Source organism: Serratia plymuthica NBRC 102599 (assembly GCF_001590925.1).
GTDB lineage: Bacteria > Pseudomonadota > Gammaproteobacteria > Enterobacterales > Enterobacteriaceae > Serratia > Serratia plymuthica.
Genome location: NZ_BCTU01000025.1, coordinates 1 through 110065 on the forward strand (window position 1 = coordinate 1; position 110065 = coordinate 110065).

The window sequence follows — 110065 nt, forward strand, 5'->3', positions numbered from 1 at the left end:
AAAAAAAACCCCGCCGATACGCGCTATCGGCGGGCTTTTTTCAATGGGTTGTCAGCCCAGGCGAGCGTTAATCGCCGCAGCGAAATCACGGCACATCTGCTCGTCGCCCCCGGCGTTATCCGCCAGCACCTTATCGCCATCCACCACCCGGATATGCGCCGCCAGGTCGAAATCCGCCGCCGGCTGCGGCCGGGCGGCAGCATCGGCAATGGTCTGCCGCGCCTCCTGCCATGCCTGCGCTACCGTCTGGTTACAGGCCTGCGCCAGGTAATCCGGGTTAAAACCTTCGCCGGTCAGGCTGCGCAGCGTATCGTCGTGGCTGACGCCGTTGCCCGGTAACCAGTAGTGGCGCGCCAGATCCGGGCCAATCGCCGGGTTGTCTGTCAGATAACCGTCGCGTTGCAGGAAAAATTGGCGCGTCTGCTCGACCGCCATCAACGCCAGCAGATAGCCCTGATAGGAACAGGCCGACTCCAATGACAACAGATGCGGGATCGCCAGCGTCGGGCGCGGGCTGCCGCTGATACCCAATATCTTGCTTTCTACCTCGCGCGCCAACGCGGTAATCGCCTCAGGCGTGCGTTGTTCATCCTCCCACTGGTACAGCGCCCATTCAAAGTAAGGCACCAGCAAGATATGACGCTCGTTGAAGGCCCGCATCGGTTGGCGCGCAGCGATACTGGCCTCAATCAGCGCATCCGGCACCGGTTCGCCGGCGGCGTTCTTCGCATAACGTTTCAGCCAATCGGCGTCGTCCAGCAGGCTGTCGCAAAACATCGACTGGGTTTCGGCATAGGCCATTGACGTCGGCGGAAACTCCTGCGAGAAACAGGGCGCGTTCTGACAAATATTGGCGAAGTGCGCGGCGTGGCCGCCCTCGTGGAACAGGGTGTTCAGGCCATGAGCGCCGCTGCCTACCTGATCCGGCTGCGCCAGGCTGGTAAAGTTAATCCGCGCCGGCAGCCATTTGCCCTGCTGGATAAACGGCGGCACCGGCCCGTGCATAAAGCCGTTTTCATACTTGCCTGGGCGCACCAGCAGATCGAGATCCATCTGCGCGCCGCGAAAACCGATGTGCAGCCGTTTGAAACTGTTGATCCAACGTTCCAGCGACTGAGCAAACGGGAAATAGGGATCCAGTTGGCGGGTCACGTCACCGGCGCTGGCATAACGCAGGTTCCAGGGTTCCAGCGCCTGCGCGCCCTTCTCCGCCGCCAGCTGTTGCAAGCTGCGTGCATTGGCCTCCCGGGTCTGCAGCTCGAAACGATCGAGGATGGCGAACAGCTGTTCCGGCGCCATGCGCTCGGTTTTGTTCACCTTATAGTCGAAATAGTTGCGAAACCCCATCTGGCGCGCAAAGCGGTTGCGCAGACTAATCAGCTCCGGCAGGCCGTTGTGCAACAACCACTGTTCCAGCTCGCGCAGCGCGTCTTGCGAGCTGCGGCGGCAGTCTTCGTTTTCATTGGTGGCCTGATTGGTCAACAGCTCGCCGAGCGAAGCATTGACCCGTTGCCCTGCGGCATTCAGGTGGCTGACCGGGTTGGCCTTGCGCCGGGTATAAAGGTCCGCTTCGGCGCTGATGATCTGATCCAGCAACGTTTGCGCCTGCGCATCTTCAATCGCGTTGCAGTCAAAGAAACGCAGCCAACCGTTCAGCCCGTGTTGCAGCGCATCACGCTGCGCATCCTGCGGCAGGAGCTCCAGCCCGGCCAGCAGCCGGCGAATTTCAGCCAGCCGACGCGGTTCACCGATAAAGCGCTTGTAGGCACTTTCCGCCGCCGAGAAGCGCGCCGAAACCGCATCACCGCCCGTGCCCATATAGTTCTGCCAGAACAGATCTTCTTTGGTGCGGTGAACGTCGAGGTAGTCCTGATTCAATTGATTGAAGTAATCGAGAGCCTGTTGCATAACCATCCTTTCGGCCAATATGCGTGATGTTCCAGTATAGCCAAGGGATTTACGCGCTGCGTAAACGCGCCAACCCTTGCTCCAGGCTGTCAACTTCACCGGCAGCCAGCAGACAGCAGGCAATCTGGCGCTGGATCGCCAGCGGAATGGCCACCTCCCCCGCCAGGCAGCGTTCGGTCCAGCGCGCGGTGGTTTCGGCATCCTTCGCCGCCGGCAGCTCTGGCGTCTCGTCCTGTGCCGGCCGCTCCAGCAGCACCTGCTGCTCACCGTCGACGATGTAATGGATTTGCGGGCAGCGCTGCGGGTTGGCGTAGGCTTCCCCTTCGGTACCGTGCATCAGCAGCCCGCGGGCGCCAATCTGGCGAAAGAAGGATGCCACGCGGCCGACATATTCCGGGTGCGACACGCTGGCGATCCGCAGCACATCCTGCTCGGCGAAGGGCGTCGCCAGTTTGGCCAGCGTATGGGCGCTGTTACGCACCCCCATGCGCCAGCGCAGGCCAAGCTGCCTGTCCAGCGGGGCGGATAACGCATTGACCGGGATAAATACCGTTTCGCCGTTGTCCAGACGTTGCTGAGCATGCGCGGCATCTTGCGACCAGGGCAGGCCCAGCGCACGGAAGGTTTCCGCGCTGGTAACGCGGGTGCTGTCATCCAGCACGCCGTGTACCACCACCGGCAGGCCGACTCGCGCCAGCAACAACGCCAGCAGCGGCGTCAGATTAGCCTGTTTGCGCGCGCCGTTGTAACTGGGCAACACCACCGGCATCGGCCGCCCCTGCGGCGCCTGCAGGCGCATCACCTGCTGTTGCATCGCCTGGTAAAAGCCCAGCATTTCCTCCTCGGCTTCCCCTTTAATGCGCATGGCGATCAGAATGCCGCCCAACGCCAGTTCACCCACCTCGTCGGCCAGCATCTTTTGATAAAGCTGGAAGGCGGTTTCCCGGTCCAGATCGCGCGCGTGGTTCTTCCCACGGCCTATTTCTTTGATAATTTTGGTGTAATCCATCGCCTGTACGTCCCCTGATTCAGTCTGGGATTAGCATACCCTATCCACGCCGCCGCTCAACCTCATCCGCCAACCGCTGCTGGTCGGCATTACCCGCGCGCAGTCCGGCGATCACGCCGTCGACGTCATCAGGGCTACGGTTCTGGCTCATCTTCCATTTGCCCTCGCGCCGGGTCACGGCGATTTCGATACCGACAATGCCCTTGATCTGCGCGGCGATATAATGCGCCGGGGCATCGTCAATCCCCCAGGGTTCAGGCTGCCGCCCTTCCTGCAACGCCGTTAACCCTGCCAGTTGCCGGCGCAACCAACCCGCATCTTCGGTTACCGTCGGTACGCCATATAGCTGCACCAGGCTGTAATTCCAGGTCGGTACCGCCTTGCCGGTCTGGCGTTTGGTTTCGTACCAGCCCGGCGAGATATAGCCATCAACGCCCTGAAACACCACCAGGCATTCCCGCACCGCCTGTAACCCTTGCCAGTGGCGATTGGCGCGCGACAGGTGCGCCCGCAAGCAGAGGTTTCCCTGCTCGTCGGCATCAATCAAAAACGGCAGCGGATCCGCCACCAGCCCTTGCTCACCCTGGCTGATCAACATGCCCAGCGGGTTGGCGCGCACCAGCGCAATTTGGGCTTCCAGGTCATCTTCACGGAATGAGGCAGGTTGATACATGCGTTTGGCTCCTTTGACGTCGGGTAGAAGCCACCAGCAATAACACCCACCGGCGGTTTGCTAAAGAGCCAGTTTAGGCTGTTGTTGGATGATCCACCTCAGCAGCACAAAGGCCACCCCCATCGCCGACAGGTTGTAGATCATGGCGCCGGCAAATGCCTGCCCATAACGATCCGCTCCGCCGCCCGCAGCCAACAGCGGGACAAAAAATGCGCCGCTGGCGGCGATGCCCAGTGCGCCGCCCACCTGCTGCACGGTGGAAATCACCCCGGCAGCCATGCCCGCCTGCTGTTCCTTTACCAGCCCGAGCACCAGATTAAGCAGCGGCGTCATGCTCAATGCCTGTCCAAACCCCAGGATCACCAACCCCGGCAGCAGCCGGAGCGGATTCACCAACGCCGTGCCCCACAGCACCTGCGCCACCAGCCACGCCATCCCGGCGGCGTAGACCGCCACACCGCCGGGCAAGACGCCGTTACCCCAACGTTGCGCCAGCCTTGGCGCCAGAAACGAGGCTAGCATAAAGGCCGCACTGGCGGGCGCGAACAGGCTGCCCGCCTGAAACGGTGTCAGGCCAATCCCCGCCTGCAACAGCAGCGCAAAACACAGGAAGAACGAGGAGGCGGTAGAGTAAATCGCCAGTACCACCGCGACCCCAAGGCCAAAGCTTCCCTGCCGGAACAGCGCAGGATCGAGCACTGCATCTCCGGTATGCAGCGCCAATCGGCGCTCCCAGCGCACAAAAACCCAGAGTACCAGCACCGCCATTGCCAGCGCGGGCCACACCCACCAGGGCCAGCCGCGCGACGGCCCTTCCAGCAAGGGCACTAACAGCAACAACAAGCCCGCTGCAGCCAGCAGCAGGCCGACGCCATCCAGCCGCTGCGCCTGCTCGAGGCGCGATTCGGGAATGCGCCGCGCCGCCAGCAAAGCCAGCGCGCCAATCGGCAGGTTGATCAGGAAAATCATGCGCCAACCGCTGCCGAAAATATCGGCCTCAATAATGAACCCGCCGAGGATCTGACCGAAAATCGCCGCCAGCCCCAGCGTCATGCCCAGCCAGGCAAAGGCGCGCCGCCGCTGTTGCGGGCCGTACAACACGCGCAGCAGCGCATAAATCTGCGGGAACAGCAGCGCCGCCGCCGCCCCTTGCAGAAAACGCGCCGCGATCAGCATGCCGAGCGACGTAGCCATGCCGCACAGCGCCGAAGTCAGGGTAAAGCCCAGCATGCCCAGGCTGAACATCCGGCGACGGCCAAAGCGATCGCCCAAACGCCCGCCGGCTATCAACAACACGCCGAAAGCCAGTTCATAGCCGGCGATAATCAGCCCCACGCCGGCAAAATCGGCGGCGAACTGCTGCTGGACAACCGGCGCCGCCACGTTCACGACAAACAGGTCAAACACCGTCACGAATCCACCCAACAACAACACCGGCAACCCAGGCAAGCCCCGATCGCCGCAAGATAATGACTGTTCCATAACACCTCCGAGATTAGGATGGCGGCAGTATGGAACATGTCTTAAACTGTTACTATATAGCCATTTATACTATTACTGAAAACAACAGGACAGCCGTATGCCGCCACGTACCCTCAATCGAACCCGTCAGGATCTGGCGGACTTTCTGCGTCAGAAGCGCGAGAAACTGTCGCCGCAGGCTGTCGGCTTGCCGAGCGGTAACCGACGCCGTACGCCGGGGCTGCGGCGCGAAGAGGTTGCGGCGTTGGCGGGCGTGGGCCTCACCTGGTACACCTGGCTGGAACAAGGGCGGGAAATCAACGCTTCGGTGGATTTTCTGGAAAATCTGGCGCGGGTGCTAAAGCTGGATGCGACCGCACGATACCATCTGTTTTTGCTGGCGCATCAGCGCCCGCCGGTACCGGTCGGCCATCAGTGGTGCCAGGTTTCACCGCTGGTGCGCCGCCTGCTGGACGACCTGCAGTTGCGCCCGGCTTACGTGATGAACCTGAGTTGGGACATCATCGCCTGGAATCCGGCGGCGGAAAGGCTGTTCGCCATCGGCGAGCGTCCGGCGGAGCAGCGCAACATGCTGTGGATGCTGTTCGCCGATCCGCAGCTCAACCAACGGCTGGTGGAGTGGCAGGCGCAGGCGCCGCAAATCCTCGCCAGCTTTCGCCGCGACTATGCCCGCGCGCCCGATGACGCCACCATGCAGCAACGGATACAGGCGCTGGAGCAGGTATCGCCGCAGTTCCGCCAGCTGTGGCAGCAGCATGACATTCACGGCCGTTGTCAGGGGCAACGCACCTTTAACGTGCCGGGGGCCGGTCAGGTGACCTTTGAGCACGCGTCGTTTATCGTCGATGAGGAAAATCATTTGCGGCTGGTGATGTACAGCGCGCTGGCGCAATGCCCGGCCAGCGCAGCGTTTGAGGCGTTGTTGCAGGCGTGAGGCTATTTACGGCTGTCAAAAATCAGCTTGCAGGCCAACCCGGCGAACACGCCGCTGAGCAGATAGTTCGGCCAACGCGCGCTGAAGCGGCGGCCGACAAAACGGCTTTTCATGCCGCTGACCGCCAGGATCACCCCGCCGTTAATCAGCAGGCCCACCAGATTCAGTACCGTCGCCAGCAGCAGCATCTGCACCACCACTGAACCGGCATGCGGATCGAGAAACTGCGGGAACAGCGCCAGAACGAACAGCGCCATTTTCGGATTGAGCAGGTTGGTGAACAGCCCCTGGCGGAAAATTCGCGCTGTCGGCACAGCCGCTAATCCGGAAGATGCCTGTAAACTGCTGCCCGATCGCAGCGTTTTCCACGCCAGATACAGCAAATAAGCCGCACCCAACAGTCTCACCGCATCATAGGCCAGCGGCACCGCGACAAACAGCTGCGACAGGCCCAACGCCGCCGCCAAGGCGTGGCAGTATGTGCCGAGCTGGATCCCCGCCAGTGACGCGAAACCGGCGCGGCGCCCCTGGCTGACGCTGCGCGAAGCGATTAGCAGCATATCCGGGCCTGGAGTTAGCGTTAACGCCAAACAGGCGCCGGAAAACAATAAAAGCGTGGAAGCATCAACCATAAATCACCTGAGTGGAACGTGACGGGAGCGAAGCTTTATCATAGCCACGCCATCGGCTTTTACCAGCGCCAAATCATTGCCACGGAGCCTTGGGCAGGAAGGCCGCCAACAGAGCGTCGATCGCCACCCTCACCCGTAGCGGCATCGCGGTCCCCTTCAGCCAGACGACGTTAATCGCCAGCCCCGGCCCACAGCTGCCTGGCAGGATTTCCCGCAGCGTTCCCGCCGTCAGCGCGTCGTGCGCCAGCCAGCGCGGCAACATGGCAATGCCGTGCCCGGCGCAGGCGGCACTCAGCACCGCCTCCATATTCCCCAATCGCAGGCGGGCCGGCGGTTGCAGCCGCTGAGTTTTCCCCTGCGGGTCCAGCAATTGCCAGGGCTGGCTATGCCCGTCACGCAGCATGCCGATCGCCTGATGCTGCAACAGCTCAGCTACCGCGCCAGGCTCGCCCTGCCGCGCCAGATAGGCCGGTGCGGCGCAAAGTATCTGCTTCTGCTCCCCCAACTGGCGTGCGGTGATGGCCACCGCATCGCCGGGCGAACCGATTCGCACGGCCAGATCGATGCCCTCTTCCGCCAGATCTGACGCCCGATTGGAAAACAGCGCTTCGAGATGCAACTGCGGGTAGCGGTCCGTCAGCGCCAACAGCGGCGGCAACACCCATTTTTGACCAAACAGCACCGGCAGCGATACCCGCAACCGTCCTTCCGGCGTGCGGGCTCGGGCTGCCAGTTGGCTTTCCGCCGCTTCCAGCGCCGCCAGCGCTTTAAGGCAATCGTCATAAAACAGCTGCCCTTCGTCAGTCAGCGACAAACTGCGCGTGGTGCGTTGAAACAATCGCACCTGCAACCGCTGCTCCAACCGCGCCACCGCTTTACCCACGGTTGAACGAGAAAGCCCGAGCTGTTCCGCCGCGCGACTAAAACCGCCGGCCTGAACGGCCTGCACAAAGGCGCGGATCGCATGTAATCGTTCGCTGGAGATCATGAGCGCTGCCCTATTGGCGATATTAATTCGCTTATTAAACGATGAAACGCCGCCACTGGCTACTCTCTGCGCTGAGTAAACTGAACACATTATTTTCAGCCGAGGAAAACCCATGAGCGAACGCAGCGAAGTCCTGACCGAAGCCGGCACACCCCGTCTGTGGCGATTGCTGATCGGCATCAGCATCGCCAGCTTTTTGGGCTGTATCGATTTCACTATCGTCAATACCACAATCCCGGCCATTCAGCGCGAGCTGGCGGCCAGCCTGGGCCGCGTGCAGTGGGTAATGGCGCTGTTCGTGATGGCGCTGTGCGCCTTTATGGTCAGCGCAGGGCGGCTGGCAGATTTGTACGGGCGCCGTCGGGTGCTGTACAGCGGGATGTTGGTGTTCGCCGGCGCATCGCTGGGCGCCGGGCTGGCGGGCAGCATTGAGCTGCTCAATGTCTGGCGCTTCGTGCAGGGTGCGGCCTGCGCCGTGTTGTACACCGCGACCACCTCGATCGTCGCCGATGCCTGGCCGCCGCAGCAGCGCGGTCGTGCCATCGGTATTTTACTGGCGGTGAACGGACTGGGCCTGGCGATCGGCCCGGTTGCCGGTGGCCTGTTGGTCGGCTCGCTGGGCTGGCGCTGGGTGTTTCTGTTGAACGTGCCGTTGATCGCGCTGAGTTTCGCGTTCTGTCTGGGAACGGTGCGGGAGTCTCGCGCACAGCAAGGCGCACGGCTGGATATTCCCGGTCTGTTGTTGTTGATCGTCGGCGTCGCCGGGTTGTTGCTGGCCATCAGCCAGGGCGGCCAGTGGGGTTGGCTGAATGCCAAGACCCTGCTGACAACCGCGTTGGCGGTGGCCGCGCTGGGCCTGTTGTTGCCGGTCGAGCGCCGGGCGCATTCACCGTTGGTGCCGCTGGAATTGCTGCGAAGCCCAGCCTTACTGCGCGTCTGCCTGCTGAGCGCGCTGCTGGCCTTCTTCTACTGCGCCGCTTTTTTCCTGATGCCGATCTATCTGGAAAGCACCCGCCACTACGGGGGCGTAATGCTGGGTTTATTGCTGTTGCCCACCACGGCCGTGATGGCGTTCATCTCGCCCTGGGTAGGTCGATGGGTGGATAAATCCGGCCCACGGCCGGCGTTGATCCTCGGCTTTGCGGCGCTGGCCGCCTCCGCCGCGCTGCAAAGTCTGTTTACCGCCGCCAGCCCGTTGCCGCTGCTCCTCAGCGCCTTCGCTCTGATGGGGCTGGGTTGGGGTTGCATTCTCGGCCCGCTGGTGATGGCGACGCTCGGCAGCGTCAACGAAGCGCAAAGCGGCGGCGCGCTGGGCATCACCTGGACGCTGCACAACCTGGGCGGCGCGGTAGGTCTGGCACTGGCTGCGTTGATTTACCCGGCCTACGGCTACCGGGCGGTGATGTTGTTACTACTGACGTTGTCACTGTTCGGATGCCTGCTTGCCGCCTGGCGTAGCCGTTAATTTCACCTTGCGTTCTCCCAGCAGGTTCATGCCCGCAGCCGCCAACAGGATAATGGCGGCGCCGGCAAACTGCAGCGCGACCAGCCGATGACCGAACGCCAGCCGGTCCACCAGCATGGCGGCGATCGGATAAATAAACGACAGCGATCCGATGAGGTTAGTCGGCAGTTTTTGGATCGCGCCGTACAGTAGCACATACATCAACCCGGTATGCAGCACGCCAAGCGTGGCCAGCATGCCCCATTGCCCGGCCGTCGCCGGCGCGTGGAAATCCACCAGCGGCAACAGCATCACCACGCCGACAGTCACCTGAATCAGTGCAATCAGATGCGGCGGAGTGCCTTTCAGCCGTTTGGCCGCTAACGCCATCAGCGCATAGAAAAATGCCGCTCCGAGCGACAACAAAATGCCCATCAGGTAGTTGCTCTGCTCGCCGGCCTGTTTGGGCTGAGACAGCACCACCAGCATCATGCCGACAAACGCCAACGCCAGCCACAGCAGCTTGCGGGCGGTGAGTTTCTCACCGAGAAACAGCGCGCCCAACGCGACCAACATAAACGGCTGGGTGTTGTACACCGCGGTAGCAATGGATATAGAAGCATAAGAGTAGGCGGCAAACAGCAGCAACCAGTTGATCACCAGCGCCACGCCGCCGGCTACCGCCAGCAACAAAGTCACGCGCGTGAGGCAATCGCGCCGCAATTGGCCCAGCGCTCCGCAGATAGCCAGCAACACCAGCGCACCCACTGCACAGCGCCAGAACACCACATTGATCACCGGCTGGCCGGACATCAGTACGAACCAGCCAATGGTGCCGGAAATCAGCATTGCGGCGATCATCTCCAGCGAACCGCGCTTTATCTCTGCATTCATGGTTATTTCCTCAAGGTTAAGCCTATGCCCTTAGCTTGAGGTTTTTCCACACAGGTTTCCATCGCATAAAAAAGGCCAATATGCTTAACTGCCTTTTTATCGCAGGCATAATAAACAAAATACCTAATGGAGAGCTTATGGATGATATCGATCGCCAGATCCTGACCATTCTGGCGGAGGACGCGCGAGCGTCGCTGAAAACCCTGAGCGCCAGGGCTGGGCTGTCGTCGCCCAGCACCTCAGAGCGGCTGCGGCGGCTGGAGGAAAGCGGCGTGATCCAGGGCTACACCCTGAACGTCAATCTACAGGCGTTGGGTTACGCTTTTCAGTCGCTGGTGCGCATCAAGCCGCTGCCGGGCATGCTGAAGAAGGTCGAGCAGATGATTCAGGAGATCCCCGAAGTGATCGAGTGCGACAAGGTGACCGGCGAGGACTGTTTTATCGTGCGCCTGGTGGCGCATTCGATGGAGCAGCTCGACCAGATCCTCGACCGGCTGGCCGAGCGGGCGCAAAGCAACACCTCGATCGTCAAAACCACGCCGGTGAAGCGCCGCTTGCCGCCGCTGCTGTGATTAACGCGTGCGTCGGCGGGTAAAGGGGTTCTTGCGCTTTTTGTCTTTTTTCTCCGCTTCAGCGGCAGACTTGAGCGCAGCCTTGTGGGCCTTGTCCGCTTCCGGCACCTCGCGCTGCTCAATCGGAAACACCGGCAACGCCGCCAGCAGCCGCGACCCGTAGCTTTTGGTCAGCAGACGGCGATCGTAAATCACGATCTCGCCGTGGCACTCATTGCTGCGAATCAACCGGCCAACCTGTTGGATCAGGTTGAACGACGCGCTGGGCAGGCTCTGCACTTCAAACGGATAACGTTTGAGCGACTTTAGCCACTCGCCCTCGGTGAGGATCACCGGGCTGTCGATCGGCGGGAACGCGATTTTGTGGATATGCACCTGGGTCAGCAGTTCACCTTTCAGATCCAGCCCTTCGGCAAACGACTGCAGGCCAATCAACACGCTGGCCGTGCCCTTTTCAACCCGTTTACGGTGTTCTTCAACCAGCCGGTAGCGCGGCTGATCCCCCTGCACCAGCAGCATCAGGCGCAGATCGGTAACGTAGCTGAGGAAGGTTTGCATCGCCCGGTGGCTGCTGAACAGGATCAGCATGCCCTTGTGTTTACCGCCGGCCTGCTCGGCGCGGAAGAAACGCGCCATTTCTTCCAGGTGCTCGGCTTCGTTGGCCATCGCCGGTTCAAAGCGCATGTTCGGAATGACAATTTTGCCCTGTTCAACGTGATTGAACGGCGAGGACAGGGTTTCGAAGCGGTCACCGGCCTTTTCGCTCAGCCCGCTCATTTCCTGCAGGCGCGCAAAGCTGTTTAGCGAACGCAGCGTCGCCGAGGTGATCACCACGTGCGGCACTTTGCGCCACAGCAGCTTTTCCAGCTGATCGCTGACGCGAATGCCGACGCAGTGCAGATACAGGTGCGTCACGTTATCGCGCAGGTCACGCGTGACCCATTTAGAGATCGGCGCGTTGGAGGATTTGTCCAGCGCCGCCAGCCGCCACAGTTTGCTCATCGCCTCCAGATAGCCCAGCGTGCGGCTCATCTGAATGATCGAACGGTGCAGGCGCACGATATCGTGCTTGCCGGTCTGTTCGGTGAGATCGTTCAAGATGAACTCCGCCACCCCACGCAAGGCGTCGGTCAGCTTAAACAACCTTGCACTGGTCTCCACCATCTCCGCCGGCAGCTCGCCCATTTCAAACCGGTGTTCGGCGATGACGCTGTCGGTGGGCAGATAGGCGCTGACCTGATGTTCGAAGATCTGGATCAGCTCACGCAACTCTTCGCAGTGATTTTTCAGCCGCTCGTCATTTGCCAGCCCCGGCGGGTTTTTCGGCCGGTATTGCGTCATGCACTGTTCGACGTGGCGCACGATCATATCCAATTGCAGGTTGGTCGACAGTGCGGTGATTTCGCCGTCAATCTCCAGCGCGTCGCGCGCCACCTCGGGTAAATGATGGCCTTCGTCCAGCACCAGCAACAGCTCTTTCGGGTTCGGCAGCACCGATTCGGTTTCCAGCGCCGCCATCACCAACGCATGGTTGGCCACCACCACGTCGGCGGTTTCAATCTCTTTGCGGGCGATATAAAACGGGCATTCGCGGATGTAATGGCAGTTGCGCCCCAGGCAGTTGGCTTTGTCGGTGCTCAGTTTGCCCCACAGCGGATCGTCGATCGACAGCTGATAATGGTCGCGCAGCCCATCCCACTCATGGCGGTTGAGCGCCTTGGTCAACTTTTGGCACAGCGCCTGCTCTTCGCCGCTGGACGGCGCCAGTTCGTCATCGAGAAACAGCGTAAGGTCACCCTGCTCGCTGACGTCAGTGCTCAGCGCCGCCAAATTGCGCGGGCACACGTAGCGCCCACGGCCAAAGGCACCGGTGAATTTCAGATCGGGGATGATCTTTTTCAGCAGCGGCAAGTCTTTGCTGTAGATCTGATCCTGCAACGCCACGTTGGCGGTGCTGACCACCAGCGGTTTGCTCTCCGCACGGCCGACGGCGATCCCTGGGATCAAATACGACAGCGTTTTACCGACGCCGGTCGGCGCCTCAATCGCCAGGTGGCGCGGGTAATCGCCGGCCAGCGTCTTGGCGACTTCGGCGATCATCTGCCGTTGCGGTGCACGGGAAATAAAATCCGGTATTTGTTGCTGCAGGGCTTTGTACCACTGGCCAATCTGATCTTTTACTGCGGGGGAGAGCGCCATTCAACTCTATATCTAAACGAAATGATGGCGCTATTGTCCCACAGACCGCCGGCCGAGTCAGCCCGAGTTATGGCTGGGTTTCAATCATTGAGGCACGGCCCGCACTGAACGACCACTCATCCAGTTGAGTGGTGGTGATGACGATCATCACATCTTCCGGACGCAGTTGCAGGTTCTCCTCCAGCAGCGCCGCCAGCCGTTGATAAAAACGCTGTTTGGTGGCGGTATCACGCGGGCGGCCGATGGTGATGTAAAACAGCACATAATCCGCCGAACGCGGCCCGCCAAGGTAATCGCGGTCGTATATCAACTCGCCGGGGCGGTATTGATCGATGGCCTGAAATTTGTCGGCCGGCGGCACGTTGAAGGTGTCGACCAGCGCCTGATGCAGGCTGTCAGACAGGGTTTGCAGATATTCCGCTGATTTTCCCTGATGCAAGGCAATGCGGCTGAAAGGCATAACGTTACTCCTGTTCCAATTCACGCAGGCGCGCCACGGCGCTAGCCGCCGCCGGCCAGCCGGCATAGAACGCCAGATGGGTGATCAATTCGGCAAGTTGCTCGCGGCTCACGCCGTTGCGTTGCGCCAGTTGCAAGTGAAACGGCAGTTGCTCTACGCGGTTCAGCGCCACCAGCGCGGCGACGGTAATCAGGCTACGTTCGCGCGGGCCAAGCTCCGGCCGCTGCCACACGTCGTCGAATAATACGCTGTCGCTGAGCTGCGCCAGCTTGGGGGCTATATCGCCGAACGCCTGTTGGCCGGCCTGTTGGGAAGGTTGCATCATGTTCTCCTGCTGTTTAACGGATAGCCTTAAGCTACTCGCCGCCATGACAGGTGAAAATCGGGATTTTTGACAGTCTTAATCCACAAAATCAGAACAGTTGGATCATTGAACAGCGCTCGGAACTGCGCGGTGCATAAATCTCGCGCATGATTCTTCCGGAAACCTGGAGAGAGATTGTTAGCGGTAAATTGGCCGCAGACACCTGTCCGTTGAAGAAATTCACTCTTTATGCAACTTTTTTAATCGTTCGATATGGAAATGAATATTTTGTCATAAATAGATCACATAACTGAGGTAAAAAATCCTCGCTGCAAACATTTGGGCAGCGAAGCAAAACAGCAATGCAACTAATGATAAGCGTCTTTCAATCGAATAAAGCAGGGTAAATCATGAAACGTAATCTTCTGGCCGTTATTATTCCGGCACTTTTAATTGCGCAGACAGCACAGGCAGCAGAAATCTACAATAAAGACGGCAACAAGCTCGATTTTTACGGCCGCGTAAAAGCACTGCACTATTTCTCTGACGATACCGGCAATGATGGCGATAAAACCTACGTGCGTATCGGTTTTAAAGGCGCGACTCAAATTAACGATATGCTGACCGGCTACGGCCAGTGGGAATATCAGATTTCGGCTAACCATGCCGAATCCGACAGTGCGAAAGACACCAAGACCCGTCTGGGCTTCGCCGGTCTGAAATACAAAGATCTCGGCTCATTCGACTACGGCCGCAACTACGGCGTTATTTATGACGTGGGCGCCTGGACCGATATGCTGCCTGAGTTCGGCGATGACGCTTACGTCAAAACCGACAACTTCATGAACGGTCGCGCCAACGGCGTGGCAACCTACCGTAACAACGATTTCTTCGGCCTGGTCGACGGCCTGAAATTCGCAGTACAGTACCAGGGCAAAAACGAAAACGATGGCCGCGCCGGCAGCAAGGCGAACGGCGACGGTTGGGGCCTGTCTTCCAGCTACGAAATCATCGACGGTCTGAGCCTGGGCGGTGCCTATGCCTCTTCCAACCGTACCGCAGACCAAAAAGCAGGCACCTTCGGTAAAGGCGATAAAGCCGATATCTGGGCCGGCGGTCTGAAATACGACAACAACAGTGTTTACCTGGCCGCGACCTATTCGCAGAGCCATAACATCGTGCCTATTTCCGGCACCGCAACCATCAATAACAACTCCACCTCCGTTAGCGGCTTCGCCAACAAGGCGGAAGGCGTGGAATTGGTTGCGCAATATCTGTTCGACTTCGGCCTGCGCCCATCGCTGGGTTATGTTCAGTCTAAAGGGAAAAATATCGAAGGCGTCGGCGATGCCGACCTGGTGAAATATTTTGACGTTGGCGCTTACTATTATTTCAACAAGAACATGTCGACCTATATCGATTATAAAATCAACCAACTCGACGACAACAATAAGCTGGGCCTGAAAACCGACGACGTTGTCGCCGTCGCCCTGACTTACCAGTTCTGATGTGACGAATAACCACCACTGCAATCTTTAGCTTCGGCTACTTGAAAAGATTTATTTCGCCGGGCGGCTGCGCCCGGTTTTTTTCATTTGTGCTTTCTGCCCCCAGGCCCCTGCCCGATTCCCACTCTGCATCCCGTAACCGCACGCAGAAACTTGCCTTGTAAAACAATCGGGTCTAGATGTAATACCCTACGGCTTTCACGTTGCAGACCACAAGGTTGCAGCCTGAAAGATGACGGTATCGCCTCCCTTTCCCACAGGAATAAGCCATGCTCAACGATGGACGGTTCGAGTATCAAAGCGCCTTGCGCTACAGCAGCGACCAATTGGCGCAGATCCTCTGCCACTGTTTTGAAAACTACATTGTGCGTTTTGTCATTGATGGCGCCACCTTCGCCAGCCGCTTTGGCGCCGAAGACCTCAGCCTGAACGACAGCCTTATCGTTACCCATCAACAACAGCCGGTGGCGCTGGCGCTGATAAGCCGCCGTGGCCTGCACAGCCGGGTAGCGGCGCTGTCCATCCGCCCGGAAATGCGTGGCAAAGGGCTGGGAAAAGCGCTGATGCAGCGTATCGTCGCCGACGCGCATAAGCGTGGCGATCGTCAGCTGTCGCTGGAAGTGATCGAAGGCAATGACGCCGCACTGGCGCTTTACCATCAGGCTGGCCTGCGCATCGTCCGCACTCTGACCGGCCACCAGGCCGATGAGCCGACAACCGCCGGCGTAGCGATGCTGCAAGAGATTGATCCATTGACCGTCTCGCACCGCCTGACGGCCGAAGGCGCCACCGACCAACCCTGGCTGATCGCGCCGGAATCGCTTTACAAGTTGCCCGGCCAACCGCACGCCTTCACCCTTGACCGCCAGGCCTATGCGGTGGTGCAGGCCGGGGCCGAGAAGTGTTTCCTGCGCATGATCTACGTGCCGCCGCAGCACCGCGGCAAAGGGCATGCCCGGTCGCTGCTGGCTGCATTGCAGGCACACTTTTCGCCTCTACCGCTGGCGGCCAACGTTTACGTTCCCGACGTGGCTGCGCCCTTCTTTGACCGGCTCGGCTGGCGGCAAGACGCGTTACGCCAGTTCGAGATGGCGATGACGTTGAATACCGCACAATAACAACCCGAAAGTTATCCCTCTATGCAGGGCAGGAGAAAACATGCAGAAAATGACCCTTGGCGCGGCGATCGGCATTGCGCTATTGACGCTGACCGGCTGCGCACAGCCGCCGAAAACCGATCTGCAGGCCCAGCAGCGGCTGGCGGACCAGTCGGTGCTGGCGCTGAACTGGTTCCAACAGTCCGGTGAATATCAGGCGTTGGCGCACCAGGCGTTCAACAGCGGAAAACGCGCCTTCGATCAGGCCAAGGCCGCGCCGGGCAAGAAGAAGGCCGTGGTGGTCGATCTGGACGAAACCCTGCTGGACAATAGCCCGTATTCCGGCTGGCAGGCGCAGCAAGGCAAGCCGTTCGCCGCCGCCACCTGGGCGAAATGGTCACAGGCCGAACAGGCGGGGGCCGTGCCGGGCGCGGTGCAGTTTGCCCGTTACGTCAACAGCCACCAGGGCACGATGTTCTACGTCTCCAACCGCAAAGTGTCCGAATACGCCGCTACGGTCGCCAATATGCAGAAACTGGGCTTTACCGGCATGTCGGAAAAAACCGTGCTGCTCAGCAGCGACACGTCCAACAAGCAGGCGCGCTTTGACGCCATCAAACAGGCAGGTTATGACATCGTGGTGTACGCCGGCGACAACCTGAACGACTTCGGCGCGGCAACCTATCACCAGGATAATGCGCAACGTCGGGCCTTCGTCAGCGATAATCAAAGCAAGTTCGGCACCGAGTTTATCGTGCTGCCTAACCCGCTGTACGGCGACTGGGAAAGCGGTATGGCCCGCGATTACAACAAGCTGACTCCGGAGCAAAAGCTGCAAATCCGCCAACGGGCCATCAAGGCCTGGAACGGGCAGTAATCGCGTTTGTGGCATTGCCGCAGGGACGTTGCGCCTGCGGCATAGTCACAATGTTTTTTCGAAACACACTGCCAGCGGATTGCCGCGATAACGGCCATAATTTTCACGCAGCTGATAACCCTGTGCCAGATAAAACCTCACGGCACGCTGGTTAACCCGACGAGTCTCCAGCCACAATTGCCGATAACCCCGTTGCCGCGCCTGCCGTTCAAGCTCTCGAAGCAAACGGCCGCCCGTGCCGGCACCGGCCTCACGCATGTACATGCGCTTCACCTCGGCAATCCCCGGCGCCAGCCAACGGAAGGCGCCGCAGCCTACAGCCACACCTGCCGCATTGCGCGCCAGTAAAAAACAGGCGTTGGCCGCCCGCATTTCGCTCACGTCGAACGACGCCGAACCGCTGTCACCGGTAATTTCCACCAGCCGCGCCGACAACTCGGCCATCAGCGCCAGCGCCTCCGGGCTGTCGGCCTCGGCGGGTACAATGCTGAGCGTCACAATAATTTGTACATATAACTGGTGGCATCCAGCGCGCTACCGTTGCTGGCTCGGGCGTACTGCGGAATGCTTCCCGCCAGTTGAAACCCCAGTTGACGATACATGCCCTCGGCCGTGTCGCCGGTCAGGGTATCCAGCACCAATAAATGCCGCTGATGCTGAATCGCCCTTTGCTGAATTTGCAGCATCAGCTCACGGGCGATGCCCTGGCGGCGAGCCTGCGGATGCACCATCAATTTCACTACCTCGGCGCGGTGGCGGCCGTTGTCAGGCATGTCCAGCAGCAGTTGCACCGTGCCGACCACTCGCCCCGCTTGCCGGGCGACCAGCAGGATCCTGTCTTCACGCTCAATCGCCGGCAGCAGACGGTGCCAGAACGCCTGCGCCTGTTCCAGGGTGAAAGGCATGACAAAACCAATGCTCGCGCCTTGCGATACGCTGGCTTGCAGCATCTCGGCCAGCTCGGGAAGAGCGTTTTGTACCGCGTCGGCGTTCAATTGCTGTATCTCAATCATGATTAGGGCCTGCAGATAACAAGGGTGTAATGGGCCGGCACGGTGCCGGGCACAGCAAACTTAGAAGCGCCGAACAGCCGGTAACGCAGACAGTCGCCCGGCTCAAGCTGGAAGGTGCGGTCCTCAAGCGTCAGTTCAAGCCGGCCTTCCAACAGCCAAAGATGGTGCTCGAGCGCATGTACCGAAGGCGCGTCATAGGCAATTTCAGCCCCGGCTTCAAGCCGGCCTTCGATAAACTCCGCCTTGAACAGCGCGGCGGGCGGCGATACCGAACGGCGGTGAAAGCCGCTGGCGCGGTCGACCCACACCGGTTGCTGCTCACGGCGCAACAGTTCCGGCGGTTCATCCTCGACCTCGCTCAGCAGGCGTGACATGGTCAACCCATACGCCGAGCACAGCTTGTTCAACAGCGAAGCGGTCGGGCTGGTTTCCGCGCGTTCCACCCGCGACAACGTCGCCCGGCTGATGCCGGTTTGCTGCGCCAACTCCTCCAGCGACCAACTCTGCCGCTGACGCAGGTCAGACAGCCGCTGCGCCAAACGGAGATCGGCGCTTTCCATTCCGTTATCCATTCTCGTGCTCCTGATGATAAATCCCATATAAGAGAAATAATCTCAAATAAGGGATTCGTCAACCGGATTTTAAAACAGGCCGCACAGGGCGATAAAAATCAGCATGCTCAGCAGCACCACCGCCAACATATTGCGCAAGAAAAACGCCAGTATCACCGCAAACAGCGCGCCCCACAGATAAGGATTATCCGGCATCGCACGCAGGGTATCGCCGCTGAAAGCCAGGATCGGCCCGCAGATCGCCGTCAGCACCGCCGGCACGGAAAAACTGAGCAGGCGCCTGAAGCGTGGCAACAGCCGCACCGGCAGGCCCGGTGCCAGAAAACAGTAACGGTTGAAAAACACCACCAGGCCCATCAGTACTATCGTCAGCCAAATCATGGGCGCCCCTTGCTGCACAGCAGGCCGGCGCCCATCGCCGCGACGGTGGTGATAATCAACGCGCCCGGCACCTGAAAATAATGCAGCGCCACCGACAGCGGCAACGCGGTCAGTACGCACGCCAGCACCGGCAGGCTGCGGATCATCGGTACCACGATGGCGATAAACGTGGCGGCAATGGAGAAATCCAGGCCATAACGGTCCAGATCCTCGGCGCTGCCGGCGGCCAGCACGCCCAACAGCGTGAAAAAAATCCAGCTCAGGTAAAAGGTCAGCCCGGCACCCAGCGCGTACCAGCGGTTAAAGCGCGCCGGCGCCTGGTTGCCGGTGAGGGCAAACAGCTCATCGGTCAACAGGAACCCCAACAGCAAACGCCAGCGCAAGGGGAGCGGCGCTACGCTTTCCCGCAGCCGCAGGCCATACAAAAAATGTTGGGCGGTGACAAAAAAGGTCGAGACCAAAATGGCCAGCAACCCCGCTCCGCCTTTGATCATGCCCATCGCCACCAGCTGCGAGGCGCCGGCAAAGACAATGGCCGACATGCCCAGCCCCTGCGCCGCCGTCAGGCCACTCTGGATGGCCATCGACCCCGCCAGGATACCCCAGGGCAATACCGCCAGACACAGCGGCAGAATCGCCGCCGCCCCTTGCAGCGCCGGGCGCAGCCGGGACACCGGCGGCTCGGTGAGGATTGATAAGTGCGTCATGCTGTTCTCCTTCGTTTGAAGGCACAGCCTAGGGCAAGATGCTTCCGGGGTATTGCACAGGATTGCGCGGCTATTTCAGCGATTTAACATAGTCGCCGGGCGTGATGCCCATCGATTTGCGGAAATGGCGGTGGAAATGGCTTTGATCGTGAAAACCGCTGCTCAGCGCACTGTCCAGCACGCCATGGCCGGCCTTCAGCATTTGGCGCGCCTTGCGCAGCCGGGCCTGGATTTGGTAAGCATGCGGCGGCAAACCGGTGGCCAATTGAAACTGACGCAGCAGATAGTAAGGGCTGAGCGCCACCCGTTCCGCCAGCTCCAGCAACGAAATGTCCGCCTCGGGGAAATCATCCAGAAAAGCCTTTACCTGCGTGACCTGGCGCTGCGCCTTACTCTGCGGCGCGGGTTCGATGCGGCTTTTACCGTGCCGCAGCATCAGCCAGGTGAGCGCAGAAAACACCATGGTTTCTTTCAGCAGACGGTTTTCATCGCTGCGCAGCAGGCTGAACGCCAGCCGCAGTTGGCCGGCAAGGCCGACATCGTGAATCACCGGACGGGGGAAATAAGGCGTTGCCCCGGCGCCGGTTTTCAAATCTCGCGAGAGAAACGCCAGTAGTTCCGGGGTGGGATACATCGCCTGATAAGACCAGCCGTCTTCGCTGGCGGCGCTGCCGGTATGGATATCGTCGGCGTTGACCAGAATGATGCTGCCCAGCGGCGCCACGTGCTCGCCGCCGGTCCGGTAAAAACGCTGGGCGCCGTCGTCGATCACTCCTACGCAGAAGCCTTCGTGGCTGTGGCGCGAGAAAGTCTGTCGGCGATAGGTAGCCTGCAGCACCCCCAACCCGCCGAGTTCGTCGACGTGCATGAAGCTCGCCTGCTCCCGACGAGCGTTACGCCCTGCGCTTTCCACCATAATATCCGCCTCCGCTGAATGAAGTTTATTCTATCATTCAGTGGACGGATGGTTTTGTACAAAATTGCCCGTCTCGTCGGCCGGCGGCGCGATTGCCGCACAGCGCCAGGCGCTGAACATCGCCAGCAATGGCGCCAGGGCAAACAACAGGAACAGCCAGCGTGCGGCATTGGCCGCCCCCACTGCCCCGCCCGGCTCATTAAGCCCGGCCAGATTCGCGATCATCCCGGCCAGCGCCGCGCCAAAGGCGGTGGCAAACAGTTGCACCGTGGTGATGGATGCGCCGGCGATATCCTTATCCGCTTCAGGGGCGACCTGCAGGATACGCGTCAACAGATGCGGCCAGCCGAAACCGATGCCGAATCCCACCAGCGTCAGCGCGATAACGATCGGCGTCAGCGCCAGCCAGTGGCCGCCGGAAGGGGTCGGCATCAAAATACCCAGCGCCAACAGCCCCACCAGCACGAACAGCGGCCCGCTGATGATCGCCCGGCGGATGCCCGCACTGCGCCAGCCGGAACTGAGGATCTCCGACAGCGTCCACCCCGCCGCCATGGTGGCCGCAATGTAGCCGGAGATCAGCGGCGATTGACCATGCAGGGTTTGCAGGAAGTAAGGCACGAAGATTTCGCTGGTCATGCCTACCACCAGCAGGGAGACGGTGATATACAGCGAGGCCAGTTGGGAGCCGCGACGCAGAGCGCCATGCGGCAACAGCCGTGCGCGAGAGTGCGCTTCGCGCTGTATCAGCCAGGCCATCAACAGCAGCGCCAGAGCAATGCCGCCCAGATTGATCCACGCGCTGTCCGCCAGGCTACCGGCAGATACCACCAGCACCGCCGTCGCCAACAGCAGCAACTGAGCCACCGGCAACGGCGCCGCCTGTTGCTGCGGTTTACCCTTGGGCAGGATCAGGAAAGTGAAACCGGCGTACAGCACCATGATCGGCAACAGGATGCCGAATGCCCAGCGCCAGGCGTTCAGTTCGGCAAAAATCCCGCCCACCGCCGGCCCCACCAGCGTCGCAATGCCCCACATCGCCGACACCAATGCCATCGCGCGCGGCCACAGCTTTTGCTCGAATACCAGATTGATCATGGCGTAGGACAGCGCAAAGATCAGACCGCCGCCAAACCCCTGCACCGTTCGGCCGATCAGCATCACCGGCATCGACGGCGCCAGCGCGCACAGCATGGCTCCGGCGATAAAGAACAGCGACGCCACCAGATAGGCGCTGCGTGCGCCATAGCCGCTGAGCAACCGCGCAGATAACGCAGAACCGAGAATGGACGCCACCACAAACAGCGTGGTGTTCCAGGCATAGAGATTCAGGCCGCCGATATCCTGCACCACCGAGGGCAAAATGGTGGTGGCGACCAGAATATTGATGGCGTGCAGCGCTACGCCGAGTGAGAGCGCAATCGCGCTGGCGCCATTTTTACCGGAGAAAAGATCGCTCCAGCGACTATCATCGTTAGTTATCACGGTTGTCGTCCTGTTTTCAGAGTAATGGCATTGAGTTGCGGATGATATTGCGTTAAATTTAACAAGCATTAACTTGGAATAATGGTAGGGCGAGGCGGAGAAATATGTCAAGAATAAACTTGGAAAATAGCGGTAACACCGCACAGTCGGTCAGTGACCGTTTGCTGACGCTATTGAAAACCCGCGGCCCACAACAGGCGTCTGATGCAGGGAAAGTCCTTGGCACCACCGGTGAAGCCGCACGCCAGCAGTTCGTCAAACTGGCGAAAGAGGGCTTGGTTGAAGCGGTGGCGGAAACGCGCGGCGTCGGCCGCCCGGTGCAGCTGTGGCACCTGACCGTCGCCGGCAATGCGCGTTTTCCGGATACCCATTCCGAATTGACGGTGCAACTGCTGCGCACCGTGCGCGATAAACTGGGCGAACAGGCGATTGACTTGCTGATCGACACCCGTGAACAGGAAACGCGCATTAACTACAAACAGGCGATGATCGGCGCGACCGATTTGCAAGAGCGCGTCGCGCGCCTGACGGCCATCCGTACCCGCGAAGGCTACATGGCCGAATGGCGCACCCAGGAAGACGGCACATTTCTGTTGGTGGAAAATCACTGCCCGATCTGCGCCGCCGCCACCGTCTGCCAGGGGTTCTGCCGCGCTGAACTGAGCATTTTCACCGAGGTGTTGCAGGCGCAGGTTGAGCGATCCGAGCATATCCTGGCCGGCGCGCGCCGTTGCGCTTATCGCATCTCGCTGCTGTAAGCAGGCCCTCCCCCATGTACTGGGCAAACCTGCAATGAAACCGCACGCCGGATTCTGGCTGGCGACGCTGGGGATCAACGCCGCTTGGCTGCTGGCGGTCCTGGGCCGCGATAGGGTCAATGCCGTACTGCTGGCCGGCGCGGTGCTGGCGCTCATCTTTACCCCGGCGCACCGGCGGCGATGGGCGCTGTTGACCGCCCTGACAGGTATCCTGATGGACAGCCTGTGGAACTACGCCGGCGTGCTGCATTTCAGCGGCCACAGCCTGTTGCCGTTATGGATGGTTGCCCTGTGGCTGGCCTTTGGCTGCTGGTGGTTTTGGTTGCTGGATCTGATCAAAGCCGCCCCTTTGCCGCTGGCGGTCCTGGGTTCCATCGCCGGGCCGCTGGCAGGCATTATCGGCTGGAAGTTGGGTGCAATACAGCCGGGTACCGCGCCGGAAATCATGCTGTTGCTGCTTTCTGTCGGTTGGTCCGTCTTTCTGCCCGCCGTAAGTTGGCCGCGTCTGAACAAGCCGGCCCCGTAACCGCGCGGGTTGCCTGCCATTCGGTGGAATATCGCTTTTTCACTGGCCCTTTTTCCATTAAAAAACTGCTGAAAAGCGTTGCTTATCCTCCACCCGATCGGGTTTACTGAGTCCTCTAATAATAACCTTCCCTGCAGAATAAAAACCCATGCTTAGCCAAAATAGCCGTAACGTCCTGCCGTTAATCGGGGCGCTGTTCACGTTATATATTGTTTGGGGGTCGACCTATTTCGTGATTCGTCTGGGCGTAGAGAGCTGGCCGCCGTTGATGATGGCCGGTATCCGCTTTCTGGTCGCCGGGATCGTGCTGTTCAGTTTTCTGGCGCTGCGCGGCCATGCCCTGCCAACGCCAAAGCAGTGGCTGGCCGCCGGCACCATCGGCATTTTGCTGTTGGCGGTGGGCAACGGCCTGGTAACCGTGGCGGAGCATCAGAACGTGCCTTCCGGCATTGCCGCGGTGATGGTGGCGACGGTACCGCTGTTTACCCTGTGTTTCAGCCTGCTGTGGGGCATGCGCAATACCAAACTGGAATGGGCGGGCATTGCGCTGGGCCTGGTGGGGATCGTGCTGCTGAATACCGGCAATAACCTGGTCGGCAACCCGACCGGCGCGCTGCTCATCCTGCTGGCCTCCGCCAGTTGGGCGTTTGGATCGGTGCTGGGGTCACGCATCTCACTCCCCGCCGGGCCGATGGCCGGCGCGGCGGAAATGCTGGTCGCCGGCGTGGTGTTGCTGGCGGTCAGCCAATTGAGCGGCGAACGCCTCACGCAGATGCCCAGCGCCAAAGGCTTCTTCGCGCTGGGTTACCTGATCGTCTTCGGTTCCATGCTGGCGATCAGCGCCTACATGTTTTTGCTGAAAAACGTGCGCCCGGCGGTGGCGACCAGCTATGCCTACGTTAACCCGGTGGTAGCCGTGTTGCTCGGCATCGGTTTCGCCGGCGAGACGCTGGCACCGCGTGAATGGGCCGCGCTGGTGATTATCGTCGCTGCGGTGGTGCTGGTGACGCTGGGCAAATACCTGTTCACCCGCCCGGCAAGCCGTATAAACAGAAAATAGCCTGACTCGGGGCGAAGATATTCGCCCCTATGCCGCAGTCAACAATGCGGCATCTGGTAAGCCCACGGGTATAAAAATGCGTCTTGTTTCACCCGACAAAGGGTCTATAATTCCCGCTGTTCCAAACAACCTGCGAAATTATTCCTATGCTGAAAAAAGCCTTTATCATCGTTATCGCTCTGGCCGCCTTTGGTTCGTTGGGTGGCGTATTCCTGGCCGGGCTGAATATGTACACCCGTTCCACCACGCCGCTCGAAGAGAGCACCACCACCAGCGATGCCACCGTCAGCACGGCTCCGGCGGACAGCATTCAGGCCAAGTGATGTTCCATCCAGCCCTGGCAACGTTGCTGTAAAAAGCGTTGCAACAGCCTGACGCGCTCCGACACCTGCGAACGGTGCGGACACACCAGGCTGATGGGCACCGCGTCGCTTTGCCATTCCGGCAATAGCTGCACCAAACGCCCCGCGTGAATATCCGCCACCACATCGATAGCCGATTTACGGACAATACCGTGCCCGGCCAGCGCCCAACGCCGCGCCACCTCGCCGTCGTCGGTAAAATAATGGCCGTTCAACGGCACTTCAATGCACTCATCCCCACGCCACAAGCGCCATTCGGCCTGCCTGCGCCCGCTGGGCTGATAAATCAGAATGCCGTGTTGCGCCAGTTCTGCCGGCGTCTGCGGCGCGCCATACCGTTGCAGGTAAGCCGGGCTGGCGCAGATTAAGCGCCGGTGCTGCGGCAAAATGGGCAGCGCCACCAGCGAAGAATCCGCCAGTTGGCCAAAGCGCAGCGCAATGTCTACCGGCTCGCGAAACAGATCGGCCTGGCGGTCGTTAATCAGCAATTGCAGCTGAATATGCGGGTGCTGTAGCTTGAATTCGTCCAGCCACCCCAACAACAGGTTGCGGCCAAAATCCGACGGCGCAGAAATTTGCAGCACGCCGGAAAGCCCCTGGTGTTTCTCGCGTATCGCCTGCTCCCCTTCCGCCAACGCGCCTAACGCCAGCCGGGCGCTATCAAGATAACGCCGCCCTTCCTCCGTCAACCGCAGGCTGCGGGTGGAGCGCACCAACAGCCGTACCCCCAGCCGCTGCTCCAGCCTTTTAACCGCAATGCTGGCCGCCGCCGGGGTGATATCCAGCGCGCGTGCCGCCTCTGAAAAACTGCCGCCGTCAACCGTACGAACGAACACGTCGAGATCGATAAAGGATGTCATGGAGATCCTGGCGTTACGCCTATTATTAAAAATAATTTATAAGTGTTTGCCATTTAGGCTGATTGTTCGCGGATTTTCAATGCCTGATGATAGATAACATCGACATTCATGGCAATCGAGGCACTATCATGACCCTCTCTTCTTCCCTGAACCGGCAAAAGCTGGTGATCCTTGGCGGTAACAGCGGTATCGGCGCGGCGGTGGCTTACGCCGCCGTGGCAAACGGCGCCAGCGTAGTGCTGGCCTCACGCCGCACCGGGTGCATGCAACAGTACCAGCCCGCCGACGGCGGCAACCTGCGGGTAATGCAGGCGGACGTCACCGACGAAAGTTCGTTGCGTGCGCTGTTCGCCGAGGTCGGCGAGTTCGATCATCTGGTGTTCACCGCCGGGCCGGTCGTCCAGGCCAAACTGCTGGCGGATACGGATTTTGACGAGGCGCAGGCCAATTTTGACGTCAAACTGTGGGGTGCATTACGCGCCATTCAGGCTGCACTGCCCACCTTGTCACCGCAAGGCTCTATCACCCTGACCTCCGGCCAGCTCTCGCGCAAATACCTCAGCGGGCAGTTGATTAAAACCGGCATCAATGCGGCGCTGGAAGCGATGGGCAAACAGTTGGCGAAAGAGCTGGCGCCGCGACGAGTCAACGTGGTCAGCCCCGGCGTTACCGTCACCGAGGCTTACGACGCCCTCGGTGCCGAACAACGTCAGGCGATGTTCGCCAAAATCGGCGCCGGGCTGCCGGTCGGGCGCGTCGGCCAGGCGGCGGACGTGGCGGCAGGGTATCTGCTGGCAATGGAAAACGGCTTTATCACCGGCAGCGTGATTGATATCGACGGCGGTGGCCTGCTGTAAATTCGGCAAGCGCCGCCTGGGGGAAAGCTTACAACGCCGTCACCCCCAGCGCGGCGGCCTGTTGTTCCAGTACGGTGATTTTTTGGTACGCCGGTGGCATTGCACAAGATATTGCAGAAAACCTGAAAGATGATGCGTGGCATTTTGATGATGGTTCAAGAGCGTAACGGTAATACCCACTTTTTCCCTTGAGCGGAAACGGGCAAAAATCCGAATCCAGGTCAGAGGAACTGCGCAACATTTACACCGCCACATGTCACAACATATTATCCTCCTTGTGAAAACCCAATGGACTGCAATACAAGGAATGTATCACCATGTCTGCATTAGAGTTTCCCTGCATTATATTCAAGACCAAAAGGCGAATGGACGATTATGGTGCAGAGGATATGCGTTGCGGGGACTTATCCGAAGCGCAGTTAAAAACGCATTTCCGGCTGGTGGATGTTTCTGCCAAAGTGAATCCTTACACGCTGACAAGAATCATCCCATCTAGCCAGCCGCAGTTGATGTTTCATGGATCCCGTGAAGAGGGCGAAAAAATCACCCGACAGGAGTGTGCCAAAATATTGTTTAATGAGTTCCGCCACCTCTCTCAGTCTTTTGCCATGTATGGCCCCTACAAACACCTGATCGAGAAGATGATTACCCATATGCAAAGCAGCAACGGCTCTGCATTCGCTAGTGTGCACCTGGACGCTGCTTTGAAAGAGCAGATACTTAACGATAGATCGCCAGATAATAGCTCACGCCTGTTGTTGAAAACAGTGCTAGATAAGAATATAGATTGGGAGGAAAAATGTTATCCCGCAGAAAAAATCAAAAGCTAAAAGACGCTATTCTTTTTAGTAAACTGCCTAAGTTTGACAGATTTGAGGATAATTTTAACGGAATGGGTATCACTGTTCATGATACTTGGGCTACACATGTCACAATAAAATCACTGCATATTGATAATGACCACTACCGTGCGATTGTACATTACAAAGTACAGGATCATTTCGGCCTGGATAGCGACGACATTTCAAAGTTTAAATTTAACCAGTTCCGCTTTTTCCGTATCTGGTTTGTGCTTCAGCGATACAATCAGTTTGGCTTTAATCCCTTTATGACTAATATGGAAGCCACCATAGAAATCACCGGGGGACCCAATGAAAGCAAAAAATAAAAAAACTTTCCTTGTCCTGATGCTGACTGCATGTGCTCTGTCAGGATACTTCCTCTGGTTATCGCAGCGTACGGTAGAAATCATAGCCGTTCATCAAAGGCATGAAATCAGTTCTATATTGGTTAATAACTTCCCATTTACTGATAGAGGTAAGATAGCCTGGTGGTTTAAAAATAAAGACATGCTAAAAAGCCGCTACGGAGCCCCCAGGCCAGATCGCGATGGAGGTTTTACTGTTATTTTTTGGGATTTTGGCGATGGATATAAAGAAGAAGGCAAGTATGACAGACTGTGTTTTGACAATATGAAAGCGGTTAAAAATTGCATAGAAAAAGAAAGATACATGACAATTTACAAATTTAACAATGAAGAGCCTTTATTTTCTTTCGATGGTAAACGATATATAGCCAATGCAAAAGGAGAAATAGTAAAACTCAAAGATGAGTAAATCACCGTTCATGATACTTGAGCGACAGATATCACAATAAGTTAACTGCATATTGATAATGTTCGCTATCGCACCGTTGCGCATGACAAAGTGCAGGATCATTTCGGTATAGAGATTGCTGGAAGAATGAGATAAAAGCGGTAACCTCTTCCCGCCAACGTCAATGCATTTCAATACGGCGATTACCCCCTATCTCGACTGGCGGCAATCGCAGCCCGGCACACTCGCGGCGTCGATCACAATCACATGCGATTTTTTGTATGTAAAAATAGTTTTAACCTGCCCACTCGCCCAGGTGGGGGACTGTAAATTTACAACGCCGTCACCCCCAGCGCGGCGGCCTGTTGTTCCAGTGCGGTGATTTTTTGGTACGCCGAACGGGGGACCAGCGTGAAATCGCCGATCAGCAGGCTGTCGCTCACCGCTTCCCCCACCATCGCCTTCGCTCCGGTGCGCAATATTTCCAGCTGTTCCGGCGGCGTATGCGCTGAGGTAATCAGCGGCAACCCTGGAACGACGGCCGTCCGGCCAATAATTTTCACCCCCGCCAGCGCCTGCGGTTGCGCCCGTTTGAGCAATTCCAGGCTGACGCAGTCAATGGCCGCAATGTCCGCTTCGCGGCTTTGGATCAGTTTGAGCGATTGATAATGCGCGCCGGAGGCAATGGCGGCGCGGAAGAATTTCCCGTCTTGCGCCAGAGGCGCGATCAGGGCGCGCAGGCTGTTATGACCAGACTGCGAATCGGTGCTGTTATAGGCCGCTACCCGGCCGCGAAAATCCGCCAGGCTTTCGCCCGGCTCATCATCGCGGACCACCAACCAGCTACTGTACTCCGGCCCCTCGCAACCCTCGACGCGATAGTGATAAGTGCCGACCAGTTGTACCTGCGGCAGGCTGCTGACCAGCGGATAACCGCAGGTCTGGCTGAGCAAGACATCGTCCTGCTGCCAGTGCCGCGCCAAATCCTGCGGCCAACTCAGTTGCGGCGGCAGATCCGCCAGCCCCAAATCTTGAAGTTTTTCGCGCAGCACCTGCCAAAAGGCCTCGGCCGGTTGATGCGTAACGCCGTACATCGGCAAAGATACCTGCTTCATGTCCCTTACCCCACAGAAGGATCCGCCGGCGTCTGCTGACGCCAGGCGGTGAGATAGCGCACCCAGCGCTCAAACAGCATATCGGTGATGATCGCCAGCAAGGCCACCACCGCTGCGCCCTGGATCACATAGGCGGTATTGAAACCGCTCAGGCCGATGATGATCGGCGAACCCAGCGTTTTGGTGCCGACGGTGGAGGCGATCGCCGCCGTGCCGATGTTAATGATGACCGACGTGCGGATACCGGCAACAATCACCGGCGCCGCCAGCGGCAGCTCGACCCGCCACAGGATCTGCCTGGCGTTCATCCCCACCCCCTGCGCAATCTCGCGCGTGGCGCTGGGCACCGACTCAATCCCCGCCAGTGTCCCCTGCAAGATGGGCAGTAGGCCGTACAGCACCAGGGCAATAATCGCTGGCTGCTCGCTAAAGCCCATCACCGGCACGGCAACCGCCAGCACCGCCACCGGCGGGAAGGTCTGACCGACCGCCACCAGGGTTTCCACCAGCGAGCGGAACTCCTTGCCGGCCCGACGGGTCACGCCGATCCCGGCCGCCACGCCAATCGCCACGGCGATCAGGCTGGAAACTGCCACCAGCAACAGATGCGCCCACACCAGCGAGATAAAGCTGTCTTGCTGATAGACCGGCCGGTCCAGATCGGGGAACCAGGCGGCGAACAGCCCGTGCAAATGATTCATGCCAAACACCAGCGCCAGCAGCAAAGCAAAGGTCCAGGGCAGCGGATCGCGCAGCCAGCGCGTGAAACGCTGCGCACTCATGACAGCGCCTTTTGGCTAATCAGATCGTTGAAATGCAGCACGCCGAGCGCTTCGCCCTGTTCGCCCACCACCGGTAAACGTTCGCTGCCGCGCGCCACAAACACCGACAGGGCTTCGCGCAGGCTCATGGCGGCAGCGATCGGCTCTCCGTCGGCACTGCCGGGGCGCACGCGCTCCGCTACCGTTCCCAGCGACAGCAGCTTGATGCCGCGATCGCTGCGGCCGAAGAAATCGCGGACAAAATCGTTGGCCGGCGCGGTCAGCAGTTCCAGCGGCGTACCCTGCTGCACAATACGCCCCTGATCGAGCAATACGATGCGGTCCGCCAGCGCCAGCGCTTCGTCGATATCGTGCGTCACCAGCACTATGGTGCGCCCGGAAAGATGATGAATGCGCGCAATCTCCGTTTGCAGCGCCGCCCGCGTCACCGGATCCAGCGCACCGAAAGGCTCATCCATCAGCAGCACCTCGGGGTCGGCGGCCAGCGCCCGCGCTACTCCAACCCGCTGCTGCTGCCCGCCGGAAAGCTGGTGCGGGTAGCGGCGGCGGAACAGATCCGGCTCCAGGTGCAACAGCTCCAGCAGTTCGGTCACCCGGTCACGGATGCGCGCCCGCGGCCATTTCAGCAGTTGCGGCACGGTGGCGATGTTCTCCTCCACCGTCCAGTGCGGGAACAGGCCAATCGACTGGATGGCATAGCCCATCCGACGGCGCAGATCCTGCGGTTTGAATTTCTGGATCTCCTCGCCGGCAAAATAAATCTTGCCCTGATCGTGCTCGATCAGCCGGTTGATCATTTTTAACGTCGTGGATTTACCGGAACCCGAGGTGCCGATCAGTACGGCAAACTCGCCCTCGGCAATCTGCAGCGTAAGGTCGTCCACCGCCGGCTTGCCCTGAAAAATCTTGCTGACCTGGTTAAAGTGAATCATCGGCGTGACACGTCCAATAATGAAACCATAAATTTAAACAGCGAATCGACGATTACCGCCATCACGATCACCGGGATCACCCCCAGCAGCACCAAATCCAGCGCGCTGCTGAGCAGACCCTGAAAGACGATGGCGCCAAACCCCCCGGCACCGATCAGCGCCGCCACCACCGCCATGCCGACGGTTTGCACCGCCAGAATGCGCACGCCGGTCAGAAACAACGGTAACGCCAACGGCAACTGCACGCGCAAGAAAATCTGCCCGCGCGTCAGGCCCATGCCGCGGGCAGACTCGATCACGCTGGCCGGCACGCTTTGCAGCCCGGCCACCACGCTGCGCACCAGCGGCAACAGGGCGTACAACACCAGCGCAACGATCGCCGGCGCCATGCCGATACCGCTCACGCCGTGCTCCGCCAGCCAGGGTACCGCCGTCGCCAATCCGGCCAATGGCGCTATCAGCAGACCAAACAGCGCAATTGAGGGCACGGTCTGGATAATGTTCAGGGTCGAGAAGATCGGCGTTTGCCAGCGACGGGAACGGAAACACAGCACCCCGAGCGGCACGCCAATCAGCAGCGCCGGCACCAGCGTCGCCAGCAGAATGGTCAGGTGCTGCAACAGCGCGGCGTCAAAGACGTCCTGCCGGTTGTAGTACTCCTTCAGCAACGAAAGCTGATCCAACTGATGCCCAAACAGCAGCGCTAACGCAGGCAGCACCACCAGCAGATTGCCGAGGATACGCCACAGGTGCGAGGCAGCAAGACGGGTCATGGCGTCCGCGGCCATCAGCAGGCTCAGCGCCAACATCAACCAGCAACCGCTGCCCCAGGAGGTACGCGCCAGTTTGGAGCCTTCCTGCGCCAGTTGTTGTGCGGCATGGCCGCTCAGCCAGAAGGCCAGCGTCAGCAACGCCGAAGCGGCCAGTGCGGTGAGCAATGCGTTGCGCCTGCTCGGCGCCAACAGGCTAAGCGCCGCCAGCACCAGCATCGGCGCCAACAGCCACAACGCCGGGCCATGCAGCAGGGAGATCAGGGAAATGGGCTTGCCCGACAGCAGGCGATTGGGGGCATAGCTGAGAAACGGCAGGCCAAATGCGGCCAGCAGCAACAGGATAAGCAATGTCAGTAAAACGCGGTTTTTTACGGCAATAATCAAAGAAACTCTCCGGCTCCATGTCTGGTGGGCCGTATCCCGCCCCTCTCCCAAGGGGAGAGGGGGAATATCGGCATTATCCCTTAACAAATCCTTTCTCTTTCAGATAAGCGGCCGCAACCTGTTTGGCATCCTGGCCTTCTACCGCGATCTGCGCGTTGAGTTTCTGTAGCGTCGGGCCATCCAGTGAGGCAAATACCGGCTTCAGCAGTTCGGCGATATTGGCGTGCTGTTTCAGCGCCGCCTCGCGAATAATCGGCGCCGGCGCGTAAATCGGCTGCACGCCTTTTGGATCCTCGAGCGTTTGCAGCCCCAGCGCCGCCACCGGGCCGTCGGTGCCGTAGGCCATCGCCGCGTTCACGCCGGAGGTCTGCTCCGCCGCCGCCTTGATGGTCACGGCGGTATCGCCGCCGGCCAGCGACAGCAGTTGATCCTGGTTCAGTTTAAAACCGTAGGCATTTTGGAACGCCGGCAGCGCATCCGGGCGTTCGATAAACTCCGCCGAAGCCGCCAGCTTGAACTTGCCGCCGCCGTTGATCCACTTGCTCAGGTCGGCCAGGGTTTTCAGGTGGTTGGCGTCCGCCACGTCCTGACGGATGGCGATGGTCCAGGTGTTGTTGGCCGGCGATGCCGCCAGCCAGACGATTTTGTTCTTGTCATAATCGAGCTTCTTCACCTTCTCGAAACCGGCCTGAGCGTTTTTCCACGCCGGATCTTTTTCATCGGAGAAGAAAAATGCGCCGTTGCCGGTGTATTCCGGGTAGACGTCAATCTCGCCGGAGGTGATCGCCCCGCGCAGCACCTTGGTGGTGCCGAGCTGCAATTTGTTGGTGGTTTTGATGCCGTTGGATTCCAGCACCTGCACGATGATGTTGCCGAGCAGCGAACCTTCGGTGTCGATTTTAGACCCGACGCGCACCGTATCGGCCGCCTGCGCCACGCCGACGCTCGCGGCGAGCAAGGTCAACGCCAGAGCAAAGAAACGTCCGCGTGATGGAGTGATAGCCATACTTTTTCCTCTTGTAATGTGTTTTCCGGCTATTTGGCCAGATCGATTGGAAAATCCTGAGAAACGCGCTTCCATCGCGCAATCAATGTCTCTGCCGGCCAGGCGTCATATTCGCGCTGGTGCGCCGCCGGCGTTTCACCGCCGCTGAAAGGGTGAACCTCAACGGCAACCGGGGTAAACGCGTAGTCACTCACCCATTGGCCATAGCCCTGCACCACAAATCCCTGGCTGCGCTGCCGGTACGCGCCGCGCTCCGCCAGATACACTTCCCGTAAACCGTACCACGGCAAGCCGGGCAGATCATGGTGAACTAAATGATAGTTCAGATTGAGAAACAGCAGCCGCCACGGCCACGCCGCCTCATTAATAATAGAACGTGCCTGCGGAGCTTCAACGGCGCGATGCTCAAAAAACGATCTCACCTTGGTCAGCGCCAGCGCCGGGTAGCTGACGGCCAACAGGTAGAACGCCGCGCCAATGCCCTGCCGTTCCAGCCAACCCAGCACCGCCACCAACAGCAGCAGGTGCACCAGCCACATCGCCAGCGTGCGCAGTTCGCCGGCGGCGATAGCTTTCAATGCGTTGACCAACGTAGCGGCGATATCCAGCGCCGGGCCAAGCGCAATCCGCCCGGCCAGCGTATTGCGTACCTTCGCCAACAGCGGAAACAGCCGTGGGAAACGCCGCCATTGGGCCTGGCTGAAATAATAGCTTTCGGGATCTTCATGCGGATCGGTCAGGTGTTCGTTACGGTGGTGCTGAATATGCGAATCGCGATACAGACCGTAGGGATACCAAACCGCCAGCGGCAACAGGCCAAACAGCTGATTGACTCGCGGCCAGCGCGTTGGGTGGCCGTGGATAAGTTCATGTTGCAGCGACATATACCAGGTGGTCAGCAGGATCAGCAGCGGTGTGCCAAGCCACGGCCCCAGCGTCTGCCAGTACTGCACCACGCCAAACCAGCCGCCGTAGACCGCCGCCATAATGCCCCAGGTCGGCAGCTCCAGCCGCCAGTACCAGCGCCGGTTAAGCTGCCGGATCCAACTGCGCTGGGCAGAATGCAGATAGTGGCTGTGGCGTTGGGTTGAGGACATGCTGCGGCTCGCTGTAGGAAATTTTCCTCAGTATCTGCGAGCCGCTGTGGCGCTCAAAATAACGAAAGCGGTAAAGCAAAGTTAAAAATCAGCTATTTGCGTAAACGGCCTGCGGCTGACATTCGATAGGGAAATTGACCGAGTTGGCGATAAAGCACAGGTGGTGCGCTTTTTCATGCAGTTGTTGCGCCAGTTGCAGATCGTCGCCGTCCCGCACCGTTACCCGCGGGCGTAGCGTAACCGAAGTAAAAAACCCGCCGCGCTGGGCGTCTTCGCGCATGATGCCGACGGCGTTGTCCTGATAGGCCAGCACCGAAATCCCCGACGTGGCGCACAGGTGCAGATACCAAAGTTTGTGGCAGGCGCTGACTGACGCCACCAGCAGATCCTCCGGGTTCCAGCGGGCGGCGTCGCCGCGAAAGGCCGGGTCGGCGGAACCGGCAATATCCGCCTTGCCTGCGGCGCTGATGCGATGATCGCGGCCGTAAGATTTGTAATCCAGCGTACCGGCACCCAGATTGCCTTCCCAGTTCACTTCCACGTCGTACTGATGTTCACCTTTCATTACCCGATTTTCCTTTTGCCATGCATCAAAAAACGCTAATCAAAGAAAGACCCGCGACAACTATTGGCGGAAAAAGGCCAAGGGGCAAGCGACGTTTTTATCCGGCAGCACGATAGTGACGCTTTCTCACGATCGCCGCATTTTTTATGCACGTACCATCCCGTATCATCTCTGATGATGAGCGTAAAATTACAATATAATGACCCAAAAAACATAATGAGAGGATGACCGATGCCCCACAAAATGTACCAGGTTGACGCCTTTTCTGAACGGGTGTTCGGCGGCAATCCTGCTGCGGTGCTGGTTCTTGATGATTGGTTGTCGGATAGCCTCATGCAGGCCATCGCCGCAGAAAACAATCTTGCGGAAACGGCTTTTGTTAAACCCGGCAAGGAAGGTTGGGATCTCCGATGGTTTACGCCGACCCTGGAAGTCGATTTCTGCGGCCATGCTACGCTGGCCGCTGCGCATATACTGGTAACGGAATACGGTATCGCAGGGACATTGTCGTTTTCAGCCCGCGTCGGCCAGTTGAAAGTGAACGTAATGGAAAACGGCTATCTGCTGGATTTACCCTGTATTCCCCCGGAACCTCTCTCCCAGCTTCCGGCCGCTATCGCCCCGCTGTTCAGTGAGTTGGCCGTCAGCCACTTCCGCAGTTTCGAGAATATTTTCGTGGTATTGGCAGACGAAGAGGCGGTCAGAGGTTACCAACCCGACCTCAATAAGCTGGCGGAACTCGGGCCGGTCGGCGTGGTGATCACGGCAGAAAGCAAAAACTATGATTTCGTGTCGCGCTATTTTGTCCCCGGTGCCGGTATTCCTGAAGATCCGGTCACGGGGTCGATACATGCCACCCTGGTTCCCTTCTGGGCCGCCCGCCTCGGCAAGACCCAACTTTCTGCCTATCAGGCCTCCGTTCGGGGGGGCCATTTAGTGTGCGAATTAAAGGAAAGCAGAGTCACGATCGAGGGCCAGGCCGTCACCTTTATGAAAGCGGAAATCAACCTGCCTGACTAACGCCAGTGTAAACCTCACCCTCGGCAAAGCCGAGTACCTGCGGGCAATAAGGCGTACTCGGTTTCACTCTAAGGGGTACGCATCCCCGGCATCGGCATACTGCTGCAACCGTTCGCGCCACCATTTCGCCGCCAGGCCGGTGGCGCTTTCACGCCAGCCAAAATAGGCGATATCGCTGCAACGCTCCGCTTCGACGGTCTTTGCCACCAATTCGCCGCTTTTAAGGTAAGGCTCGGCCAGGTAGCGCGGTAGATAACCGCAGCCAAGGCCGCTAAGCTGCGCCCGCAGTTTGGCGTCGAAGCCAAAGACCGTCAGTTGGTCTTGCTCCTCGAGGATATTGAGGTTCTGCGGTGCGTTCACCCGCGAGGTATCCCGTACCACCACGGCCCGGTGCTGCCGGATATCGGCCTTCTGCAAGGGCTCTGCCAGCGCCGCCAGCGGGTGCTGCGGGGCCACGGCAAACACGTAATCCAGCCGGCCCAATTGACTGAAAGCATAGCCAACGCGCGACGGCGGTTCACAAATAGCGCCGATGATAATGTCCGCGCAGCCATAAACCAGCGACTCCCAGGAACCGGCCAGCACCTCATGACTAAAGGCCAGGCGGGTATGATGATGGCGCTGATAAAACTCTTCAATCAGCGGCAACAGCCGTTCGAACGGGAAGGATGCGTCAATGCCCAGCGTGATCTCGCTTTCCCAGCCGTTTTCCACATAGCGCGCCTGCTGTTCCAGATCCTGCGCCGCCCGCAGCAGCACCCGGCCCTTTTCCAGCATCAGTTTACCGGTATCGGTGAATTTCGCCCGGTGGCCGGAACGGTCGAGCAGGGTAACCTCGAGGTCGCTCTCCAGTTTCTGCACCATATAGCTCAGCGCCGAGGGCGTTTTGAACAGCGCCGAAGCCGCAGCGGCGAACGAGCCGTGTCGATCCAGCGCATCCAAAATCAGTAACGCTTCCAGGTTTAGTCTCACCGCATTCCCCCGTGTATAAAAAAACTCAACAAGATGGCAAAAATTCTGCGCTATCTTTGAAATTGGCCCCTGTCTACCCTGCATTTTATCGGCTTTGCATTACAGCGGTTAATTCGCAGTAGGATTGGGAAAGTAAATCATGTCTGAATTTCAATTACTTGATAAAGATAACTCCGCGCTGATTTTTATCGACCACCAGCCGCAGATGACCTTTGGCGAGGCTAATATTGATCGTCGGCTACTGAAAAACAACGTTGTCGGTTTGGCCAAAGCCGGCAAGATCTTTAACGTTCCGACGCTGTTCAGCGCGGTCGAAACCGAGCGTTTCAGCGGCGCTATTTGGCCGGAACTGCTGGCGGTTCGCCCTGAGATCGCCCCCGTTAAGCGCACCACGATGAATGTCTGGGAAGATGCCGCTTTTGTCAGGGCCGTTGAGGCCATCGGCCGCAAGAAGCTGGTGATTTCCGCGCTGTGGAACGAGGTCTCTCTGACCTGTCCGGCATTGATGGCACTGGAAGCCGGTTACGAAGTTTATGTGGTGACCGACACTTCCGGCGGCAGTTCGGTCAATGTGCATGATCGCGCTATCGACCCTATGGTCCAGGCCGGTGCTACCCCGGTGACCTGGCAGCAGGTGCTGTTGGAATATCAACGTAACTGGGCGCACAAAGAAACCTACGACGCGGTGATGGCGCTGGTGCGTGAGCACGGCGGCACTTACGGCATGGGCGTTGACGACGCAGCCCCTCTGACGCCCCTTGCACCGCTGCGAGTGATGAAATAATTGCCCGCCCCGGCCGCGCCGGGGTCTTTTTTGGAGTCGACTTAATGGTTCATCAGCAGCATGTCACGTTAGTGATCACTCATCGTCTGGCACCGGGTCAAGAGCAGGCCTACGAGGCCTGGCTGAAACGCATTATGCCGGAAGCCGCCGGCTTCGCCGGCCACCTGGGCGTTAACGTGATCCGCCCGACCGGCAGCGAGCAGATCTATACGATATTGGTGCGTTTCGACAGCATCGACAATTTGAACCAGTGGAACAACTCGCCGCTGCGCAAGAAATACATCGAAGAAGTGGCGCCGCTGTTGCTGGAAGACGACCACGTAGATATTCGCCCCGGCGCGGAATTCTGGTTCACGCCGCCGAGCGCCACGACCCGGCCACCCGCCAAGTGGAAACAGTTTTTGATCACCCTGCTGGTGATCTTCCCCTCCACCAATCTGGTGCCCTGGTTCTGGGGCAAGCTGCTGCCACAATTGGGCGGCACGCTGCCCGGCCATTTTCTCAATGACGCTACCGTGGTCGCACTGGTGGTTTTCCTCTGGATGCCGATCGTGACCCGCGTCTTCCATCAATGGCTTATCCGCCACTAGGCCGTCCGGCAGGAGAGCAGCGAATGGGCATTAGCCCGGATTGACATTGAGGGGGGGGGATTACGCCGTCGGCGGCTTGGGGCGCGTTCGGTTGTTCATGCCTGGCGTTTCAACCATATCAAGCTACCAACTTAACAGCTTATTAAGTTGGTAACTAATGAAGTTGGTAGCTGATTAACATCCTAAGCTATGGCGCTTTCAGCCTGAGTGCGCCATAACCCGCCGCCTAGTCGCGATTGATATCGAGCCAGCGACGCTGCTCGGCGGAGGCGGCTATCGCATCCAGCACGCAGGACACTTTCCAGCCTTCCTCGAAATCCGGCCACATGCGGTCGCCGGCGGCAATGCCGTTGACCAGATCGCGGATCTCCACGGTTTTCTGATCGTTAAAACCGATGCCGTGCCCGGCGCTGATGCAAAATGCCGCGTAGTCCGGGTGCTTCGGCCCCACCAGCAGCGTTTTGAAGCCCTGCCGCTCTGCCGGTTCGTCATGACGATACAGCTTCAGTTCCGCCATCCGCTCCTGGGTGTAGCTGAGCGTGCCTTTGGTGCCTGTCACCACGTAGGTCAGCCCCATCTTGCGCCCGCAGGCAATGCGCGAGGTTTCAATAGTGCCCATGGCGCCGCCGGCAAAACGCACCAGCGCACTGGCCTGATCTTCGTTTTCCACGTCGTGCATCACCGTCGGGTCTTTGGCATCCGGCCGCCGTTTGATGATGGTCTGCATGTCGCCGGAGACCGCCACGATATCGCCCACCAGGTAATGCGCCATGTTGACGATGTGCGCCGCCAGATCCCCCAGCGCGCCCAATCCGGCGCTGGCCTTGCGGCAGTGCCAGTCTATCGGGGTGCGCGGATCGGCGAGATAGTCCTCATTGTGGGTGCCGTAGAAATGCACCACCTCGCCAATCTCGCCGTTGGCGATAATTTCGCGCGCCAGTTGGCTGGTCGGATTCTTCATGTAGTTGAAACCCACCAGCGTTTTAACCCCTTTGGCGCGGGCGGCCTGCACCATTTCGGCGGCATCATTGGCGTCCAGCGCCAGCGGTTTTTCGGAATAAACATGCTTGCCGTGGCGGATCGCCTCCAGCGCCATCTCCTTGTGCAAGAAGTTTGGCGCGCAGATATCCACCACATCAATAGCCGGATCCGCCACCAACTGCCGCCAGTCGCCGGTAGAGCGTGAGAAACCAAATTCGGCGGCGCGCTGTTGCGCCAACTCCGGCGTCACTTCCGCCAGCATTTCCAGCACCAGTTCGCCTTTCAGTGGAAATACCGTGGCCGCCTGCGCATAAGCAATAGCGTGGCAACGCCCAATGTAGCCGGTGCCGATTAACCCAACGCGTACCTGTTTCATCACCTTCTCCCCTGCCGATATCCATAATATGACCGGCGCGCCGCTTAATGAAACGCGCCATCTGATACAAGGTTATATGGAATATAAATTTCAATAACAAGTCAGGAGAAAAATAAAACTCATATCCGTGATGCCGTTCATGAAACCCTGCAGGCTATGATGCAACGGCGCGACGATCGCGATACGCTGCACCCGGCAGTGAAGAACGCACGAATAAAATGGATATTTTATTTCATATCACGGCAAACCGTTGGCGCCATACAGCAAGAACCCCGGCCGTTGCTTAAGCCGTTGCAGATACGCATTCAGCCCCGGGTAATCCGGGCGCGAGAACGGCGTCATCAACCAGCGGTTCAACGACAGCCCTATCACCACGTCCGCCAGGCTAAAAGCCGCACCGGCCATATAAGCCTGGCCCTGCGCCAGGTGCTGCTCCAGTATGCCCATCAGCCGGTTCCACTCCCTTTCGGCGTCCGCCAATCGGGCCTGATCCTGATAAGCGGCATCCTGGCGCACCCGCGACATGAACACATAGCGCCAGGCGTTGTTCAGATCGGTAGCCTGCCAGTCCATCCACATCTCGACCCCGGCACGCGCGCCCGGCTCCAGCGGCAGCAGATCCTGGCGCCCTTCACGGCCCACCAGGTAGCGGCAAATCGTATTGGATTCCCACAGCACCCGCTCGCCGTCGATCAGTACCGGCACCAACCCGTTGGGGTTAAGCGCCAAAAACGCCGGTTCCTGGGTGGAGCGAAAACCGCTGCCCCAATCCTCCCGCTGCAATGCCACATCCAGTTCATGGCAGGTCCACAGCACCTTGCGCACGTTAATCGATGACGCCTTACCCAATAACTTCAGCATGCCGTTTCCTTATTATCCCAGCCAAAAAGGTTTGCGCCCTTCCCGTTGCGCATCGGCGCGCGTCAGACCGACATCCGCCAACTGCGCGTCGTCCAGCAGCAACAGCGATTTACGCGTGCGGTGGCGTTGCAAGTACAAACGCCAACGGAAAAAGAGTAACCGGCTTTGCGCCGGCGCGCCATCTGCAAACAGGGTCATCATTGCGTTCTCCTTCGGTTTAGCCTCGACGTTCATGATGCGGCGCGGGTGAAAAACGGTACAGATTCAAGTCAGGGGTATTTTTTCCATACAAAAGCTGTCTCTGCGTATCTGAATGGTCTAATTTAATCCCATCTGTGCCGGTTATTTTCCCATTCACTCTCATTTTGGGTATCTGTATGACACGCTACGCCACGCTGGCCGCCATCCTTAGCCAACGCATCGAACAGGGGCTTTATCCCGCCGGCGACCGCCTGCCGTCGGTACGCATGCTGAGCCAGGAACACGGCGTCAGCATCAGCACGGTGCAACAGGCTTACCGCCTGCTGGAAGAGAGCCAACTGGTGGAAGCACGGCCGAAATCGGGCTACTTCGTGCGGGGCTTGCGCACCTTAGCCGAACTGCCTGCCGTCACCCGCCCGGTGCAGCGGCCGGTGGACATTTCGCAGTGGGAACAGGTGCTGGAACTGATCCGCACCAAACCGCGTGAAGACTTGGTACAGCTGGGGCGGGGCATGCCGGATATCAGCGAACCGACGCTGAAACCGCTGGTGAAGGCGCTGGGGCATATGGGCCGCCACGGCGATCTGCGCAGCCTGTATTACGACAATATTCAGGGCGTGATGGGATTGCGTGAGCAAATCGCCCGCCTGCTGCTGGATTCCGGCTGCCAGATAAGCGCCGATCAGTTGGTGATCACCACAGGTTGCCATGAGGCGCTGTCCGCCGGGCTGCGCGCCGTGTGCCAGCCGGGGGACATTGTGGCGGTGGACTCCCCCTGTTTTCACGGCACCATGCAAACGCTGAAAGGGCTGGGCATGAAAGCGCTGGAAGTCCCTACCGATCCGCTGACCGGCATCAGCCTGGAAGCGTTGGAAATGGCGCTGGACCAGTGGCCGATCAAGGCAATTCTGCTGACGCCCAACTGCAACAACCCGCTGGGCTACATCATGCCCGAGGCGCGCAAGCAGCGTTTACTGACGCTGGCGCAGCGCCATGATGTGGCGATCATCGAAGATGACGTCTACGGCGACATCGCCTACCAGTATCCGCGGCCGCGCACCATCAAGTCCTTCGACGACGATGGCCGCGTGCTGCTGTGCAGCTCCTTCTCCAAAACGCTGGCGCCCGGCCTGCGCATCGGCTGGATTGCCCCCGGGCGCTATCTGGAGCGTGTGCTGCACATGAAATATATCGGCACCGGCTCCACCGCCACCCAACCGCAGTTGGCGATTGCCGACTTTATCCGCCACGGCCATTACCTGCAGCATCTGCGGCGCATGCGTACCCGCTATCAGCAAAACCGCGATCGGATGACCGGTTGGATCATGAAATATTTCCCGCCCGGCACCCGCGTCAGCCAGCCGCGCGGCGGTTTCATGCTATGGATTGAGCTGGACGACGAATTTGATACCCTGAGGCTGAACCGCTATCTGGAGCAACAGGGCGTCCAGATCGCCGTCGGCAGCATTTTTTCCGCCTCCGGCAAATACCGTAACTGCCTGCGCATCAACTACGCCCCGAAACTGACGCCAGAGATTGAACAGGCGGTTCGCCGGGTCGGCGAGACCATCCAAAGTCTGCTGTTGGCGCCGGTAGCCGGCATCGAAAGCGCCCAGGCGCTGCGGGAGTAAAGCTTGTCGCAATCGGATTATCCGCGCCTGCCCTAACCTTTTACACTGGAGCCTTTCTCAACAGGCAGCCAAAGGAATCATCATGAGCAGCGATCAAATTCCGGTTTCCGGCGCGCTGGCGATTCGCTTCGCGGCGCTGGGGGTGGATATTGAACAGGTTAGCCAACTGGCCGGCCTTCCCGGCGGGTTGCTCAGCGACGGACGCGAAAAAGCCAGGCTTTCCACCCACCAGTATTTTGAAATCTGGCGCGAGCTCGCCAGACTGACCACTGATGCCGCATTCGGTTTACGCCTCGGCGGCGACGTGGCCCCGGAGCACTACGATATCGCCTCGGTCGCGGCGCTGCATTCCGCCACCTTAGGGGAAGCCTTGCAGAAGGTGGCCCGCTATAATCGGCTGGTGTGCCCGGAGGAACTGGTGCTGACGGAACACGGCCATGGCGTGCGGCTGCATACCCGCTGGCTTATGGCCGAAGGCCACGCCCCCGATCTGCTGATTGACACCATGTTTGCCTACATCACTACCCTGTGCCGCCGTGGTACCGGCATGGCGATCCAGCCCCGGGCTATCGAACTGACGCGCCGCCAGGATCCCGCTTCCCCGCTGTTGCGCTATTTTTCCTGCCCGATCCATTTCAACGCGCCGCTGGACGTGCTGGTGTTCGACCGCGCGCTGATGAAGCAGCCGTTTATTACCTATAACCAGGACAGTCTGGCCGTTTTGCTGCCCGGCCTGGAAGCCGAGCTGGCCAGAGCGCAGCAGGATGACAGCCTGCCTGCACAGGTGATGGCGATCCTCGCCCGCAGCATGCGCGGGCAACGGCCCAGCGTGAACAGCGTGGCCGCCGAACTGTACATCAGCCCGCGTACCCTGCAACGACGGCTGCAGCAACAGGGCTACAGCTATCAGCAATTGCTGGACAAAACCCGCCACCGCACCGCCTGCCACCTGCTGTCAGACACCGATCTGGAGCCGGGCGAGATTGCCTTCGTGCTGGGATTTGAAGAGTTGAATTCGTTCAGCCGCGCCTTTATGCAGTGGGAATCGCAAACGCCTAACCGTTGGCGCAGCCGGCGCGTGACCGCCAGTCAGGAGAACAGATGATGAGAGTGATAATCTTTGGTGCCAGCGGTATGGTCGGCCAGGGTGCGTTGCGCGAATGCCTGCTCGACCCGCAGGTCACAGAAGTGCTCAGCGTCGGCCGCAGCCCGCTGACGCAAAGCCACGCCAAACTCAGGCAGTTGACGACGTCCGCCCTCAACGACCTGTCGGCGCTGGAACCGCAGTTCGCCGGCTATGACGCCTGTTTGTTTTGCCTCGGTATCTCGTCTTTCGGCATGAGCGAAGCCGACTATCGCGCGGTGACCTACGATCTGACGCTGGCCGCCGCCCGTCCACTGGCGCGGCTGAACCCGGCCATGACTTTTATCTACGTTTCCGGCGCCGGAACCGACAGCAGCGAACAGGGCCGCAGCATGTGGGCCAGGGTCAAGGGGGCGACCGAAAACGCCCTGCTGGCGCTGCCGTTCCGTGCGGTGATGTTCCGCCCTGGCGCTATCATTCCGCTACACGGCATCCGTTCCAAAACACGTGCTTATCATTTGCTGTATACGCTATTTAAACCGCTGTGGCTGGGTGCCTTGCGGCTCTTCCCCAAGCAGGTCACCACGACCGAAAGGATCGGGCTGGCGATGCTGGCGGTTGCGAGGCATACGACGCCGCTGCTAATCATCGAACCGGCAGAGATTAACCGGTTGGCGCTGCCATCGGCGGTATGATTCTGCTATGTTAAAGCCGCGCGTGCGGGCTGTTTGCCCGCGCTTTCGCCCCTGTGACAGAAGACAGAGATCATGCCGTCAAAGATTTTATTCAGCGCCTGCCTGGCCGGTTTTAAAGTTCGCTATAACGGCTCCGACAAACCGCTGGTCAACGCGACCCTGCAACGCTGGCAGCGCGAAGGCCGCCTGGTGGTTTGCTGCCCGGAGTTGGCCGCCGGTTTTTCCACCCCGCGCCCCAACGCAGAAATTACCCCGGCCGCCAATGGCGCCACCGTGCTCGCCCAGCAGGCGCGGGTGATGGAGGCCGGCGGCAACGACGTCACCGACAGCTATCTGCTTGGTGCCCATCTGGCGCTGGAAACCGCACGGCGGCACGACTGCCGTTTTGCGCTGCTCACCGACGGCAGCCCGTCCTGCGGCAGCCAGTTCATCTACGACGGTTCGTTCAGCGGCCAGACCAAACCCGGCAGCGGCGTTACCGCCGAATTGCTGCGCCGGCATGGCATTGAAGTGTTTTCCGATCGCCAGCTCGCGGCGCTGATCGCCCGGGTTGAGACGGTGGAGCAGACCTAGCGGCGCAGATACGCCGCCAGCCGCTGCTGCAGGTGCGAAATGCCCTGCGGATGGTCGATAAAGCGGTCGATGACCATCATCTGCCAGCATTGCCCCTCATCGCCAAAGCGGATGGCGGCAATTTGCGCCTGCGTGATTTCGCCCACCATAAACCAGGTGGGCGGATAGCCGGCCAGAATGCCGTCATAGCGCTGTTGCCAGTTCACCTGCCGAGCGGCAATGCGCAGGCCAAATTCCTCGAAGGTTTCCCGTTGCACGCATTGCAGCGGCGTTTCATCGCCCTCACGCCCGCCGCCGGGCAGATCCCAGCAGCCGGGCCAGGGGATACCGGTTTTGTCATCACGCCGATAGGTCAGCAGGCTATCGCCGCACAGCAGCGCGATTTTGGCGCCGCCGAAGCTGTTGTTCTCCATTAGGCCTCATGATTCTCCGCCCGTTTGCCAATCATCTTACCTCATCCTCCTGCCCGCTGGTGTATAGTGAAAATCCGTTTTCACAACAGGCGAACAATAGCGATGAACTCTCCGTTTCTGGTTACTCCACAATGGCTTGCGCAGCATATCAACGATGAAGATCTGGTGGTGGTTGATGTCAGGATGTCCCCGGTCGGCCTGGTGCCGAAAAAGGATATGATCGCCGAGTTTGAACGCGGCCATATCCCGGGTGCGGTGTACTTTGATATCGACGACGTAGCCGACAAAAACACCGCCCTGCCGCACATGTTGCCGACGGCGGAAGCATTCAGCGCGGCGGCAGGCAAGCTGGGCATCAACGATAAGCACACCATCGTGTTTTATGACGAGGGCAATCAGTTTTCCGCACCGCGCGGCTGGTGGACCTTCCGTAACTTTGGCGCGCAGCAGGTTTACGTGCTGGACGAAGGCCTGAACGGCTGGAGCGCATTGGGCCAGGCACTGGAAACAGGCCCGGCACAGCCTGAACCTCAAACTTTTAACGCCCGCTTCAACGCCGACGCAGTCGTGAATATGCAACAGGTGGAGCAGGCGCTGAACACGGAAGTACAGATTTTGGACGCCCGCGCCGCGCCGCGTTTTTACGCCCAAGCGCCAGAACCGCGCCCAGGGCTGCATCGCGGCCATATCCCCGGCAGCATCAATATTCCTTACGGCGAACTGCTGGAAAACGGCCACTTCAAATCGCTGGACGCGCTGAAGAAAACCTTCAGCGATAAAGGGGTGGACATCAACGGGCCGATCGTCACCAGCTGCGGCTCCGGCGTCACCGCCGCGGTGCTGGCGTTTGGCCTGCTGTCGCTCGATGCCCCGCAGGTGAAGCTGTATGACGGCGCCTGGACCGAATGGGGTGCGCTGAGCGGCAATCAACCGATCGAACAGGACTAGCCGTCGATCCGTTCGGCCACGATCTGCGCCAGCCGCCCAATAGCCGCAGAGGGGTTTTCTTCGGCGCGGTGCAATACCACGCCGATGTGACTGAGCGCCGGCAAAGCGCCGGGTGCCAGACGGAGTAATCCCGAAGGTAGCCCGGCGTCGGTACGTACGGTGACCCCCAGCCCAGCGCTGACCGCCGCCCAGACGCCGTTCAGGCTGCGGCTGGTGAAGGCGATACGCCACGCGATACCGGCGCGATCCAGCGCGTTGGTGGCCGCACTGCGCATCAGGCAGGGGGCATCGAACATCACCAGCGGCAAGGGTTCATCGCCGCCCTGCCACTGGCTCAGATCAAAGTTCGGCGAGGCGATCCAGTGCATCTTGCGCTGGCCTAAATCCTGCTGAAACGGCGTGCTGATGCCGCCGTCCCACGCCAGTGACAAATCCAGTTGCCCTTTCAGCACCCAGTCAATCAATTCGGCGTTGCGGGCAATACGCGCCTCTATGCGCACCTTCGGATGGGCACGAGCAAAACTACCCAACACCTGGGGCAAAAAGGTTTCACCGAAGTCTTCCTGCAACCCAAGCCGCACGGTTCCTTGCAAATCCAGCCCGCGCACCGCAGCGGCAGCCTCGTCGTTCAGTTCCAGCAGCCGACGGGCGTAGCCCAACAGCGTTTCACCGGCCTCGGTCATCACCATACCCCGCCCGGATTTTCGCAAGATCGGCGCGCCGATCTGCTGCTCCAGTTTTTTCAGGTGTGCGCTAACCGCCGAGGTCGATCGCCCCAGCCGTTCCGCCGCCCTGGCGAAACTGCCCAGCTCAATGCCGGTAACGTAACTGCGCAGATCGTCGAGATCGAAGGTGACTCGCCCCATGCTGACCATCCCGTTTTCAAGAACCATTAATCAAAATAATGCCGATTTTACTGATAAAGATGGCGTGTCATGCTCGCCGGGTCAATGCCTTTCAGGAGAATCATCATGCTTGCCATGCAATACAACTTCGCTCTGCCCGCCGATTACGATATGGCGATTATCCGCGACCGCATCGGCCGTTTTGGCCACCTGCTGGATAACTGCCCGCAGTTATTGATTAAAGCCTATCTCTATGCACAGAAAGGTGAGCACAGCGGCGAAAATCTCTATGCGCCGTTTTATCTGTGGAACAGCAGCGCCGGCATGAGCGATTTTCTGACCGGCGACGGCTTCAGGGGCGTAAGCCAGGCCTTTGGCTGGCCGCAGGTGACTCACTGGTTGCCGTGGCTGGCACATTTTGACCGCCAAAGGCTCGCCGAAGCCACCTGCGCCACGCGCCAAACGCTGCCGATTGCGCCTTACAGCGATCTGGCTGCGTTGCGCCGCCAGCAGCTGGCCGATCCCGCCGCCCTGGCCAGTATAGTGGCGTTTGATCCCGCTGCCTGGCAGCTGGTGCGGCTGCATCTGTGGCGGGAACTGCCGCCGGCGCGGGAACCCGGCACCCAATGCTACCGGGTTGGCCACCTTTCCGCCCCCTTTGACCACACAGCACCGCGGGTTGACAGTCAGACTTGATATTGATAATCATTATCAAATAAAGTCATTCAATCAGGATCCGCAGGATGCGGATCGTCAGGGCCAACCGCTATGTCACAGTCGCCTATCACACCTTACGCCACCTCTTGCTGCATTGTCGGTGGTGGCCCCGCCGGGCTGATGCTCGGCTACCTGCTGGCGCGGGCGGGGATTAACGTAACGGTGCTGGAAAAACACGCCGATTTCCTGCGAGATTTTCGCGGCGATACTCTTCACCCTTCCACGCTGGAAATCATGCATCAGCTTGGCCTGCTCGATGAGCTGCTGGCGTTGCCGCACCAACGCGCGGAGACGCTGCAGGCCGAGATCGCCGGTCGCGATATCACGCTGGCAAACTTCACCCGGCTACCGACGCGCTGCAAATTTATCACGTTCATGCCGCAGTGGGAGTTTCTCAATTTTCTGGCGGAAAAGGCGGCGGCCTTTCCTGAATTCACGCTGATCAAATCGGCGCAGGCGCACCGGTTGCTGTACGATCGCGGTCAGGTATGCGGCGTGCTGGCGGATACCCCCGAAGGCCCGATCCGCGTGCGCTGCCAGTTGGTGGTCGGTACCGACGGGCGCAACTCGGTGGTGCGCGAACAAGCGGCGCTCGGCAGCCGCGCGTTTGGCTCGCCGCGCGATGTGCTGTGGCTGAAGCTCGATAAAAAACCCGGCGATCCAGCCTGGTCCATGGGCCACACCGGCCCGAAGCAGAACTTCATCATGATCGACCGGGGCGAATATTGGCAGTGCGGATATTCCATCGATAAAGGCAGTTTCGAGGCAATTCAGCAAGACGGCCTGGAGAGGTTTTTGCTGCACATCGCCGAAGTGGCGCCGTTTCAGGACGATCGCCTGCAGGACATCCAAAGCTGGCAACAGGTAAAGCTACTGAGCATTCGCATCGACAGGCTCGACAGCTGGGCCAAACCCGGCGTGCTGTGCATCGGTGACGCCGCACACGCCATGTCGCCGATTGGCGGTGTCGGGGTGAATCTGGCGATTCAGGATGCGGTCGCCACCGCCAACAGCATCATTCCTCCGCTGCGCAGCCACAGCCTGCAACTGAAACACCTGCAGCAGGTACAGCGCCGGCGCAATTTCCCCACCAAAGCCACCCAATTCCTGCAGATCAAGATGAGCCAACGCAGGCCGAAAAAACGCCGCACCGGCGGCAGTTCCAGCCTGATGACCCGCGTCGGCAACAGCCGCTGGCTGCCGCACCTGTTCGGCCGTATTATCGGGCTGGGGTTCCGCCGGGAAACGCCGAAGCATCTTGACGGGTGAATCACTACTGCGGGCTGGAAACTTGACAAAAATGGACGACAGAAGGCATTACTCTACAGATCCGGTAGGCTGTGCAAAGTCTGCGTTAAATCACTCCTCTTCCAGGAGGGTAATCCCCATTTGATCCGCCAGTTGCAGGAGATGTATTACCACTTTTCTATCCGTTACAGGCAGGGTTTCCCCCACAATAGAGAATGCATTTTCGCTCAAGCGATCGCCAAAAAACACGTATGCATTGCCAGGATGCTGTTTTGATGGCCAGACCAGCCCCTGAACTTCTTTATACTGTTTGTGAATAGCCTCAGCCCATTGACGGGTAACGCCATACTGTGCAGCATCGCAATGGGTTACCTTTTTTGATGCCCGCATCTTGGCTAAACCGGGTTGATCCAGTTCGGCCAATTCCAATGCCTTATTGACCACCAGTTCGGTGTGAACCAGCCCTGCAAGCCGTGCAGTAGCGAACTCAACTTTTACTTGAGAAAAATCAACATCGTGTAACGGGACTTCACAAAAGGCTACCTTGGTGCTGTCACCGGCATAAGCCGTGGCAATGACTCGGCTGTCCTCATTAACTATCGGGCTGAATCGCGCGTCTCCTTGTCTGCTGGCATTAAAGGCGTCACCGGCATATTTTTCCCTATGAATACGATAAAGCGGCGTCCCTGCCTCTAAAATACGCTTATTGATATTGATCTTTGCAGCCGGTGGCACCAAATCATCAGCCATGCTGTGCCCCCTCCTTCTCTTTACGAGCAGCATGCAAAACGGCAGCGGGATCTTTCTGCAAGAGTTCTTTAGGTTTTTTCCCGTCAAGCCAGCCGTTTGCCGTCCCCATCCAACTTGCCATTGACCATGGGCTTTTTGTTCCCTCAAAAATGCTCAATATCTCTTTAAGGACTTTTAGCGGCTGATAAGCCTCATCAAGAGCGTAAGCAGGATAACGATCATGGCCCTCAACGTTGATCGCGAAAATTTTTCCGCGCTGCTTCCACCCGTTCGGGCCGGCACTGCGATTACGGTTGCTGAACCCGGCCTTATCGGAAAGATCGGATGAGGTCAGCCAGGTGGAATCTGCCAGTATGTACTGACGAAGATCCTGTTTTCTGACTTCATTTCTGCCACGGAATGCTTCAAAACCATCAAAAATACTGGCTTTTGATCCTCCACCAATAGGAGACGTCTCAACAGGCTCTTCTGCTACTGGCCGTTTCATCCCCACCTCCCTAGCAATCTCCAACATTTGCATTGCCGCGCGGGGATCCAGGGTAGGGTCGTTTACAATGGCTACTAATTTTTCCCGCAACGCCGCATTCCTGGCAGTATCCTTATCACCGCGTTTTGCTTTATTGTTCCCGGCATCGACTTCAATAACCAAATACCGAGTCGTGTGCTTACCCGGTTTAAGATGCTGTAACTGATCGGCAGTCAGCATTTGCATTGAAATGCCATAGCCTGAACGGCGATGAGTCTGTTCTTTAGTCGTCATACTGCCTCCATATACAGATATTGAGTATATTGAGTATATCTCGTATGGAATTGAGTGTCTAAATTTTCACCACCAACCTATCGCCAGTATTCTGGCCATAACCCACAATGAGGCCCCTATGTTCACTATCCGCCAGGCTTTGATCGGTGATTTATTGCTGGTTCGCGATGTCGGCATTCGTACCTATCAGGCGCATTTCGGCGAACTTTGGCACTATAAAGAAGAAATGGACGCTTTCTTGGCGCAGGATTTTGCGGTTGAGGCGTTAGAAAAAACGCTGCAGGATCCGGAAGTTTGCTGGCTGCTGGGTTATGAAGGCGAGGATCTGGTGGGCTATGCGCGGCTGAATTTCAACAGCCTGCTGGCGCCGACGCAAACCACCGGTGCAGAGCTGCAGAAAATCTATTTTCTGCCGGAATACGCCGGCCGGGGTTACGGCCAACTTTTCTTTGAGCAGGTACAGCAACGGGCTGTAGAAAGGCAACAACCCATGCTGTGGCTGGAGGTGTTGCAACGCAATACCAGCGCCCAGCGTTTTTATCAGCGCCAGGGGCTGAGCCTTTGCGGCGAGACCTGCTACACCAGCGCGCAAGGTTCCATCGGCATCTGGTATATGAACAAAGCGCTGTAAACACAGCGCTTGCCCCGCCCTATCAGGCCGGAAACTCCAGCGCGTCGGTCAAATCCCCCAGCGGCTTTTGGCCGCGTGCCGCCATCGCTTTATCGCGCTCGGCCACCCCTTCCAGCGTCGGCAGATCGAATACCCGGCTGATCAAGCGCAGGATCGAGCCGGTATCGTATACCTTGTGATCGACATAGCCTTTACGGGCGAACGGCGAGATGATCAACGCCGGAATGCGCGATCCCGGCCCCCAACGATCGCCCTGCGGCGGCGCAACGTGATCCCACCAGCCACCGTTTTCGTCGAAGGTGATCACCACCACGCTGTTGTTCCACTGCGGGCCGTTACGCAGGCTGTTGATGATGTGGGCGATATGACGATCGCCGGCTTCCACATCGGAATAGCCGGCATGCATATTGAGGTTGCCTTGCGGCTTGTAGAAAGTCACCGGCGGCAGCGTACCTGCCTCTACCGCCGCCAAAAAGGCGTTGGTGGCAGGTGAGTCGCCAATGCCGCCGTCGCGCAAATGGGCTTCGCGTGCCTGTGGGTTGCCCGGCCCCAGATTTTCGAAGTAATTGAACGGCTGATGGTGATACTGGAAGTCCGGCGCGCCGGGGAAATCGCCCTGATCCTTGCGGTTGTCCAGCGCATACTGCCAGCCGCCGGCGTACCACGCCCAGTCGACGCCCTTCTGATTGAGCAAGTCGCCGATGTGCAGGTGCTTTTGCGGCGGCAACACATTGGGCTGGGCGGCATCCGCCAGCGTAGGGTCTTTTTCATCCCGGGTCCACGACGGCCAATACGGCGGCGCCATGGTGTTTACCGCATAGCCGTCCGGCGTCAGCAGGCTCTTGCCAAACAGCGGGATGCCGAACGACGCACTGACCGGCGAATCGCCCAGCGGCTTCAGGCGCGGGTCGGCCGCGTCATCGCTTTCAAGCTGGGCAATGCCCTCTTTGGCGATAGAGTTTTGTACGTCGGGGTAAAACGGCGGGCGGGCGCAGACCAGATACTGATGATTGAGAAAGGAGCCGCCAAAGGCGCCCTGGAAAAAGTTGTCGCACAGGGTAAATTCCTGCGCCAGCGTCCACAGCCGCAGGTTATAGGCGCCGTCACCGTAGTAGCCCATGGTCAGCGCGCCGGAATCCGCCCAGGCGACAAACTTGTCGTTTTTACCGCCGTTGATCTGCATCTGGTTTTGATAGAACACGTGCCACAGATCACGCGTCACCACGCCGTGCGGCAGGTTCTCCCCTTGCGGCCCGGTCAAGACAAACGGCTGATTCGGCAACTGATTGGTGAATACCGCATCCTCGCCAATGCTGTAATTAACGTGCCCGACTTCCTGCGCCTTCGGTACCAACCCTTTCCAGATTGGCGGCAGCGTATCCAGCAGCCGATCGTCGCGGTCACGCTGCTGGTACTCTTCGGGCTTGAGCGCCGACAGCGGTTTTTCCACGCCGGGGAAATTGGCGAACAGGTTATTGAAGCTGCGATTCTCGGCATAGATCACCACCACGTTTTTCACATGGCGGCGCAGCAGCGGGTTTTGCGCACCTTCCGGCAGGCCGCTCAACAGCAGTTTCTTATTGCCTTCACCGGCTGCATTGGCCAGCGGCGCAAGGGTGGCGCCGACGCTCAGCGCCGTCGCCCCCGCCAGAAAACGGCGGCGCGCCGGGTTAGCGGGTTGTTGCTCGTTGTCGCCGGCGGACGGCGGCAGATCGTTATGCGGTTTATCGCTCATGTGCCTTCCCTATAAAATTTTAACTTATTGATTTGTTATAAATTTATTTAAGAGTCATTATGCTAGGACACAGTTATGAACGAAATGTGACAGTGGGCGGCAGGTTAGCATTTGGCAACAATTTCGCGAGGATTGCCGCAGTTTAATCACTCGCCCGCCTGGCTGCCGGCTCAGCGCGCGTCCCGTTGCACCATCAACAACATCAACGCCAGCGCGTTGGGCAACATATACAGCAGCGCGCCCAACTGCACCGCCAGCGGGTTGTCCCTGGCCTGCCAGGCCATAAACCAGTCGCCGGCCACCACCATAAAACCGAGGCCCCACACCGCGATCGCGCAAAGCGCGCCCAGCATCGCCCAGGCCTTGCCTTTGGCAAACGCCGCATAAGGGTGGCCCAGGTGTTTCACCATCAATACCATGCCAAAGGCTGCCGTTATGCCGGCCAGGGATTCCAGCAGGGTAATCAGCGCCAACCCGACCATCCCGGCCCAGGGCGCGGTAACGGCGCGCCACATCAACCCAGGCACCTGATAGGTATCCTGCATACTGAGCAGCGGCGCTACGGCATGGCGGGCGGTTCCGGCAAAATCCGCCGTATTGTTCAACAGGCTGAAGATGCCCCACAGGGCCGGGAACAGCGACAGGACGATGCAAGACAGGCGTGATACCGTGACTTCGTTCATAATTATCCTTAATTATTTTATGTGCATACCCAATTCCCGAGATGACTGCGGTTTACAGTCGGTAACTTGCTGGAGTATCTTAACGAATATAGTGTAAGAATTAATCTTACAACAGTAGACACCTTTGACGGAGGCTCACAATGGGCAGAACACTAACGGTAGATCTGGGTGAAGAGCTGCGTAGTTTTGTCGAAGGCCTGGTAGCCAGCGGCGACTACCGCACCCCCAGCGAAGTCATCCGCGAATCGGTACGTACCCTGCGTGAACGTACGGCAGCATCGAAGCTGGAAGAGCTACGCCGCTTGATCGCCGAAGGTGAAAATAGCGGTGATGCCGTAGAATGGGATCGTGATGTGTTCATGGATAAATTGAAAGGTTACTCTCAACGTCCAGCCTCAAAATAAACCCCCAACCCGTTAACAAAACTCAGATCGCCACCAGCCCGCGCACCCCGTCCTGCTCCATCGCGCTGCCGGCGCCGCGCTGTACGATGCTGCCACGCGACATCACCAGATAGCTGTCCGCCAGCTCGGCGGCGAAGTCGTAGAATTGCTCCACCAGCAGGATCGCCATGTCGCCACGCGCCGCCAGCTGTTTGATCACCGCGCCAATCTCTTTGATCACCGAAGGTTGGATCCCCTCCGTCGGCTCATCGAGGATCAACAACTGCGGCCGGCAGGCCAATGCGCGGCCAATCGCCAATTGCTGTTGCTGCCCGCCGGAGAGATCGCCGCCGCGCCGATCCTTCATCTGCCGCAGTACCGGGAACAGCTCATAGATGTTCTCCGGCACGCTGCGTGCTTCGGCGCCGGAAAAGCGCGCCAATCCCATCAGCAGATTCTCCTCCACCGTCAGGCGTGGAAAGATCTCCCGCCCCTGCGGCACATAGGCCATGCCCGCCTGCACCCGCTGATGCGGTTTTCTGCCGTTGATCACGCTGCCCTGCCAATGGATGGTGCCGCTCTTGGCCGGGATCAGCCCCATCAGGCATTTCAGCAGCGTAGTCTTGCCCACGCCGTTGCGCCCCAGCAGGCAGGTCACTTCGCCGATATTGGCCTCAAACGACAGGCCGCGCAGAATATGGCTGCCGCCGTAGTATTGATTCAGTTCGTTTACTTGCAACATAGCGACTCCTCAGCGTCCCAGATACACGTCGATCACCTGCTCATTGGCCTGCACCTGCGCCAGTGAACCTTCCGCCAGCACCTGGCCCTGATGCAGCACGGTGACGTGGTCGGCGATGGTTTCGACAAACCCCATATCGTGCTCCACCACCATCAGCGAATGCTTGCCCGCCAGCGAGCGAAACAGCTCGGCGGTGTACTCGGTTTCCGCATCGGTCATGCCCGCCGCCGGCTCGTCGAGCAGCAGCAAATGCGGCTCCTGCACCAGCAGCATGCCGATCTCGAGAAACTGCTTCTGCCCGTGGGACAGCAGCCCGGCAGGCCGGTGCCGTTCGTGGCTCAGCCGCAGGGTTTGCAACATTTCATCGATACGATCGCGCTGTTCGCTGCTCAGCCTGGCACGCAGGCAGGCCCACACCGACTTCTGGGTTTTCTGCGCGATCTCCAGGTTCTCGAACACCGTCAGCGCTTCGAACACCGTCGGTTTCTGGAACTTGCGGCCAATGCCGGCCTGGGCTATCTGCATCGGGTCCAGCGCGGTCAGATCGACGGTTTGATCGTAAAACACGCTGCCGCTATCCGGCCGGGTTTTGCCGGTGATCACATCCATCAAGGTAGTTTTGCCCGCGCCGTTGGGCCCGATCACGCAGCGCAGCTCACCCACGCCGATCTGCAGTGAAAGATCGCTCAGCGCGCGAAAGCCGTCGAAGCTGACGTTGATGTTATCGAGCACCAGCACCGGGTCGGTTTGTTGGCGGTGCCTGTCGGCCGGCAGCGGCTGGGTAAACAGATCGTCGGTCATTTGCAGCGAATTCATTGCGGTTTCCCCTTGCGCAACAGGCCGATAACCCCTTTCGGCAGGAACAGCGTGACGAGGATAAACATCAGGCCAAGGAAGAATTGCCAGTATTCCGGGATCGCCACGGTGAACCAGCTCTTGGCGCCGTTAACAATACCGGCGCCGAGCAGCGGGCCCACCAGCGTGCCGCGGCCGCCCAGCGCCACCCAGATAGCGGCTTCGATCGAGTTGGTCGGCGACATCTCGCCCGGGTTGATAATGCCCACCTGCGGCACATACAGCGCCCCGGCCAGCCCGCACAGCACCGCCGACAGCGTCCAGACAAACAGCTTGAAGCCTTTGGGATCGTAACCGCAGAACGTCAGGCGGTTTTCCGCATCGCGCACGGCGGTCAGCACCCGGCCGAACTTGCTGCGCGCCAGGGCGAAGCCGATAGCCAGGCTGGCGGCCAGCAGCAGCACCGTCGCCAGAAACAGCGCCACCCGCGTGCCGGTGGCGGTAATCGGGAATCCCAGGAGCGTGGTGAAACCGGTAAAGCCGTTATTGCCGCCAAAGCCGGTTTCGTTACGGAAGAACAGCAGCATGCCGGCGTAGGTCAGCGCCTGGGTCATGATCGAGAAATAGACGCCCTTGATTTTTGAACGGAAGGCGAAGTAGCCAAAGACAAAGGCCAGCACGCCGGGCACCAATATCATCAGGCACAGCGCCCAGGCGAAATACTGGGTGCCGCTCCAGAACCAGGGCAGCTCACTCCACGACAGAAATGACATGAACGCCGGCAGGCCGTCTCCCGCCGCCTGGCGCATCAGATACATGCCCATCGCATAGCCGCCGAGAGCGAAAAACAGCCCGTGCCCCAGCGACAGCAGCCCGGCATAGCCCCACACCAAATCGAGCGCCACCGCCACCACGGCGTAGCACAGGATTTTGCCCGCCAGCGTCAGGGTATAGGTAGAGATCGCCAACGGATGGTCCGCCGGCAACAGTGCGAGAAACGGCATGATTAACAGCGCCAGCAACGCCAGCCCGCCGATGCCCAGCGCCAGTCGGGGTGCCTTCTGCACGCCGGTGAGAGTTAATGGTTGGCTCATCAGTCGATCACCCTGCCCTTGAAGGCGAACAGCCCCTGAGGACGTTTTTGAATAAATAGAACAATCAACGCCAGGATCAGGATTTTACCCAGCACGGCGCCAATCTGCGGTTCAAGAATTTTGTTGACGATGCCGAGACCAAAGGCCGCCACCACGGTGCCGGCCAGTTGCCCCACACCGCCGAGCACCACCACCAGGAACGAGTCGATGATATAGCCCTGGCCCAGCTCCGGCCCCACATTGCCCAGTTGCGACAACGCCACCCCGCCCAACCCGGCGATGCCGGATCCCAGACCGAACGCCAGCATGTCGACACGCCCGGTGGGCACGCCGCAGCAGGCGGCCATCGCACGGTTCTGCGTCACGGCGCGCACGTTCATGCCAAGCCGGGTTTTGTTCAGCAGCAACCAGGTGAGCGCCAGCACCAGCACCACAAACACAATCACCGCGATGCGGTTCCACGGCAGCACCAGGTTAGGCAGCAGTTGAATGCCGCCCGACAGCCAGGCCGGGTTGGCAACCTCCAGGTTTTGCGCGCCGAACAGCACCCGCACCCCCTGGATCAGCACCAGGCTGATGCCCCAGGTCGCCAGCAGGGTTTCCAGCGGCCGGCCGTACAGATGACGGATCACCGTGCGCTCCAGCGCCATGCCGATGCAGGCGGTAATGGCAAACGCCACCGGCAGCGCCACCAACGGATACAGCGCCAGCCACTGCGGCGCAAACTGTTGAAACAGCCCCTGAACCAGGTAGGCCGAGTAGGCGCCCAGCATCAGCATTTCGCCGTGCGCCATGTTAATCACCCCCAGCAACCCATAGGTAATCGCCAACCCGAGCGCCGCCAGCAGCAGGATCGAACCGAGCGAAAGGCCGGTAAACGCCTGGCCGATCAGATCGCCAATCATCAGCCGGTGTTTCACGCTGGTCAGGCTTTTCAAGGCTTCGGCACGCACTGCGGCGTCCGGTTCGTGGGCGGCGTCGGTCAATGCCTGTAACCTTGGCTGCGTCTCTGGCGAGCCCGAGCTGCCCAGCAGCCGCACGGCGTTGAGGCGCACCTGCGGGTTGGCGTCGGCCAATTGCAGATTCGCCAGCGCAATGCTCAACGCATCATGCACCTGGGTGTTTTTTTCCTGCGCCAGCCGCTGGGCCAGCAGCGGCAGTTGATCGCTTTGCGCCTCGCGTTGCAGGGCCTGCGCCGCCTGTAAACGCACCGCAGGATCGTCGCTAACCAGCCGATGCGCCGACAGTGCGTTGGCGATCAGAATGCGCAGCCGGTTGTTCAACCACACTTTTTTCGGTGTGCCGACCGGCGGGGCAACGCCATCCAGCGGGCGATAAGCTTCGCCCTGCTGGATAAAGGCATGTTTGGCCTCGTCGATCACCACGTTTTCCTGCTTCAGCCCCTGCAATAACGGCAGGCGCGCAGCGTCCGGCGCGGTCGCCCACGCCTGCAACAACCTGGCCTGCTGCGTGCGGTTGGCCGCAGCAAAGTCATCGGCCGGCCCCGCCTGCGCGAACATCGGCAGGCAGCACAGCAACCAAAACCAGGAGCGGAAATGGAACAAGAATGGGGATTGCATCAGCGGCCTCCTCTGTAGGGGCCGGGTATACCCGGCCCCTACCGTTACGACGGGCGCAGCCTGCGGCGCCCCTACGGGAATGCGACGGTTACTTGCCGCCTTTTACCGGGTGATCCGGCTTTTTGTCGTTGCCGGCGATGAACGGGCTCCACGGCTGCGCGCGCACCGGGGCGTCGGTCTGCCACACCACGTTGAACTGGCCGTTGCCTTCAATCTCACCGATCATCACCGGTTTGTGCAGGTGGTGGTTGGTGGCGTCCATGGTCAGGGTGAAGCCCGACGGTGCGGCAAAGGTCTGCCCTGCCATCGCCGCGCGTACCTTGTCGACGTCGGTAGTGCCGGCTTTCTCCACCGCCTGTGCCCACATATGGATGCCGACATAGGTGGCTTCCATCGGGTCGTTGGTTACGGCAGTGGCGTAGTTCGGCAGGTTGTGCGCCTTGGCGTAGGCTTTCCATTCGCTGACGAACTGCTTGTTGGTTGGGTTATCCACCGACTCGAAGTAGTTCCAGGCCGCCAGGTTGCCCACCAGCGGTTTGGTGTCGATGCCGCGCAGTTCTTCTTCACCCACCGAGAAGGCGATCACCGGCACGTCGGTCGCCTTGATGCCCTGATTGGCCAGCTCTTTGTAGAACGGCACGTTGGAGTCGCCGTTGATGGTGGAGATCACTGCGGTTTTGCCGCCGGCGGAGAATTTCTTGATGTTGGCGACGATGGTCTGATAATCGCTGTAGCCGAACGGCGTATAGACCTCTTCGATGTCCTTGTCCTGGATCCCTTTGGTGTGCAGGAAGGCGCGCAGGATCTTGTTGGTGGTGCGCGGATACACATAGTCGGTACCCAGCAGGAAGAAGCGCTTGGCCGAGCCGCCGTCTTCGCTCAGCAGGTATTCCACCGCCGGGATCGCCTGCTGGTTAGGGGCGGCGCCGGTGTAGAACACGTTTGGCGACATCTCTTCCCCTTCGTATTGCACCGGGTAGAACAGCAACCCGTTCAGTTCTTCAAACACCGGCAACACCGATTTGCGCGAGACCGACGTCCAGCAACCGAACACCGCCGCCACTTTGTCCTGGGTCAGCAACTGGCGCGCCTTTTCGGCGAACAGCGGCCAGTTGGAAGCGGGGTCCACCACCACCGGCTCGAGTTTTTTGCCCAGCACGCCGCCCTTGGCGTTGATGTCATCAATGGTCATCAGCGCCACGTCCTTCAGCGGCGTTTCAGAGATGGCCATGGTGCCCGACAGCGAGCTCAGAATGCCGACTTTAATGGTATCGGCCGCCTGCGCGCTCCAGGCCATGCCCATGCCGATCACGGTGGCGGACAACGCAAAAGCTTTTATAAAGTGACGACGTTGCATAATTAAAACTCCTGATGTGTGTTGGAAAACAGGTTCAGAAAAATTCACGCAGGGCTGTCTGGGGTATGAAGACGCGCCTGGTGCAACATATGCAGGGTTATTTTCCGTACTTCCGCCTTACTGACGGCAATGTGGTTGCTGAGCAGCGTTTGCGCCTCCTCGGTCTGGTGTTGCAAGATCGCCCGCAGAATGGCGGCGTGTTCGTTGTAGGTGGCCTCGACCCGGGTTCCCTGGGTGAAGTCCAGCCGGCGAATGATGCGGATCTTCTCGGTCAGGTCGCGATGAATGCGCGCCATTTCCCCATTGCCCGCCGCCTCCACCAGCGTCATATGGAACTGCTCGTCGTGCAGCGAGACGGTTTTGCCGTCCTCCAGCCGCGGCTCGTCGATCCAGAAGCCGTTGAGCGCCGCCAATGGCAGCGGCACGTCTCCCGCCGGGCGTGCGCACAGCCGTTTAACCGCTTCGCACTCCAGCACGATGCGCAGATCGTAGAGTTGCTCGAAGTAGTCGAAATCGAAGGGGCGCACCTGCCAGCCGCTGCGAAAATGCACTTCGACGTAGCCCTCGCGCTCGAGCCAGAACAGCGCCTGACGTACCGGCGTACGGCTGACGTCCATGCGCAACGCCACTTCGTTTTCGCTGAAGCGATCGCCCGGCAGCAGATGAAAATCAAAGATGTCATCCTTGAGCTGGAGGTAGATACGCTCCGCCAGCCCCTCCGGCCGCGCCTTGCTGCGGTTATTGGTGATTTGCATAGTTTTCCTCTTGCCGGGCGCAGCATGCGGCGCCCCTGCGTTAAATCCTGAAACAGGCTGAAGCCACGATGCTCAGCTGGCGTGTTCCAGCCACAGCAAAGCATCGCCTGGCCCCACCGGCCGCCCTTGCTGGCAACTGATGCGTTTGATGATCCCGGCGCGCGGCGCGGTGACCGCCAGTTCCATTTTCATCGCCTCAACCACAATCAGCGGCTGGCCGGCTTCTACCGTCTGCCCCGGCTCCACCAGGATCTTCCACACGTTGCCGTTCAGATCGGCGCTGACCAGATAGCCGTCGACCTCTTCCTCATCGCTCTGCGGCGGCAGCAATTGCGCCTCGGCCTCGCTCTCTTGCGCCTGCCAGAGCGTCACTTCATGGCTGAATGCCTGCTGCTGGCGCTGCTGGAATGCGGCGATGTCTTCGGCGTTGTCCGCCAGAAAACGGGTGTACTCGGCAAAGTCGAATTCGCTGTTTTCGATGCGGACCTGCGCACGCCCTTCACGGAATGCCTCGCGCTGCTCATCCAGCTCCTGCTCGCTGACCGGGTAGAAACGCACCTGATCGAAGAAGTGCAGCAACCAGGGCTCACCGGCGTTGAACTGCGGGTTTTTGAGGAATTTGTTCCAGATCGGCAGCGTACGCCCGACCAGCTGATAGCCGCCCGGCGAGTCCATGCCATAAATGCACATGTACATGCCGCCGATACCGACCGTGCCTTCGGCGGTGTGGGTGCGCGCCGGGTTGTATTTGGAGCTGAGCAGCCGGTGGCGCGGATCAATCGGCACCGCGCAGGGCGCGCCGAGATAGACATCGCCCAACCCGAGGATCAAATAGCTGGCGTCGAAGATAATGTCGCGTACCTGTTCGCGGTGGCTGAGGCCATTGATGCGCTGGATAAAATCGACGTTGTTCGGCAGCCAGGGCGCAGAGCTGCGTACCGTCTGGCTGTAACGCTCCACCGCGCCCAGGGTGGCGGAGTCTTCAAACGCCATCGGCAGATAAACCGTGCGCGTCGGCACCTTCAGGCGGCTGACGTCGCCCAGCGCCTGTTCACGCGCCAGCAGGCGCTGGAGCAAATCGGCCTGGCCGATAGTGCGGCTGTCGTAACGGATCTGCAGCGAACGCACACCAGGTGCCAGTTCCTCAACGCCGGGGATCGCGTCCTGTTTGAGCGATTGCATCAGCAGATGAATACGCAGCCGCAACGCCAGATCGAGCAGGTTGTCGCCGTACTCCATCAAAATGTAGCCGTCCCCGGCCTGGCGATAGACGACCGAGGGGCGGCCCTCCCCGGCCGGCAACGCGGCGACGATAGCCGCAGAAGCCGTGGCGCCCGGCGTCAGATCCGGCGTCGGCAGGGTTATCGCCTTCACCGCCGCCAGCGCTTCGATGCTGCCAAGCTGCGCCTGCTCCAGCGATTGCGCCTGTTTGAAACCGATAGGATGGAAGCGGATGCGGTCGCCCGGCTTCACCTGGCCCACCTTCCACAGCTCGGCTTTGGCGATGGTCACCGGGCAGACAAAACCACCGAGGCTCGGCCCGTCGCGGGTGAGGATCACCGGGAAATCACCGGTGAAATTAATCGAACCGATGGCGTACTCGCAATCATGTACGTTAGAAGGGTGCAGCCCGGCCTCCCCGCCGTCCTGCCGCGCCCAGCCGGGTTTCGGCCCCGACAGGCGCACGCCCAACCGGTTAGAGTTGTAGTGCACCTGCCATTCGGCGGCAAAAAAGGTGTCGATCGACTCCGGGGTAAAGAAGTCCGGCGCGCCGTGCGGGCCATAGAGCACGCCGATGTTCCACAGGCTGCCGTATTGCGGGATCAGGCTGTCGTCCATCGCCTGCGGCGCCGCGATGGGGGCCGGGGTGGTGCTGGCCGCCAGCGCAGGCTGGGATACCGCCAGCATATCGGCGACCCGCAGGGTGCGCCCGGCGTGGCCGCCAAACTGCCCAAGGGCGAAGGTCGAACGGCTGCCCAAATACACCGGCACGTCGAACCCATTACGCACCGCCAGATAAGTGCGGCAACCGTGCGCGGCGCGGCCCAAGCTCAGGACCTGCCCGGCGCGAACCGCCACCGGCTGCCAGTAGGCTACCGCTTCCCCATCCAGGTTCGCCGGGCAGTCGGCGCCGGTCAGGGCGATGATCGCGTCGCAGTGGAAGCGCAAGGTCGGCCCCTGCAAAGTAAACTCCAGCCCGGCGGCGCTCGGGTCGTTGCCGACAATGCGGTTGGCCAGCCGGAAAGCGAAATCGTCCATCGGCCCGGAAGGCGGCACGCCGATATCCCAATAGCCAAGACGGCCCGGGTAATCCTGCACGCTGCTGTAGGTGCCCGGTTGCAGCACTTCAATACTGCTGGGCTGGAAACGGAAGCTGTCCAGCATGCGGGTCCAGACTTCGCCGCTCTGGAATTGCGCCGTGGCGATCACCTGACGCAGGTAATCGAGGTTGGTGGCGATGCCGTGCAAACGGGTAGCGCCGAGCACCGCGCGCATTTTCTCCAGCGCCTGTTGGCGATCTTCGCCGTGGACGATCAGTTTGGCGATCATCGGGTCGTAAAATGCCGACACTTCACTGCCGGTCGCCACCCAGCCGTCGACGCGCACATTTTCCGGGAAATGCACCTCGGTCAGCACGCCGGGGCTGGGCTGGAAATTCTTCAGCGGATCTTCGGCATAGATGCGCACCTCGATCGAGGCCCCCTGTGGTGCGCGTTGCAGCGCCGCCCAGTCCAACGCATCGCCCGCCGCCACTTGCAACATGCATTCGATCAGATCCAGCCCGGTCACCATTTCGGTCACCGGATGTTCCACCTGCAAGCGGGTGTTTACCTCGAGGAAATAGAACTCGTCGCGCGCGCCGTCGTAGATAAATTCCACGGTGCCGGCGCTGCGGTAATTCACCGATTCACCCAGCGCTACCGCCGCCTGATGCAGCGCCTGACGGGTCGCCGCCGGCAGGTTCGGCGCCGGGGTTTCTTCCACCACCTTCTGGTTACGGCGCTGCAACGAGCAATCGCGTTCACCAAGCGCCACCACCCGGCCCTGGCCGTCGCCAAAGATTTGCACTTCCACATGGCGCGCCTGATCGACAAAGCGCTCGATAAAAGCCCCGGAGTCGCGGAAGAACTGCTCACCCAGCCGCTTTACGCTGTCGTAAGCTTCGCGCAGCACCGCTTCGTCGTCGCAGCGTGTCAGGCCAATGCCGCCACCGCCGGCGGTGCTTTTCAACATGACTGGGTAGCCAATCCGTGCGGCGGCAGTGACCGCTTCCTCAATACTGTCCAGCAGGCCAGTGCCCGGCGTCATCGGCACCTGCGCCACCGCCGCCAGCTCACGCGCCCGGTGCTTCAGGCCGAACTCACGGATCTGCGCCGCCGTCGGCCCGATAAAGGCGATACCCGCCGCTTCGCAGGCATCGGCGAACTCGGCACTCTCGGAGAGAAAACCATAGCCGGGATAGATCGCCTGCGCGCCGGTTTCCACTGCGGCGGCGAGGATTTTATCAATGCACAGGTAGCTGTCGGCGGCCTTTTCGCCGCCGAGCGCCACCGCCAGATCGGCCTCGGTGACATGTGGCGCATTGCGGTCGGCATCGGAATAGACCGCCACGCTGGTCACGCCCAGGCGTTTCAGGGTACGGATCGCGCGGCAGGCAATTTCGCCGCGGTTAGCGATTAATACAGTGGTAAACATATGCAATCCTCATAGAACGATACCCAATAGCTTTCAGGCTGTGGCCAGACGGCAAGCAGGCACATCACTCAGGTCAGTGACTGGGGTGAGTCAACGCTGCCAACAACGCCAGGGTCGGAAAGATGACGGGTATAGTTGCGCCAGCCGCCAAATTCAGTGATATCCAATGCGCCTTCCAGCGCCCAGGGTTCGCAGATAAAACCTTTTACCCGGCGGCCATCCGCCAGCAGCAGCGTGCCGATGCCCAGCGGCGCCGGGATCTCCGCGACAAATTCGCCGAAACGCGCCAACGGGATGTCCCACAGCTCAACGCTGATGGCGGCCCCCTGCCCGGTTTTGACCAGCCCCGGTTTGGGCGGCTGAGTATTGGCCAGGGCGTAGAGCCGGTAGCACGGCGCGGTGGCGGTTTGCTCCACCCATACCGCGTCGCGCTGGGTAAGCTGGGCATTCAGCGGCATACCGCTGAGGTGAGCGCCCACCACCGCCACCCGCACATGTTCCACCGATGGCGTCAGCGGCGCCGGCGGCGGCAAGGTGCGGCCGGTGGCGCCGAGCGGCAGGTTCTGAGCCTGTTGCCAGCGCAGGCCGAAGGCCGCCAACGCACGATCGTGCCAGGCCGGCGCGATCAGCGTGATGCCGGCAGGCAGGCCGTCGTCGCGCATCGGTCCAGGCAAGGCCAGCGCACTCAGATCGGCCAGGTTGGTAAAGTTGGTGTAGGTACCGAATTGCGAATTGAACAACACCGGCTCCTGCTCCATTTCCGCCAAGGTGCGCAGCGTCGGTGAAGTCGGCACCACCAGCGCGTCGTACTGCGCCAGTTGTTGGCCAATTTCCCGCGCCAGCTCGGCACGCAGGTATTCCGCCTTGTAGGCGTCGCAGGCGCTGTACTTAAGGCCGTTATTGAGGATGCCGCGCACCACCGGGTTGATGGCCTGAGGATTGCTGTTCAGCATCGCCTCGACCGCCACGGTACGCTCCGCGACCCAGGGGCCGTAATAGAGTTGCTCGGCCAGTTGGTGAAAGGAGGTGAAATCTATGGGTTCAAGCGCTACGCCACAGCGTTGCAACTGCGCCAGCGCCCGTTGAAACGCCTGCTCGGCCTGCGTGTCGCCGAAAAACTCGGGCTGCGCGGGGACCGCAAAACGCGGCGTGGCGGGCAAATCCGCCGGGGCGGTGCAGGGATTAATGCGCGAATAGGCATCGGCTGCGTCATAACCGCCGGCCATCTCGGCCACCAGAGCGGCATCCGCCACCGTCAGGGCAAAGACCGAGACAGTGTCATTCAGGCGACACGCGGGCACCACGCCACGGTTCGACAGCCAGCCTTTGGTCGGTTTCAGGCCGACGATATTATTGAACCCCGCCGGAACGCGCCCTGAACCTGCGGTATCGGTCCCCAGCGAGAACGGCGTCAGGCCGCGCGCCACCACCGAGGCCGAACCGGAACTGGAGCCGCCGCTGACGTAGCGGCTGTCAAAGCTGTTGACCACCGCACCGTGCGGTGAGCGGGTGCCGACCAGGCCGGTGGCGAACTGATCGAGGTTGGTTTTACCGATAACGATGGCACCGGCGGCGCGCAGATTGGCGACGACCCTGGCATCCTCTGCGGCCTGGTAGGTAAATTCCGGGCAGGCGGCGCTGGTCGGCCAGCCGCCGACGTCGATATTGTCTTTCACCGCAAAGGGCACGCCGAACAGCGGCAGGCGGCTGATATCCCCGGCGACCGCGTCCAGTTGCTGCGCCAACTGCTGGTATTGCGCTTCCAGCTGCGCGGCGGTGGCAAGGTAAAGCCAGGCGTTGTCGTCCAGGCTCAGGCTCGACGTCAGCGCCTCCAGCGTGGCGCGCACGCAGGCCATGCGCTCGCCGGCCGGCCTGGTGTGATAATGGTGCTGCCATTCACTGAGGGTGAAACCGCGTTGTTTAACTGGCTGGGTCATCGTCTGAATTCCATCTAGTACACAAGATGGGATTCAATAGAGCAACCGGCGTGCCAATTTTTAATCCACTGATTTCAATGAATTATAATTAAAACTTATGACGGGAGAGTAAAAAACCTGCACCAGCGGCGCGCAATCATCGGACAAAAAAGGTGCAAAAAAAAAGCGCCGTCTTGCGACAGCGCCTGATGATTTTTCCTGCGGTTTACTCGCCGCGAATGCGTTGCGCCAACCCTTTGAGGAAATAACGCAGCATCTGATCGCCGCACGGGCGGAAGTTTTTGGTGCCTTCTTTGCGGAACAGCGCGCTCAGCTCCGGCTTGGAGATGCGGAACTCCACGGCGGTGAAGATCTGGTGCATGTCGGTGTCTTTCAGTTCGAACGCCACGCGCAGCTTTTTCAACACCAGATTGTTGGTGATCGGCAACTCCACTTCCGGTGCCGGGAACTTGTCGTCCTTGCCGCGCTTGAGGAACACCAGGCCGTTCAGGAAGTGCGCCATCACTTCGTCCGGGCAGTTTTCGAAACCCGGCTCGCCTTCTTTGATGACGTAAGCGCGCATCGCAGAGACCTCAACGTCGAAATTATCCAGCTTGATAATCTCGGTCATTTTAGCGTCGTTAATACTCAGCATGTAGCGCACGCTGCGCAGCACATCGTTGTTGATCATGGAGTTAAATTGCCTTTAGCTTGTAAACCGGGGAGGTGCGCATTTGATATATCCCCCATGGCTTTCAAGTTGCAGCCAGGCACCCGGCTCGCTCATCCCAGACGCTTACTCAGGTAAGTCACTGGGGTGAGCGAGTGCAGGTAACAACGCTGCGGCTTGAAAGACGACGGGTATGGCCGCACACCTTGAATATGTGCGGCAGTATAGGGATCGGTGAAGGGTTTCTCAATCGATTTGGCTTTTTTGCCGATACAGCGGGATGTCTTCGCCAATAATGTATTTGTTGCGCAGGAGCGACGACACCTTATCCATCACCATCACTACTACCACCAGGATCAGGGTGATGAACATCACCACGTCCCAGTTCCACAACCGCATGTTCTCCGCATACACCAGGCCGATACCGCCGGCGCCGACGAAGCCCAGCACCGCCGCAGAGCGGGTGTTGGATTCAATCTGGTACAGGCTTAGCGCCAGGAAGGTGGGAAACGACTGGGTGAAAATACCGTAACGGTGCTTCTGCAAACCGTTGGCACCCACCGCCGTCAAGCCGCGGCTGGGGGATTTATCCACCGCTTCGTGCCCTTCGGCATACAGCTTGCCGAGCAGCCCGACGTCTTGCATCACAATCGCCAGTACCCCGGCCAACGGCCCCATGCCGACAGCGCGCACGAAGATCAGCCCCCAGATCGCCATATCGATGCCGCGTAAAATATCCAGCAACCGCCGCACCGCCACCGAGATCGGCCGCAGCAGCGGCGTCGACATCACGTTGCGCGCCGCGAAGAACGACAGCGGCAAGGCGATAAGCGAAGCGGTGATGGTGCCGGCAAACACTATGCCGATGGTGATGAAGATCTGCTGGAAGTAATACATAAACGGCCAGTTGACGAAATCGTGCCAGACGAACATGCGCACAAAGTAACGGCCCAGTTGTTGGCAGCCGTTAACGAACTGCGGCCAGGAGATGCCGAAGAACTGGAAGAAGAACAGATAATACAGCGCGATCGCCACGGCGATAATACCGAGGGTACGCAGATAGCGGCGCTGCTGCGAGAATATTTCCGGGTGCTGCTGTTTGAGCGTTTGCAGCTCTTGTGCCGAGAGCGTTGGTGCGGTGATCATTTTTTCCCCTCCACGACCCGTTTGCGCAGTTCGCCGGAGGTGTAATCCAGCAGCGAGACCACCAGGATAATCAGCAACAGCGTCATGCTGACCTGATCGTAGCGATCGAGCTTGATATTGGTCATCAGCTCCTGGCCGATGCCGCCCGCCCCCACCAGCCCCAGAATGGTCGACTGACGGAAGTTGATTTCCAGCCGCATAAAGCTGTACGACAGAAACACCGGCTTCACCTGGGGCCACAGACCGAAACGCATGCGTTGCAACGGCGTCGCGCCGCAGGCCGCCAGCCCGCGCACCGGCTTGTTGGACGCGGTTTCGATCGACTCATAAAACAGTTTTGTCAGGCTGCCGATAGTGTGCAGCGCCAGCGCCAAAAAGCCGGGGATGGCGCCAATGCCGAATGCCATCACGAACATCACCGCCCACGCCAGCTCGGGCATGGTGCGCAAAAATGCCACCAACGTGCGGATCGCCAAGCGCAGCGACGCCGGGCTGTGGGTATTGTTAGCCGCCAGAAACGCCAGCCCCCCCGCCACCAGCACCGAAAGAATAGTCGCCGCCAGCGCCAGTTGCAGCGTTTCCCAGATCAGCGGCAGCTGAATATTGAGCCGATAACCCCAGTAGGCCAATGAGCCTTCGGTATGGCCATCGGCGAACAGCAGCTTCCAGTGCAGCGTCGGGACGGTTTCCGCCAGGTAATCGAAGAAGTGGGGAATGGACACCCACACGGTATGCAGGTTGAACTCGGCGATGTTGCCGGCGCCCAGGTAGAGCGCCACCAGACCGAGCGACCAGAACAGCGTCTCGCGCTTTTGCTTGCTGCGGATCTGTTGGTAGTAGTGCGCAAAATCTGTATTCAAAATAGGTTTCCGACGTGTGGAAATCAGCGGGGCTCAGCCTGGCCAAGCCCCGGCAGCATTAACGGTCGCCTTTGGTCAGCTCACGCTTCATATCGATGATGTTCTGGTATTCCGCCAGAGTGGTGTCGCCGATGTGCTGTTTGCCGCCCATCGCCTTGATAAAGCACTGGTGATCGTCCTTATCCAGCTTTTTGATGGCGGTCACGACTTTGGCTTTAAAATCGGCCGGCAGCGCGTTGCTCACCAGGATTGGGCCATTCGGGATCAGCGGCGACTGCCAGATAATGCGGATCTGTTTCATCAGGTCCGGGTGATCCATGCGGATCATGCGGGTGAACGCGCCGCTGGTGTAGCCGGTGTTGTAGTCGCCGATCATCGAAGCCCAGGTCACCGCGCCTTCGAACTGGCCGTTCAGCACGCCGAGAATGTCCTGCTCATGGCCGCCGGAGAAGGTGACGCTGGAGAAGGCGTTGTTGTATTTGTTGTCCACCGTGCCGCCGAACAGTTTTTTGAACGCCTGATTCGGGATCAGGAAGCCGGAGGTGGAATCAGGATCGGCGAAACCGATAGCTTTGCCCTTAAGATCTTCCAGCTTTTTATACGGGCTACCGGCTTTGACCACCACCACAGAGTGGTAGCCGCGAGATTGGTCAACGTCATCGACGGCGATACCGACGATGTCCACCGCTTTCGGATCCTTGATGTACACCGAGGCGAACGACGATGGCGACATGCTCAGCACCAGATCAATTTTGCCGCCCAGCAGGCCCTGGATCACCCCGGAATAGTCGGAAGAGTTGCGCAGCTTGGTGTCCACGTTCAGCTCTTTGTCCAGGAACTGCTTCACGCACTGGTTATCGCCGATCTGCTGGGTGGCGTTTTGGCCGCCGAGAATGCCCAGGTTCAGTTCTTTAGGTGCGTCCGCTGCGGCAGCATTAAATACCATCATCGCGCCGGCCATCAGGGTGGTCAGACTCAATACTTTTTTCATTACGGGTGCCTTGTGTGTGTAAAGGTAAAAGTGAATCAATGGATTTGATTGGCTTCTTCGCCATACAGCTGGTGCAGTATCCGTTCGTTCAGTTGCGACGGGTGCCCGTCAAACACGATTTTGCCCTGGGCGATGCCGATGACCCGGGTGCAATATTCTTTCACCAGTTCAACCGAGTGCAGGTTCACCATCACCGCGATGTCGTTTTCGCTGACTTTTTGCAGCGCATCCATAATGCGGCGGGTGTTTTTCGGATCGAGGGACGCTACCGGCTCGTCGGCCAGCAGAATTTTAGGGTTTTGCATCAGCGCACGGCAGATCGCCACCCGCTGCATTTGGCCACCCGACAGGTTTTCGGCGCGCTGCAGGGCATGCGGCAGCATATTGAGCCATTGCAGCAGCTCGATGGCGCGCCCGCGGTCGGCGTCGTCAAACAGTTTGAAGAAGGACTTCAGGGTAGAGGTGTGGCTCAGGCGGCCCAACAGTACGTTGGTCATGACGTCCAGGCGCGGCACCAGGCAGAAGTCCTGGAAGATCATGCCACAGCGGGAACGCCACTGGCGCATCTGACGGGCGGAAAGTTGGGCGATGTCCTGCGCCACGCCGTCATCTTCAAAATGCAGCATTTCGCCGCAGCTCGAAGGAATGGTGCCGTTCAGGGTATGCAGCAAGGTGGATTTGCCTGCGCCCGAGCGCCCAATCACCGCCACGAACTCGCCTGCGTGCAGATCGAAGTTGATGTCGTCCAGCACGCGCTGCTGGGATTTATAGGCTTTGCCCAAGCCTTTCACCGACAGCACCTTACGTGAGGAGATCGGTTGCTGCCCTGGAAAATCGGTTGGTGCAAGTTTTAACTGTGCCTGAGCCATATGATTTCTCTGGTTTCAGTGGCTAATCATTATGGGCACCTATTAACGAATAAATTTATGACAGCGGGATGATGGTTTTATGGCTGGGAAGTGACGTATGCCGCCCGCTCAACATAACGCATTGAGGAGCGGCGTCGGGTTAATTGAAATGGATTACGCCTTTGATCAGCTGCTTATTGTTAATCACCTGCTGTTCGTAATGTTCTGCCAGGGTGTCGAAATCAAAATGGTGCGAGAGCATCATCTGCGCGGTAATTTTCCCTGCCGCCATCAAACGGCCCACCTTGGCGAAATCCTCCTGAGTCGCATTGCGGCTGCCCATCAGGGTGGTTTCTTTTTTATGGAACTCCGGATCGGAGAACTGAATATCGCCCTTGAACAACCCGACGAAGACGATGCTGCCGCCATGGCGGATCAGGTTCAGACTATTATTCATCGCGTGCGGGTTGCCGGTGGCGTCAATCACTTTGGCCGCCAGCATGCCGCTGAACCGATCGCGCAGCGTCGCGTCAAATTGCTCATCCGCCGGGTTGAGCGTCGGCAGCCCCAAGGCTTTTTCAACATGCGCCCGCCGCTCGGCGCTGGTATCGGCGACCACCACCTGCGCGCCGTCGGCGCAGGCTATCGCCGCCACGCCCAGCCCGATCGGCCCGGCCCCCACTACCAGCAGGTGATCGTCCGGTGCTATTGCCGCCCGGCGCACCGCGTGGGCGCTGATGGCGAAGGGTTCAATCAGCGCCGCCGTTTCCGGCGGCAGGTCGTCCACCGCCAGCAGGTTGCTGGCCGGCACGCTCAGGAACTCGCAGAAACCGCCATCCTGATGAACGCCAATCACCGAAATATTCTCGCAGCAGTTGGTTTTGCCGCTCTGGCAGGCACCGCAGCGCCGGCAAGAAAGATACGGCATTACCGTCACGCGCTGGCCCACCCGCCAGCCGCTGACATTATTGCCGATGCTGACAATCTCGCCGCATATTTCATGGCCCAATACACGGGGATAACTAAAGAAAGGCTGATGACCGGACCAGGCGTGAATATCCGTTCCACAAATGCCGACGGTGATTATTTTGATCACCGCCTCCTGGTCTGCGGGCAAAGGCACCGGGCGCTGTTGATAAACCAATTTCGTCGGCTGCTCGCACACTAATGTTTTCATTGTCGTCATCGTCTTTCCTCCAGTCAGGTGAGAAGGTTATTCAATAAAAACGCGGCGACCGGTTATGCCATTGAGCAGATCTGTGAGGCAGCACTAAATAAACCGATTTAAATTGGTTTTAAATGCATAAAAAACACCAGAGACAGCCCATGAGCAGAACCCAGAACCTGCGGCACAACGTGGTTAACCAGATGATTGAGGGTATTCACGGCGGCCATCTTCGTTCGCCGCTGCCGTCTCAGGCGGCGCTGGCCGAAATGTATAACATCAGCCGCACCACGGTGCGCCACACGCTGGCCCACCTCGACCAGCGCGGGGTATTGGAAAAGGTCGGCGACGACTATGTGATTGTTCGGCCGCCACAGGCGGAGGACGGCTTCGAGTGCGTGAACCCTTCGCTGGAAGACCAGGACAAGCAGTTCAAGAAAAGCTTCTATCAGATGATTAACCAGAAGCAGCTACGCGCCGGTGACAGCTTCAGCGAGCTGCAACTGTCGCGCATCGCCAACGTCAGCCCGCTGGTGGTGCGGGAATTCCTGTTGCACTTTAGCCGTTATAACCTGATCGAAACCGTCAAGCGCGGCCAGTGGCGCATGAAAAAGTTTGATCAAAACTATGCCGAGCAGTTGTTTGAACTGCGCCAGATGCTGGAAACTCACGCCCTGTCGCGCTTTATCAACTTGCCCGCCGACGACGAACGCTGGTTGCAGGCCAGGGAGCTGTTGAGCCGCCACCGCCAGCTGCGGGAAAGCATCAGCGACAGCTACCGCCTGTTCTCCCAGTTGGATCGCGACTTCCACGGGCTTATCCTCTCCGCCGCCAACAACCCGTTTTTCAATCAGTCGCTGGAGATCATTTCGGTGATTTTCCACTTCCACTACCAGTGGGATGAAACCGACCTGAAACAGCGCAATATCATTGCCATCGAAGAACATATGATCATCCTCAGCGCGTTGATCTGCCGCAATGACCAGGAAGCGATCAACGCGCTGCATCGCCACTTGGACACCGCCAAGCAATCGATGATCCGTTCCATCAATCAGGACGTCGCCTGATCGCTTTTTATCGATAAAAAACACCCAAAGCGGCATTTAAAACCGATAAAGAGCAGCAAAATAGTAACTGCCGCACGGAACCGCGACAAAAACGCATCGCTAAAATATCCCCCCATCTAGGCTTACTGCCGATCGCCTGCTCATGCACCACCCAGGGGAATACCCGGAATAATAAATATTATTAATGCGAAATTCTGGAGGCAAAGATGGAAAGAACCACTACCGTTGACAGCGGAAAAGAACAGATTGACCCTTATTCAGATCACATCATTCCGATGCCGCCAAACGGCCTGCTGGTACGTTCGGCGAGAATTAAAAAAATCCAGACCACCGCCATGTTGCTGTTGTTTTTCGCCGCCATCATCAACTTCCTTGACCGCAGTTCGTTGTCGGTCGCGAACTCCACCATCCGGGAGGAAATGGGCCTGAGCGGTACCGAAATCGGCCTGCTGCTTTCGGCGTTCTCATTGGCTTACGGCATCGCCCAACTGCCCTGCGGCTTGCTGCTGGATCGCAAGGGCCCGCGCATTATGCTGGGGGTGGGAATGTTCGTCTGGTCGGTGTTCCAGACGCTGTCCGGCATGATCCACAATTTCACCCAGTTTATCTGGGTACGCATCGGGCTGGGGATCGGCGAAGCGCCGATGAACCCGTGCGGCGTGAAGGTGATCAACGACTGGTTCAACATCAAACATCGCGGTATGCCGATGGGGGTGTTCAACTCGGCGTCTACCATTGGCCTGGCGATCAGCCCGCCGATCCTCACCGCCATGATGCTGGCCTTCGGCTGGCGCGGGATGTTCATCACCATCGGCGTGCTGGGGATCGCACTGTCGATCGGGTGGTATATGCTGTATCGCAACCGCCAGGACATCGACCTGAGCGCCCAGGAACAGGCCTATCTGAATGCCGGCAGCGTCAGCGCGCGGCGCGAACCGATGAACTTCCGCGAGTGGCGCTCGTTATTCAGGAACCGCACCATGTGGGGCATGATGATCGGCTTTAGCGGCATCAACTACACCGCGTGGCTGTATCTGGCCTGGCTGCCGGGCTACCTGCAAACCACCTACCATCTGGATCTGAAAAGCACCGGGTTGATGAGCGCCATTCCGTTCCTGTTCGGCGCTGCCGGCATGCTGTCGAACGGCTTTGTCACCGACTTCCTGGTTCGTCGCGGCATGGCGCCGCTGAAAAGCCGCAAAATCTGCATCGTGGCCGGCATGTTGCTGTCCGCGTCCTTCACCGCCATTGTGCCGCAGGCCACCACCACCTACAGCGCCGTAGTCCTGATCGGCATGGCGCTGTTTTGCATCCACTTTGCCGGCACCTCCTGCTGGGGCTTGATCCACGTGGCGGTAACCTCGCGCATGACCGCCTCGGTGGGCAGCATTCAGAACTTCGCCAGCTTTATTTTCGCCTCGTTCGCCCCGGTGATCACCGGCTTTATCCTGGATACCACCCACTCCTTTAAACTGGCGCTTATCCTTTGCGCCTGCTTCACCGTCATCGGCGCGCTATCCTATCTGTTGGTGGTGAAACACCCGATTGTCGACAACGCGGCCTGACCTGCGCCTGAAAATGCCGCCGGTACCGGCGGCATTGCAAGCAACCTTCGGGCAGGTTTTTTCTTCCGCCTAAAGCGTTTTGAGATAATCTTCAAACAGCTTTCCATTCTCGGGCCTGAAACTTAGGCCCGTCCCCACGACAGACGTTATGTTATCTACCCGCAGATTACGAAAATCGGAGCGTTTTTCGCACCAGACCGTCAATAACCACACAGAGTCGAATACCGTCAAACCCAGCGGACGGACTATCCGGTCGCTCTCTCTTCCTTGCAGATCGACATAATTGATATTCAGTTGAAGTTTCTTACGCATCGCCTGGCGGAGAAACGCGAGGTGTCTCATCGCTTTCTCACTTTCCTCCGTAGGCCGAGAGACGGCTCTGAGAGGGAGTCGCTTATAAATGTCTATTTTTTTGACATCGATGACTGAACCGATCTTTGCTGAAACCCGGGCTGCCGCCGCGGAAAGTACGTCATCGCCCCGCGCCCCTATCAGCCGCATTCCGAGCATAATCGCGTCCAATTCGTCGGGATCAAAATTAAGCGGCGGGAGAAAGTAATCTTTTTCAAGCAAATAACCCAAACCCGATTCGCCACGCACGGGAGCCCCAATCGCCTGCAGCGTTGCCATGTCCCTGTAGACAGTTCTTACAGACACATCTAAAGCCTGAGCCAATACTTCAGCCGATACCGGGTGTACGCGACAGCGAAGATGCTCAAGTAAAGTGAAGAGCCGAATAGTTTTCATCGCAAGAGCTTACATCACCCTGACAAGAACTGTCAGGGTGATGTCATAGGATCAAGACTTCATATCATCCTGATAACGGAGTTCATCATGACGACCCCTTGTTACGAAATAGTCACCTATAAGGTGAAAAACCCACAAGCTGCGGACTCGGCCAGAGCGCTTGCGCAGAGCCTGCTGAAACATTTTCCTGGATTTGTCGACTGGATTGCATTTTCAGGGAGGGATATGACTGACGAACGCGTTGACCTCGTCGTCTGGAACAGCGCTGAAGACGCGCTGGCGGCAGCAAAAGCCGTTGGCAATCAACCTGAATTCTCCAGTTTCAGATCTTCTGTCAGCGATTTGCACAGCATGGGGCACTATGCCGCTGACACCGAACAAACCCCGTCGATGAAAACAGGACATGGCATCGAAATAGGGAGATTTCGCTTGAAACCGGGTATTCGCGAGAGTGACATGCGTAACGTTTATAATCGAATGGTGGAAAATCACCTTGCGCTTCAGCCTGGATGGAAAAGCCAGCATCTGGTCAGTCTGGGCAATGGGGTATTTGTCGATCTCGCCTTTGCCGACGACCGGCAGCATGCAGAAGCGATTTGCGCATCCTGGCAGGGACAGGCTGTCTGTGACGCCTTTTTGGACATGATTGAACCAGAGAGCATGGAATTTGGTTCGTTATGCTAAATCTTGAAGAGAGGCAAACCGGTCTATCAAGATAAAGTAACGGGCTTCTTGCTGCCGCATGTCCGTAAACTGGCACTGATCCTTTGTGCCTGCTTCACCGTTATCGGCGCACTGTCGTATCTGTTCATGGTCAAACGCCCGACTGTCGACAGCGCGGCCTGAACCCCGTTCTGAAAATGCCGTCGGTACTGACGGCATTGCAACATAATAGTTTTGGATGGGCACTGAATCCAAAGGTCAGTATTTTTACACAGCAATTTTGTAAAAAGCAGTACTCATGCAAAAGTCGGAGGGGCTTTCTATCGCATCAGACATTCCCTTCCCGCGCACCGAAAAAAATTTAAACAGGACGTCAGCGGAGTTGACCCCGTATCATCAACCAGAAATAAAAATCCGCAATTAATCGGATTAAATTCATACCGGTGACATACTCAAAAATCATATCCATACAGGACGGTTTTACGCACAGCCAAGGCATTTGGTTCTGTAACATGTTTTCCGATTGTGGTATACCTGCATCGTCAATGACAGGGTAAAAACTTATTATTACTTCAGGGAATTTTCGTTATGGATAACTATCTGGATAAACAAAGACTCAACGGCTATTATCTTATGCTTGCTCAGCGGGAAGCCGATAACCTCAGGAACTATGCCCGACAGGTATCGTCATATCATCTAAAAAACCTTATCCCTTACCTTAATTTCAACAATGAAATCGCCAAGCTCATTCAGGCACAAATGGAACGTATCCACTCGGCGGGCAGCGAATCCGAATGTAGGGAATGCCTTTTTAACCTGAGGGAAGAAAAAAGATTTATCTCCCAACAGGACATGGCACTAAGAACCGGTAGCGCTAAAATCATTGCCTCCGCAGAGCTCGTCCACACACTTGATTCCTGGGGCTATATGGTAAATGGCATTGGGGTTGTATTAGGAACTGGTCAGATCATTGCCGGATTGGGGATAACTGCCGCCTCTCTTGGTCATTTAAATATTGTGGGAGTATTTGCTGGTGTTGCACTCATATTGCACGGCACCAATGGTATCCAAGAAAGCGTTAAGAATATAAATTCTGGGCTGAACAATAACACGGGATTTCTGAAGAATGGGTATATTGCTACAGCCAGATTCATAGGTTTTGATGCCAGAATTGGAGCGATTGCATACAGCGTGGCCGATGTCGCCCTGTCAGCCTACGGTCTGGCCAGGATGATAATGAAACCTGACTCATGGCGGTTGTTTCGCTTTTTGCCTTCAGATTTTGTGAGAAATATCAGAACCACCAGCGCCCCCGCATTACTCATCGAGGGTCTGGGTGATGGACTTTCCATCAAATCTGCTTACGATAGCTATAGCAAATAGTTAATCCCATGTTTTCTAACCATAAGAAAGACCTTTACCCCCAGCCACATGGGGGTAAACAGAAAAAGCAAAACCACAGCAATAATGTAAGCAACCAGAAATGCTACAAAATCTTCAGAGTTGAAAAATTCATATACAGCAATACCAGTCAGCAGCAATAAAAGTACGGACATGCCAAAAAAAATCCTGTAGAGCTGCCTGATCGTTTCCACGGGCGGTGTCTTTTCTCTTCCCGAGCATTTATCTATAAAAATTATTTCTTTGTCCGTTAAACCATTTTCCTTTAGCTTACTTTCAAGACCCGCATCATTCATCGTTTTCCCTCTCCTGACTGCGTAAAAACCATTAAAATCCTTCACTGCAAGCAACAATGATGTGTTTTTTCGCCTTCACTTTCAAGCGAGAACGAGCCTCTAGTCAGTGAAAATATTTCCTTGTCAGTATTGATGGAAAGAATCAGAATATTGATCGCACAACAATCTGAAAATGGATCGAAAAACTCATTACAACAGAAAACAGTGAGTCGCCACGAATAAGCCAGTCACCACCGATTATCCGGCACTGCTGAAACAGTATAATCTACGTGATACCGTGAGCGTGAAAACAACCATTGCGATAATGTCTGCATAGAAAGTTTTTTACATTCATTGAAAGTGGGATGCATCCACGGAGAGCGTCTGTTCAGACGAGAAATAATACGTACGACGGTGTTTTATTATATTGAGTACGATTACAATCGGCTCAGTCGTCACAGTATTCCCCAGCCCTGAACAATTTGAAAGCCAAAACCTCGCTAGGGCGTTGTCCATAGATCGTGTGCAAGATAATTGCCGCTACTTGCCTGAAGACCTGCGGCGAACCCGCTGAAGCGGAAAAAACGTACGGCCCGGAACGCAGATTCCGGGCCTGTTTTTATCTGGCGATCAGAAGAGGATCTCTTCCGCCGGCAGCGCGTCGATAAGTACGCCAAAGCTCTCGATATTCGACAGCGTGGCGTTGTGGTGGGCACGGATTTGCAGACCCGTCGCGTGCGGTTTGTCGTGGCTGGTGTGGGCATCCGCCGCCAGCGTGACCGGGTAGCCAAGCCCGGCGGCGCGACGGGTGGTGGTGTCCACGCAGAACTCGGTGGAATAGCCGCAAATCACCAGGTGCGTTACGCCGTTGGCGATCAGCAGCGGCCCCAGCCCGGTACGCAGGAACGAATCCGGCGTGGTTTTTTCTACCCGGTGATCGCCGGCTTTCACCTGCAATGCGGGGTCAATCTGCCAGGCATCGCTGCCGTGCGCCAGCTCTTCGTCAGCCGTGCGATGCTGGATAAAAATCACCGGCACGCCGGCCAGGCGGGCGCGATCGCTCAGTGCGTTAATCCGGCCAAGCGTCGCTTCGGCATCCGCCGGCGGTGGCGTAAACAACCCTTTCTGCACATCGATAATCAACAACGCTGACTTCATGATGGATCCCCCGAGAAAAATTCCCTCTCAGCATACCGGTTGGCGTGGGCGGAAGATATGATCAACGCCCTGCTCGCGCAGCTTGTTCACCAGGTCATGGCCGCCGTTCGGCGTGGCGTGCGCCAGCAGACGCTCGGCTTCAAATACCGGGCTGGCCCAGAAAATGTTCACCGGATCGCCATACTGCTCCGGCAGCCTCAGATGGTCGTTGTAGGGATAAAACGCCGAGGACAGTACGTAGCCCTCATAACCCAGCGGCGCCACCTCCGACTCCAGCGTATGCCCTTCGCCAAACCAGGTGATTTTCGCCCAAGGGACGTGCGCGAACCCGGCCAGCGCGCTGGCCATCTGCACCGCGTTCTCTTCGGTCATGTACTGGCCGTCGATGGCGATGCCCATTTCCATGCGGCGATAACGGCTGGCATCGTCGTTAAACAGAATGTCTACCCATGGCATCGGCCGAATGCTGACGCCCATGGTGAGAAAATAATAAATGCCGTCGCGTTCGTGCTGGGTAATCGCCATCGGCGGCCATTTGCCTTGATCGATGGCGTAGTATTTTACCGAAGGGCCAAAATGCTGCTCATAACGCGCCTGATAATCGCTCTGCATTTTGGGCCACGGGTTGCCCTCCTCGCGCTGCCAACTGCGCCAGAACTGGCGAGTGTTTTCCGCCAGCGCATACTGGGTGTTGGTGGAGGCCGAACCGAGCGGATAAACCAGCGGGCTCTCTTTGATGCAACTGGCGGAATAACACACCGAATGGTCGATATACAGGCTCCAGCCGGGGATCACCGCCAGCAGTTGGCCGTAATACCACAGTGCCGCGCCGTCGTCGCTTTCGCTCCAGACCACCGTCAGCCCTTCCGGGTTCAGCGGCGCTTCCCCTTCCAGATTGCGACAAAACTCGGCCGCCAGCATGGGCGGTTGGCCCCGTTCAAGCGCGGCGCGATCTTCCTGCAAGGGCGCAGCCGCCAGATTACGCAACCAACAGGCGCGTACCTGAAAACGCTCGCCGTTTTCTTCCGCAGGGTAAATGTAAAAATAGGCTGCCCGGTGATCTTGCTGAACCACCGCCACCAGCGTCTGATTCTCATTACTGACTTCAGCAAGTACGTATGACTCGTTCATATCACCTCAACAATGGGGTCACGGCGCAGAATAATGCTGCGCACTAATAAATTGGAATTCGGCTTTTCCCAAGTGTAAAGCGCATCCGTGGCCGGATCACCCGTAAAAGTCTCAAAAATGGCCATAAACGGGGATAAAACATTGGGTTATTGGTAATAACTATAGACCCGCCATACTTGAAGCTGCATCTGTGTTGGCTGCCCCCGCGCCCCCCAGTCACTTAGTTTACTAAGCTCCCGGGGATGAACGGCCTGGCCGCCGAGATGCAACTCCAATTATTTTGGGTAGAGCGCTTATGGCGGCGGGGCTTACGCCGGTTTGTTAATTCGCCGTACGGCACGCTGATAGGACCCGTTGCGCATCGAGGCGCGCAGCACCTTACCGACGCCGCCTACGCCCGCTCTCACCAGGCGCCGCCGCAGCGTGCCGGGATAAAAATCAAACTGCTGCTGCGCCCAATCGGGCAGCAGATCGATGCCCGCCTGCATCACCAGCCAACCCAAGGGCCGTGCCAATGCGCTCGGCGCCGGGGCGGCCAGCAGAATGCGCGCCACTTCACGCGTGCGTTCATCGCACACCAGTTGCGGCCGCATCCGTTGCAGATAGTCGGCCACCGCCGCGCGGGAAGTGGGAATATCGCGTGCACCCAGAGCGGCGGCAACGCGCGCCGTCTCCAGGTAATAGCGATCTTGCAATTCGTGAGAAAGATGCGGGTTGCGGTAACGCAGGTGGCTCGCCAGGAAACAACTGCTTTCCACCACGTGCACCCAGGTAAGCAAATCGGGATCGCTGGCGGCATAGGGCCTGCCGTCGTTGCTGACGCCGGTGACCTGCAAATGAATGGCCCGCACCTTGGCGATCAGCCGTTCGGCTTCTGCGGTGGGGCCAAAGGTGGTGACGGAGACAAACTGGCTGGTGCGGCGCAGGCGGCCAAGCATGTCTTCGCGAAAATTGGAGTGATCCCACACCCCGGCCAACGCCAGCGGGTGCAGCATTTGCAGCAACAAGGCACTGACGCCGCCGCACAGCATTGAGGTGAAATCGCAGTGAACCCGCCAGATGACCGACTCCGGGCCAAACAGGCCGGGGTCACCCGCCGGGTTTTCGAAATCTATGCCGCCGAGCGCCAGCCCGGTCAGGCCGATCACCTGTTTTTCTATCGCTGCGCGTAGTGCTTCCATCCTGCCTGGCCCCTTTATTATCCGGTGGCCAGTGTATCACGCGGCGGTTTTAGTCCTGCTCGTTGAGCAAAACAATCTTGCCGGCAAAGCTGCGATCCTCCAGCCGGCGGTGGGCAGCCGCGCCTTCGCTCAGCGGGAAAGTCTCGATATGCGGCAGAGCAAATTCGCCATTCTGCCAACTGGCGAACAGCCGTTCTGCCCGCTCGCGGCGCGCGGCGCCGCTATTGAGGTAAGTCCAGAGATCACCGCCCACCACGCCTTTGGAATCCATCATCAGGTGATAAGCCGAGATCGCCGGTGCCTCGCCCCCCGCCATGCCGAAAGTCACTACCCGGCCGCCGGGGCGCAGCGCGTCAATGCTTTGCTGTAGCGTGATGCCGACCGAATCAAAACCGTACTCGACACCGCCGTCGGTCAACGCGGCGATTTGCGCCACCCAGTCCTGCTGGTAGGTAAAGGCCGCCGTCGCGCCATTCTTCAGTGCAATCTGCTGTTTGTGCGCCGAAGACACCAACGCATAAACCTGAGCGCCACGCGCCACCAGCATCCGGGTCAATATTTGCCCGACGCCGCCGGCCGCCGCATGCACCAGCGCACGATCGCCCGCCCGCACTTGCACGCTGTCGTTAATCAGGTACTGCGCCGTCAACCCCTGCAACAAAATCGAGGCGGCCTCGACGTCATTCAGCGCCTGCGGCAGCCGCAGCGCATGATCCACCGGCACGTTGATGCGCGTGGCATGGCAGAAAGGCACGTCGGCAAAGCCAACCCGCTCTCCCACCTGCCAACCGTCAACGCCCTCGCCCACGCCCACGGCGATAATGGTGCCGACGCCTTCGTAACCGCCGATATGCGGCGGCTTGCCGTGCAGCACATAATTGCCTTTGCGGCGGTAGATATCGGCGAAGTTAAGCCCGGCGGCCCCCATCCGTACCTGCACCGCGCCTGCCGGTAGCGGTGGCGTCGGCAGCTCAAGGTATTCGAGCACATCTGGCCCGCCAAATCGTTCAAAGGTTAATGCCTGCATGGTGTTACTCCGGGAATTTTTCGCCAATAACGCACTGACGGTCGTTACCCTCCAGTATCCCAGAGCGCTATACTGCCGAAAAGTGGCCCACAGGGCATTCAGAAAACACCAGAGGTTTATAATGGATCGTTTAACCAGCATGGCGGTGTTTGTGCGGGTGGTGGAAAAAGGCAGCTTTGTTGCCGCTGCCGACGAGATGGCGATTTCCCCCACGATGGTCGGCAAGCATATTCGCTATCTGGAACAGCGGCTGAACGCGCCGTTGCTGAACCGCACCACCCGCAGGCAAGGGTTGACCGAGGCCGGTCGGGTCTTCTATGAACGCTGCCGCCGCCTGCTGGCCGATGCCGACGCCGCCGAAGCCAGCGCAAGGGCGCTGTTAAGCTCGCCCAGCGGGCTGTTGCGCATCAGCGCGCCGGTCACCTTCGGTAACCGCGTTTTGACGCCGATCCTCACCGAGTTCCTGCAACAACACCCGGACGTAGAAGCGGAGGTGGTGCTGTCGGACCGCAAGGTGGATTTGATTGAGGAAAGATACGAAGCCGCGTTTCGCATCGGGCCTGTCGCGGATGACGGCCTGGTGGCACGTGCCCTGCCCGATTACCGCATGACGCTGGCGGCCTCTCCCGGTTATCTGGCGCAGCATGGCGCCCCAATGCGGCCGGAACAGCTCCGCGAGCACAACTGCTTTGGCTTTAGTCAGTGGGACGGCAATCATTTTTGGCGGCTGCAAGGCGCGCAGGGGGAAATCAGCGTGCCGGTCAGGCCACGGCTGCGCATGGACTCAGGCGAAGGGGTGCGCCGTGCGGCGCTGGCCGGTTTCGGCATTGCGTTGCATGCCGCCATGCTGCTGGATGAAGATATCGCCGCCGGCCGACTGGTGCGCGTGCTGCCGGACTATTCGCCGCTGCCGCGGCCGATGCATCTGGTCTATCTGCCCGAACGGCGGCAATCGCCCAAGCTGGAAGCCTTTATCGCCCTGACCGTCGCCAGACTGTGGGGGCGCGCATAAATGTGCAACGCGGCGGTTGAAACGGACACCGCACTGAATTACATTTTCTGTCCGACTCACTGCAGAGGCGTTTTTGCAGGGCGTTAACCCACGTTAATTCGGCATTAACCCCACAAAACCTCTATCTAATTTTTGTTTTTCTTCAACTTAGATAGCAGAGACTTCGATGATTACCCTCAGAGCACGCGCGGCGGAAGACAACGCGCAACTGGCAGATATTTGGCAGCGTTCGGTGCGCGCCACCCACCACTTTCTGACCGAAGATAACATTGCCCAACTGTTCCCGCTGGTGTTGCACGATTACCTGCCGGCGGTCGACGTTTGGGTGGCGGAAGATCGCCCCGGTCACCCTTGCGGTTTTATCGGGCTGAGCGGCAACAAGGTGGAAATGCTGTTTATCGATGCGGAACAGCGCGGCAAAGGGGTCGGCAAAACGCTGCTGGCGCATGCTGAAACGCTGCACGATGAGCTGTTGCTGGACGTTAATGAGCAAAACTCGCAGGCCAGCGGATTTTACCGCCACTACGGTTTTGAGATCACCGGCCGTTCCGCGCTCGACGGCCAGGGCAATCCCTTCCCGCTGCTTCATATGAAGCTCGACAAGCGTTAAATAAAACAAATCGGCCAAGGTTTACCTTGGTCGATTTTTTGCCATCACTTCCTCTCATGATTTGATATACCAAATCAGAATAACTAATAGATTTTACATTCTTCCTGTCACTATAAACCCCCGGTAGGATTGGCCCGTATTCACCAGAAACAGAGGTTCCGCCTGCCTTTTGCCCCCAGAAGCCGCCCCCTGTCCGGCGTGACTCGCTCCGGGCGGAATACTGTGATGTATTAATAAGGATTGGCTGCTCTATGATCGTTCTTTCGAACGTTTGCAAAACTTTTGACAACGCGCAGGGCCGCGTTGTCGCGGTTGATGATGTCAACCTGGCCGTGGAGGCCGGGCAAATCTACGGCATCATCGGCTACAGCGGTGCCGGTAAAAGCACCCTGATCCGCCTGCTTAACGGGTTGGAAACCCCCACCAGCGGCAGTATTGAAGTCGATGGTTTCGATATCGCCCGCGCCAAAGGCAACCAACTGCGCCAGGCGCGGTTGAAAATCAGCATGGTGTTTCAACACTTCAACCTGCTGTGGTCACGCACCGTCAGCCAAAATATCGCCTTCTCCATGCAAATCGCCGGCGTGCCCAAGGCGCAAATCAAGCAGCGGGTGGCGGAACTGGTCGCGCTGGTTGGTCTGCAGGGCCGCGAGGATGCCTATCCTTCGCAGCTCAGCGGCGGGCAGAAACAGCGCGTCGGCATTGCCCGCGCTTTGGCCAACAACCCTGGCGTGCTGTTGTGCGATGAAGCCACCTCGGCGCTCGATCCCCAAACCACCGATTCGATTCTCGAGCTGCTGCTGGATATCAACCGTAAGCTGAACCTGACCATTGTGCTGATCACCCATGAAATGCACGTGGTACGCAAAATCTGCCACCGCGTGGCGGTGATGGAAAACGGGCGCATCGTCGAGGAAGGCCCGGTGATCGATGTCTTTACCCAGCCGCAGCAGCCGATTACCCGGCAGTTCGTTAAACAGGTTTCGCAGTATCAGGAAACCGAAGAGAACTTCAATCCGTTGCTGGCTCAACATCTGCCTGGGGCCATTTTCAAGCTGACCTTTGTCGGCATGCAAACCCATCAGGCGGTGATTTCCGATGTGATCCAGCGCTACCGGGTGACCATCAACATTCTGCACGGCAAAATCAGCCACACCCTTAACGGGTCGTTCGGCGAGCTGTATATCCACGCGGAAGGCAACGACCTGCAAATCGACAACATGCTGAAATTATTGAAAGAACGAGATATCGCCGTTGAGGTCATCAAACATGATTGAGTCACTGTTCCCTCACCTGCGTATTGATCAGTTGCTGAACGCCACCTGGGAAACCCTGTATATGACCGGCATCGCCGGGCTGGCAACGCTGGTGCTCGGCATATTGTTGGGAGTGATCCTGTTTCTGACCTCCCGGGGCCAGCTGTTGCAGAACCGCGCGGTCTATTCGCTGATTTCGGTACTGGTCAACGTGTTCCGCTCCATCCCCTTCATCATTCTGATTGTGCTGCTGATCCCGTTCACCAAGGCGCTGATCGGCACTATTTTGGGGGCCGACGCCGCCCTGCCGGCGCTGATTGTCGGCGCTGCGCCTTTCTATGCCCGGTTGGTGGAGATTGGCCTGCGCGAGGTGGACAAAGGCGTGATTGAAGCGGCGCGCTCCATGGGCGCCAAAACCGGCACCATCATCTTCCGCGTGCTGCTGCCGGAGTCTTCTCCGGCGCTGGTTTCCGGCATTACCGTCACCCTGATCGCACTGGTGAGCTACACCGCGATGGCCGGGGTGATAGGTGCCGGCGGGCTGGGTAACCTGGCCTATCTGGAAGGGTTTCAACGCAACCACGGTGACGTGACGCTGGTGGCGACGCTGACGATTTTATTGATCGTTTTCGTTATCCAGTTCATTGGCGACACCATTACAACAACGCTCGATAAACGATAAATAACTCAGGAATAATGATGATGAAAAAGCAAATAATGATGCTGGCCTTCGCCTCTCTGACCGCGTTGGCGTCCTTTGGTGCGGCGGCGGAAACCAAGCTGGTGGTCGGCGCGTCCAACGTACCCCATGCCGAGATCCTCGAGCAGGCCAAACCGATTCTGGCAAAGGAAGGCATCGATCTGGTGATCAAGCCTTTCCAGGATTACATTCTGCCGAACACGGCGCTGGCCAGCCACGATATTGACGCCAACTATTTCCAGCACGTGCCCTACCTGAATTCGGTATTGAAGGATCATGCCGGCGATAAGACCTATGACTTCGTCAGCGCCGGTGCCATCCATATCGAACCGATCGGTATTTATTCCAAGAAGTATAAAAGCCTGAAAGATCTGCCTGACAACGGCAAAATCATCATGCGTGACGCAGTGGCGGAAGAAGGCCGCATTCTGTCCATCTTTGAGAAAGAAGGCGTGATTAAGCTGAAGCCGGGCGTGAGCAAGGTGGATGCGCGCATCACCGACGTGGTGGAAAACCCGAAACACCTGAAATTCCTGGCTAACGTTGAAGGCGCGCTGCTGCCGCAGATGTACAACAATGATGAGGGCGACGCGGTAGTGATTAACGCCAACTACGCCATTGACGCCGGGCTGAACCCGACGAAGGATCCGATCGCTATCGAAAGCGGTGAAAATAACCCGTATGCCAACATCATCACCGTGCATAAGGCCGACGTGAACAAGCCGGAGATTGTGGCCTTGGTAAAAGTGCTGCACTCCAAGGAAATTCAGGACTTTATCCGCGAAAAATACAAAGGCGCGGTGATCCCGGTTAACCAGTAATTCAGATCAAGGCCGCAGCGATGCGGCCTTATCCTGACGCCTTCCCTAGACCTTATTCCCCACCTGGCTGAGACGCGGCCAAACCAGCATCAGCGCATCCAGCAGACGGAACAACTCCTCGCGGCTTGCCCCTTCACGCGCCTGCACCGACATGCCTTCAATGGTGCAAATAATGTACTTCGCCAGTAACCCGGTGTCGGTTTTTGCCAGCAACTCGCCCTGCTGCACTTTACGGTCGAAACAGGCCTTCAGGCTGGTTTCCTGCGAATGGTGTTTTTTACGCAGCATCATGGCGACTTCGTCAGAAGAAGATGACAGCGCGGCGGACGCACACACCATAAAGCAACCGGACGGCGTGTCCGGATCGGTAAACACCTGCGCTGAAGAGCGGACGTAAGCTTCTACGATTTCCGCAATCGGCAGGTCCTGCTCCAACAGTTGGTTGGTGCAGGTGGTGTATTTTTGCAGGTAACGTTCCACCGCAGCGCGGAACAGCCCTTCCTTGTTGCCGAACTCGGCGTACAGCGTTGGCGCCTTGGCACCGGTCACCTCGACCAGATCGGCCAGCGACGTTGACTCATAACCGTGCCGCCAGAACAGATCGAGTGCGCTTTCCAACGCACGGTCGCGATCAAACTGCTTCGGTCTGCCACGCGTTTTTTTGGCGCAGACTTCTTCATTGATACTCATAGACCCTCTCTTATCCCGCCCCGCAGCAGGGCTTCACAATTAAATTAACGATCATTATAAAAAAATATTGCGCTCCCGTCGAGAAGGGATTAACATTTAGTTATCGATCGTTAAGTAATCTTGACGACAGACATTGAAAACCCAATTCATGCTTCTCGGATAGGAACTAATATTATGAAAAACTTAAAAATTACTCTTGCTGCTCTCGCTCTGGCTTCTGCTTCCTTCGGGAGCTTCGCTGCCGATCTGGTTAACAGCCAACCGACAGATCAGCAAAAATCCGGTGTGATCACCGTCAGCGGCGCTTCCGATATTACCTCACTGGAAGCCAGTTTGGCGGAAAAAGCGGACGCAGCCGGTGCGAAATCATTCCGTATCATTGGCGCCGGTGGCGATAACCAATTGCACGGCACCGCAGTAATCTATCAATAACAATAAGTTAATCGTTATCTACAGGGCCGATGACAGCAATTTACGCCCCCGGAGACGACGATGAAAATAAAATTAATTAACGAACATTAAAAAAATAGTTGCAATACGCCGAACCGGCGTTTAACATTAAATTATCGATCGTTAATCAATTTAACGACCTTACCAAACAAACATCGTACAGAATAGAGATAGGAAATAAGACCATGAAAAACCTGAAAATGACCCTCGCCGCTCTCGCACTGGCTTCCGTTTCTTTCGGTAGCTTCGCCGCCGAACTGGTTAATACTCAACCGGCAGACCTGCAAAAAACCGGCGTGATCACCGTCAGCGGGGCTTCCGACCTGACCAGCCTGGAAAACAAACTGGCTGCCAAAGCGGATGAAGCCGGCGCCAAATCCTTCCAGATCATCTCAACCGCCGGCGACAACAAGCTGCACGGTACTGCGATCATCTACAATTAATTGCTGAATCAGCAGTTGAGCAAAGAGGCGGCTTGTGCCGCCTTTTGTTTTATTCCCCCGCCAAAAATCTGTTGTAAGCTGTGGTTTCCTCTTACAGCGAACCTGACAAACGCCATGACTCCTCTGCTGTTTCATAAATATCACGGGCTGGGTAATGATTACCTGGTGTGCCACCATTCGGTCGCTGCGCGGCTGAGCAACGAGCAAATCCGCATACTGTGTCATCCCCATTACGGCATAGGTTCAGACGGCTTGCTGATCGACAGCGGCGACAATATCAATCCCACGCTGCGCATCATTAACCCCGACGGTTCGGAGGCCGAGAAAAGCGGTAACGGCCTGCGCATTTATGCCCGTTACCTGTTTGATATCGGCCGCGTCGGCCACCTGCCGTTTCTGGTACACACCGCCGGTGGCGACGTGCAGTGCCGGGTCGATGAAGATAAACACCAGGTCCGCGTGGATATGGGGCGTGCCAATTTCAATCCGGCAGCGCTGCCGGCGCTTATCGACTTGCCCGAGGCGCTCAACTATCCGCTGGCGCTGGCGGAGGAAACCCTCAGCGTATCGCTGGTATCGATGGGTAACCCGCACTGCGTGGTGCCGGTGACTCGGCTTGATCTGGCGCAGGTCCACCGGTTGGGGCCACAGATAGAAAATCACCCGCTGTTTCCCAAACGGACCAACGTGCAACTAGTGGAAGTGATAGATCGCCAGACGCTGCGCATCGGCATTTGGGAACGTGGCGCCGGTTTTACCCTGGCTTCCGGCAGCAGCAGCTGCGCGGCCGCCAGCGTCATGCGCAAGCTGAATCGGGTCGATGACAACGTCAGCGTTCAGATGCCGGGCGGCCAGTTGCAGATTAGCTTCAGCGGGGATTTTCACGTCCGCATGCGCGGACCGGTGCATAAAATCGCCAGCCTGACGCTGGACGAAGACTGCTTTATTGGCGGTGAAGAAGCCCTGCGTCAGGGTGGAAAACACTGATATTCAAATAGGGTGGCAGGCGAATAAAAATGGGTTAATCGAACAATGTGCGCAGCCGGTATCTATAGATCAAATGCCGCCGCGCACAGAGTTAACATCTCACTTATAAAAAATCATAAAAATAAAAAACCAGAAAATTAAAGTCATACAAATAATCATTCGGCATAAAAGCACCTCAAGAAAGCCGAAAAACGCAAAATGATCTATATCCACGATCAATCCTTTGTATTTAAATGATTTACTCTCCATCAAATACGCCACATTGCGACGCTAACAGGTTGTGTTTTGCCGCTTATCCATGGCAGGATTACGCCGTTCAAGGGTTGTCGCCTGTTTTCGCGCCTATTTGAACGGTTGGCGCAGGGTGCATCAACCTGTCGCCGTTTTATAATCATGGAGAGATTATTTCCAATGAAAACGACCTTCACTCTTTGTTCCGTAACGCTTGCCGCCAGTTTGCTGGCAGGGTGTGCAACGGAATCCTCCCGCTCTTTGGAAGTGCCAAAAGTGGCTTCCTACAACACCACCTATCAAGGCCAGCGCAGCCCCATCGCCGTCGGCAAATTTGATAACCGCTCCAGCTACATGAACGGCATTTTCTCTGACGGTGTCGATCGCTTGGGCAACCAGTCCAAAACCATCCTGATCACCCATCTGCAGCAAACTGGCCGCTTCAACGTGCTGGACCGCGCCAATATGGATGAGCTGAAAACCGAAGCCGGCATTAAGGGTAAAGCGCAAACGCTCAAAGGCGCCAACTACGTGATTACCGGTGATGTGACTGAATTTGGCCGCAAGGAAGTCGGCGATCATCAGCTGTGGGGCATTCTTGGACGAGGTAAATCGCAGGTGGCTTACGCCAAGGTCAACCTGAATGTGGTTAACGTCCAAACCTCGGAAGTGGTGTATTCCAGCCAGGGCGCAGGCGAATACGAGTTGTCCAACCGTGAAATCATCGGCTTTGGCGGCACCGCCAGCTACGATTCTACCCTGAACGGCAAAGTGTTGGATCTCGCGGTACGCGAGGCGGTAAACAATCTGGTTGCCGGGATCGAAAGTGGCGCATGGCGCCCTGCTAACTAACGGAATAGAAGCAGCATTATGATAACTAAAAAAATGGGCGGGGTGCTGTTCGCAGCCACCCTGCTGGCCGGCTGTGCCGCGCCAAAAACGATCTACAATTGGGATGGGTATCAAACTTCTCTTTATCAATATTATCAGCAAGATGGGGAAAGCCCTGAGCAGCAGATCGCCACGCTGAAAACCCTCATCGAAAAATCCCGCGCCAAGGATAAAGCCGTACCGCCGGGCCTGCATGCGCAGCTCGGTCTGCTCTACAGCAAAACCGGCAATACCGGCCAGGCATTGGCTGAGTTCAACACGGAAAAATCGCTGTTCCCTGAGTCAGCGCCGTTTATGAATTTCTTGCTGAGCAAAGATAAGGGGAGTTTTAAATGAAGCGTGCATTAGGCTTATTCAGCGTGATTGCCACGCTGCTGCTAACCGGCTGCGCCAAACAGGCGCCTTACGATTACGCCGCATTCCATGAAAGCAAACCCAAATCGATCCTGGTGCTGCCACCGGTTAACCATTCGCCGGATGTCAAAGCCAGCCATAGCGTGCTTTCTACCACCACGCTGCCTTTGGCCGAAGCAGGCTACTATGTGTTCCCGGTCGCGGTGGTTGAAGAAACCTTCCAGCAAAATGGCCTGACTAACGCCAACGATATCCGCGCGGTCAGTATCCAAAAACTGCATAGCATTTTTGGCGCCGACGCGGTGCTTTATCTCGATGTCACGCAATATGGAACCAGCTATATGGTGCTCAACAGCGAGACGCGCGTGACCGTCAATGCGAAACTGGTTGATCTGCGCAGCGGCAAGCAACTGTGGGCCGGCGTCGCCAGCGCATCCAGCAATGAAAACAACAACAACTCCAGCGGCGGTTTGCTGGGTATGGTCATTAGCGCTGCCGTGGCGCAAATCGTCGATACCATCAGCGACAAAGGCTTCGATATCGGCGCCATCGCCAATACCCGCCTGCTGTCGGCCACCGGCAGCAACGGCGCCATTCTCTATGGCCCACGCTCACCACATTACGCCGGCCAACGTTAACCCGCACTCCAGGCGGCCGCTCGCGGCTGCCTGCATTGAATTTTCCCTTTTGCCAAAAATAGCCCATGCTAAAAGAGGATATGGCGGGAACAAGGCCAATCCCTCACCTCTTTCTGGCTAACCGGGATGCTGGTTCATGACGAAAAAAACCACGCTGCTGCAATTTTTTCATTGGTATTACCCCGATGGGGGTAAGCTATGGCAGGAAGCCGCGGAACGCGCACCGCACATTGCCGGACTGGGCATCACCGATCTGTGGCTACCTCCCGCCTATAAGGGCGCTTCCGGCGGTTATTCGGTGGGTTACGACAGTTATGATCTGTTCGATCTGGGCGAGTTCGATCAAAAAGGCAGCCGCGCCACCAAATACGGTGATAAAGAGGCGCTGACCCATGCCGCCGCCACGCTGCGCGACAACGGCGTGCGGGTGATTTACGACGTGGTGTTCAACCATAAGCTCGGCGCCGACGAGAAAGAACAGGTCCACGTGTACCGAGCGGACGTCAACAACCGCAACAATATCCACGATCAGGGTTTCGACGCGCTGGCTTATACGCGTTTTACTTTCCCCGGCCGCCAGGGTACCCACTCCCAATTTATTTGGGATTATAAATGTTTTGGCGGGGTCGATTACATTGAACAGCCGGATGAAAAAGGCGTGTTCAAAATCGACAATGACTACGGCGACGACGGCTGGAACGATCAGGTCGGCGGCGAGAAAGGCAATTACGATTACCTGATGGGCGCCGACGTGGAGTTTCGCAACACGGCGGTGGCGGAAGAGCTGAAGTTCTGGGCGCGCTGGCTGATGGAAACCCTGCCGTGCGACGGGTTCCGGCTCGATGCCGCCAAACACATTCCAGCCTGGTTCTTTAAGGAATGGGCGGACCATGTGCGCGATGCCGCACAGCGCGATCTGTTTATCGTCGCGGAATACTGGTCACACGATCTGGCGGCGTTACGGCAGTATATTGACCTGGTGGACGGCAAAGTGATGCTGTTCGACGTGGCGTTGCACCTGAAGTTTCATCAGGCCTCGAAGCAGGGCGACGGATTCGACATGGCGCAGATTTTTACCGATACCCTGACTGCCGCCGATCCGGCACACTCGGTCACGCTGGTCGCCAACCACGATACGCAGCCGCTGCAGTCGCTGGAAGCCCCGGTCGAGCCTTGGTTTAAACCGCTGGCCTACGCCCTGATCCTGCTGCGCGAACAGGGTGTGCCCTGCGTGTTTTATCCTGACCTGTACGGTGCCAGTTATAAAGACAAAGGCGGCGACGGCAATGAATACCAGATCGATATGCCGGTGATCCCCGAGCTGGAAAAATTGATCCAGGCGCGTCAACGCTTTGCCAACGGCGTGCAAACCGATTATTTTAACGATAGAAACTGTGTGGCCTTCAGCCGCAGCGGCACCGCTGATACCCCCGGCTGCGTAGTGGTGCTCACCAATGGCGCCGAAAACGGCAAAGCGGTTTCTCTGGGCGCGGAGTTGGCGCATAAAACCTGGCGCGACCTGCTCGGCAACCGTCAGGATGAAGTCACCACCGACGATCGGGGGAACGCCACTTTCCCGGTAAACGGCGGCAGCGTCAGCGTCTGGGTGCTGGCCGAAAACCTGTAGCAAGACCGCCGTCGCGGCGATGAGTCACCCCGGCGGCAAAACTAATTTTTGCCTTTCAGGTCTAAATTGCGGTATCACCTAAGCAAACCATTCACACAGGAGCCTAAATAGGGTACAAGGCTGCATGAAAATTCCAAAACGACTCCAGCCATTGGTAGATGATGGTTTAATCGACGACGTCATCCGCCGTTTAAAGAGTGGCAAAGAAGCCGACGTCTTTATCGTGCGTTGCGGCGAAGAGATCCGCTGCGCCAAAGTCTACAAAGAAGCAGACAAACGTAACTTCAAGCAGGCCGTCAATTATCAGGAAGGCCGTAAAGTGCGTAACAGCCGCGATGCCCGCGCCATGAGCAAAGGCTCCAAATTCGGCCGCCAGCAGCAGGAAGAAGCCTGGCAAAACACCGAGGTCGATGCGCTGTACCTGCTCGCCAAAGCGGGCGTGCGCGTGCCTCAGCCGGATATTTGCCTGGATGGCGTGCTGTTGATGGAGCTGATTACCGACGAAGAAGGCCTGGTTGCGCCGCGCCTGAGCGATGTAAGCCTGACGCAGGAACAGGCGTTGGCCGATCACGCGGTGATGATGAACTACGCGGTGCGTATGCTGTGCGCCGGGCTGGTGCATGGCGATCTGTCGGAGTTCAACGTGCTGATGGACAAAAATGGGCCGGTGATTATCGATCTGCCGCAGGTGGTGGACGCCGCCGCCAATAATCACGCAAAAAGCATGTTCGAGCGCGATATCAACAATATGTCGAATTTTTACGGTCAATACGCGCCGGAACTGCTCAACAGTAAATACGCCAAAGAGATCTGGGCGCTGTATCAGGAAGGCAATCTGACGCCGGAAAGCGTGCTGACCGGGAAGTTCGTGGAAAGCAGCAAGCGCGCCGATGTCGGTTCAGTACTGGAAGAAATCCAGGCGGCCAGCGAAGAACACCAGCGCCAGCTGATGGCCCGCAACGAAGAAGATTAATCTGCGCCCCGGTCATTCTGCCGGGGCCTTATTCTATTTTGAAAACGTCGGGGTACCTTTCGGTCGCCGCTTCATGATAAATATCCCCCAGATAGCCGGCAATATCGGCCTCGGTCAACTCCTCCGGCAGCACGATATCGTAACTGCGCACATATTTGCGCTCCGGCAGCGTCACGCGGAACAGTAGCCACTCTCCCTCCCCCCTTTTAACGCCCATCAGGCGGCCGAACACATTAAAAATCATCATCCGTATTCCCTCCTTCACACGTTTTACGCTATAACAAGCTAGCCTCCTCGCACCCAAAAGGAAAACCAATGACCGCTAATGCACCGCAGTTCTGGCGCGACCCGCAGTTGCCCTTTGTGGAGGCCCGCGCCATCGCGGATGGCCGCAAGGTCTGTTATGCCCTGCACAGCCATGAAATCTTTTCCATTGGCACCATCACCGACGGCACCAGCATTTATATTAACGGCCGCCGGCAGTGGCAGGTCAGCGCCGGCGACGTGGTGATTATCAACCCGCAGCAGGCCCACGCCTGCAACCCGATCGGCGACCAGAGTTGGTCATACATCATGTTTTATATCGATACCGCCTGGCTGGGTGAGCTGCAACGGGAGATAGCCGGCGGCGACGGCGATTTTATCCCATTCAAAGAAGTGCTCAGCCGCGATCCGCAGCTGTTCAGCGGCCTGAACCGGCTTTATGGACTCTTGACTGACCCGCAATGCGGCAATCTGGAAAAACACATTGCCCTGGTGGAATATTTTACCGATCTGCAAATCCGGTTGGGCGAAGCGCACCCCTCCGCCATTGTCGCCCACCCCAGACTGGAAGCCGCGGCCGCCTTTATCAGCCAACATTGTACCCAACCGCTGACGCTGGAGGCGATCTGCCAGGCGGCGGCGCTGTCGCCCTCCTACCTGATCCGCGCCTTCAAGCAGCATTACGGCATGACGCCGCACGCCTATCTGGTGAATCGCCGTATCCAGTTCGGCCACCGATTGCTAAAACGCGGCTACCCTATCGCCGCAGTCGCCAGCGAAAGTGGCTTTGCCGATCAGGCGCACTTCCAGCGCACGTTCAAACAGTTGCTGGCCGCTACCCCCGGCCAGTATCAAAACCCGCGTTAAGCACCGTCGGCCAACAGATAACAGGCGCTGGCCGCCAACAGCAGCGCCATCAGCCGATTAAAACGCTGCACGTTGCGGGCTCGCTGCAACAAACCGGTCAGCATCGCGCCGGCGTAGGCCCAGCAGGCCACCGAGGCGTAACAGATAACGCCATAAATCACCGCGAACTGCCACAGCAGCAGCCGGTCACCGTCGGCGACAAACGCCCCCAGGCTGGCCACCGACGCCAGCCAGGCTTTGGGATTCAACCACTGCATTAGCGCGCCGTACCAGAATGACGGCGCCTGACGCTGCTGGTCGTTGCCCAGCCGCCCGTCATCAAAGGCCAGTTGATAAGCCATAAACAGCAAGAATGCGACGCCCCCCCACTGGATGATCTTCGTCAGCACCGGCCACTGGGTCAGCAGTTGGTGCAATCCCAGACCAATCAGGATCAGTAACAGGGTAAACCCCAACGTGGCGCCAAGCACATGCCGCAGGGTAGCGTTAAAACCGAATTGCGCCCCGGCGCTCAGGGCAAGGATATTGACCGGACCAGGGGTGATGGAAGCGGCCAACGCAAAAGCGGCCATGGAAAAGTAAATATTCATGATTACTAGCACCTGAGAAAAATTTCACAGATGCCAGATTGCCGCCCAGGGGCGGCAAAGTATTGAACAAAATTACCCTGATGCCGCTCACTAAGCCGGCATCAAGCCGATAAAGGTGGTTTTCTTGCGCGGGCCGGTCATCAGCGCCTCCAGTTTTTCCACGCATTGCAGATAGTGCGGGGTCTTTTTATGGGCGGCAACCGCCTGCTCATCCTTATAGGCTTCATAGATATAAAACCGCGTCGGGATGTTTTCATCCTGCAGCACGTCAAAGCGCAGGTTACCCGGCTCTTCGATCGCCCCCAGATGGTTGGCGCGGAAAACTTCAATAAACTCGTCGATTTTGTCCTGCTTAACGTTAATTTCGACCAAAGTGACGTGCATGGCGGCTCCTTGTTTAACCTTGAAATCACTGTTCTTTCAAACCATAGGTTTATTCCCTCTGATTTACCCTGCGCGGCGGCAATTTTGCAGCACAGCTCACAAATCCCGCCGCCCCCAGGTTTTGCTCACGCGAAGGCGCGAACCCGGCATCTATAGTTAAGATCCCAACCCCAGAGAGTGTGAACTATGGATAACTATTTGATGGCGCTGGATGCAGGCACCGGCAGCGTTCGCGCGGTAATCTTCGATCTGGCGGGCAATCAGATCGCGCAGGGCCAGGCTGAGTGGCGGCATCTGGCGGTGTCTGGGGTACCCGGCTCAATGGAGTTTGATTTAACCCACAACTGGCAATTGACCTGCCAGTGCATCCGGCAGGCGTTGCAAAACGCAGGCCTGACTGGCCAGGCTATCCGCTCGGTAGCCTGCTGCTCAATGCGCGAAGGCATAGTGCTGTACGATCGTAACGGCGTACCGATTTGGGCCTGCGCCAATGTGGATGCGCGTGCCAGCCATGAAGTCAGCGAGCTCAAAGAGCTGCATAACCATCATTTCGAAAGCGAGGTGTACCAATATTCCGGCCAAACGCTGGCGTTAAGCGCCATGCCGCGCCTGCTGTGGCTGGCCCACCACCGGCCGGACATCTATCGGCAGGCGGCGACGCTGACCATGATCAGCGACTGGCTGGCGAATATGCTGAGCGGCGAACTGGCGGTGGATCCTTCCAATGCAGGCACTACCGGCATGCTGGATTTGGTCAGCCGCGACTGGCGACCGGCGCTGCTCGATATGGCCGGGCTACGCGCCGATATTCTGTCGCCGGTGAAAGAGACCGGCAACCTGCTGGGGCAGGTTACCGCAGCGGCGGCAGAGCAAAGTGGCCTGCTGCGTGGCACGCCGGTGGTGATGGGCGGCGGCGACGTTCAACTGGGCAGCCTGGGGCTGGGGGTGGTGCATGCCGGGCAAACGGCGGTATTGGGCGGCACCTTCTGGCAGCAAATCGTCAACCTGCCGGAACCGGCCACCGATCCGGACATGAACATCCGCATTAACCCGCACGTGATCCCCGGTATGGCACAGGCGGAATCCATCAGCTTCTTCACTGGGTTGACCATGCGCTGGTTCCGCGACGCCTTCTGTGCCGAGGAAAAGCTGATGGCGGAACGGCTGGGTGTAGATGCTTACAGCCTGTTGGAAGAGATGGCGGCGCGGGTGCCGCCGGGTGCCTACGGGGTGATGCCGATATTTTCCGACGCCATGCACTTCAAAACCTGGTATCACGCCGCGCCGTCGTTTATCAATATGTCGCTCGACCCGGAACGCTGCAATAAGCAAACCCTGTTCCGTGCGCTGGAAGAGAACGCCGCCATTGTCTCCGCCTGCAATCTGGAGCAGATCGCCAGCTTCTCGGGCGTGCAGGCGCACTCGCTGGTGTTCGCCGGCGGCGGTTCGAAGGGCAAATTGTGGAGCCAGATCCTGAGCGATGTCACCGGCCTGACCGTTCGCGTGCCGGTGGTGAAAGAAGCCACCGCGCTGGGCTGCGCGATTGCCGCCGGCGTCGGCGCCGGGTTGTATGAGTCGCTGGCGGCCACCGGTGAAAAACTGGTGCGCTGGGAGCGTGAATATCAGCCGGATAGCGCCAATCATGAACTCTATCAACAGCAAAAGGACACCTGGCGGCAGATCTATGCCGATCAGCTCACGCTGGTGGACCACGGCCTGACCACCTCAATGTGGAAAGCGCCGGGGTTGTGATGCCTCTGGGCGCAGTCTGCTGCGCCCGCCGCATAAGCTTATGCCCATTGAGCCTTTAACCTGCCGTTCTGCCGCAACCCGCCGCTTTGCTTGCTTCGCGTGATTATTCCTCCTCAGAAACAGTGTAACTACGGTAAACGGATTTATCCGTCGCCAAGGCCTGCGTAAATTGTGATCTCTGTCACTCCGCGCCTTACTGCGCGGCGTACGTACTCACCTGAGACGAGCGGTACTATGCTGAATAATAAAGATAAACCTGCATCATCACCCTGGCTGGCGATTTTCTCACTGACGGTCGCCTGCTTTGTGATGGTCACCACCGAGTTTCTGCCGATCGGCCTGCTGACCAATATCGCGCCGTCGCTGGACGTCAGCACCGGCAAGGCCGGCCTGATGGTTACCGTGCCCGGCATCGTGGCGGCGATAGCCGCGCCCGCGCTGAGTCTGGCGGCCGGCAGGCTCGATCGTCGCCTGCTGATGCTGGCGTTGAGTTTGTTGCTGGTGGTGTCCAATCTGGTTTCGGCGCTGGCGGTTAACTTCCCGATGATGCTGCTCGGTCGCGTGCTGCTGGGTGTCTGCGTCGGCGGTTTCTGGGCCTTCGCCGCCAACTACGGCCGCCATCTGGTGCCGGAAGCCAGCCAGGGCCGCGCCACCGCGCTGATCCTGAGCGGTATTTCAGTCGGTGCGGTATGTGGCGTGCCCGCGGGCGCGCTGATTGGCGACCTGTTCGGCTGGCGCGCCGCTTTCTTTGGCAGCGCGGTGCTGGCGGTGGGTGTGCTGTTGGCGCAGCTGCGCTTGCTGACGTCGGTGCCGCCCACCCGGCCGGTCACACCGCGCGATCTGCTGCTGCCGCTGCGTTTGCCGATGGCGCGTACCGGGTTGATTGCCATCGTTTTGCTGTTTATCGGCCATTTTGCCGCCTACACCTACCTGAAACCGCTGCTGCAACAGGTGTTTGTCCTTAGTCCGTCGGCGATTTCATTGCAACTTCTGGCCTACGGCGCCATCGGCCTGCTCGGCACCTTCCTCGGCGAACGCTTGGCGGAGCGCAGCCTGCGCGCCACCTTTATCCTGATCGCCGCCATGCTGGCCGCCATCCTGATCGTTTCGCCGTTCCTCAGCGGCATTGCCGGTGCCACGCTGATGGTGATGGTTTGGGGGTTAGCGTTCGGCGCCGTGCCGGTTTGCGCCACCAACTGGATGTTTGCCGCAGTGCCACAGGCGCCGGAGGCCGGCCAGGCGCTGCTGGTCTGCGTGATCCAGATTGCGCTGGCCTCAGGCGCGCTGCTGGGCGGGGAAGTGGTCGACTGGCAGGGCGTCAGCAGCGCCATGCTGTTCGGCGGCGCTCTCACCCTTTCCGCCGCGCTGGTGTTCGGCTTGACCTTGCGTTCCGGCATGATTGGCGCTAAACAGTCATAATCATTGTCTATCCACAGAAACACCCCGGTCCTCCGACCGGGGTTTTGCACTGAGAGCGTTATGGATCATCATTTACTCGCCATCCGGGTGTTTAACCGCGTGGTGGAAACCGGCGGATTCACCCGCGCGGCAGACTCGCTGCGGATGCCCAAGGCCACCGTCACCAAGCTGATCCAGAATCTGGAAGATCACCTGCAGACCAAGCTGTTCCAGCGCACCACCCGTAGCGTGTCTGTTACCCCTGAGGGCGAGTGTTATTACCAGCGCACGGTTAAGTGGCTGGCGGAACTGGAGCAGATGGAAGGCTGCATGACCGAATCCCAGAGCGCGCCGCAGGGCGTGCTGCGCATTGATGCCGGTGGCTCGACCGCACGCCAACTGCTGGTGCCGGCGCTGCCGGACTTTATCGAGCGTTATCCGCAGATTCAGATTGATTTGGGCGTCGGCGACCGCTTGATCGATCTGATCAACGACAGCGCCGACTGCGTGATCCGCAGCGGCCCGCTGGCCGATTCCAGCCTGATTGCCCGCCGCCTGTTCGAGCTGGAATGGGTCACCTGCGCCACGCCATCCTATCTGGCGCGTTACGGCACGCCGAAACACCCCTGTGATCTGGAACTGGGCTACCCGTTGGCGCACTACCGCCATGCGCTGAACGATCGCATCCAGCCGCTGCACTTCGTTGATCGGGGCAAAGAGATCGACATCCAGCACCGCTATCATGTCAGCGTCAACGAAGGCAATGCGCTGCTGGCCGCCGCACTGGCCGGCCTGGGCATCATCCAGACCTTCCGCTTTATGGCGCAACCGCATCTGGACAACGGCGAACTGGTCAGCCTGCTGCACGACTGGCAACCGCCATCGGAGCAAATGTACGTGGTGTATCCCTCTAACCGCCATCTCAGCGCCAAGCTGCGGGTGTTCATCGACTGGGCGGTGGAGGCCTTTAAATAGCCGACAACTGCGGCTATAGTTGTGCATTCTCTGGGCAACAAGAACTTAAATCATGCGTATCGAACGACTTTCCGCACACCGCCAGCGCATTGGCGAACTGGCTACCCTGCTGCATCAGGAGTGGCGTGATTTCTCGCCGTGGAGCAGCCACGAGAAAATCAGCCAACGCTTTGAACAACGCTGTGAACCGCAGCATTCCGGCATGACGTTGCTGGCGCTGTCACCGCAACAACATATCCTCGGCACGGCCAGCCTGGTCATTTACGATCTGGCGGATAAGCCAGAGCGCAAATTCTGGCTGGGCGAAGTTTTCACCCATCCGCAATATCGCGGTCTGGGCATCGCACGCCGCCTGATCGACCAGTGCATTACTCACTGCAAACAGAAAAATATCGCCGAACTGTATCTCTACACGCCGGACCAACAGCCGCTGTATCAAAAGCTGGGCTGGCAAGCGGTAGAGCAACGCCAGGTTTCAGGCGAAGAAGTGACGGTGATGTGTCGCACGCTGTAACCCGGCGCTTTGTGATAGTATTGAACGTAATATCGTTATCATTCTACAGGCACTCACCATGGCATATATTCCCAAAAACTACGCAAGGCTGGAGACCGGCTACCGCGAAAAAGCGCTGAAAATTTTCCCGTGGGTCTGTGGGCGCTGCTCACGCGAATTCGTTTACTCCAACCTGCGCGAGCTGACGGTTCACCATATCGATCACGACCACAGCAACAACCCGGAAGATGGCAGCAACTGGGAAATGTTGTGCCTGTACTGCCACGACCACGAACACTCCAAGTACACCGAAGCAGACCAATATGGCTCAACGGTGATCGCCGGTGAAGACGCGCAAAAAGACGTCGGCGTAGCGACCCATAATCCGTTCGCCAACCTGAAATCGATGTTGAAAAAGTAATGCCGCCGCTGCGGATGCGTACTGTCGCATCCGCAAAAAGCCATTAAGCTAGCAACTTATTAAGCTAATAAAAAAACAAAAAACCGTCCCTTCCTCCATTTCCCAGAGCATTCCTACTTACCCACTTGATAAGTTACCAGCAAAATAAGCTGCAAAGTTAACAGCATACTGGCTTGGCAAGCGGCCACCGTTGGTGCATATTGTCCACAAGTTGTTCTTGTTAACCTGTTTAATTATCAACCTAATAAGCGCACTAACTTAATAAGCAAATAGCTTAATAAGTTAGCAGCTTGATAACTTGAGAGATGGCAGCATGATTGTTTTGATTGGCTCGCAAAAAGGTGGCGTAGGAAAATCGACCAAGGCGGTCAATATCGCCGGATATCTGATCCTCAAACAGGGGAAAACCGCCATCATCGTCGATGCTGACGATCAGAAATCAATCATGACCTGGTATAACGATCGCCAGAATGTGGAGGGCCTGCCGCATATCCCGGTGGTCGCCGCCTCGGGTAAAATCAAAGAGACCCTGCTGGAATTGGATCGTCATTACGATTACGTGATTGTCGATACCGCCGGCCGCGACAGCGCCGAACTGCGCTCCGGCCTGCTGGCGGCCGATCTGTTCCTCTCTCCGCTGCGCCCGTCGCAGATGGATCTCGACACCATAGGTTATCTGTCGGAAATGTTTTCTACCGCGCAGGAATATAACGAGAAGGTGAAAGGCTACATCGTGCTGAACATGTGCCCGACCAATATCTTTATTAACGAAGCCAACGAAGCGGCGCAGGTACTGAGTGAATACCCGGAATTTACCCTGGTCAGCAACCGCCTGTGCGATCGCAAGATTTATCGCGATGCCTGGGGTGAGGCGATCACCGTGCACGAGGCGCACAACGCCAAGGCGCAGGCGGAAATCGAAAACCTGGTGAAAGAGGTGATCCTGTGAAAAAGCGCACCCCTACCCACCGCATGTCGGAAGACGAGTTTATCAATAGCGCCACCTCCCACACCCTGATAGCCCCCGTTGCCGAAGCCAAACCCCAGGGCCGTAAACGCACCTACAAGGCGATTTCGGTCAGTCTGACCGATAACCACGTCGACGCCATCGATGAAATCATTGTGCAGGCGGCACGTAATGGCGTGGTACGCATTACCCGTTCCGACATCATCAAGCTGGCCATTGACGGGCTGGCCGAAAAGAGCGAAGAACATCTGCTGCAACTGCTGAAAAAGCTGTAATTAGCCTCATAGCCTGCCAGCTTAATAAGTTGGCAGGCTAACAATTGGGGTTTTACAACCCATTACCGGCAACCGCGCACTGGTAATCCTGGATCTCTCCGGCGGAGCCCAGATTCAGGTCGGTCAATTTTAAACGGTTGGCCAGCAAAATCATCTCACCTTCAGGAGTCACCGCCAGCGCCAGCCCATAATTGGCTATATTGTCGCCCTGCTCCACCACATATTGTTGCAGCAGCCTGAAAGGGTCTTCTTTGGTTAAATCAACGCCGACCAATTTTCTGGCCAAATATTGATGGCCGACCAATTTTTCCGCCAGCGGCTGCCAGCGTTGATCTATTTCTTTCGCTTGTTGCTCAAGCTGGGCATATACATCCTGACGCAGACAGGCGATATGAATGTGCAATTGATTTTGGGAGCGGCCATATTTTGAATTTATCGCCAACGATAACCAGGCGTCTTTTAGAGGTTTTCCCATCTCTGTGGATATATGGCTGCGATTTCCCCATGCCTGGGAAAAATAAGGCGGCGCTTGTTCCGTTTGCAGCTCTGGGCTCTCAATACCGCTGACCTTTTCGGTTGGCATCGCCAGATCGTGATAAGGACCTTTGTTGTCTTTGAACAGCACATAACCTTCATCTAAATCAACACGTAAGCAAGGATACGGATCATTATTCTCTTGCTGATTGGGCACGCACTGTTGGCTGACAATCTGCCACAACGCATCCTGGTTGCCGCGCCCGAAGAAAAACCATAACACCACTGCCAAGATCAAAATAACAAGCAAGATAATTAATAGCTTTAGAAACCTTTTCATCACCACTCCATGTTCAATATTTCCTTCACCAGAGGCGGCCAGCATAAATCAGCCGGCGATAAACGGCCAGGATATTATGCCGCCTGCGGGATCTCCCTTCGCTTTCCGAACGATAAATAATTAAAAATAAGGTTGAACGCAGGTAATTTAAGGTAAATTAATGCCGATTTGGAATATCGGCATGATATAAACAGGCCCATATATCCCGTTTAACAAGGAACGCTATAACATGCAAGCTACGGATAAGCAGTTTCATTACCTGGATGTCGGTTCAGGTTTCCCATTATTACTTGGCCACAGCTACCTGTTCGATCGGCATATGTGGGAGCCGCAGCTCGATGCGTTGGCCAAACATTATCGCGTTATCGTTCCGGATCTCTGGGGGCACGGCGAATCGCCGCAGCTGCCGGCTTCGCACGCCAGCCTGTCGGACATCGCCGCCGACCATCTGACGCTGATGGATCAGCTCGGCATCAAAGAGTTCGGCATCGTCGGGTTGTCCGTCGGCGGCATGTGGGGCGCTGAGTTGGCGGCAATGGTGCCCGAACGGGTTAAAGTGCTGGCGCTGATAGACAGTTATCTGGGCGACGAAACCCCCGAGGAGCGCCAGCGTTATTTCGGCATGCTGGCCGCCGTCAATCAGGCCGGCGTCATCACCTCGCCGTTACTGGAATACATCGCCGCACAGTTTTACTCCGACAATGTCCCCGAGTCGCTGTTGCAACCATTGATTGCGCATTTGCAAAGCCTTCCCGCCAACCTGCTGCGCAGCAGCATAGTGCCGCTGGGCAAAATGATCTTCGGCCGTCCCGATAAACTGGCGCTGCTGGAAAAAATTACCTCAGCGACCCTGGTGATCACCGGCGAGCAGGATAAACCGCGCCCGCCGGCAGAAGGCCAGCAAATGGCGGATATCCTCGGTTGCAAACATGTGCTGATCCCTGAAGCCGGCCATATCAGCAATCAGGAAAACCCGGAAGCGGTAACCCAAGTACTGTTGGCTTTCCTGGCCGAAAATACCGCCTCTCGGTTTTGATAGCGTTCTACCGGGCCAAATGGCCCGGAATTCCGCCTCAGTTAAGCCCTTTTCAATCGCGGATGCTAAGGAAAGGGTCAACCACAAATCCTCAGGCCCAACGGGATCTCTTCACGCATCCTGTCCAGCGCCTCCAATTTAATCCTCCCCCATCAGGATATTGATTTCTACAATGCTAATGCGCCATCATGCTGACAGTCGCGTTACAGAGTTAATGTCATCAGCAGTAGGGTCAGCGTAGCGAACAGAGAAAATATACCGTCAAAAAAGATGGCTTCAGAAACTATTCATTTTCCAGACACGATACCTGCCACTCAAATTATCAGCCTCATCAATGCTAAAAGTTTTAACATCTTGTTTCTTGTACCCTATTATCCGCAGGATAACAGGTTATAACCTATGGAATAGCAATGATTTTATAAAGTGACAATTTCGCCCGAACAACTCACCGGATAAAAATAAGTTTAAATTTCAATTTAACAGGTAGTAACAAACATTAACACCTAATTAATGAGACTTATTTTTTTGCAAAACTCAAACTAGTGACATAATCTTTTAAAATCCAGTCTACAAATCATTTGCAGGTAATTACATATGAATCTATTGGTAAAACCACCCAGCTGCAATGACCAAAGCATTCTCGATATCACCATGAATTTATACGCATATCCCGCAATTATCATTGCCCACCGATTAGGCATATTTGAATTTATTTCCCTCAGCCCTTGTAGCATAGAGGATATCGGCACTGAAACGCACCTTAAAAAACGTCCAGTGGAAGCCATTATGGCTACGTTACGGGCCTTGAGCCTGGTCGATTACGAAGCCGGGCTCTTTAGCCTCACTGCAGAAACGAAAGAATTTCTGTTAAAGGGAAGCCCCAACTATTTTGGCTATTTCTGGGATATGATGTACGAAAACAGTGAAAACTTCTCGTTAAAGAACCTGGAAGCCGCCATCAAAAAGAATACGGCTCAAGTCTACGAAGGACAGGAACTTTTTGATACTCACACTCTTAATACCGAAAAGGCGGAAAAATTCACCCACGCGATGCACAGTCTGAGCATGGGGTCAGCCAGCGTTTGGCCTACCGCGCTTTCTCTGGCTCAATACAGCGTGGCACTCGACATCGGCGGCGCTTCGGGCGCACACGCTATCAGCATGGCGGCAAACTGGCCTAATCTTAAATGCATTATTTTTGATCTCCCGGAAATTTGCCCTCTTTCGGTTGATTATATTCAGAAATATGGCTTGAGCGATCGGATCGACACCCATTGCGGCAATATGTGGCAACATGATTACCCCAATGCAGACCTGCATTTCTACTCCAACATTTTTCACGATTGGCCAGCGGAAAAAAACCAGTTTCTGGCGCAAAAAAGCTTCGCCGCACTGCCGAAAGGGGGAAGAATCGTTATTCATGAAGTACTGTATAACGACAATGAGCCAGGTCCGCTAGCCGCCGCGGCCTATAGTCTGATGATGTTAGGTTGGACTGAAGGCCAACAATATTCCGGGAAGGAAATTGGCGCTATGTTATCCCAGGCAGGATTCAAAGAAATTGAAATATTTCCCTCCCTTGGGTATTTCAGTATCGTCACCGCGCAAAAAATATAAAAAACCACTTTCAATAACAGTAAAAAACCCATTAAACATTTATATTAAAAATGTGTTTGAGAATTTAATAACATCCGTCAGTATTATTAACAAGGTGAACATCATGTCCTACCCAGCTGAACCTTTTCGCATTAAAAGCGTTGAAACCCTGACACTGCTTTCCAAAGAGGAAAGAGTAAAAAAAATAATATCTGCAGGCTATAATACATTTCTATTGAATTCACGGGATGTTTATATTGATCTGCTGACAGACAGCGGCACTAACGCCATGAGCGACAAACAATGGGCCGGTATAATGTTGGGTGATGAAGCCTATGCCGGCAGTGAAAATTTCTTTCATCTTGAAAGTACCGTACAAGAATTATTTGGTTTCCGGTATCTGGTCCCCACTCATCAGGGGCGTGGCGCAGAAAACCTGCTCTCTCAGGTAGCGATTACCCCCGGGCAGTTTGTCGCCGGCAATATGTACTTCACCACAACCCGCTATCATCAGGAAAAAAATGGCGCGGTTTTCGTTGACGTCATCAGAGACGAAGCTCATGACGCCAGCGCCATTCTGCCGTTTAAAGGTGATATTGACCTGAGCAAGCTAGAGACGCTGATCGAGGATAAAGGGGCGAATAACATCGCTTATGTTTGCCTGGCGGTCACCGTCAATATGGCCGGAGGTCAACCGGTCTCGATGAGTAACATGCGCGCCGTCCGCGCACTGACCCAACGGCATGGCATCAAAGTCTATTACGATGCGACCCGCTGCGTTGAAAACGCTTACTTCATCAGAGAAAGAGAAGCCGGTTACGAAAATACCCCGATTTCCGATATTTTTCATGAAATGTTTAGCTATGCCGACGGCTGCACCATGAGCGGGAAAAAAGATTGCCTGGTGAATATCGGTGGTTTTCTGTGCATGAATGATGAGAAGCTTTTTGGCGCCGTACGGGAGCTGGTTGTCGTCTATGAAGGCATGCCGTCCTATGGCGGCCTGGCAGGGCGCGATATGGAAGCGATGGCCATAGGTCTGCGTGAGGCGATGCAGTTTGAATATATTGAGCATCGCGTCAAGCAAGTGCGTTATTTAGGCGATAAATTGAAAGCCGCCGGCATTCCCATTGTTGAACCCGTGGGTGGACATGCCGTTTTCCTGGATGCCCGACGGTTTTGCCCACATCTGCAACAGGAGCAATTGCCGGCACAAAGCCTCGCCGCCAGCATTTACGTAGAGACTGGAGTACGCGCCATGGAACGCGGTATTGTCTCCTCGGGGCGCAATAAGGAGACCGGTGAAAACTACCATCCCAAACTTGAGACGGTACGTCTGACGATACCGCGCCGCGTATATACTTACGCACATATGGACAGGGTGGCCGATGGCATCATCGAACTGTTTAACCGGCGGGAAAATATCCGTGGACTGCGTTTTATTTACGAGCCTAAACAACTGCGCTTCTTTACCGCGCGCTTTGAATATTTGTGATTAGCGTAGCCGCCCCTTCCTTTCAGGCTGGCGTTATAAAACTGGAGATCGTCCTCGGTGATCGACAGCGCCACTTGCTGCGACTGGCCGACTCGCCCCCTTCCCTACGGAGGTCTCACCCACGGCTTTCCACGCACTGTCATCCGGATGAAACATTATGCCGTTAGATTTATCGTGGCCGCTGAAGACCGCCGAGAGGACGCTGCCCTTACCCCCACCACAGTCAGGCCGTTAAGACCCGCTAGACCACCAGAACCCGGATTGACACATGCGAAAATGCATCCATGTGATGAAATTCTGCAATAAATACTTAAGCAATCGTTTGCTTTGTTAATAATTAGGCATAACATATTGTAAAATATAACAAACATAAATAATGCCATTCTCCGCGCCGATCTTTTTACTGATTATTCTTATTCTCGCTAAAATTGTAAAAAAAAATATCATTGACTATCTAAACACCATTTCTAAAATGAACAAAAAATACAATGTTAAATAAGCCCAGCCTGGTTGTTTTGGCCGGGTTTTTACATTCAATAAAATAAAACACAACATATCTAAAGGAATTAACGTGCCTATAACAAACCCCATCTGGAGTCAGGAAGAACTGGCCGGTGAGATAGCCTACAACCACGATCTTGCCACGATAATTAAGAACAATGCATGGCACGGTTTATTTGAATCGCCAAAATGGATTTTAATGAACCCCGCCGACGAAGTGATAGACTTCTACCATAAATATATTGTTAACCCTTCTCTGGCATTACGCCAACGCTTCTCTCTCCCTGGAAATAAACTCCACGATCTAGGCTGTGGCGGGGGGCGCCATTTATTTTACTTCAATGAGCGCGGTTTTGACGTCACCGGCAGTGACCTGTCTGAAAATGCCATTGCTTTCACTCAAGCCGAGCTGGTAAGACGGCATCAAAAAGCAGAGTTGGTTCTCTGCCCAATGACTGAATTGCCGTTCGAAAATGACACCTTCGATATTACTATTTCGCGCGCAGTGATCAATCATGCTTCATTGCAGGACGTGAAGAAAACCATCTTTGAAGTCGCTCGCACCACCAAAAAAGGCGGTTTGTTCTTTGTCACCTTCTCTTCAGAGCGGGCGTCAGACTGGAAAAAGGGCACGGAAGTGGAAGAGGATGTTTCTTACATTCCTGAATCCGGTCCCGAAAAGGGGCTCATCCACACCTTCCTCAATGCCGCCAATACCGCAGCGCTGCTGGAACCCTTCTTCCGCATAGAAGAGATTTACCTTTATGAGCATCCATCATGGGTAACGGATGCCCCAGGGGCCTCGGACCCAAACGAATACTTTGGTTCTGAATACGTCGCTATCTGCGTGCGCCGCTGAAAATACTGCGTATCCAGGCAGTTTGTCGCCAAGGGCAAACTGCCTTGTCCCTAGGGTGCTCGGGGTATTAAAAAATGATTTTGACCGGAAAATCCATTGAAGCCTGCGTCAAAACGGGGGATATCGTTATTTCTCCGTTTACTGAAGGAAGCATTACAACCAACTCTTATGATTTAACGCTGGGTAATACATTCATTCGCTATAACGAAGAGATTATTGATCCAAAAAAGAATAATCGTCATGAGGTCATTGATTGCGGCCCGGAAGGAATAACACTGGGTAAAGGCGATTTTTTATTGGCCCACAGCGTTGAGAAAATTGGCAGCAACAAATATGTTCCTATCATTCATGCCAAATCAAGCATCGCGCGACTGGGGTTATTCGTTCATGTAACAGCCGACTTGATTGATATTGGTTCATTTGGTTGCGTCACTTTTCAATTGCACAGCACACTGCCTATCAGGCTGTTTCCGGGAATGAAAATCGGGCAGGTCACCTTCTGGAAACCGCTAGGCGATATCGTTCCTTATGATGGCAAATATCAGGGTTCCGATGGGCCACGGGTTTCGATGGCTTATGTGGATTTTAAATAGTCACGCTCAAGATAGAAAATATAACGGAAAATGTCATGATTCTTACCGGCAGCGAAATAAAAAAGAGAACGGCCTGTAACGATATTACCATCATTCCTTTTAACGAGTCGCAACTCAACCCCAACAGTTACAATTATCGCTTGGGGCCCAGACTGGGGATCCCAAGCGTCGAAGGCGAGAAAGTCACCTTTGATTTTATCGATCTCCCCGCTGAAGGTTTTGTCATGGAGGCGGGAACGACCTACCTGGGCCATACCATGGAAATCCTGGGCAGCAGCGTTTTTGCCATGTCATTGATAGGCCGAAGCTCCCTGGGGCGCCTGGGCCTTTATTTGCAGGTGTCGGCCAATTTAGGTCATACCGGCGCATGCCATCAATGGACATTGGAATTGGTGGCGGCAAAACCTTTTCGCCTCTACCCCGGTATGCGCGTAGGGCAAATATCTTTCTGGGTTAACCAGGGTAGCGTTGGCCTCTATCACGGCGGCTACTCCGCTTACAACAACCCGCAGGTGTCAAAAATAACTTCACTGGCAGAAACCCTATGATGAACACCGCTGCCCAGCCAGTGAGCAAAGCCACACTGCGCCTCATTTTGGCGGAGAAACAACGAGCTAAAGACGCGTTTTCTCAGGCATTCGAAGCCAGCGGATTTAGCTTTCACCAGCCTGAAACGCTGATCCCGGCTTATGACAAGTCTACGCTGTTTACCGGCTCCACCATCAGTACCTTTAAGCCTTATCTGATCGAGGCGGAGAAAAAATTACAGGCTTTTTTCACCGTGCAAGACTGCCTGCGCACTCAAAATAATCACGCCATGCAGCAAGAAAACAGCTACCCAAAATGGTCGTCTTTTTTTTGCAGCGTGGGTGCAATCAGCCCCTATGAGGAACGCCGGCGTATCACCCAGGCCACTTGCCGGTTCATTGAACTGCTGGGGCTAAAATCACCGGACGTCTTCCGGATTAATATTTCAAGCCAAGACCGTGATCTCGTAGAAATACTCCAACAGCAGGGCATGACGCAATTTCTTCGGTTTGATACTCAAGCGCCCTCTTATTACCGCCATAAATTTGGCATCGAGGGCGTCAGCGGCCGTAACTGCAATCTGTCGGTGAGCTGCGATGGAGTGACATTTATGGATATCGGCAATCTGATCGTGATTGAAAACCGGGATGCGCCGCTGGCGATCGAAGCGGCTTTCGGCCTCGAAACCATAGTGACACGCATTCACGGGTTGGACAGTTCAATCTTTGCCCTGGAGGCTGCCGGCCATTTTGCCGACTTCACCTCAGACATCCTGTACATCATCGACGCCGTGGTGGCCAGCGTGGCCATCATGTCGCTCGACATCAAGCCGATCGCCGATAACCGTGGGCGGGTGCTGCGCCGCTATCTTCAGGGGCTAAACCGCCTGCGGCTCAATAATGGGATTTCCATCGATGTTATTGCCGAGGTGGCAAGGGCCTTCGAACTCAGTCACTACGGCAGCCGCCACATCCATTTACGCATCGAACAGTACCTGCATGAGCATGAACAACATCTGCTGCAGGACAAGCCGGCCGCATTGATTAATAAAAAAATAACCCATCGTTTATACGAATAAGACAAATATAAAGGCGTGCAAAGGTTATGAAAATTGGCGTTATCTCAGACATCCACGA

General features: G+C 57.6%; 118 protein-coding genes and 2 pseudogenes (1 of these 120 cut by a window edge). 60 read left to right on the plus strand and 60 right to left on the minus strand.

Annotated features, from left to right (window positions below):
• Positions 1-51: 51 nt before the first annotated feature.
• From SPL01S_RS17120 to SPL01S_RS17135, 4 genes are read right to left on the minus strand one after another with little or no spacing between them, the layout of a single operon-like run.
• Positions 52-1908: a M3 family metallopeptidase gene (locus SPL01S_RS17120; RefSeq protein WP_063201498.1), complete on the minus strand. Its 1857-nt coding sequence runs from the start codon at positions 1906-1908 to the stop codon at positions 52-54.
• Positions 1909-1957: 49 nt separating this feature from the next.
• On the minus strand, positions 1958-2917 hold the full coding sequence (ybiB, locus tag SPL01S_RS17125) for a DNA-binding protein YbiB (RefSeq protein ID WP_063201502.1): 960 nt from the start codon (positions 2915-2917) through the stop codon (positions 1958-1960).
• 40 nt (positions 2918-2957) lie between these two features.
• Positions 2958-3590 carry an FMN-binding negative transcriptional regulator gene (locus tag SPL01S_RS17130; RefSeq protein WP_063201506.1) on the minus strand — a complete coding sequence of 211 codons (633 nt, stop codon included), beginning with the start codon at positions 3588-3590 and terminating at the stop codon, positions 2958-2960.
• 60 nt (positions 3591-3650) lie between these two features.
• Positions 3651-5072, minus strand: a complete 1422-nt coding sequence (locus SPL01S_RS17135; RefSeq protein WP_063201509.1) for an MFS transporter — start codon at positions 5070-5072, stop codon at positions 3651-3653.
• Between the two features lie 97 nt (positions 5073-5169).
• Between SPL01S_RS17135 and SPL01S_RS17140 the strand changes: the two genes are divergently transcribed.
• The gene (locus SPL01S_RS17140; RefSeq protein ID WP_063201512.1) at positions 5170-6006 is read left to right on the plus strand and encodes a helix-turn-helix transcriptional regulator; all 837 of its coding nucleotides are present in this window, start codon (positions 5170-5172) and stop codon (positions 6004-6006) included.
• A 2-nt stretch (positions 6007-6008) separates the two neighbouring features.
• Here SPL01S_RS17140 and SPL01S_RS17145 read toward each other — a convergent pair whose 3' ends face one another.
• Positions 6009-6638 (minus strand): LysE family translocator, encoded by a 630-nt coding sequence (locus SPL01S_RS17145; protein ID WP_004942207.1) that lies wholly within the window; start codon positions 6636-6638, stop codon positions 6009-6011.
• A gap of 73 nt (positions 6639-6711) precedes the next feature.
• The gene (locus SPL01S_RS17150) at positions 6712-7626 is read right to left on the minus strand and encodes a LysR family transcriptional regulator (protein ID WP_063201516.1); all 915 of its coding nucleotides are present in this window, start codon (positions 7624-7626) and stop codon (positions 6712-6714) included.
• A gap of 112 nt (positions 7627-7738) precedes the next feature.
• Here SPL01S_RS17150 and SPL01S_RS17155 point away from each other — a divergent pair, with 112 nt between their 5' ends.
• Positions 7739-9091, plus strand: coding sequence for a DHA2 family efflux MFS transporter permease subunit (locus SPL01S_RS17155; RefSeq protein ID WP_063201519.1), 1353 nt, complete (start codon positions 7739-7741; stop codon positions 9089-9091).
• Here SPL01S_RS17155 and SPL01S_RS17160 read toward each other — a convergent pair.
• Positions 9050-9964, minus strand: coding sequence for a DMT family transporter (locus SPL01S_RS17160; protein ID WP_063201522.1), 915 nt, complete (start codon positions 9962-9964; stop codon positions 9050-9052). The genes SPL01S_RS17155 and SPL01S_RS17160 overlap by 42 nt on opposite strands.
• 137 nt (positions 9965-10101) lie before the next feature.
• Here SPL01S_RS17160 and SPL01S_RS17165 point away from each other — a divergent pair, with 137 nt between their 5' ends.
• On the plus strand, positions 10102-10536 hold the full coding sequence (locus SPL01S_RS17165) for an Lrp/AsnC family transcriptional regulator (protein WP_004942199.1): 435 nt from the start codon (positions 10102-10104) through the stop codon (positions 10534-10536).
• Here the strand turns inward: SPL01S_RS17165 and dinG are convergent, their stop codons facing one another.
• From dinG to SPL01S_RS17180, 3 genes are all read right to left on the minus strand, one after another.
• Positions 10537-12735 carry an ATP-dependent DNA helicase DinG gene (dinG, locus tag SPL01S_RS17170; protein WP_006324320.1) on the minus strand — a complete coding sequence of 733 codons (2199 nt, stop codon included), beginning with the start codon at positions 12733-12735 and terminating at the stop codon, positions 10537-10539. It abuts the gene before it with no gap.
• A 67-nt stretch (positions 12736-12802) separates the two neighbouring features.
• Complete coding sequence (locus SPL01S_RS17175) at positions 12803-13195, minus strand: tautomerase family protein (RefSeq protein ID WP_004942196.1); 393 nt, start codon at positions 13193-13195, stop codon at positions 12803-12805.
• A 4-nt stretch (positions 13196-13199) separates the two neighbouring features.
• Positions 13200-13517, minus strand: coding sequence for a carboxymuconolactone decarboxylase family protein (locus SPL01S_RS17180; protein WP_004942194.1), 318 nt, complete (start codon positions 13515-13517; stop codon positions 13200-13202).
• Positions 13518-13909: 392 nt separating this feature from the next.
• Here SPL01S_RS17180 and ompC point away from each other — a divergent pair, with 392 nt between their 5' ends.
• From ompC to SPL01S_RS17195, 3 genes are all read left to right on the plus strand, one after another.
• Complete coding sequence (gene ompC / locus SPL01S_RS17185) at positions 13910-15007, plus strand: porin OmpC (RefSeq protein WP_063201525.1); 1098 nt, start codon at positions 13910-13912, stop codon at positions 15005-15007.
• A gap of 269 nt (positions 15008-15276) precedes the next feature.
• Positions 15277-16125, plus strand: a complete 849-nt coding sequence (locus tag SPL01S_RS17190; protein WP_063201528.1) for a GNAT family N-acetyltransferase — start codon at positions 15277-15279, stop codon at positions 16123-16125.
• A gap of 40 nt (positions 16126-16165) precedes the next feature.
• Positions 16166-16981, plus strand: a complete 816-nt coding sequence (locus SPL01S_RS17195; protein WP_063201531.1) for a 5'-nucleotidase, lipoprotein e(P4) family — start codon at positions 16166-16168, stop codon at positions 16979-16981.
• A gap of 45 nt (positions 16982-17026) precedes the next feature.
• On the opposite strand, the gene SPL01S_RS17200 is transcribed toward SPL01S_RS17195, so the two are convergent.
• From SPL01S_RS17200 to SPL01S_RS17230, 7 genes are all read right to left on the minus strand, one after another.
• Positions 17027-17425: a GNAT family N-acetyltransferase gene (locus tag SPL01S_RS17200; protein ID WP_063201832.1), complete on the minus strand. Its 399-nt coding sequence runs from the start codon at positions 17423-17425 to the stop codon at positions 17027-17029.
• Positions 17426-17475: 50 nt separating this feature from the next.
• On the minus strand, positions 17476-17994 hold the full coding sequence (locus SPL01S_RS17205) for a GNAT family N-acetyltransferase (protein ID WP_063201534.1): 519 nt from the start codon (positions 17992-17994) through the stop codon (positions 17476-17478).
• A 2-nt stretch (positions 17995-17996) separates the two neighbouring features.
• Entirely contained in the window at positions 17997-18566 is a 570-nt protein-coding gene (locus tag SPL01S_RS17210; protein WP_062870141.1) for a helix-turn-helix domain-containing protein, read from the minus strand.
• A 69-nt stretch (positions 18567-18635) separates the two neighbouring features.
• Complete coding sequence (locus SPL01S_RS17215) at positions 18636-18947, minus strand: AzlD domain-containing protein (protein WP_063201537.1); 312 nt, start codon at positions 18945-18947, stop codon at positions 18636-18638.
• Entirely contained in the window at positions 18944-19654 is a 711-nt protein-coding gene (locus SPL01S_RS17220; protein ID WP_063201540.1) for an AzlC family ABC transporter permease, read from the minus strand. The genes SPL01S_RS17215 and SPL01S_RS17220 overlap by 4 nt, the downstream gene beginning before the upstream one ends.
• A gap of 70 nt (positions 19655-19724) precedes the next feature.
• Complete coding sequence (locus SPL01S_RS17225; RefSeq protein WP_062870134.1) at positions 19725-20570, minus strand: AraC family transcriptional regulator; 846 nt, start codon at positions 20568-20570, stop codon at positions 19725-19727.
• 33 nt (positions 20571-20603) lie between these two features.
• The gene (locus SPL01S_RS17230) at positions 20604-22055 is read right to left on the minus strand and encodes an MFS transporter (RefSeq protein ID WP_006324311.1); all 1452 of its coding nucleotides are present in this window, start codon (positions 22053-22055) and stop codon (positions 20604-20606) included.
• Positions 22056-22159: 104 nt separating this feature from the next.
• Between SPL01S_RS17230 and SPL01S_RS17235 the strand changes: the two genes are divergently transcribed.
• The 4 genes from SPL01S_RS17235 (at position 22160) to SPL01S_RS25500 (ending at position 24722) form a co-directional block, all read left to right on the plus strand.
• Positions 22160-22813, plus strand: coding sequence for a helix-turn-helix transcriptional regulator (locus tag SPL01S_RS17235; protein WP_062870132.1), 654 nt, complete (start codon positions 22160-22162; stop codon positions 22811-22813).
• Between the two features lie 34 nt (positions 22814-22847).
• On the plus strand, positions 22848-23339 hold the full coding sequence (locus SPL01S_RS17240; protein ID WP_062870130.1) for a DUF2878 domain-containing protein: 492 nt from the start codon (positions 22848-22850) through the stop codon (positions 23337-23339).
• Between the two features lie 148 nt (positions 23340-23487).
• The gene (yedA, locus tag SPL01S_RS17245; protein WP_063201544.1) at positions 23488-24399 is read left to right on the plus strand and encodes a drug/metabolite exporter YedA; all 912 of its coding nucleotides are present in this window, start codon (positions 23488-23490) and stop codon (positions 24397-24399) included.
• Between the two features lie 146 nt (positions 24400-24545).
• Positions 24546-24722, plus strand: a complete 177-nt coding sequence (locus SPL01S_RS25500) for a hypothetical protein (RefSeq protein WP_169800863.1) — start codon at positions 24546-24548, stop codon at positions 24720-24722.
• Here the strand turns inward: SPL01S_RS25500 and SPL01S_RS17250 are convergent.
• The gene (locus SPL01S_RS17250; protein ID WP_062870126.1) at positions 24710-25621 is read right to left on the minus strand and encodes a LysR family transcriptional regulator; all 912 of its coding nucleotides are present in this window, start codon (positions 25619-25621) and stop codon (positions 24710-24712) included. The two genes, SPL01S_RS25500 and SPL01S_RS17250, sit on opposite strands and share 13 nt — an antisense overlap.
• A 128-nt stretch (positions 25622-25749) precedes the next feature.
• Between SPL01S_RS17250 and SPL01S_RS17255 the strand changes: the two genes are divergently transcribed.
• The 3 genes and pseudogenes from SPL01S_RS17255 (at position 25750) to SPL01S_RS17265 (ending at position 28094) form a co-directional block, all read left to right on the plus strand.
• Positions 25750-26478, plus strand: coding sequence for an SDR family oxidoreductase (locus SPL01S_RS17255; protein WP_063201547.1), 729 nt, complete (start codon positions 25750-25752; stop codon positions 26476-26478).
• A 317-nt stretch (positions 26479-26795) separates the two neighbouring features.
• Positions 26796-27646, plus strand: a pseudogene (locus SPL01S_RS17260) (YPO3983 family protein).
• Positions 27630-28094, plus strand: a complete 465-nt coding sequence (locus SPL01S_RS17265; RefSeq protein ID WP_063201550.1) for a DUF943 family protein — start codon at positions 27630-27632, stop codon at positions 28092-28094. The pseudogene SPL01S_RS17260 and the gene SPL01S_RS17265 overlap by 17 nt, the downstream one beginning before the upstream one ends.
• A 311-nt stretch (positions 28095-28405) precedes the next feature.
• Here the strand turns inward: SPL01S_RS17265 and SPL01S_RS17270 are convergent, their stop codons facing one another.
• The 7 genes from SPL01S_RS17270 to SPL01S_RS17300 form a co-directional block, all read right to left on the minus strand.
• Entirely contained in the window at positions 28406-29188 is a 783-nt protein-coding gene (locus SPL01S_RS17270) for a phosphate/phosphite/phosphonate ABC transporter substrate-binding protein (RefSeq protein WP_063201554.1), read from the minus strand.
• 5 nt (positions 29189-29193) lie between these two features.
• Entirely contained in the window at positions 29194-29970 is a 777-nt protein-coding gene (locus SPL01S_RS17275) for an ABC transporter permease (RefSeq protein WP_062870118.1), read from the minus strand.
• Complete coding sequence (locus SPL01S_RS17280) at positions 29967-30902, minus strand: ABC transporter ATP-binding protein (RefSeq protein ID WP_063201557.1); 936 nt, start codon at positions 30900-30902, stop codon at positions 29967-29969. Before SPL01S_RS17280 ends, SPL01S_RS17275 begins: the two co-directional genes overlap by 4 nt.
• The gene (locus SPL01S_RS17285; protein WP_062870114.1) at positions 30899-32059 is read right to left on the minus strand and encodes an ABC transporter permease; all 1161 of its coding nucleotides are present in this window, start codon (positions 32057-32059) and stop codon (positions 30899-30901) included. Before SPL01S_RS17285 ends, SPL01S_RS17280 begins: the two co-directional genes overlap by 4 nt.
• 73 nt (positions 32060-32132) lie before the next feature.
• On the minus strand, positions 32133-33065 hold the full coding sequence (osmF, locus tag SPL01S_RS17290; RefSeq protein WP_062870112.1) for a glycine betaine ABC transporter substrate-binding protein OsmF: 933 nt from the start codon (positions 33063-33065) through the stop codon (positions 32133-32135).
• A 29-nt stretch (positions 33066-33094) separates the two neighbouring features.
• Positions 33095-34162 carry a fatty acid desaturase gene (locus SPL01S_RS17295; protein WP_063201560.1) on the minus strand — a complete coding sequence of 356 codons (1068 nt, stop codon included), beginning with the start codon at positions 34160-34162 and terminating at the stop codon, positions 33095-33097.
• Between the two features lie 88 nt (positions 34163-34250).
• Entirely contained in the window at positions 34251-34727 is a 477-nt protein-coding gene (locus SPL01S_RS17300; RefSeq protein WP_063201563.1) for an OsmC family protein, read from the minus strand.
• 231 nt (positions 34728-34958) lie between these two features.
• Between SPL01S_RS17300 and SPL01S_RS17305 the strand changes: the two genes are divergently transcribed.
• Positions 34959-35747: a PhzF family phenazine biosynthesis protein gene (locus tag SPL01S_RS17305; protein WP_063201566.1), complete on the plus strand. Its 789-nt coding sequence runs from the start codon at positions 34959-34961 to the stop codon at positions 35745-35747.
• Positions 35748-35810: 63 nt separating this feature from the next.
• Here SPL01S_RS17305 and SPL01S_RS17310 read toward each other — a convergent pair whose 3' ends face one another.
• Complete coding sequence (locus SPL01S_RS17310) at positions 35811-36719, minus strand: LysR family transcriptional regulator (RefSeq protein ID WP_062870106.1); 909 nt, start codon at positions 36717-36719, stop codon at positions 35811-35813.
• Positions 36720-36858: 139 nt separating this feature from the next.
• On the opposite strand from SPL01S_RS17310, the gene SPL01S_RS17315 reads away from it, so the two are divergent.
• Positions 36859-37503, plus strand: coding sequence for an isochorismatase family protein (locus tag SPL01S_RS17315; RefSeq protein WP_063201569.1), 645 nt, complete (start codon positions 36859-36861; stop codon positions 37501-37503).
• Between the two features lie 44 nt (positions 37504-37547).
• The gene (locus SPL01S_RS17320; protein WP_063201572.1) at positions 37548-38093 is read left to right on the plus strand and encodes an antibiotic biosynthesis monooxygenase; all 546 of its coding nucleotides are present in this window, start codon (positions 37548-37550) and stop codon (positions 38091-38093) included.
• Positions 38094-38319: 226 nt separating this feature from the next.
• Here SPL01S_RS17320 and SPL01S_RS17325 read toward each other — a convergent pair whose 3' ends face one another.
• The 3 genes from SPL01S_RS17325 to SPL01S_RS17335 form a co-directional block, all read right to left on the minus strand.
• Entirely contained in the window at positions 38320-39450 is a 1131-nt protein-coding gene (locus tag SPL01S_RS17325; RefSeq protein ID WP_004942141.1) for a Gfo/Idh/MocA family protein, read from the minus strand.
• Between the two features lie 237 nt (positions 39451-39687).
• A complete protein-coding gene (locus tag SPL01S_RS17330; protein WP_063201575.1) occupies positions 39688-40311 on the minus strand; it encodes a glutathione S-transferase family protein in 624 nt (207 codons plus the stop codon).
• A gap of 12 nt (positions 40312-40323) precedes the next feature.
• Entirely contained in the window at positions 40324-40512 is a 189-nt protein-coding gene (locus SPL01S_RS17335; RefSeq protein WP_063201579.1) for a YjiS-like domain-containing protein, read from the minus strand.
• 176 nt (positions 40513-40688) lie between these two features.
• On the opposite strand from SPL01S_RS17335, the gene SPL01S_RS17340 reads away from it, so the two are divergent.
• The 4 genes from SPL01S_RS17340 to SPL01S_RS17355 all read left to right on the plus strand — a co-directional run bounded on the left by SPL01S_RS17340 (position 40689) and on the right by SPL01S_RS17355 (position 44495).
• Entirely contained in the window at positions 40689-42143 is a 1455-nt protein-coding gene (locus SPL01S_RS17340) for an aminotransferase-like domain-containing protein (RefSeq protein ID WP_063201582.1), read from the plus strand.
• A gap of 82 nt (positions 42144-42225) precedes the next feature.
• Positions 42226-43248 (plus strand): AraC family transcriptional regulator, encoded by a 1023-nt coding sequence (locus SPL01S_RS17345; protein WP_063201586.1) that lies wholly within the window; start codon positions 42226-42228, stop codon positions 43246-43248.
• Positions 43248-43922 (plus strand): Rossmann-fold NAD(P)-binding domain-containing protein, encoded by a 675-nt coding sequence (locus SPL01S_RS17350; protein ID WP_063201589.1) that lies wholly within the window; start codon positions 43248-43250, stop codon positions 43920-43922. The genes SPL01S_RS17345 and SPL01S_RS17350 overlap by 1 nt, the downstream gene beginning before the upstream one ends.
• 72 nt (positions 43923-43994) lie before the next feature.
• Positions 43995-44495 carry a 2-thiouracil desulfurase family protein gene (locus tag SPL01S_RS17355; RefSeq protein WP_063201592.1) on the plus strand — a complete coding sequence of 167 codons (501 nt, stop codon included), beginning with the start codon at positions 43995-43997 and terminating at the stop codon, positions 44493-44495.
• Here SPL01S_RS17355 and SPL01S_RS17360 read toward each other — a convergent pair.
• Positions 44492-44908: an NUDIX hydrolase gene (locus SPL01S_RS17360; RefSeq protein ID WP_063201595.1), complete on the minus strand. Its 417-nt coding sequence runs from the start codon at positions 44906-44908 to the stop codon at positions 44492-44494. The two genes, SPL01S_RS17355 and SPL01S_RS17360, sit on opposite strands and share 4 nt — an antisense overlap.
• A 102-nt stretch (positions 44909-45010) precedes the next feature.
• Between SPL01S_RS17360 and sseA the strand changes: the two genes are divergently transcribed.
• Positions 45011-45856 (plus strand): 3-mercaptopyruvate sulfurtransferase, encoded by an 846-nt coding sequence (gene sseA, locus SPL01S_RS17365; RefSeq protein WP_063201598.1) that lies wholly within the window; start codon positions 45011-45013, stop codon positions 45854-45856.
• On the opposite strand, the gene SPL01S_RS17370 is transcribed toward sseA, so the two are convergent.
• The gene (locus SPL01S_RS17370; protein WP_063201836.1) at positions 45853-46722 is read right to left on the minus strand and encodes a LysR substrate-binding domain-containing protein; all 870 of its coding nucleotides are present in this window, start codon (positions 46720-46722) and stop codon (positions 45853-45855) included. The two genes, sseA and SPL01S_RS17370, sit on opposite strands and share 4 nt — an antisense overlap.
• Before the next feature lie 105 nt (positions 46723-46827).
• Here SPL01S_RS17370 and SPL01S_RS17375 point away from each other — a divergent pair, with 105 nt between their 5' ends.
• Positions 46828-47397 (plus strand): DUF4865 family protein, encoded by a 570-nt coding sequence (locus SPL01S_RS17375; protein WP_063201601.1) that lies wholly within the window; start codon positions 46828-46830, stop codon positions 47395-47397.
• 72 nt (positions 47398-47469) lie between these two features.
• Positions 47470-48687 carry an FAD-dependent oxidoreductase gene (locus SPL01S_RS17380; RefSeq protein ID WP_063201604.1) on the plus strand — a complete coding sequence of 406 codons (1218 nt, stop codon included), beginning with the start codon at positions 47470-47472 and terminating at the stop codon, positions 48685-48687.
• Between the two features lie 90 nt (positions 48688-48777).
• Here SPL01S_RS17380 and SPL01S_RS17385 read toward each other — a convergent pair whose 3' ends face one another.
• Complete coding sequence (locus SPL01S_RS17385) at positions 48778-49416, minus strand: RES family NAD+ phosphorylase (protein WP_063201606.1); 639 nt, start codon at positions 49414-49416, stop codon at positions 48778-48780.
• Positions 49409-50176, minus strand: a complete 768-nt coding sequence (locus SPL01S_RS17390) for a hypothetical protein (protein WP_063201608.1) — start codon at positions 50174-50176, stop codon at positions 49409-49411. The genes SPL01S_RS17385 and SPL01S_RS17390 overlap by 8 nt, the downstream gene beginning before the upstream one ends.
• A gap of 118 nt (positions 50177-50294) precedes the next feature.
• Here SPL01S_RS17390 and SPL01S_RS17395 point away from each other — a divergent pair, with 118 nt between their 5' ends.
• On the plus strand, positions 50295-50807 hold the full coding sequence (locus SPL01S_RS17395; protein WP_063201611.1) for a GNAT family N-acetyltransferase: 513 nt from the start codon (positions 50295-50297) through the stop codon (positions 50805-50807).
• A 22-nt stretch (positions 50808-50829) separates the two neighbouring features.
• Here SPL01S_RS17395 and acpA read toward each other — a convergent pair whose 3' ends face one another.
• Positions 50830-52542 (minus strand): acid phosphatase, encoded by a 1713-nt coding sequence (gene acpA, locus SPL01S_RS17400; protein WP_063201613.1) that lies wholly within the window; start codon positions 52540-52542, stop codon positions 50830-50832.
• Between the two features lie 170 nt (positions 52543-52712).
• On the minus strand, positions 52713-53225 hold the full coding sequence (locus SPL01S_RS17405; protein ID WP_062870076.1) for a DUF2165 family protein: 513 nt from the start codon (positions 53223-53225) through the stop codon (positions 52713-52715).
• A gap of 140 nt (positions 53226-53365) precedes the next feature.
• On the opposite strand from SPL01S_RS17405, the gene SPL01S_RS17410 reads away from it, so the two are divergent.
• A complete protein-coding gene (locus SPL01S_RS17410) occupies positions 53366-53629 on the plus strand; it encodes a type II toxin-antitoxin system ParD family antitoxin (RefSeq protein WP_063201615.1) in 264 nt (87 codons plus the stop codon).
• A gap of 22 nt (positions 53630-53651) precedes the next feature.
• On the opposite strand, the gene urtE is transcribed toward SPL01S_RS17410, so the two are convergent.
• From urtE to SPL01S_RS17480, 14 genes are all read right to left on the minus strand, one after another.
• A complete protein-coding gene (gene urtE / locus SPL01S_RS17415; protein WP_062870072.1) occupies positions 53652-54350 on the minus strand; it encodes an urea ABC transporter ATP-binding subunit UrtE in 699 nt (232 codons plus the stop codon).
• 9 nt (positions 54351-54359) lie between these two features.
• Positions 54360-55166, minus strand: coding sequence for an urea ABC transporter ATP-binding protein UrtD (gene urtD / locus SPL01S_RS17420; RefSeq protein WP_063201617.1), 807 nt, complete (start codon positions 55164-55166; stop codon positions 54360-54362).
• Positions 55163-56239 carry an urea ABC transporter permease subunit UrtC gene (gene urtC, locus SPL01S_RS17425; protein ID WP_063201621.1) on the minus strand — a complete coding sequence of 359 codons (1077 nt, stop codon included), beginning with the start codon at positions 56237-56239 and terminating at the stop codon, positions 55163-55165. The genes urtD and urtC overlap by 4 nt, the downstream gene beginning before the upstream one ends.
• Positions 56239-57819 (minus strand): urea ABC transporter permease subunit UrtB, encoded by a 1581-nt coding sequence (gene urtB, locus SPL01S_RS17430; RefSeq protein WP_063201625.1) that lies wholly within the window; start codon positions 57817-57819, stop codon positions 56239-56241. The genes urtC and urtB overlap by 1 nt, the downstream gene beginning before the upstream one ends.
• An 88-nt stretch (positions 57820-57907) precedes the next feature.
• A complete protein-coding gene (gene urtA / locus SPL01S_RS17435) occupies positions 57908-59176 on the minus strand; it encodes an urea ABC transporter substrate-binding protein (protein WP_004942111.1) in 1269 nt (422 codons plus the stop codon).
• A gap of 44 nt (positions 59177-59220) precedes the next feature.
• Complete coding sequence (locus tag SPL01S_RS17440) at positions 59221-59931, minus strand: GntR family transcriptional regulator (protein WP_063201630.1); 711 nt, start codon at positions 59929-59931, stop codon at positions 59221-59223.
• A gap of 72 nt (positions 59932-60003) precedes the next feature.
• The gene (uca, locus tag SPL01S_RS17445) at positions 60004-63627 is read right to left on the minus strand and encodes an urea carboxylase (protein WP_063201634.1); all 3624 of its coding nucleotides are present in this window, start codon (positions 63625-63627) and stop codon (positions 60004-60006) included.
• A gap of 68 nt (positions 63628-63695) precedes the next feature.
• Positions 63696-65564 carry an allophanate hydrolase gene (gene atzF, locus SPL01S_RS17450; protein WP_063201638.1) on the minus strand — a complete coding sequence of 623 codons (1869 nt, stop codon included), beginning with the start codon at positions 65562-65564 and terminating at the stop codon, positions 63696-63698.
• Positions 65565-65769: 205 nt separating this feature from the next.
• Entirely contained in the window at positions 65770-66234 is a 465-nt protein-coding gene (locus SPL01S_RS17455) for a YehS family protein (RefSeq protein ID WP_004942106.1), read from the minus strand.
• A 225-nt stretch (positions 66235-66459) separates the two neighbouring features.
• On the minus strand, positions 66460-67359 hold the full coding sequence (phnE, locus tag SPL01S_RS17460; protein WP_063201641.1) for a phosphonate ABC transporter, permease protein PhnE: 900 nt from the start codon (positions 67357-67359) through the stop codon (positions 66460-66462).
• Positions 67356-68219, minus strand: coding sequence for a phosphonate ABC transporter, permease protein PhnE (phnE, locus tag SPL01S_RS17465; RefSeq protein WP_062870059.1), 864 nt, complete (start codon positions 68217-68219; stop codon positions 67356-67358). The genes phnE (SPL01S_RS17460) and phnE (SPL01S_RS17465) overlap by 4 nt, the downstream gene beginning before the upstream one ends.
• Positions 68220-68277: 58 nt before the next feature.
• Positions 68278-69210, minus strand: a complete 933-nt coding sequence (gene phnD, locus SPL01S_RS17470) for a phosphonate ABC transporter substrate-binding protein (RefSeq protein ID WP_062870057.1) — start codon at positions 69208-69210, stop codon at positions 68278-68280.
• A gap of 35 nt (positions 69211-69245) precedes the next feature.
• Positions 69246-70079: a phosphonate ABC transporter ATP-binding protein gene (gene phnC, locus SPL01S_RS17475; protein WP_062870055.1), complete on the minus strand. Its 834-nt coding sequence runs from the start codon at positions 70077-70079 to the stop codon at positions 69246-69248.
• 139 nt (positions 70080-70218) lie between these two features.
• Positions 70219-71244, minus strand: a complete 1026-nt coding sequence (locus SPL01S_RS17480) for a zinc-binding alcohol dehydrogenase family protein (RefSeq protein ID WP_063201644.1) — start codon at positions 71242-71244, stop codon at positions 70219-70221.
• A 140-nt stretch (positions 71245-71384) separates the two neighbouring features.
• Here SPL01S_RS17480 and SPL01S_RS17485 point away from each other — a divergent pair, with 140 nt between their 5' ends.
• A complete protein-coding gene (locus SPL01S_RS17485) occupies positions 71385-72290 on the plus strand; it encodes a GntR family transcriptional regulator (protein WP_062791701.1) in 906 nt (301 codons plus the stop codon).
• A gap of 206 nt (positions 72291-72496) precedes the next feature.
• Entirely contained in the window at positions 72497-73855 is a 1359-nt protein-coding gene (locus tag SPL01S_RS17490; protein WP_081113168.1) for an MFS transporter, read from the plus strand.
• Between the two features lie 69 nt (positions 73856-73924).
• Here the strand turns inward: SPL01S_RS17490 and SPL01S_RS17495 are convergent, their stop codons facing one another.
• On the minus strand, positions 73925-74602 hold the full coding sequence (locus SPL01S_RS17495) for a helix-turn-helix transcriptional regulator (RefSeq protein ID WP_063201647.1): 678 nt from the start codon (positions 74600-74602) through the stop codon (positions 73925-73927).
• A gap of 87 nt (positions 74603-74689) precedes the next feature.
• Here SPL01S_RS17495 and SPL01S_RS17500 point away from each other — a divergent pair, with 87 nt between their 5' ends.
• From SPL01S_RS17500 to SPL01S_RS17505, 3 genes are all read left to right on the plus strand, one after another.
• Entirely contained in the window at positions 74690-75286 is a 597-nt protein-coding gene (locus tag SPL01S_RS17500; RefSeq protein ID WP_063201651.1) for a hypothetical protein, read from the plus strand.
• 3 nt (positions 75287-75289) lie between these two features.
• Positions 75290-75448 carry a hypothetical protein gene (locus SPL01S_RS25325; RefSeq protein ID WP_232246022.1) on the plus strand — a complete coding sequence of 53 codons (159 nt, stop codon included), beginning with the start codon at positions 75290-75292 and terminating at the stop codon, positions 75446-75448.
• Positions 75449-75853: 405 nt separating this feature from the next.
• Entirely contained in the window at positions 75854-76648 is a 795-nt protein-coding gene (locus SPL01S_RS17505; RefSeq protein WP_063201654.1) for a DUF4225 domain-containing protein, read from the plus strand.
• Here the strand turns inward: SPL01S_RS17505 and SPL01S_RS17510 are convergent.
• Entirely contained in the window at positions 76636-76962 is a 327-nt protein-coding gene (locus tag SPL01S_RS17510; RefSeq protein ID WP_063201659.1) for a hypothetical protein, read from the minus strand. The two genes, SPL01S_RS17505 and SPL01S_RS17510, sit on opposite strands and share 13 nt — an antisense overlap.
• A gap of 235 nt (positions 76963-77197) precedes the next feature.
• On the opposite strand from SPL01S_RS17510, the pseudogene SPL01S_RS25740 reads away from it, so the two are divergent.
• Positions 77198-77443: pseudogene (locus SPL01S_RS25740) on the plus strand (IS3 family transposase); the annotation flags it as partial.
• 128 nt (positions 77444-77571) lie between these two features.
• Here the strand turns inward: SPL01S_RS25740 and SPL01S_RS17515 are convergent.
• The 4 genes from SPL01S_RS17515 to SPL01S_RS17530 form a co-directional block, all read right to left on the minus strand.
• Positions 77572-78099: a cysteine hydrolase family protein gene (locus SPL01S_RS17515; RefSeq protein ID WP_062870047.1), complete on the minus strand. Its 528-nt coding sequence runs from the start codon at positions 78097-78099 to the stop codon at positions 77572-77574.
• A 27-nt stretch (positions 78100-78126) separates the two neighbouring features.
• Entirely contained in the window at positions 78127-79230 is a 1104-nt protein-coding gene (locus SPL01S_RS17520) for a suppressor of fused domain protein (RefSeq protein ID WP_004942081.1), read from the minus strand.
• Positions 79231-79538: 308 nt separating this feature from the next.
• Positions 79539-80411, minus strand: a complete 873-nt coding sequence (locus SPL01S_RS17525; RefSeq protein ID WP_063201662.1) for an oxygenase MpaB family protein — start codon at positions 80409-80411, stop codon at positions 79539-79541.
• Positions 80412-80460: 49 nt separating this feature from the next.
• Complete coding sequence (locus tag SPL01S_RS17530) at positions 80461-81438, minus strand: quinone oxidoreductase family protein (RefSeq protein WP_063201666.1); 978 nt, start codon at positions 81436-81438, stop codon at positions 80461-80463.
• A gap of 121 nt (positions 81439-81559) precedes the next feature.
• On the opposite strand from SPL01S_RS17530, the gene SPL01S_RS17535 reads away from it, so the two are divergent.
• The 5 genes from SPL01S_RS17535 (at position 81560) to SPL01S_RS17555 (ending at position 85837) form a co-directional block, all read left to right on the plus strand.
• Positions 81560-82450 carry a LysR family transcriptional regulator gene (locus SPL01S_RS17535; protein WP_063201669.1) on the plus strand — a complete coding sequence of 297 codons (891 nt, stop codon included), beginning with the start codon at positions 81560-81562 and terminating at the stop codon, positions 82448-82450.
• A 166-nt stretch (positions 82451-82616) separates the two neighbouring features.
• A complete protein-coding gene (locus tag SPL01S_RS17540; RefSeq protein ID WP_063201672.1) occupies positions 82617-83060 on the plus strand; it encodes an acetyltransferase in 444 nt (147 codons plus the stop codon).
• Positions 83061-83311: 251 nt separating this feature from the next.
• Positions 83312-84337 carry a methionine ABC transporter ATP-binding protein gene (locus SPL01S_RS17545; protein ID WP_063201676.1) on the plus strand — a complete coding sequence of 342 codons (1026 nt, stop codon included), beginning with the start codon at positions 83312-83314 and terminating at the stop codon, positions 84335-84337.
• Complete coding sequence (locus tag SPL01S_RS17550; RefSeq protein WP_062870037.1) at positions 84330-84998, plus strand: methionine ABC transporter permease; 669 nt, start codon at positions 84330-84332, stop codon at positions 84996-84998. The genes SPL01S_RS17545 and SPL01S_RS17550 overlap by 8 nt, the downstream gene beginning before the upstream one ends.
• Before the next feature lie 17 nt (positions 84999-85015).
• Positions 85016-85837: a MetQ/NlpA family ABC transporter substrate-binding protein gene (locus tag SPL01S_RS17555; protein ID WP_004942067.1), complete on the plus strand. Its 822-nt coding sequence runs from the start codon at positions 85016-85018 to the stop codon at positions 85835-85837.
• A gap of 45 nt (positions 85838-85882) precedes the next feature.
• Here SPL01S_RS17555 and SPL01S_RS17560 read toward each other — a convergent pair whose 3' ends face one another.
• Positions 85883-86527 (minus strand): TetR/AcrR family transcriptional regulator, encoded by a 645-nt coding sequence (locus SPL01S_RS17560; protein WP_063201679.1) that lies wholly within the window; start codon positions 86525-86527, stop codon positions 85883-85885.
• A 174-nt stretch (positions 86528-86701) separates the two neighbouring features.
• Here SPL01S_RS17560 and bhsA (SPL01S_RS17565) point away from each other — a divergent pair, with 174 nt between their 5' ends.
• From bhsA (SPL01S_RS17565) to SPL01S_RS17600, 8 genes are all read left to right on the plus strand, one after another.
• Positions 86702-86959, plus strand: coding sequence for a multiple stress resistance protein BhsA (gene bhsA, locus SPL01S_RS17565; protein ID WP_004942062.1), 258 nt, complete (start codon positions 86702-86704; stop codon positions 86957-86959).
• 203 nt (positions 86960-87162) lie between these two features.
• A complete protein-coding gene (gene bhsA / locus SPL01S_RS17570; protein ID WP_063201682.1) occupies positions 87163-87420 on the plus strand; it encodes a multiple stress resistance protein BhsA in 258 nt (85 codons plus the stop codon).
• Between the two features lie 114 nt (positions 87421-87534).
• A complete protein-coding gene (gene dapF / locus SPL01S_RS17575) occupies positions 87535-88407 on the plus strand; it encodes a diaminopimelate epimerase (RefSeq protein ID WP_063201685.1) in 873 nt (290 codons plus the stop codon).
• A gap of 411 nt (positions 88408-88818) precedes the next feature.
• Complete coding sequence (locus tag SPL01S_RS17580; RefSeq protein ID WP_063201689.1) at positions 88819-89490, plus strand: CsgG/HfaB family protein; 672 nt, start codon at positions 88819-88821, stop codon at positions 89488-89490.
• A gap of 18 nt (positions 89491-89508) precedes the next feature.
• The gene (locus SPL01S_RS17585; RefSeq protein ID WP_006324245.1) at positions 89509-89865 is read left to right on the plus strand and encodes a DUF4810 domain-containing protein; all 357 of its coding nucleotides are present in this window, start codon (positions 89509-89511) and stop codon (positions 89863-89865) included.
• A complete protein-coding gene (locus SPL01S_RS17590) occupies positions 89862-90521 on the plus strand; it encodes a DUF799 domain-containing protein (RefSeq protein WP_020438692.1) in 660 nt (219 codons plus the stop codon). The genes SPL01S_RS17585 and SPL01S_RS17590 overlap by 4 nt, the downstream gene beginning before the upstream one ends.
• Positions 90522-90657: 136 nt before the next feature.
• Positions 90658-92148 carry an alpha-amylase gene (amyA, locus tag SPL01S_RS17595; RefSeq protein WP_063201692.1) on the plus strand — a complete coding sequence of 497 codons (1491 nt, stop codon included), beginning with the start codon at positions 90658-90660 and terminating at the stop codon, positions 92146-92148.
• Positions 92149-92272: 124 nt separating this feature from the next.
• Positions 92273-93121: a PA4780 family RIO1-like protein kinase gene (locus SPL01S_RS17600; RefSeq protein ID WP_004942055.1), complete on the plus strand. Its 849-nt coding sequence runs from the start codon at positions 92273-92275 to the stop codon at positions 93119-93121.
• Between the two features lie 28 nt (positions 93122-93149).
• Here SPL01S_RS17600 and SPL01S_RS17605 read toward each other — a convergent pair whose 3' ends face one another.
• Complete coding sequence (locus tag SPL01S_RS17605; protein ID WP_063201695.1) at positions 93150-93368, minus strand: DUF7661 family protein; 219 nt, start codon at positions 93366-93368, stop codon at positions 93150-93152.
• A gap of 68 nt (positions 93369-93436) precedes the next feature.
• Here SPL01S_RS17605 and SPL01S_RS17610 point away from each other — a divergent pair, with 68 nt between their 5' ends.
• Positions 93437-94252 carry an AraC family transcriptional regulator gene (locus tag SPL01S_RS17610; protein WP_063201699.1) on the plus strand — a complete coding sequence of 272 codons (816 nt, stop codon included), beginning with the start codon at positions 93437-93439 and terminating at the stop codon, positions 94250-94252.
• Here SPL01S_RS17610 and SPL01S_RS17615 read toward each other — a convergent pair.
• On the minus strand, positions 94249-94842 hold the full coding sequence (locus SPL01S_RS17615; protein ID WP_062870030.1) for a LysE family translocator: 594 nt from the start codon (positions 94840-94842) through the stop codon (positions 94249-94251). The two genes, SPL01S_RS17610 and SPL01S_RS17615, sit on opposite strands and share 4 nt — an antisense overlap.
• 90 nt (positions 94843-94932) lie before the next feature.
• On the minus strand, positions 94933-95226 hold the full coding sequence (gene lsrG, locus SPL01S_RS17620) for a (4S)-4-hydroxy-5-phosphonooxypentane-2,3-dione isomerase (protein ID WP_062870029.1): 294 nt from the start codon (positions 95224-95226) through the stop codon (positions 94933-94935).
• Positions 95227-95412: 186 nt separating this feature from the next.
• Between lsrG and lsrK the strand changes: the two genes are divergently transcribed.
• The 7 genes from lsrK (at position 95413) to SPL01S_RS17655 (ending at position 101507) form a co-directional block, all read left to right on the plus strand.
• Positions 95413-96978, plus strand: coding sequence for an autoinducer-2 kinase (lsrK, locus tag SPL01S_RS17625; RefSeq protein ID WP_063201702.1), 1566 nt, complete (start codon positions 95413-95415; stop codon positions 96976-96978).
• 234 nt (positions 96979-97212) lie between these two features.
• Positions 97213-98397: an MFS transporter gene (locus SPL01S_RS17630; protein ID WP_013812024.1), complete on the plus strand. Its 1185-nt coding sequence runs from the start codon at positions 97213-97215 to the stop codon at positions 98395-98397.
• A 60-nt stretch (positions 98398-98457) separates the two neighbouring features.
• Positions 98458-99351, plus strand: coding sequence for a LysR family transcriptional regulator (locus SPL01S_RS17635; protein WP_063201706.1), 894 nt, complete (start codon positions 98458-98460; stop codon positions 99349-99351).
• A 52-nt stretch (positions 99352-99403) separates the two neighbouring features.
• Positions 99404-99865, plus strand: coding sequence for a GNAT family N-acetyltransferase (locus SPL01S_RS17640; RefSeq protein WP_063201709.1), 462 nt, complete (start codon positions 99404-99406; stop codon positions 99863-99865).
• Positions 99866-99923: 58 nt separating this feature from the next.
• Positions 99924-100265 carry an HNH nuclease YajD gene (gene yajD, locus SPL01S_RS17645; protein WP_004942039.1) on the plus strand — a complete coding sequence of 114 codons (342 nt, stop codon included), beginning with the start codon at positions 99924-99926 and terminating at the stop codon, positions 100263-100265.
• Between the two features lie 313 nt (positions 100266-100578).
• Complete coding sequence (locus tag SPL01S_RS17650) at positions 100579-101214, plus strand: division plane positioning ATPase MipZ (RefSeq protein WP_004942035.1); 636 nt, start codon at positions 100579-100581, stop codon at positions 101212-101214.
• Complete coding sequence (locus tag SPL01S_RS17655) at positions 101211-101507, plus strand: hypothetical protein (protein WP_004942032.1); 297 nt, start codon at positions 101211-101213, stop codon at positions 101505-101507. Before SPL01S_RS17650 ends, SPL01S_RS17655 begins: the two co-directional genes overlap by 4 nt.
• Before the next feature lie 52 nt (positions 101508-101559).
• On the opposite strand, the gene SPL01S_RS17660 is transcribed toward SPL01S_RS17655, so the two are convergent.
• Positions 101560-102321: a CDP-diacylglycerol diphosphatase gene (locus SPL01S_RS17660; protein WP_063201712.1), complete on the minus strand. Its 762-nt coding sequence runs from the start codon at positions 102319-102321 to the stop codon at positions 101560-101562.
• 229 nt (positions 102322-102550) lie between these two features.
• Here SPL01S_RS17660 and SPL01S_RS17665 point away from each other — a divergent pair, with 229 nt between their 5' ends.
• The 8 genes from SPL01S_RS17665 to SPL01S_RS17700 form a co-directional block, all read left to right on the plus strand.
• Positions 102551-103357: an alpha/beta fold hydrolase gene (locus SPL01S_RS17665; protein ID WP_063201715.1), complete on the plus strand. Its 807-nt coding sequence runs from the start codon at positions 102551-102553 to the stop codon at positions 103355-103357.
• A gap of 594 nt (positions 103358-103951) precedes the next feature.
• Positions 103952-104974, plus strand: a complete 1023-nt coding sequence (locus tag SPL01S_RS17670) for a methyltransferase (RefSeq protein ID WP_063201719.1) — start codon at positions 103952-103954, stop codon at positions 104972-104974.
• Positions 104975-105077: 103 nt separating this feature from the next.
• Positions 105078-106448, plus strand: coding sequence for a tyrosine phenol-lyase (locus SPL01S_RS17675; protein WP_063201722.1), 1371 nt, complete (start codon positions 105078-105080; stop codon positions 106446-106448).
• Positions 106449-107019: 571 nt separating this feature from the next.
• Positions 107020-107808: a class I SAM-dependent methyltransferase gene (locus tag SPL01S_RS17680; protein ID WP_062870022.1), complete on the plus strand. Its 789-nt coding sequence runs from the start codon at positions 107020-107022 to the stop codon at positions 107806-107808.
• A 74-nt stretch (positions 107809-107882) separates the two neighbouring features.
• Positions 107883-108401, plus strand: a complete 519-nt coding sequence (gene dcd, locus SPL01S_RS17685; RefSeq protein ID WP_062870021.1) for a dCTP deaminase — start codon at positions 107883-107885, stop codon at positions 108399-108401.
• A 35-nt stretch (positions 108402-108436) separates the two neighbouring features.
• Positions 108437-108949, plus strand: a complete 513-nt coding sequence (locus tag SPL01S_RS17690; protein WP_062870020.1) for a dCTP deaminase — start codon at positions 108437-108439, stop codon at positions 108947-108949.
• Entirely contained in the window at positions 108946-110007 is a 1062-nt protein-coding gene (locus SPL01S_RS17695; protein WP_063201725.1) for a hypothetical protein, read from the plus strand. Before SPL01S_RS17690 ends, SPL01S_RS17695 begins: the two co-directional genes overlap by 4 nt.
• Positions 110008-110033: 26 nt before the next feature.
• On the plus strand, positions 110034-110065 hold the beginning of the coding sequence (locus tag SPL01S_RS17700) for a metallophosphoesterase family protein (protein ID WP_062870018.1). 748 nt of this gene lie beyond the right edge of the window; only the first 32 of its 780 coding nucleotides appear in the window; the start codon lies at positions 110034-110036; the stop codon falls past the right edge of the window.

What these genes read in the sequence shown, in the direction of transcription:
- SPL01S_RS17120 (WP_063201498.1), bottom strand. Translation starts at nt 1,908, where the DNA reads ATGCAACAGGCTCTCGATTACTTCAATCAATTGAATCAGGACTACCTC.
- ybiB (WP_063201502.1), bottom strand. Translation starts at nt 2,917, where the DNA reads ATGGATTACACCAAAATTATCAAAGAAATAGGCCGTGGGAAGAACCAC.
- SPL01S_RS17130 (WP_063201506.1), bottom strand. Translation starts at nt 3,590, where the DNA reads ATGTATCAACCTGCCTCATTCCGTGAAGATGACCTGGAAGCCCAAATT.
- SPL01S_RS17135 (WP_063201509.1), bottom strand. Translation starts at nt 5,072, where the DNA reads ATGGAACAGTCATTATCTTGCGGCGATCGGGGCTTGCCTGGGTTGCCG.
- SPL01S_RS17140 (WP_063201512.1), top strand. Translation starts at nt 5,170, where the DNA reads ATGCCGCCACGTACCCTCAATCGAACCCGTCAGGATCTGGCGGACTTT.
- SPL01S_RS17145 (WP_004942207.1), bottom strand. Translation starts at nt 6,638, where the DNA reads ATGGTTGATGCTTCCACGCTTTTATTGTTTTCCGGCGCCTGTTTGGCG.
- SPL01S_RS17150 (WP_063201516.1), bottom strand. Translation starts at nt 7,626, where the DNA reads ATGATCTCCAGCGAACGATTACATGCGATCCGCGCCTTTGTGCAGGCC.
- SPL01S_RS17155 (WP_063201519.1), top strand. Translation starts at nt 7,739, where the DNA reads ATGAGCGAACGCAGCGAAGTCCTGACCGAAGCCGGCACACCCCGTCTG.
- SPL01S_RS17160 (WP_063201522.1), bottom strand. Translation starts at nt 9,964, where the DNA reads ATGAATGCAGAGATAAAGCGCGGTTCGCTGGAGATGATCGCCGCAATG.
- SPL01S_RS17165 (WP_004942199.1), top strand. Translation starts at nt 10,102, where the DNA reads ATGGATGATATCGATCGCCAGATCCTGACCATTCTGGCGGAGGACGCG.
- dinG (WP_006324320.1), bottom strand. Translation starts at nt 12,735, where the DNA reads ATGGCGCTCTCCCCCGCAGTAAAAGATCAGATTGGCCAGTGGTACAAA.
- SPL01S_RS17175 (WP_004942196.1), bottom strand. Translation starts at nt 13,195, where the DNA reads ATGCCTTTCAGCCGCATTGCCTTGCATCAGGGAAAATCAGCGGAATAT.
- SPL01S_RS17180 (WP_004942194.1), bottom strand. Translation starts at nt 13,517, where the DNA reads ATGCAACCTTCCCAACAGGCCGGCCAACAGGCGTTCGGCGATATAGCC.
- ompC (WP_063201525.1), top strand. Translation starts at nt 13,910, where the DNA reads ATGAAACGTAATCTTCTGGCCGTTATTATTCCGGCACTTTTAATTGCG.
- SPL01S_RS17190 (WP_063201528.1), top strand. Translation starts at nt 15,277, where the DNA reads ATGCTCAACGATGGACGGTTCGAGTATCAAAGCGCCTTGCGCTACAGC.
- SPL01S_RS17195 (WP_063201531.1), top strand. Translation starts at nt 16,166, where the DNA reads ATGCAGAAAATGACCCTTGGCGCGGCGATCGGCATTGCGCTATTGACG.
- SPL01S_RS17200 (WP_063201832.1), bottom strand. Translation starts at nt 17,425, where the DNA reads ATGGCCGAGTTGTCGGCGCGGCTGGTGGAAATTACCGGTGACAGCGGT.
- SPL01S_RS17205 (WP_063201534.1), bottom strand. Translation starts at nt 17,994, where the DNA reads ATGATTGAGATACAGCAATTGAACGCCGACGCGGTACAAAACGCTCTT.
- SPL01S_RS17210 (WP_062870141.1), bottom strand. Translation starts at nt 18,566, where the DNA reads ATGGATAACGGAATGGAAAGCGCCGATCTCCGTTTGGCGCAGCGGCTG.
- SPL01S_RS17215 (WP_063201537.1), bottom strand. Translation starts at nt 18,947, where the DNA reads ATGATTTGGCTGACGATAGTACTGATGGGCCTGGTGGTGTTTTTCAAC.
- SPL01S_RS17220 (WP_063201540.1), bottom strand. Translation starts at nt 19,654, where the DNA reads ATGACGCACTTATCAATCCTCACCGAGCCGCCGGTGTCCCGGCTGCGC.
- SPL01S_RS17225 (WP_062870134.1), bottom strand. Translation starts at nt 20,570, where the DNA reads ATGGTGGAAAGCGCAGGGCGTAACGCTCGTCGGGAGCAGGCGAGCTTC.
- SPL01S_RS17235 (WP_062870132.1), top strand. Translation starts at nt 22,160, where the DNA reads ATGTCAAGAATAAACTTGGAAAATAGCGGTAACACCGCACAGTCGGTC.
- SPL01S_RS17240 (WP_062870130.1), top strand. Translation starts at nt 22,848, where the DNA reads ATGAAACCGCACGCCGGATTCTGGCTGGCGACGCTGGGGATCAACGCC.
- yedA (WP_063201544.1), top strand. Translation starts at nt 23,488, where the DNA reads ATGCTTAGCCAAAATAGCCGTAACGTCCTGCCGTTAATCGGGGCGCTG.
- SPL01S_RS25500 (WP_169800863.1), top strand. Translation starts at nt 24,546, where the DNA reads ATGCTGAAAAAAGCCTTTATCATCGTTATCGCTCTGGCCGCCTTTGGT.
- SPL01S_RS17250 (WP_062870126.1), bottom strand. Translation starts at nt 25,621, where the DNA reads ATGACATCCTTTATCGATCTCGACGTGTTCGTTCGTACGGTTGACGGC.
- SPL01S_RS17255 (WP_063201547.1), top strand. Translation starts at nt 25,750, where the DNA reads ATGACCCTCTCTTCTTCCCTGAACCGGCAAAAGCTGGTGATCCTTGGC.
- SPL01S_RS17265 (WP_063201550.1), top strand. Translation starts at nt 27,630, where the DNA reads ATGAAAGCAAAAAATAAAAAAACTTTCCTTGTCCTGATGCTGACTGCA.
- SPL01S_RS17270 (WP_063201554.1), bottom strand. Translation starts at nt 29,188, where the DNA reads ATGAAGCAGGTATCTTTGCCGATGTACGGCGTTACGCATCAACCGGCC.
- SPL01S_RS17275 (WP_062870118.1), bottom strand. Translation starts at nt 29,970, where the DNA reads ATGAGTGCGCAGCGTTTCACGCGCTGGCTGCGCGATCCGCTGCCCTGG.
- SPL01S_RS17280 (WP_063201557.1), bottom strand. Translation starts at nt 30,902, where the DNA reads ATGATTCACTTTAACCAGGTCAGCAAGATTTTTCAGGGCAAGCCGGCG.
- osmF (WP_062870112.1), bottom strand. Translation starts at nt 33,065, where the DNA reads ATGGCTATCACTCCATCACGCGGACGTTTCTTTGCTCTGGCGTTGACC.
- SPL01S_RS17295 (WP_063201560.1), bottom strand. Translation starts at nt 34,162, where the DNA reads ATGTCCTCAACCCAACGCCACAGCCACTATCTGCATTCTGCCCAGCGC.
- SPL01S_RS17300 (WP_063201563.1), bottom strand. Translation starts at nt 34,727, where the DNA reads ATGAAAGGTGAACATCAGTACGACGTGGAAGTGAACTGGGAAGGCAAT.
- SPL01S_RS17305 (WP_063201566.1), top strand. Translation starts at nt 34,959, where the DNA reads ATGCCCCACAAAATGTACCAGGTTGACGCCTTTTCTGAACGGGTGTTC.
- SPL01S_RS17315 (WP_063201569.1), top strand. Translation starts at nt 36,859, where the DNA reads ATGTCTGAATTTCAATTACTTGATAAAGATAACTCCGCGCTGATTTTT.
- SPL01S_RS17320 (WP_063201572.1), top strand. Translation starts at nt 37,548, where the DNA reads ATGGTTCATCAGCAGCATGTCACGTTAGTGATCACTCATCGTCTGGCA.
- SPL01S_RS17325 (WP_004942141.1), bottom strand. Translation starts at nt 39,450, where the DNA reads ATGAAACAGGTACGCGTTGGGTTAATCGGCACCGGCTACATTGGGCGT.
- SPL01S_RS17330 (WP_063201575.1), bottom strand. Translation starts at nt 40,311, where the DNA reads ATGCTGAAGTTATTGGGTAAGGCGTCATCGATTAACGTGCGCAAGGTG.
- SPL01S_RS17335 (WP_063201579.1), bottom strand. Translation starts at nt 40,512, where the DNA reads ATGATGACCCTGTTTGCAGATGGCGCGCCGGCGCAAAGCCGGTTACTC.
- SPL01S_RS17340 (WP_063201582.1), top strand. Translation starts at nt 40,689, where the DNA reads ATGACACGCTACGCCACGCTGGCCGCCATCCTTAGCCAACGCATCGAA.
- SPL01S_RS17345 (WP_063201586.1), top strand. Translation starts at nt 42,226, where the DNA reads ATGAGCAGCGATCAAATTCCGGTTTCCGGCGCGCTGGCGATTCGCTTC.
- SPL01S_RS17350 (WP_063201589.1), top strand. Translation starts at nt 43,248, where the DNA reads ATGAGAGTGATAATCTTTGGTGCCAGCGGTATGGTCGGCCAGGGTGCG.
- SPL01S_RS17355 (WP_063201592.1), top strand. Translation starts at nt 43,995, where the DNA reads ATGCCGTCAAAGATTTTATTCAGCGCCTGCCTGGCCGGTTTTAAAGTT.
- SPL01S_RS17360 (WP_063201595.1), bottom strand. Translation starts at nt 44,908, where the DNA reads ATGGAGAACAACAGCTTCGGCGGCGCCAAAATCGCGCTGCTGTGCGGC.
- sseA (WP_063201598.1), top strand. Translation starts at nt 45,011, where the DNA reads ATGAACTCTCCGTTTCTGGTTACTCCACAATGGCTTGCGCAGCATATC.
- SPL01S_RS17370 (WP_063201836.1), bottom strand. Translation starts at nt 46,722, where the DNA reads ATGGGGCGAGTCACCTTCGATCTCGACGATCTGCGCAGTTACGTTACC.
- SPL01S_RS17375 (WP_063201601.1), top strand. Translation starts at nt 46,828, where the DNA reads ATGCTTGCCATGCAATACAACTTCGCTCTGCCCGCCGATTACGATATG.
- SPL01S_RS17380 (WP_063201604.1), top strand. Translation starts at nt 47,470, where the DNA reads ATGTCACAGTCGCCTATCACACCTTACGCCACCTCTTGCTGCATTGTC.
- SPL01S_RS17385 (WP_063201606.1), bottom strand. Translation starts at nt 49,416, where the DNA reads ATGGCTGATGATTTGGTGCCACCGGCTGCAAAGATCAATATCAATAAG.
- SPL01S_RS17390 (WP_063201608.1), bottom strand. Translation starts at nt 50,176, where the DNA reads ATGACGACTAAAGAACAGACTCATCGCCGTTCAGGCTATGGCATTTCA.
- SPL01S_RS17395 (WP_063201611.1), top strand. Translation starts at nt 50,295, where the DNA reads ATGTTCACTATCCGCCAGGCTTTGATCGGTGATTTATTGCTGGTTCGC.
- acpA (WP_063201613.1), bottom strand. Translation starts at nt 52,542, where the DNA reads ATGAGCGATAAACCGCATAACGATCTGCCGCCGTCCGCCGGCGACAAC.
- SPL01S_RS17405 (WP_062870076.1), bottom strand. Translation starts at nt 53,225, where the DNA reads ATGAACGAAGTCACGGTATCACGCCTGTCTTGCATCGTCCTGTCGCTG.
- SPL01S_RS17410 (WP_063201615.1), top strand. Translation starts at nt 53,366, where the DNA reads ATGGGCAGAACACTAACGGTAGATCTGGGTGAAGAGCTGCGTAGTTTT.
- urtE (WP_062870072.1), bottom strand. Translation starts at nt 54,350, where the DNA reads ATGTTGCAAGTAAACGAACTGAATCAATACTACGGCGGCAGCCATATT.
- urtD (WP_063201617.1), bottom strand. Translation starts at nt 55,166, where the DNA reads ATGAATTCGCTGCAAATGACCGACGATCTGTTTACCCAGCCGCTGCCG.
- urtC (WP_063201621.1), bottom strand. Translation starts at nt 56,239, where the DNA reads ATGAGCCAACCATTAACTCTCACCGGCGTGCAGAAGGCACCCCGACTG.
- urtB (WP_063201625.1), bottom strand. Translation starts at nt 57,819, where the DNA reads ATGCAATCCCCATTCTTGTTCCATTTCCGCTCCTGGTTTTGGTTGCTG.
- urtA (WP_004942111.1), bottom strand. Translation starts at nt 59,176, where the DNA reads ATGCAACGTCGTCACTTTATAAAAGCTTTTGCGTTGTCCGCCACCGTG.
- SPL01S_RS17440 (WP_063201630.1), bottom strand. Translation starts at nt 59,931, where the DNA reads ATGCAAATCACCAATAACCGCAGCAAGGCGCGGCCGGAGGGGCTGGCG.
- uca (WP_063201634.1), bottom strand. Translation starts at nt 63,627, where the DNA reads ATGTTTACCACTGTATTAATCGCTAACCGCGGCGAAATTGCCTGCCGC.
- atzF (WP_063201638.1), bottom strand. Translation starts at nt 65,564, where the DNA reads ATGACCCAGCCAGTTAAACAACGCGGTTTCACCCTCAGTGAATGGCAG.
- SPL01S_RS17455 (WP_004942106.1), bottom strand. Translation starts at nt 66,234, where the DNA reads ATGATCAACAACGATGTGCTGCGCAGCGTGCGCTACATGCTGAGTATT.
- phnE (WP_063201641.1), bottom strand. Translation starts at nt 67,359, where the DNA reads ATGATCACCGCACCAACGCTCTCGGCACAAGAGCTGCAAACGCTCAAA.
- phnD (WP_062870057.1), bottom strand. Translation starts at nt 69,210, where the DNA reads ATGAAAAAAGTATTGAGTCTGACCACCCTGATGGCCGGCGCGATGATG.
- phnC (WP_062870055.1), bottom strand. Translation starts at nt 70,079, where the DNA reads ATGGCTCAGGCACAGTTAAAACTTGCACCAACCGATTTTCCAGGGCAG.
- SPL01S_RS17480 (WP_063201644.1), bottom strand. Translation starts at nt 71,244, where the DNA reads ATGACGACAATGAAAACATTAGTGTGCGAGCAGCCGACGAAATTGGTT.
- SPL01S_RS17485 (WP_062791701.1), top strand. Translation starts at nt 71,385, where the DNA reads ATGAGCAGAACCCAGAACCTGCGGCACAACGTGGTTAACCAGATGATT.
- SPL01S_RS17490 (WP_081113168.1), top strand. Translation starts at nt 72,497, where the DNA reads ATGGAAAGAACCACTACCGTTGACAGCGGAAAAGAACAGATTGACCCT.
- SPL01S_RS17495 (WP_063201647.1), bottom strand. Translation starts at nt 74,602, where the DNA reads ATGAAAACTATTCGGCTCTTCACTTTACTTGAGCATCTTCGCTGTCGC.
- SPL01S_RS17500 (WP_063201651.1), top strand. Translation starts at nt 74,690, where the DNA reads ATGACGACCCCTTGTTACGAAATAGTCACCTATAAGGTGAAAAACCCA.
- SPL01S_RS17505 (WP_063201654.1), top strand. Translation starts at nt 75,854, where the DNA reads ATGGATAACTATCTGGATAAACAAAGACTCAACGGCTATTATCTTATG.
- SPL01S_RS17510 (WP_063201659.1), bottom strand. Translation starts at nt 76,962, where the DNA reads ATGAATGATGCGGGTCTTGAAAGTAAGCTAAAGGAAAATGGTTTAACG.
- SPL01S_RS17515 (WP_062870047.1), bottom strand. Translation starts at nt 78,099, where the DNA reads ATGAAGTCAGCGTTGTTGATTATCGATGTGCAGAAAGGGTTGTTTACG.
- SPL01S_RS17520 (WP_004942081.1), bottom strand. Translation starts at nt 79,230, where the DNA reads ATGAACGAGTCATACGTACTTGCTGAAGTCAGTAATGAGAATCAGACG.
- SPL01S_RS17525 (WP_063201662.1), bottom strand. Translation starts at nt 80,411, where the DNA reads ATGGAAGCACTACGCGCAGCGATAGAAAAACAGGTGATCGGCCTGACC.
- SPL01S_RS17530 (WP_063201666.1), bottom strand. Translation starts at nt 81,438, where the DNA reads ATGCAGGCATTAACCTTTGAACGATTTGGCGGGCCAGATGTGCTCGAA.
- SPL01S_RS17535 (WP_063201669.1), top strand. Translation starts at nt 81,560, where the DNA reads ATGGATCGTTTAACCAGCATGGCGGTGTTTGTGCGGGTGGTGGAAAAA.
- SPL01S_RS17540 (WP_063201672.1), top strand. Translation starts at nt 82,617, where the DNA reads ATGATTACCCTCAGAGCACGCGCGGCGGAAGACAACGCGCAACTGGCA.
- SPL01S_RS17545 (WP_063201676.1), top strand. Translation starts at nt 83,312, where the DNA reads ATGATCGTTCTTTCGAACGTTTGCAAAACTTTTGACAACGCGCAGGGC.
- SPL01S_RS17550 (WP_062870037.1), top strand. Translation starts at nt 84,330, where the DNA reads ATGATTGAGTCACTGTTCCCTCACCTGCGTATTGATCAGTTGCTGAAC.
- SPL01S_RS17555 (WP_004942067.1), top strand. Translation starts at nt 85,016, where the DNA reads ATGATGAAAAAGCAAATAATGATGCTGGCCTTCGCCTCTCTGACCGCG.
- SPL01S_RS17560 (WP_063201679.1), bottom strand. Translation starts at nt 86,527, where the DNA reads ATGAGTATCAATGAAGAAGTCTGCGCCAAAAAAACGCGTGGCAGACCG.
- bhsA (WP_004942062.1), top strand. Translation starts at nt 86,702, where the DNA reads ATGAAAAACTTAAAAATTACTCTTGCTGCTCTCGCTCTGGCTTCTGCT.
- bhsA (WP_063201682.1), top strand. Translation starts at nt 87,163, where the DNA reads ATGAAAAACCTGAAAATGACCCTCGCCGCTCTCGCACTGGCTTCCGTT.
- dapF (WP_063201685.1), top strand. Translation starts at nt 87,535, where the DNA reads ATGACTCCTCTGCTGTTTCATAAATATCACGGGCTGGGTAATGATTAC.
- SPL01S_RS17580 (WP_063201689.1), top strand. Translation starts at nt 88,819, where the DNA reads ATGAAAACGACCTTCACTCTTTGTTCCGTAACGCTTGCCGCCAGTTTG.
- SPL01S_RS17585 (WP_006324245.1), top strand. Translation starts at nt 89,509, where the DNA reads ATGATAACTAAAAAAATGGGCGGGGTGCTGTTCGCAGCCACCCTGCTG.
- SPL01S_RS17590 (WP_020438692.1), top strand. Translation starts at nt 89,862, where the DNA reads ATGAAGCGTGCATTAGGCTTATTCAGCGTGATTGCCACGCTGCTGCTA.
- amyA (WP_063201692.1), top strand. Translation starts at nt 90,658, where the DNA reads ATGACGAAAAAAACCACGCTGCTGCAATTTTTTCATTGGTATTACCCC.
- SPL01S_RS17600 (WP_004942055.1), top strand. Translation starts at nt 92,273, where the DNA reads ATGAAAATTCCAAAACGACTCCAGCCATTGGTAGATGATGGTTTAATC.
- SPL01S_RS17605 (WP_063201695.1), bottom strand. Translation starts at nt 93,368, where the DNA reads ATGATGATTTTTAATGTGTTCGGCCGCCTGATGGGCGTTAAAAGGGGG.
- SPL01S_RS17610 (WP_063201699.1), top strand. Translation starts at nt 93,437, where the DNA reads ATGACCGCTAATGCACCGCAGTTCTGGCGCGACCCGCAGTTGCCCTTT.
- SPL01S_RS17615 (WP_062870030.1), bottom strand. Translation starts at nt 94,842, where the DNA reads ATGAATATTTACTTTTCCATGGCCGCTTTTGCGTTGGCCGCTTCCATC.
- lsrG (WP_062870029.1), bottom strand. Translation starts at nt 95,226, where the DNA reads ATGCACGTCACTTTGGTCGAAATTAACGTTAAGCAGGACAAAATCGAC.
- lsrK (WP_063201702.1), top strand. Translation starts at nt 95,413, where the DNA reads ATGGATAACTATTTGATGGCGCTGGATGCAGGCACCGGCAGCGTTCGC.
- SPL01S_RS17630 (WP_013812024.1), top strand. Translation starts at nt 97,213, where the DNA reads ATGCTGAATAATAAAGATAAACCTGCATCATCACCCTGGCTGGCGATT.
- SPL01S_RS17635 (WP_063201706.1), top strand. Translation starts at nt 98,458, where the DNA reads ATGGATCATCATTTACTCGCCATCCGGGTGTTTAACCGCGTGGTGGAA.
- SPL01S_RS17640 (WP_063201709.1), top strand. Translation starts at nt 99,404, where the DNA reads ATGCGTATCGAACGACTTTCCGCACACCGCCAGCGCATTGGCGAACTG.
- yajD (WP_004942039.1), top strand. Translation starts at nt 99,924, where the DNA reads ATGGCATATATTCCCAAAAACTACGCAAGGCTGGAGACCGGCTACCGC.
- SPL01S_RS17650 (WP_004942035.1), top strand. Translation starts at nt 100,579, where the DNA reads ATGATTGTTTTGATTGGCTCGCAAAAAGGTGGCGTAGGAAAATCGACC.
- SPL01S_RS17660 (WP_063201712.1), bottom strand. Translation starts at nt 102,321, where the DNA reads ATGAAAAGGTTTCTAAAGCTATTAATTATCTTGCTTGTTATTTTGATC.
- SPL01S_RS17665 (WP_063201715.1), top strand. Translation starts at nt 102,551, where the DNA reads ATGCAAGCTACGGATAAGCAGTTTCATTACCTGGATGTCGGTTCAGGT.
- SPL01S_RS17670 (WP_063201719.1), top strand. Translation starts at nt 103,952, where the DNA reads ATGAATCTATTGGTAAAACCACCCAGCTGCAATGACCAAAGCATTCTC.
- SPL01S_RS17675 (WP_063201722.1), top strand. Translation starts at nt 105,078, where the DNA reads ATGTCCTACCCAGCTGAACCTTTTCGCATTAAAAGCGTTGAAACCCTG.
- dcd (WP_062870021.1), top strand. Translation starts at nt 107,883, where the DNA reads ATGATTTTGACCGGAAAATCCATTGAAGCCTGCGTCAAAACGGGGGAT.
- SPL01S_RS17690 (WP_062870020.1), top strand. Translation starts at nt 108,437, where the DNA reads ATGATTCTTACCGGCAGCGAAATAAAAAAGAGAACGGCCTGTAACGAT.
- SPL01S_RS17695 (WP_063201725.1), top strand. Translation starts at nt 108,946, where the DNA reads ATGATGAACACCGCTGCCCAGCCAGTGAGCAAAGCCACACTGCGCCTC.